The organism is Leisingera methylohalidivorans DSM 14336 (assembly GCF_000511355.1).
Lineage (GTDB): Bacteria > Pseudomonadota > Alphaproteobacteria > Rhodobacterales > Rhodobacteraceae > Leisingera > Leisingera methylohalidivorans.
In genome coordinates this window covers 2,929,200-3,043,544 of the sequence record NC_023135.1, presented here as the reverse complement: position 1 = coordinate 3,043,544, position 114,345 = coordinate 2,929,200, and the positions used below count along the sequence as shown (strand labels likewise).

General features: G+C 62.5%; 106 protein-coding genes, 1 tRNA gene, 2 pseudogenes and 2 riboswitches (2 of these 111 running past the window's edge). Of the genes and pseudogenes, 74 read left to right on the top strand and 35 right to left on the bottom strand.

Features of this window, described 5'->3' with window-relative positions; all coding sequences use genetic code 11:
- On the bottom strand, positions 1–327 hold the 5' end (the start) of the coding sequence (locus METH_RS14950) for an MFS transporter (RefSeq protein ID WP_024091317.1). Its footprint begins 852 nt before the window's first position; the window shows 327 of its 1,179 coding nt (coding positions 1–327); the start codon lies at positions 325–327; its stop codon lies off the left edge, out of view.
- A 90-nt stretch (positions 328–417) separates the two neighbouring features.
- On the opposite strand from METH_RS14950, the gene METH_RS14945 reads away from it, so the two are divergent.
- Entirely contained in the window at positions 418–1,752 is a 1,335-nt protein-coding gene (locus METH_RS14945; protein ID WP_024091316.1) for an aminotransferase-like domain-containing protein, read from the top strand.
- Positions 1,753–1,812: 60 nt separating this feature from the next.
- Here the strand turns inward: METH_RS14945 and METH_RS14940 are convergent, their stop codons facing one another.
- On the bottom strand, positions 1,813–2,682 hold the full coding sequence (locus METH_RS14940) for a glycosyltransferase family protein (RefSeq protein WP_024091315.1): 870 nt from the start codon (positions 2,680–2,682) through the stop codon (positions 1,813–1,815).
- A gap of 128 nt (positions 2,683–2,810) precedes the next feature.
- Here METH_RS14940 and miaB point away from each other — a divergent pair, with 128 nt between their 5' ends.
- The 17 genes from miaB (at position 2,811) to METH_RS14855 (ending at position 21,117) form a co-directional block, all read left to right on the top strand.
- The gene (gene miaB / locus METH_RS14935) at positions 2,811–4,133 is read left to right on the top strand and encodes a tRNA (N6-isopentenyl adenosine(37)-C2)-methylthiotransferase MiaB (RefSeq protein WP_024091314.1); all 1,323 of its coding nucleotides are present in this window, start codon (positions 2,811–2,813) and stop codon (positions 4,131–4,133) included.
- 279 nt (positions 4,134–4,412) lie between these two features.
- A complete protein-coding gene (locus METH_RS14930) occupies positions 4,413–4,991 on the top strand; it encodes an OmpA family protein (protein WP_024091313.1) in 579 nt (192 codons plus the stop codon).
- A 12-nt stretch (positions 4,992–5,003) separates the two neighbouring features.
- Positions 5,004–5,309, top strand: a complete 306-nt coding sequence (locus tag METH_RS14925) for a hypothetical protein (RefSeq protein ID WP_024091312.1) — start codon at positions 5,004–5,006, stop codon at positions 5,307–5,309.
- A gap of 140 nt (positions 5,310–5,449) precedes the next feature.
- Positions 5,450–6,460 (top strand): PhoH family protein, encoded by a 1,011-nt coding sequence (locus METH_RS14920; protein ID WP_024091311.1) that lies wholly within the window; start codon positions 5,450–5,452, stop codon positions 6,458–6,460.
- Positions 6,461–6,543: 83 nt separating this feature from the next.
- A complete protein-coding gene (gene ybeY / locus METH_RS14915; RefSeq protein ID WP_024091310.1) occupies positions 6,544–7,056 on the top strand; it encodes an rRNA maturation RNase YbeY in 513 nt (170 codons plus the stop codon).
- A 22-nt stretch (positions 7,057–7,078) separates the two neighbouring features.
- Positions 7,079–7,978, top strand: coding sequence for a hemolysin family protein (locus METH_RS14910; RefSeq protein WP_024091309.1), 900 nt, complete (start codon positions 7,079–7,081; stop codon positions 7,976–7,978).
- A complete protein-coding gene (gene lnt / locus METH_RS14905; RefSeq protein ID WP_044008445.1) occupies positions 7,975–9,474 on the top strand; it encodes an apolipoprotein N-acyltransferase in 1,500 nt (499 codons plus the stop codon). Before METH_RS14910 ends, lnt begins: the two co-directional genes overlap by 4 nt.
- Positions 9,475–9,535: 61 nt before the next feature.
- Positions 9,536–9,584: riboswitch (SAM-SAH riboswitch) on the top strand.
- An 8-nt stretch (positions 9,585–9,592) separates the two neighbouring features.
- Positions 9,593–10,774, top strand: coding sequence for a methionine adenosyltransferase (gene metK / locus METH_RS14900; RefSeq protein WP_024091307.1), 1,182 nt, complete (start codon positions 9,593–9,595; stop codon positions 10,772–10,774).
- Positions 10,775–11,044: 270 nt separating this feature from the next.
- Positions 11,045–11,701: a COG3904 family protein gene (locus tag METH_RS14895; RefSeq protein WP_024091306.1), complete on the top strand. Its 657-nt coding sequence runs from the start codon at positions 11,045–11,047 to the stop codon at positions 11,699–11,701.
- Positions 11,702–11,791: 90 nt separating this feature from the next.
- Entirely contained in the window at positions 11,792–12,568 is a 777-nt protein-coding gene (trmB, locus tag METH_RS14890) for a tRNA (guanine(46)-N(7))-methyltransferase TrmB (RefSeq protein ID WP_024091305.1), read from the top strand.
- Between the two features lie 100 nt (positions 12,569–12,668).
- The gene (gene aroA / locus METH_RS14885) at positions 12,669–14,015 is read left to right on the top strand and encodes a 3-phosphoshikimate 1-carboxyvinyltransferase (protein WP_024091304.1); all 1,347 of its coding nucleotides are present in this window, start codon (positions 12,669–12,671) and stop codon (positions 14,013–14,015) included.
- The gene (locus tag METH_RS14880) at positions 14,012–14,644 is read left to right on the top strand and encodes a (d)CMP kinase (protein ID WP_024091303.1); all 633 of its coding nucleotides are present in this window, start codon (positions 14,012–14,014) and stop codon (positions 14,642–14,644) included. The genes aroA and METH_RS14880 overlap by 4 nt, the downstream gene beginning before the upstream one ends.
- Before the next feature lie 490 nt (positions 14,645–15,134).
- Positions 15,135–16,280, top strand: coding sequence for an amidohydrolase (locus METH_RS14875; RefSeq protein ID WP_024091301.1), 1,146 nt, complete (start codon positions 15,135–15,137; stop codon positions 16,278–16,280).
- A gap of 2 nt (positions 16,281–16,282) precedes the next feature.
- Complete coding sequence (locus METH_RS14870) at positions 16,283–17,473, top strand: diaminopropionate ammonia-lyase (RefSeq protein WP_024091300.1); 1,191 nt, start codon at positions 16,283–16,285, stop codon at positions 17,471–17,473.
- Positions 17,466–18,632, top strand: a complete 1,167-nt coding sequence (locus METH_RS14865) for a M24 family metallopeptidase (protein ID WP_024091299.1) — start codon at positions 17,466–17,468, stop codon at positions 18,630–18,632. Before METH_RS14870 ends, METH_RS14865 begins: the two co-directional genes overlap by 8 nt.
- A 13-nt stretch (positions 18,633–18,645) precedes the next feature.
- Positions 18,646–19,401 carry a maleate cis-trans isomerase family protein gene (locus METH_RS14860; protein WP_024091298.1) on the top strand — a complete coding sequence of 252 codons (756 nt, stop codon included), beginning with the start codon at positions 18,646–18,648 and terminating at the stop codon, positions 19,399–19,401.
- Positions 19,402–19,545: 144 nt separating this feature from the next.
- Positions 19,546–21,117 carry an alkaline phosphatase family protein gene (locus METH_RS14855; RefSeq protein WP_024091297.1) on the top strand — a complete coding sequence of 524 codons (1,572 nt, stop codon included), beginning with the start codon at positions 19,546–19,548 and terminating at the stop codon, positions 21,115–21,117.
- Between the two features lie 89 nt (positions 21,118–21,206).
- Here METH_RS14855 and METH_RS22740 read toward each other — a convergent pair whose 3' ends face one another.
- Both METH_RS22740 and METH_RS14845 read right to left on the bottom strand, forming a co-directional pair.
- Positions 21,207–23,858, bottom strand: a complete 2,652-nt coding sequence (locus METH_RS22740; RefSeq protein ID WP_024091296.1) for a M10 family metallopeptidase — start codon at positions 23,856–23,858, stop codon at positions 21,207–21,209.
- A gap of 27 nt (positions 23,859–23,885) precedes the next feature.
- Positions 23,886–24,290 (bottom strand): hypothetical protein, encoded by a 405-nt coding sequence (locus METH_RS14845; RefSeq protein ID WP_024091295.1) that lies wholly within the window; start codon positions 24,288–24,290, stop codon positions 23,886–23,888.
- Between the two features lie 286 nt (positions 24,291–24,576).
- Here METH_RS14845 and METH_RS14840 point away from each other — a divergent pair, with 286 nt between their 5' ends.
- From METH_RS14840 to METH_RS14825, 4 genes are all read left to right on the top strand, one after another.
- Positions 24,577–25,479, top strand: coding sequence for a metal ABC transporter substrate-binding protein (locus METH_RS14840; protein ID WP_024091294.1), 903 nt, complete (start codon positions 24,577–24,579; stop codon positions 25,477–25,479).
- A gap of 96 nt (positions 25,480–25,575) precedes the next feature.
- Positions 25,576–26,481, top strand: coding sequence for a manganese/iron ABC transporter ATP-binding protein (locus METH_RS14835; protein WP_024091293.1), 906 nt, complete (start codon positions 25,576–25,578; stop codon positions 26,479–26,481).
- Positions 26,478–27,359, top strand: coding sequence for a metal ABC transporter permease (locus METH_RS14830; RefSeq protein ID WP_024091292.1), 882 nt, complete (start codon positions 26,478–26,480; stop codon positions 27,357–27,359). The genes METH_RS14835 and METH_RS14830 overlap by 4 nt, the downstream gene beginning before the upstream one ends.
- A complete protein-coding gene (locus METH_RS14825) occupies positions 27,359–28,219 on the top strand; it encodes a metal ABC transporter permease (protein WP_024091291.1) in 861 nt (286 codons plus the stop codon). The genes METH_RS14830 and METH_RS14825 overlap by 1 nt, the downstream gene beginning before the upstream one ends.
- A 1-nt stretch (position 28,220) precedes the next feature.
- Here the strand turns inward: METH_RS14825 and METH_RS14820 are convergent, their stop codons facing one another.
- Positions 28,221–29,135, bottom strand: coding sequence for a LysR substrate-binding domain-containing protein (locus METH_RS14820; protein WP_024091290.1), 915 nt, complete (start codon positions 29,133–29,135; stop codon positions 28,221–28,223).
- Between the two features lie 95 nt (positions 29,136–29,230).
- Between METH_RS14820 and METH_RS14815 the strand changes: the two genes are divergently transcribed.
- The 3 genes from METH_RS14815 to METH_RS14805 all read left to right on the top strand — a co-directional run bounded on the left by METH_RS14815 (position 29,231) and on the right by METH_RS14805 (position 34,307).
- The gene (locus METH_RS14815) at positions 29,231–30,751 is read left to right on the top strand and encodes a trimethylamine methyltransferase family protein (protein WP_024091289.1); all 1,521 of its coding nucleotides are present in this window, start codon (positions 29,231–29,233) and stop codon (positions 30,749–30,751) included.
- A gap of 75 nt (positions 30,752–30,826) precedes the next feature.
- Entirely contained in the window at positions 30,827–33,301 is a 2,475-nt protein-coding gene (locus METH_RS14810) for a GcvT family protein (RefSeq protein WP_197538802.1), read from the top strand.
- 22 nt (positions 33,302–33,323) lie between these two features.
- Positions 33,324–34,307, top strand: a complete 984-nt coding sequence (locus METH_RS14805) for a GlxA family transcriptional regulator (RefSeq protein WP_024091287.1) — start codon at positions 33,324–33,326, stop codon at positions 34,305–34,307.
- 69 nt (positions 34,308–34,376) lie between these two features.
- On the opposite strand, the gene METH_RS14800 is transcribed toward METH_RS14805, so the two are convergent.
- Positions 34,377–34,850 (bottom strand): nuclear transport factor 2 family protein, encoded by a 474-nt coding sequence (locus tag METH_RS14800; protein WP_024091286.1) that lies wholly within the window; start codon positions 34,848–34,850, stop codon positions 34,377–34,379.
- Between the two features lie 589 nt (positions 34,851–35,439).
- Between METH_RS14800 and METH_RS14795 the strand changes: the two genes are divergently transcribed.
- From METH_RS14795 to METH_RS14770, 6 genes are all read left to right on the top strand, one after another.
- Positions 35,440–37,002: an ABC transporter substrate-binding protein gene (locus METH_RS14795; RefSeq protein WP_024091285.1), complete on the top strand. Its 1,563-nt coding sequence runs from the start codon at positions 35,440–35,442 to the stop codon at positions 37,000–37,002.
- A gap of 145 nt (positions 37,003–37,147) precedes the next feature.
- On the top strand, positions 37,148–38,128 hold the full coding sequence (locus METH_RS14790; RefSeq protein WP_024091284.1) for an ABC transporter permease: 981 nt from the start codon (positions 37,148–37,150) through the stop codon (positions 38,126–38,128).
- On the top strand, positions 38,125–39,075 hold the full coding sequence (locus METH_RS14785) for an ABC transporter permease (RefSeq protein ID WP_044008444.1): 951 nt from the start codon (positions 38,125–38,127) through the stop codon (positions 39,073–39,075). Before METH_RS14790 ends, METH_RS14785 begins: the two co-directional genes overlap by 4 nt.
- 4 nt (positions 39,076–39,079) lie before the next feature.
- Positions 39,080–40,075 (top strand): ABC transporter ATP-binding protein, encoded by a 996-nt coding sequence (locus METH_RS14780; protein ID WP_024091282.1) that lies wholly within the window; start codon positions 39,080–39,082, stop codon positions 40,073–40,075.
- Positions 40,072–41,115 carry an ABC transporter ATP-binding protein gene (locus METH_RS14775; protein WP_024091281.1) on the top strand — a complete coding sequence of 348 codons (1,044 nt, stop codon included), beginning with the start codon at positions 40,072–40,074 and terminating at the stop codon, positions 41,113–41,115. The genes METH_RS14780 and METH_RS14775 overlap by 4 nt, the downstream gene beginning before the upstream one ends.
- 14 nt (positions 41,116–41,129) lie before the next feature.
- On the top strand, positions 41,130–42,050 hold the full coding sequence (locus METH_RS14770) for a LysR family transcriptional regulator (RefSeq protein ID WP_024091280.1): 921 nt from the start codon (positions 41,130–41,132) through the stop codon (positions 42,048–42,050).
- Positions 42,051–42,120: 70 nt separating this feature from the next.
- On the opposite strand, the gene METH_RS14765 is transcribed toward METH_RS14770, so the two are convergent.
- The 8 genes from METH_RS14765 to METH_RS14730 all read right to left on the bottom strand — a co-directional run bounded on the left by METH_RS14765 (position 42,121) and on the right by METH_RS14730 (position 48,961).
- A tRNA-Pro gene (locus METH_RS14765) sits at positions 42,121–42,197 on the bottom strand.
- Positions 42,198–42,381: 184 nt separating this feature from the next.
- Positions 42,382–43,485: a 3-isopropylmalate dehydrogenase gene (leuB, locus tag METH_RS14760; RefSeq protein WP_024091279.1), complete on the bottom strand. Its 1,104-nt coding sequence runs from the start codon at positions 43,483–43,485 to the stop codon at positions 42,382–42,384.
- A 119-nt stretch (positions 43,486–43,604) separates the two neighbouring features.
- A complete protein-coding gene (locus METH_RS14755) occupies positions 43,605–44,648 on the bottom strand; it encodes an endonuclease/exonuclease/phosphatase family protein (protein ID WP_024091278.1) in 1,044 nt (347 codons plus the stop codon).
- Positions 44,645–45,481, bottom strand: a complete 837-nt coding sequence (locus METH_RS14750; protein WP_024091277.1) for a hypothetical protein — start codon at positions 45,479–45,481, stop codon at positions 44,645–44,647. Before METH_RS14750 ends, METH_RS14755 begins: the two co-directional genes overlap by 4 nt.
- Positions 45,482–45,855: 374 nt before the next feature.
- Complete coding sequence (leuD, locus tag METH_RS14745; protein WP_024091276.1) at positions 45,856–46,461, bottom strand: 3-isopropylmalate dehydratase small subunit; 606 nt, start codon at positions 46,459–46,461, stop codon at positions 45,856–45,858.
- Positions 46,462–46,545: 84 nt separating this feature from the next.
- Entirely contained in the window at positions 46,546–47,334 is a 789-nt protein-coding gene (locus METH_RS14740; RefSeq protein WP_044008443.1) for a glycosyltransferase family 32 protein, read from the bottom strand.
- Between the two features lie 71 nt (positions 47,335–47,405).
- A complete protein-coding gene (gene leuC, locus METH_RS14735) occupies positions 47,406–48,809 on the bottom strand; it encodes a 3-isopropylmalate dehydratase large subunit (RefSeq protein WP_024091274.1) in 1,404 nt (467 codons plus the stop codon).
- Positions 48,810–48,862: 53 nt separating this feature from the next.
- Positions 48,863–48,961 carry an isopropylmalate isomerase gene (locus tag METH_RS14730; RefSeq protein ID WP_245602898.1) on the bottom strand — a complete coding sequence of 33 codons (99 nt, stop codon included), beginning with the start codon at positions 48,959–48,961 and terminating at the stop codon, positions 48,863–48,865.
- Between the two features lie 174 nt (positions 48,962–49,135).
- Here METH_RS14730 and METH_RS14725 point away from each other — a divergent pair, with 174 nt between their 5' ends.
- From METH_RS14725 to rlmH, 3 genes are all read left to right on the top strand, one after another.
- Positions 49,136–50,512: a mechanosensitive ion channel family protein gene (locus METH_RS14725; RefSeq protein WP_024091272.1), complete on the top strand. Its 1,377-nt coding sequence runs from the start codon at positions 49,136–49,138 to the stop codon at positions 50,510–50,512.
- Positions 50,513–50,679: 167 nt separating this feature from the next.
- Positions 50,680–51,060: a ribosome silencing factor gene (gene rsfS / locus METH_RS14720; RefSeq protein ID WP_024091271.1), complete on the top strand. Its 381-nt coding sequence runs from the start codon at positions 50,680–50,682 to the stop codon at positions 51,058–51,060.
- A 62-nt stretch (positions 51,061–51,122) separates the two neighbouring features.
- Positions 51,123–51,593, top strand: a complete 471-nt coding sequence (gene rlmH / locus METH_RS14715) for a 23S rRNA (pseudouridine(1915)-N(3))-methyltransferase RlmH (RefSeq protein WP_024091270.1) — start codon at positions 51,123–51,125, stop codon at positions 51,591–51,593.
- A gap of 53 nt (positions 51,594–51,646) precedes the next feature.
- On the opposite strand, the gene METH_RS14710 is transcribed toward rlmH, so the two are convergent.
- The gene (locus METH_RS14710; RefSeq protein WP_024091269.1) at positions 51,647–52,003 is read right to left on the bottom strand and encodes a hypothetical protein; all 357 of its coding nucleotides are present in this window, start codon (positions 52,001–52,003) and stop codon (positions 51,647–51,649) included.
- 35 nt (positions 52,004–52,038) lie between these two features.
- Positions 52,039–52,761 (bottom strand): DUF599 domain-containing protein, encoded by a 723-nt coding sequence (locus tag METH_RS14705; RefSeq protein WP_024091268.1) that lies wholly within the window; start codon positions 52,759–52,761, stop codon positions 52,039–52,041.
- A 94-nt stretch (positions 52,762–52,855) separates the two neighbouring features.
- On the opposite strand from METH_RS14705, the gene METH_RS14700 reads away from it, so the two are divergent.
- The 6 genes from METH_RS14700 to METH_RS14675 all read left to right on the top strand — a co-directional run bounded on the left by METH_RS14700 (position 52,856) and on the right by METH_RS14675 (position 59,098).
- Positions 52,856–54,304 carry an FAD-linked oxidase C-terminal domain-containing protein gene (locus METH_RS14700; protein ID WP_024091267.1) on the top strand — a complete coding sequence of 483 codons (1,449 nt, stop codon included), beginning with the start codon at positions 52,856–52,858 and terminating at the stop codon, positions 54,302–54,304.
- Positions 54,305–54,349: 45 nt separating this feature from the next.
- Positions 54,350–55,450 (top strand): FAD-binding protein, encoded by a 1,101-nt coding sequence (locus METH_RS14695; RefSeq protein WP_084013864.1) that lies wholly within the window; start codon positions 54,350–54,352, stop codon positions 55,448–55,450.
- 4 nt (positions 55,451–55,454) lie between these two features.
- Positions 55,455–56,777: a glycolate oxidase subunit GlcF gene (gene glcF, locus METH_RS14690; RefSeq protein ID WP_024091265.1), complete on the top strand. Its 1,323-nt coding sequence runs from the start codon at positions 55,455–55,457 to the stop codon at positions 56,775–56,777.
- A gap of 151 nt (positions 56,778–56,928) precedes the next feature.
- A complete protein-coding gene (locus METH_RS14685) occupies positions 56,929–57,687 on the top strand; it encodes a trypsin-like serine peptidase (RefSeq protein WP_245602992.1) in 759 nt (252 codons plus the stop codon).
- The gene (locus tag METH_RS14680; protein WP_024091263.1) at positions 57,684–58,499 is read left to right on the top strand and encodes a trypsin-like serine peptidase; all 816 of its coding nucleotides are present in this window, start codon (positions 57,684–57,686) and stop codon (positions 58,497–58,499) included. Before METH_RS14685 ends, METH_RS14680 begins: the two co-directional genes overlap by 4 nt.
- A 134-nt stretch (positions 58,500–58,633) precedes the next feature.
- The gene (locus METH_RS14675; RefSeq protein ID WP_024091262.1) at positions 58,634–59,098 is read left to right on the top strand and encodes an Hsp20 family protein; all 465 of its coding nucleotides are present in this window, start codon (positions 58,634–58,636) and stop codon (positions 59,096–59,098) included.
- A 303-nt stretch (positions 59,099–59,401) separates the two neighbouring features.
- On the opposite strand, the gene METH_RS14670 is transcribed toward METH_RS14675, so the two are convergent.
- Positions 59,402–60,874, bottom strand: a complete 1,473-nt coding sequence (locus METH_RS14670) for an NAD-dependent succinate-semialdehyde dehydrogenase (protein WP_024091261.1) — start codon at positions 60,872–60,874, stop codon at positions 59,402–59,404.
- 196 nt (positions 60,875–61,070) lie between these two features.
- On the opposite strand from METH_RS14670, the gene METH_RS14665 reads away from it, so the two are divergent.
- The 14 genes from METH_RS14665 (at position 61,071) to METH_RS14600 (ending at position 75,912) form a co-directional block, all read left to right on the top strand.
- The gene (locus METH_RS14665; protein WP_024091260.1) at positions 61,071–61,856 is read left to right on the top strand and encodes an alpha/beta hydrolase; all 786 of its coding nucleotides are present in this window, start codon (positions 61,071–61,073) and stop codon (positions 61,854–61,856) included.
- A gap of 214 nt (positions 61,857–62,070) precedes the next feature.
- Positions 62,071–63,279: an aminopeptidase P family protein gene (locus METH_RS14660; RefSeq protein WP_024091259.1), complete on the top strand. Its 1,209-nt coding sequence runs from the start codon at positions 62,071–62,073 to the stop codon at positions 63,277–63,279.
- A 298-nt stretch (positions 63,280–63,577) separates the two neighbouring features.
- Entirely contained in the window at positions 63,578–64,318 is a 741-nt protein-coding gene (locus tag METH_RS14655; RefSeq protein ID WP_024091258.1) for a CDP-alcohol phosphatidyltransferase family protein, read from the top strand.
- Positions 64,319–64,343: 25 nt separating this feature from the next.
- Complete coding sequence (locus METH_RS14650; protein WP_024091257.1) at positions 64,344–64,967, top strand: class I SAM-dependent methyltransferase; 624 nt, start codon at positions 64,344–64,346, stop codon at positions 64,965–64,967.
- Positions 64,968–65,138: 171 nt separating this feature from the next.
- Positions 65,139–66,221, top strand: coding sequence for a coiled-coil domain-containing protein (locus tag METH_RS14645; protein ID WP_024091256.1), 1,083 nt, complete (start codon positions 65,139–65,141; stop codon positions 66,219–66,221).
- Positions 66,211–66,480: a hypothetical protein gene (locus METH_RS14640; RefSeq protein ID WP_024091255.1), complete on the top strand. Its 270-nt coding sequence runs from the start codon at positions 66,211–66,213 to the stop codon at positions 66,478–66,480. The genes METH_RS14645 and METH_RS14640 overlap by 11 nt, the downstream gene beginning before the upstream one ends.
- Positions 66,481–66,699: 219 nt before the next feature.
- On the top strand, positions 66,700–67,821 hold the full coding sequence (locus tag METH_RS14635) for a hypothetical protein (protein WP_024091254.1): 1,122 nt from the start codon (positions 66,700–66,702) through the stop codon (positions 67,819–67,821).
- 104 nt (positions 67,822–67,925) lie between these two features.
- Positions 67,926–69,866 carry an AAA family ATPase gene (locus METH_RS14630; RefSeq protein WP_024091253.1) on the top strand — a complete coding sequence of 647 codons (1,941 nt, stop codon included), beginning with the start codon at positions 67,926–67,928 and terminating at the stop codon, positions 69,864–69,866.
- The gene (locus tag METH_RS14625) at positions 69,863–70,195 is read left to right on the top strand and encodes a hypothetical protein (protein ID WP_024091252.1); all 333 of its coding nucleotides are present in this window, start codon (positions 69,863–69,865) and stop codon (positions 70,193–70,195) included. The genes METH_RS14630 and METH_RS14625 overlap by 4 nt, the downstream gene beginning before the upstream one ends.
- Positions 70,196–70,755: 560 nt before the next feature.
- Positions 70,756–72,117 (top strand): DUF6638 family protein, encoded by a 1,362-nt coding sequence (locus METH_RS14620; RefSeq protein WP_024091251.1) that lies wholly within the window; start codon positions 70,756–70,758, stop codon positions 72,115–72,117.
- 2 nt (positions 72,118–72,119) lie between these two features.
- On the top strand, positions 72,120–72,386 hold the full coding sequence (locus tag METH_RS14615) for a hypothetical protein (protein ID WP_024091250.1): 267 nt from the start codon (positions 72,120–72,122) through the stop codon (positions 72,384–72,386).
- 10 nt (positions 72,387–72,396) lie between these two features.
- On the top strand, positions 72,397–73,041 hold the full coding sequence (locus METH_RS14610; protein ID WP_024091249.1) for a DUF1523 family protein: 645 nt from the start codon (positions 72,397–72,399) through the stop codon (positions 73,039–73,041).
- Between the two features lie 239 nt (positions 73,042–73,280).
- Positions 73,281–73,479, top strand: a riboswitch (cobalamin riboswitch).
- Between the two features lie 107 nt (positions 73,480–73,586).
- On the top strand, positions 73,587–74,822 hold the full coding sequence (locus METH_RS14605; RefSeq protein WP_024091248.1) for an aromatic ring-hydroxylating oxygenase subunit alpha: 1,236 nt from the start codon (positions 73,587–73,589) through the stop codon (positions 74,820–74,822).
- A 4-nt stretch (positions 74,823–74,826) separates the two neighbouring features.
- On the top strand, positions 74,827–75,912 hold the full coding sequence (locus METH_RS14600) for an FAD-binding oxidoreductase (RefSeq protein WP_024091247.1): 1,086 nt from the start codon (positions 74,827–74,829) through the stop codon (positions 75,910–75,912).
- A gap of 54 nt (positions 75,913–75,966) precedes the next feature.
- Here METH_RS14600 and METH_RS14595 read toward each other — a convergent pair.
- Positions 75,967–77,462 (bottom strand): annotated as a pseudogene (locus tag METH_RS14595) (ABC transporter substrate-binding protein).
- A gap of 309 nt (positions 77,463–77,771) precedes the next feature.
- Positions 77,772–78,452 (bottom strand): annotated as a pseudogene (locus METH_RS14590) (BCCT family transporter); the annotation flags it as partial.
- A 177-nt stretch (positions 78,453–78,629) separates the two neighbouring features.
- Between METH_RS14590 and METH_RS14585 the strand changes: the two are divergent.
- Positions 78,630–78,866 (top strand): helix-turn-helix domain-containing protein, encoded by a 237-nt coding sequence (locus METH_RS14585; protein WP_197538801.1) that lies wholly within the window; start codon positions 78,630–78,632, stop codon positions 78,864–78,866.
- Positions 78,867–79,010: 144 nt separating this feature from the next.
- Entirely contained in the window at positions 79,011–79,460 is a 450-nt protein-coding gene (gene rpiB, locus METH_RS14580; RefSeq protein ID WP_024091241.1) for a ribose 5-phosphate isomerase B, read from the top strand.
- A gap of 130 nt (positions 79,461–79,590) precedes the next feature.
- Here rpiB and METH_RS14575 read toward each other — a convergent pair whose 3' ends face one another.
- On the bottom strand, positions 79,591–81,168 hold the full coding sequence (locus METH_RS14575) for a DUF5928 domain-containing protein (RefSeq protein ID WP_024091240.1): 1,578 nt from the start codon (positions 81,166–81,168) through the stop codon (positions 79,591–79,593).
- A 142-nt stretch (positions 81,169–81,310) separates the two neighbouring features.
- Between METH_RS14575 and METH_RS14570 the strand changes: the two genes are divergently transcribed.
- Positions 81,311–82,129 (top strand): sulfotransferase family protein, encoded by an 819-nt coding sequence (locus METH_RS14570; RefSeq protein ID WP_024091239.1) that lies wholly within the window; start codon positions 81,311–81,313, stop codon positions 82,127–82,129.
- Positions 82,130–82,270: 141 nt separating this feature from the next.
- On the opposite strand, the gene METH_RS14565 is transcribed toward METH_RS14570, so the two are convergent.
- From METH_RS14565 to METH_RS14555, 3 genes are all read right to left on the bottom strand, one after another.
- The gene (locus METH_RS14565) at positions 82,271–82,744 is read right to left on the bottom strand and encodes a hypothetical protein (RefSeq protein ID WP_156927498.1); all 474 of its coding nucleotides are present in this window, start codon (positions 82,742–82,744) and stop codon (positions 82,271–82,273) included.
- Between the two features lie 290 nt (positions 82,745–83,034).
- Positions 83,035–84,879 (bottom strand): dihydroxy-acid dehydratase, encoded by a 1,845-nt coding sequence (gene ilvD / locus METH_RS14560; protein WP_024091237.1) that lies wholly within the window; start codon positions 84,877–84,879, stop codon positions 83,035–83,037.
- Between the two features lie 132 nt (positions 84,880–85,011).
- Positions 85,012–86,190, bottom strand: a complete 1,179-nt coding sequence (locus METH_RS14555; protein WP_024091236.1) for a benzoate/H(+) symporter BenE family transporter — start codon at positions 86,188–86,190, stop codon at positions 85,012–85,014.
- 106 nt (positions 86,191–86,296) lie between these two features.
- On the opposite strand from METH_RS14555, the gene METH_RS14550 reads away from it, so the two are divergent.
- The 3 genes from METH_RS14550 (at position 86,297) to smpB (ending at position 88,322) form a co-directional block, all read left to right on the top strand.
- Positions 86,297–86,857, top strand: coding sequence for a helix-turn-helix domain-containing protein (locus METH_RS14550; RefSeq protein WP_024091235.1), 561 nt, complete (start codon positions 86,297–86,299; stop codon positions 86,855–86,857).
- A gap of 82 nt (positions 86,858–86,939) precedes the next feature.
- Positions 86,940–87,794, top strand: coding sequence for a DMT family transporter (locus METH_RS14545; RefSeq protein WP_024091234.1), 855 nt, complete (start codon positions 86,940–86,942; stop codon positions 87,792–87,794).
- A gap of 45 nt (positions 87,795–87,839) precedes the next feature.
- On the top strand, positions 87,840–88,322 hold the full coding sequence (gene smpB, locus METH_RS14540) for an SsrA-binding protein SmpB (RefSeq protein WP_024091233.1): 483 nt from the start codon (positions 87,840–87,842) through the stop codon (positions 88,320–88,322).
- A gap of 261 nt (positions 88,323–88,583) precedes the next feature.
- On the opposite strand, the gene METH_RS14535 is transcribed toward smpB, so the two are convergent.
- A complete protein-coding gene (locus METH_RS14535; RefSeq protein WP_024091232.1) occupies positions 88,584–89,792 on the bottom strand; it encodes a leucine-rich repeat domain-containing protein in 1,209 nt (402 codons plus the stop codon).
- Positions 89,793–89,956: 164 nt separating this feature from the next.
- Between METH_RS14535 and sseA the strand changes: the two genes are divergently transcribed.
- Both sseA and METH_RS14525 read left to right on the top strand, forming a co-directional pair.
- Entirely contained in the window at positions 89,957–90,811 is an 855-nt protein-coding gene (sseA, locus tag METH_RS14530; RefSeq protein WP_024091231.1) for a 3-mercaptopyruvate sulfurtransferase, read from the top strand.
- The gene (locus METH_RS14525) at positions 90,811–91,995 is read left to right on the top strand and encodes an amino acid aminotransferase (protein ID WP_024091230.1); all 1,185 of its coding nucleotides are present in this window, start codon (positions 90,811–90,813) and stop codon (positions 91,993–91,995) included. Before sseA ends, METH_RS14525 begins: the two co-directional genes overlap by 1 nt.
- A 147-nt stretch (positions 91,996–92,142) precedes the next feature.
- Here METH_RS14525 and METH_RS14520 read toward each other — a convergent pair whose 3' ends face one another.
- Entirely contained in the window at positions 92,143–93,477 is a 1,335-nt protein-coding gene (locus tag METH_RS14520; RefSeq protein ID WP_024091229.1) for an ammonium transporter, read from the bottom strand.
- A 25-nt stretch (positions 93,478–93,502) separates the two neighbouring features.
- A complete protein-coding gene (locus tag METH_RS14515) occupies positions 93,503–93,856 on the bottom strand; it encodes a P-II family nitrogen regulator (RefSeq protein ID WP_024091228.1) in 354 nt (117 codons plus the stop codon).
- A gap of 272 nt (positions 93,857–94,128) precedes the next feature.
- On the opposite strand from METH_RS14515, the gene METH_RS14510 reads away from it, so the two are divergent.
- Positions 94,129–96,348 carry a transglycosylase domain-containing protein gene (locus tag METH_RS14510; RefSeq protein WP_024091227.1) on the top strand — a complete coding sequence of 740 codons (2,220 nt, stop codon included), beginning with the start codon at positions 94,129–94,131 and terminating at the stop codon, positions 96,346–96,348.
- A 257-nt stretch (positions 96,349–96,605) separates the two neighbouring features.
- On the opposite strand, the gene METH_RS14505 is transcribed toward METH_RS14510, so the two are convergent.
- Both METH_RS14505 and METH_RS14500 read right to left on the bottom strand, forming a co-directional pair.
- Entirely contained in the window at positions 96,606–97,193 is a 588-nt protein-coding gene (locus tag METH_RS14505; protein ID WP_024091226.1) for an MlaC/ttg2D family ABC transporter substrate-binding protein, read from the bottom strand.
- A gap of 2 nt (positions 97,194–97,195) precedes the next feature.
- Complete coding sequence (locus tag METH_RS14500; RefSeq protein ID WP_024091225.1) at positions 97,196–97,957, bottom strand: MlaA family lipoprotein; 762 nt, start codon at positions 97,955–97,957, stop codon at positions 97,196–97,198.
- Positions 97,958–98,119: 162 nt separating this feature from the next.
- On the opposite strand from METH_RS14500, the gene METH_RS14495 reads away from it, so the two are divergent.
- The 6 genes from METH_RS14495 (at position 98,120) to METH_RS14470 (ending at position 104,132) form a co-directional block, all read left to right on the top strand.
- A complete protein-coding gene (locus METH_RS14495; protein WP_024091224.1) occupies positions 98,120–99,853 on the top strand; it encodes a type I secretion system permease/ATPase in 1,734 nt (577 codons plus the stop codon).
- On the top strand, positions 99,850–101,154 hold the full coding sequence (locus METH_RS14490; RefSeq protein WP_024091223.1) for an HlyD family type I secretion periplasmic adaptor subunit: 1,305 nt from the start codon (positions 99,850–99,852) through the stop codon (positions 101,152–101,154). Before METH_RS14495 ends, METH_RS14490 begins: the two co-directional genes overlap by 4 nt.
- Positions 101,155–101,362: 208 nt before the next feature.
- The gene (locus METH_RS14485) at positions 101,363–101,821 is read left to right on the top strand and encodes a RidA family protein (RefSeq protein ID WP_024091222.1); all 459 of its coding nucleotides are present in this window, start codon (positions 101,363–101,365) and stop codon (positions 101,819–101,821) included.
- Positions 101,818–102,591 (top strand): glycerophosphodiester phosphodiesterase family protein, encoded by a 774-nt coding sequence (locus METH_RS14480; RefSeq protein ID WP_024091221.1) that lies wholly within the window; start codon positions 101,818–101,820, stop codon positions 102,589–102,591. Before METH_RS14485 ends, METH_RS14480 begins: the two co-directional genes overlap by 4 nt.
- 48 nt (positions 102,592–102,639) lie before the next feature.
- Positions 102,640–103,827 carry a GNAT family N-acetyltransferase gene (locus tag METH_RS14475; protein WP_024091220.1) on the top strand — a complete coding sequence of 396 codons (1,188 nt, stop codon included), beginning with the start codon at positions 102,640–102,642 and terminating at the stop codon, positions 103,825–103,827.
- The gene (locus METH_RS14470; RefSeq protein ID WP_024091219.1) at positions 103,824–104,132 is read left to right on the top strand and encodes a 4a-hydroxytetrahydrobiopterin dehydratase; all 309 of its coding nucleotides are present in this window, start codon (positions 103,824–103,826) and stop codon (positions 104,130–104,132) included. Before METH_RS14475 ends, METH_RS14470 begins: the two co-directional genes overlap by 4 nt.
- A 166-nt stretch (positions 104,133–104,298) precedes the next feature.
- On the opposite strand, the gene METH_RS14465 is transcribed toward METH_RS14470, so the two are convergent.
- Positions 104,299–104,787: a peroxiredoxin gene (locus METH_RS14465; RefSeq protein ID WP_024091218.1), complete on the bottom strand. Its 489-nt coding sequence runs from the start codon at positions 104,785–104,787 to the stop codon at positions 104,299–104,301.
- Positions 104,788–104,882: 95 nt separating this feature from the next.
- Here METH_RS14465 and METH_RS14460 point away from each other — a divergent pair, with 95 nt between their 5' ends.
- From METH_RS14460 to METH_RS14450, 3 genes are all read left to right on the top strand, one after another.
- The gene (locus tag METH_RS14460; protein ID WP_024091217.1) at positions 104,883–106,094 is read left to right on the top strand and encodes an NAD(P)/FAD-dependent oxidoreductase; all 1,212 of its coding nucleotides are present in this window, start codon (positions 104,883–104,885) and stop codon (positions 106,092–106,094) included.
- The gene (gene rsmD, locus METH_RS14455; protein ID WP_024091216.1) at positions 106,091–106,645 is read left to right on the top strand and encodes a 16S rRNA (guanine(966)-N(2))-methyltransferase RsmD; all 555 of its coding nucleotides are present in this window, start codon (positions 106,091–106,093) and stop codon (positions 106,643–106,645) included. The genes METH_RS14460 and rsmD overlap by 4 nt, the downstream gene beginning before the upstream one ends.
- A gap of 271 nt (positions 106,646–106,916) precedes the next feature.
- Positions 106,917–107,828, top strand: coding sequence for a LysR family transcriptional regulator (locus METH_RS14450; RefSeq protein WP_024091215.1), 912 nt, complete (start codon positions 106,917–106,919; stop codon positions 107,826–107,828).
- 105 nt (positions 107,829–107,933) lie between these two features.
- Here METH_RS14450 and METH_RS14445 read toward each other — a convergent pair whose 3' ends face one another.
- The 5 genes from METH_RS14445 to METH_RS14425 form a co-directional block, all read right to left on the bottom strand.
- The gene (locus METH_RS14445) at positions 107,934–108,749 is read right to left on the bottom strand and encodes a MauE/DoxX family redox-associated membrane protein (RefSeq protein WP_156927497.1); all 816 of its coding nucleotides are present in this window, start codon (positions 108,747–108,749) and stop codon (positions 107,934–107,936) included.
- A gap of 193 nt (positions 108,750–108,942) precedes the next feature.
- Complete coding sequence (locus tag METH_RS14440; protein WP_245602897.1) at positions 108,943–109,833, bottom strand: OmpA family protein; 891 nt, start codon at positions 109,831–109,833, stop codon at positions 108,943–108,945.
- A 23-nt stretch (positions 109,834–109,856) separates the two neighbouring features.
- Positions 109,857–110,429 carry a peroxidase-related enzyme gene (locus METH_RS14435; RefSeq protein ID WP_024091212.1) on the bottom strand — a complete coding sequence of 191 codons (573 nt, stop codon included), beginning with the start codon at positions 110,427–110,429 and terminating at the stop codon, positions 109,857–109,859.
- A gap of 3 nt (positions 110,430–110,432) precedes the next feature.
- Positions 110,433–111,158: a GNAT family N-acetyltransferase gene (locus METH_RS14430; protein ID WP_024091211.1), complete on the bottom strand. Its 726-nt coding sequence runs from the start codon at positions 111,156–111,158 to the stop codon at positions 110,433–110,435.
- Entirely contained in the window at positions 111,155–111,877 is a 723-nt protein-coding gene (locus METH_RS14425) for a competence/damage-inducible protein A (RefSeq protein ID WP_024091210.1), read from the bottom strand. Before METH_RS14425 ends, METH_RS14430 begins: the two co-directional genes overlap by 4 nt.
- Positions 111,878–111,925: 48 nt before the next feature.
- Here METH_RS14425 and sfsA point away from each other — a divergent pair, with 48 nt between their 5' ends.
- On the top strand, positions 111,926–112,630 hold the full coding sequence (sfsA, locus tag METH_RS14420; protein WP_024091209.1) for a DNA/RNA nuclease SfsA: 705 nt from the start codon (positions 111,926–111,928) through the stop codon (positions 112,628–112,630).
- Positions 112,631–112,647: 17 nt separating this feature from the next.
- Here sfsA and METH_RS14415 read toward each other — a convergent pair whose 3' ends face one another.
- Entirely contained in the window at positions 112,648–113,535 is an 888-nt protein-coding gene (locus METH_RS14415) for a mechanosensitive ion channel family protein (protein ID WP_024091208.1), read from the bottom strand.
- A gap of 155 nt (positions 113,536–113,690) precedes the next feature.
- Here METH_RS14415 and map point away from each other — a divergent pair, with 155 nt between their 5' ends.
- Positions 113,691–114,345, top strand: the 5' portion of a protein-coding gene (map, locus tag METH_RS14410; protein WP_024091207.1) for a type I methionyl aminopeptidase. The gene runs 155 nt beyond the window's last position; 655 of the gene's 810 nt are visible here — the first part of the coding sequence; its start codon is at positions 113,691–113,693; the stop codon falls past the right edge of the window.

Below are 114,345 nucleotides of genomic sequence, written 5' to 3'. Positions count from 1 at the left end.
CAGCCCGGTCCCGATGCCCAGGAAAACCCTTGCTGTGACAAGACTTGTCCAGCTTGGGAACTGCACCAGAACTGCCGTCGCAGCCGCGCCGAGGATCAGGGCCAGCGCTATCGGAATACGCCGCCCGATCCGGTCTGACAGCCCGCCAAGCAGCAACAGCGCCGGCATCAGGCCGCCAGCATAGGCCGCAAAGGCGATTGTGACGGCGGTGGCGCCGGCATTGTTCTGCGCGGCATAGGCTTCATACAACGGCGCCTGAAGATTCACGGCAAACGTGACAGTGAACAGAATGACGGCAAGCAAAGCAGCAGACAGGAAACGGAGCATCGGGCGGACCTCGCAGGTTGACTCGTCTCCGCAATGCCATGAAGTTTCGACGTATGACAATTTTTGGATTGTACTAATGACGGCGAGCGCATGACCAAATCCAGATACACCCGTTTTGCAGACATGCTCTCCAATGCGATCCGGGAGGGCAAATTGGCGCCGGGCTCCAGACTGCCGACGCACCGGGCCTTCGCTGAAAAAACCGGCATAGCGCTGGCGACCGCAACCCGGGTTTACAAGGAACTGGAACGCAGGGGGCTTGTCAGGGGAGAAGCCGGGCGCGGGACTTTTGTGCGCGATCCCGGCGTGCCGATGACACTGGGCGTGCATCAGACCGCGGCCGAGGGGATCACGGATCTGGTCTTCAACATGCCGGGCGGACTCTCGGACGCAGACATTTTGCGGACTGGCTTGCGGCGGCTTGCGGCGGCCGGCGATCTGGATGCGATGCTGCGCTATCAGCCCCACGGCGGCCGCCTTCATGAACGCCGGATCATCGCCGAAAGCCTCGGGCGGTCTCTGGGCCGGATTGACCCCGAGCACCTGCTGGTCGCCTCGGGCAGCCAGCACGGCCTGGCGGTCACCTGTTTGGGGCTGTTTCAGCAGGGGGATGTAATCGCTGCTGACGCTCTTACATACCCAGGGTTTAAATCCGCTGCCGCCCTGAATGGTCTGGAGCTTGCCCCGGTTGGGATGCAGCACGGTGTCATGGACCCGGATGATCTGGATCACCAATGCCGCTTGCGGACCATACGAGCGGTTTATCTGATGCCGACGGTGCAAAGCCCGCTGGGAACCGTCATGGATGAAACAATCCGGCTGCGCATGCTGGATGTTGCCCGGCGGCACAACCTGCTTATCATCGAGGACGCGGCGTATGCGTTTTTGGAACCTGACCCGCCGCCGGGGTTCCTGTCCTTGGCACCGGAGCGGACAGTGCATGTCAGCGGCTTTTCCAAAAGCTTCGCAACCGGATTGCGTCTGGGGTACGTGATCGCGCCTGCAGACCGCACCGCAGCTCTGCTGGAAGCGATCCGTGCGACAACCTGGAACACGCCCGCATTGATTTCCGCATTGGTCACAGGCTGGATCGAAGACGGGACACTGGAAAAATCCGAAGAAATCCGCAGGCGGGATGGCGCTGCGCGTCAATCGGTGTGCCGGGAAGTCTTTGGCGCGTCTAATGTCATTTCGCATCGCAACGCGGGTTTTGCCTGGCTGCCGCTTGAAAAAGGCGCCCGTGCGCAGCCCATCGTGACGCGTTTGAAGGATCAGGGCATCTCGGTGTCCGGCGCAGAGCCTTTTGCAACATCCGCCGCAGCGCCGCAGGCCTTGAGATTGGCGTTTGGCGGTTTGCCGATGGCAGAGCTGCGCGGCACGCTGGAAACGGTGCGCGCCGCGGTTCACGCTGAGCGGGCAGGGTAGGGCAGCCCTGCCGGAATGCGGCCCGCCGGTCTGGTGTTCCTCAGCCGCCGCTGGCTGTGCTCAGAACCACTGTCCCGGCTCCATCAGTCCCAGATCCAGCAGTTGGCGCGAATGCCATTCAAACGGCGCGGAGTTGTGCCACCGGAAGGTTTCAATGTCGAACGTTGAGCCAGGATTGCGTTTCAGCGCCTTGGCGGTGCGGAAAGAACAGACCGCAGCAGTCAGGTTATGATGCCAGGGGCAGGCATAGGTATTGTATTCCTGGTCGTTGAAAGTGTGATCCTGCTGCAGTTTCAGCCCAGGCTTGGCCTTGAACAGTGAAATCCGGTCGATTTTCCGGCTTTTCTCCGGGATATGCTCTTCAAACCGCCAGCGCACTCCGCCGAAAAAGTCCAGCTGCCGCTCGCGCGGATGGCCGGTTCCCGGATCCTCGCGCGACTGGGCGTAGTAACCGGATTTGTCGAGATAGGCCGCCTCCAGCGATACAGCGCCGGGGCAGGCCTCCAGATCGCCGGCATAAAGGTCGATCACATAGCTGAGCACCGCATCACGCCGCTCTTCGGAATGGAAGGTCAGCATTTCACCAACGCTGCGCGTCTCGCAGAACGGGTAGAACAGATACTCCGCATTGTAGCAGTAATAGAGCCAGCATCCGGGCTGCGCGGCGGCGATTACCGCATTGACGGCACCTGTCAGCGCCTCTTCAGGGGCGCAGTCAAACGGCACCCGGTGCACCTTGGCCCGCACATCCTTCGGCAGATCAAAGGCGTTCGGCATCAGGGCCACAACTGCCTTGAAACCGCTTTGCAGGTGATGGCGCAGGGTGGTGGCGATCTCCACCTCATCCTCGATGAAGACCAGTGCCACCGGTCCTTCGGCCAGCAGCGCCTTGCCCTTTTTCAGGAAATCCTGCAGCGAAGAATACATCATGCCCGTCTGCCCTTTGCCTTTCTGGCCTTTGCGGCCAAAATCGGGTAAATCCCGCCTCATTGCAAGCGGCGGCATTTGTCTGTATGGCAGGCCGCTGTTCACCCACCTTGGCTGGAAGGCTGACCCGCATGAGTGCCCCGAAGAAGCTGTTTATCAAGACCTATGGCTGTCAGATGAATGTCTATGACAGCGAACGCATGGCCGAGGCGCTGGGCGGTGAAGGCTATGTCGAGACAAAATCGGCCGATGACGCCGATATGATCTTGCTCAATACCTGCCATATCCGGGAAAAAGCAGCCGAGAAAGTCTATTCCGAACTGGGCCGTTTCAAAGGGCTGAAGGCGGAAAAGCCCGACCTCAAGATCGGCGTCGCCGGCTGTGTCGCCCAGGCCGAGGGCGAGGAGATCATGCGCCGCCAGCCGCTGGTGGATCTGGTGGTCGGCCCGCAAAGCTATCACCGCCTGCCCGAGATGGAAGCCAAAACGCGGGAAGGGGAGAAGGTGCTGGACACCGATTTTCCCGAGGAAGACAAGTTCGAAAAACTGAAGAACCGCCCCAAGGCCAAGCGCGGCCCGACGGCGTTTCTGACCGTGCAGGAAGGCTGCGACAAATTCTGTGCCTTCTGCGTGGTGCCCTATACCCGCGGTGCCGAGGTGTCGCGCCCGGCGGACCGCATTCTGACCGAAGCCCGCGATCTGGTGGAGCGCGGCGTGCGCGAAATCACCCTTCTGGGTCAGAATGTGAACGCCTATCACGGAGCCGGCCCCAATGGCGACCTGACCCTGGCGCAGCTGATCTGGGAACTGGACAAAGTCGACGGGCTGGAGCGTATCCGCTTCACCACCTCGCATCCCAATGACATGCAGGATGACCTGATCGAGGCGCATGGCACCTGCGCCAAGCTGATGCCCTACCTGCATCTGCCGGTGCAGGCGGGATCGGACAAGATCCTGAAGCGGATGAACCGCGCGCACACCGCCGAAAGCTACCTCCGCCTGATTGAGCGCATCCGCGCCGCGCGGCCCGACATCCTGATCTCCGGCGACTTCATTGTCGGCTTTCCGGAAGAGACCGAGGAAGATTTCCAGGCCACCATGGACCTGGTGGAGGAAGTAAAATACGGCACCGCCTATTCCTTCAAATATTCGACCCGCCCCGGCACCCCGGCTGCCGAACGTGCGCAGGTAGACCCGGCCGCGGCCGACGACCGGCTGCAGCGCCTGCAGACTCTGCTCACCAAGCAGCAGCGTGAGGTGCAGGACAGCATGGTTGGCCGCGAGGTTGGCGTTCTGTTTGAAAAGGCGGGCCGTCTTCCCGGGCAGATGGTTGGTAAATCCGACTACCTCCATGCCGTTCATGTCGCTGATTGCAACCGCGCGGCGGGCGACCTGGCCCGGGTGCGCATCATTTCCTCTGGCGCAAATTCACTGGCAGGGGAATTGATCGGCTGAAGCTCCCGCCACAGCGCGAATCTTTCCATCCCCTTCTATGAAGACTGTCGTGCATCCGTTTCTCCGGATTGCGCAGGTGAGTCCCGATTGCATCGGTTTCGGCGACAATTTCCCTTGGGTGCTTTGAGTGTCCCGGGAAATGCGATTAATCTGCGTGGAATAACAATTAATTTAGCAGGTATACTGCATCAATTTCAGATAGTTTGACTCTTATGGCCTGAGCGGTGGGCACATAAGCGGCAAGCGCGCTGGGGGAACTTAGGTGAAGGAAATCTGGTTGTGTTGACTTTCAAATTTAACAAAGCGATTGCGCTGGCCGCCGCTGCTGCGGCCGCGCTCAGCATCGCCGCCGCGCCTGCCAGCGCGCAATCCGGGCAGCGGACCATCAAGGGCGAGCGCTATATTCCCACCATCTGGGTTGATCCGGACGGCTGCGAACATTGGGTGATGGATGACGGGGCCGAGGGTTTCATGACACCGCATGTGACCCCGGATGGCAAGCCGGTCTGCCGCCGCGGCAACATCTGCGGTGTGATGCCGACGGATCAGTTTTTTGCCACGGACAAACACCACATCAATGCAGCAGGCCGCCAGCGCCTAGGGAAATTTTTCCAGCAGGCAATATCCAATGGCGCCCGCGCCTTTGTCGTCGCCGGCCACACCGACAGCCGGGCATCGGATGAATACAATATCCGCCTGTCCCAGCGCCGCGCCCATGCCGTGGCTCAGGCGGGCCGTTCGGTGGGGGCGCGTATCAACGATGTGCGCGCCTACGGTGAACGCGATCCGCGAGTGCCCAACACCAGTGCCGGAAACATGGCGCAAAACCGCCGTGTCGAAATCTATTGCCTGCGCTGAGGAGACAGAAACATGCTGATGCGTAAAACACTTGTGCTCCTTGCCGCTGCTGCCGCCGTTTCGGCTTGCACGGAAACCATTGACAAAACCCGCGACCAGCACGCCGGCGATGGCTCCTCCGGCCATCTGTCGAAGATGACAGCCGGTATCTGGGTGGATCCGCAGGGGTGCGAACATTGGATCATCGACGACGGTCTTGAAGGTTATGCCGACCTGCGCCGCACACCGGACGGCAAGCCGGTCTGCAACAGCAACCTGCCGCGCAATGTCGCCACCGGGCCGTTCAAGAGCGGCTCCACCTTTGCCGACCCGCTGTAGGAAAGACTGACAACCGTGATTGCAGCCGCCCTCCCGGGCGGCTGTTTTGTTTCGGTTGCGTGAATTTCTGCCGCTGGATCTTGCGCAGAATTCACTTCGCAGGCAGACTGAAGCTGTAACCTCTGACTAAGGAGATCAGCTTGGTCATCAGTGCCCTGAATGACTCGCAAGACCAGTCCGCAACCCACGAAGTGCTGCTGGAATTTCCCGACAACCGATTGCTGATCGACCTGTGCGGCGAATATGACCGTAACCTGGCTGACATAGAACAGAAGCTGGGTGTGCAGATCGTCCGCCGCGGCAACCAGCTGTCCGTGATGGGGGAGGATTCCGCGCGGGAACAGGCGGCAGGTGTGCTGACGGCGCTGTATGACCGCCTGGAAACCGGGCGTAGCGTCGAAACCGGCGATATCGACCGCGAACTGCGGATGAACCCCGAAGCCGAGAGCGCCGAACCCGACGGCCAGTTGCAGATGTTCCGCGGCGGCCGGGTGGAAATCAAGACCCGCAAGAAGCTGGTGGAGCCGCGCACCGAGGCCCAGAAAGCCTATGTGCATTCGTTGTTCGAAAACGAACTGGCCTTCGGCATCGGCCCGGCCGGCACCGGCAAGACCTATCTTGCGGTTGCTGTGGGCGTTTCCATGTTCATCACTGGCCATGTCGACCGCATCATCCTGTCCCGCCCGGCGGTGGAAGCGGGCGAAAAGCTCGGATACCTGCCGGGAGATATGAAGGATAAAGTCGATCCTTATATGCAGCCTTTGTACGACGCTCTGAACGACTTCCTGCCGGAAAAACAGGCAGCCAAGCTGATCGAGGAAAAACGCATCGAAATCGCGCCGCTTGCCTTCATGCGCGGACGCACCCTGTCCAATGCCTTTGTGGTGCTGGATGAGGCGCAGAACGCGACCACCATGCAGATGAAGATGTTCCTGACCCGTCTGGGCGAAGGCTCGCGTATGGTGATCACCGGCGACCGCACCCAGATCGACCTGCCGCGCGGGGTGCCGTCCGGCCTGGCCGATGCCGAACGGCTGCTGAAATCGATCCCCAAGATCAGCTTCAATTACTTCACCGCCCGCGACGTGGTCCGCCACCCGCTTGTGGCGGCGATCATCGAGGCTTATGACGCGGATGCAAAACCGGCCTGAGGCCTGAAGCCGCCGCGCTCTTTTCATCTATCCGGAAATACTCCGGGGGTGCGGGGGCCGGCCCCCGCATTGACAGGCAATACATGACGCTCGACATCAGCATCGAAGACAGCCGCTGGCATCAGGCCGGACTTGAACCGTTGGCGGCTGAGGCCGTCACTGCGGTATTGACCCATTTCACACTGGATCCGGCAGACTGCGAGATTTCCCTGCTCGGTTGCGGTGACGCCCGCATCGCGGAGCTGAACGCCGAGTTCCGGGAAAAGGCCAAGCCGACCAATGTGCTCAGCTGGCCAGCCGAGGATCTGGCCGCGGAGGAGGATGGCGGCGCCCCGGCGCTGCCCGAGGCTGATTTCACAGGAGAGATCCCGCTCGGCGACATCGCCATATCATATGAGACCTGCGCCCGCGAGGCGCAGGCGGCGGGCAAACCGCTGGGCGATCACACCCGCCATTTGATTGTTCACGGAATGTTGCATCTTTTCGGGTATGATCACATTCGTGAGCGCGATGCCGCACTGATGGAAGAGATTGAGGTGCTGCTACTTGGCAAAATGGGTGTCGCGAACCCATATATGAGTGAGGACGCCTCATAATCGAGGCATTTGGATAGGATCAATGGGCGACATAGAAGGCAGTTCTAACGCGGCGCAGGGCGCGCTGCAGAACATAAATGGCACGGCAGCGGAAGCGCCGGCCGCCGGGAAAACCGGGTTCTGGGCACGGCTTTTCGGCGCATTAAGCGCGGAACCGCTGCCCGAAGAAGACAGTGGCCGCGAACAGCCCGCTGCCGGGACAGAACCGCGCGGCATGATGAACCTGCGCCGGCTGCGGGTTGAGGATGTTGCGATCCCCTCTGCGGAAATCGCTGCGGTGCCGGTCTCGATCGCCAAGAAAGACCTTGTTGGCATTTTCCGCGAAAGCGGCTTTACACGGATCCCGGTATATGAGGGCACGCTGGACACGCCGCTGGGCTTTGTCCACCTCAAGGATTTCTCCCTGAACCATGGCTTCAACGGCGGCACGTCGGATTTCGAACTGTCCCAAATGCTGCGCCCGCTGCTGTTTGTGCCGCCGTCGATGCCGATCGGCGTGCTGCTGACCAAGATGCAGGCCGAGCGCCGCCATATGGCGCTGGTGATCGACGAATACGGCGGCGTCGACGGGCTTGTCACCATCGAGGATCTGATCGAGCAGGTTGTCGGCGAGATCGAGGATGAGCACGACGCGGATGAACTGCAGACCTGGTTCGAGGAAAAACCGGGATGCTACATCGCGCTTGCCCGTACGCCGCTGCCGGAGTTCGAAACCGAGATCGGCCAGTCTCTGACCAGCCACGATGACGTTGACGAGGAGGAGATCGAGACCCTGGGCGGGCTGGTCTTCATGCTCTCGGGCCGGGTGCCTGCCCGCGGCGAGGTGATCGAGCACCCCGAAGGCGCCGAATTTGAAGTGATGGATGCCGACCCACGGCGGATCAAGCGGTTGCGGGTCCGGCTGCCGGACGCCGCCGCATGATGACAGCCGGGCTGCGGCTGGCGGTGCGGCAGCTCCGGCCGGCCCGGGCCGGGCTGGCCTTCGGCGGCGGTGCGCTGGCCTCTTTGGCCCTTGCCCCCTGGAGCTTTTGGATCGGCCTGCCTCTTGCCTTGGGGGCCGCAGGCTGGCTGGCGCTGCAGGCTGCCACGGCGCGGACGGCGATGCTGGCCGGCTGGCTGTTTGGGCTGGGGTATTTTGCCTTTGGCCTGTCCTGGATCCTTGAACCTTTTCAGATCGACCCGGAACGCCATGCCTGGATGGCGCCCTTTGCGCTGATCTTTCTGGCGGGGGGGCTTGCGTTGTTTTGGGGGGCTGCCTTTGGACTGGCCGTTCGGTTCAGCACCGGCGTCTGGAGGATCCCTATGCTGGCGGCCGCCTGGTCCTTGGCGGAACTTGGCCGCGCCTATCTGCTGACCGGCTTTCCCTGGGCCGCTTTCGGCCAGTTCTGGATTGACACGCCTGCTGTAAATCTGTTGCCCTGGACCGGGCCGCAGGGGCTGGCGCTGCTAACGCTTGCGGCCTTCTTGCCGCTGGCATTGCTGCGGCAGGCCCCGGCTGCAGCCTTGGCGCCGTTGGGTCTGGCGGCAGCCGCCGTCTTTGCCGTTCCCGCACCGCCGCAGGCAAATTCAACAGGCAAGACCGTGCGAATCGTTCAGCCCAACGCACCGCAGGGTTTGAAGTGGCACCCGGATCACCGCTGGGAATTTGTCCGCCGCGCTGTTGCTTTTTCCGCCGGAACCCCGCGCCCGGACCTGATTGTCTGGCCGGAAACCGCGGTGCCGCAGCTGCTCAATTATGCGGATGACACCCTGCGGATCATTTCCGAAAACGCGGCCGGGGTTCCGGTGCTTCTGGGCATCCAGCGGGAAGAGGCGGGCGCCTTTTACAATTCTGCAGTGCTGCTGGACGCGGATGGCCAGCCCGCCGCCGCCTATGACAAGGCGCACCTGGTGCCGTTCGGGGAATATGTGCCGTTTGGCGACGTCATGGCCAGGTTCGGGATCTATGGCTTCGCATCGCGGGCTGGTGCGGGTTATGCCGCCGGGCCGGGGCCCCAGGTAATGGATCTTCCTATCGGCAGCGCCTTGCCGCTGATCTGCTATGAGGCTGTTTTTCCACAGGATGTGAGCGCCGCAGACACCCGCCCGGACGTGCTGGTGCAACTCACCAATGATGCTTGGTTCGGCACCCGCTCCGGCCCCTACCAGCATCTGGTGCAGGCGCGGATGCGGGCGCTGGAACAAGGGCTGCCGATGATCCGCGCCGCAAACACCGGGGTTTCGGCGATGATTGCGCCGGACGGGGCGATGCTGGACAGCCTGCCATTGGGGCAAGCAGGCTATATCGACGCCGAACTGCCCGCACCGCTGCCGCCGACGCTCTACAGCCGCACCGGCGACTGGCCGGTGTTCCTGCTGTGCCTGTTCAGCGCATTGGCCGGATTCTTTTGCTCCCGCACCCTTGCTCCGCAGTCATAGCGGGTTAACTCTAAACGAATATTGATTGACCCGCGCGGATGAGCCGCGTACTGCGGCCTGATACCTGCCACAACGGCTTCCTGGCGTGGCGGGCTGAACCCAATGGAGCACTCTTTTCATGACCCGTATGAACTACACTTTCACTTCGGAATCGGTTTCCGAAGGCCACCCGGACAAGGTCTGCGACCGCATTTCCGATGCGGTGCTGGACGCGTTCCTGGCGGAGGAGCCCGAAGCACGCGTGGCAGCTGAGACTTTCGCCACCACCAACCGTGTTGTCATCGGGGGCGAGGTTGGCCTGTCCGATCAGGACAAGCTGCACGACTACATGGGCAAGATCGACGAGATCACCCGTGCCTGCATCAAGGACATCGGCTACGAGCAGGACAAGTTCCACCACGAAACCGTGGAGGTGACCAACCTGCTGCACGAGCAGTCCGCGCATATCGCCCAGGGCGTGGATGCGTCCGGTGACAAGGACGAAGGTGCCGGCGATCAGGGCATCATGTTCGGTTTTGCCACCAATGAAACCGATGCGCTGATGCCTGCGCCGATCCAGTATTCCCACGCGATCCTGCGCCGTCTGGCGGAAGTGCGCAAAAACGGCACTGAGCCCGCGCTGGGCCCGGATGCCAAGTCGCAGCTGTCCGTGGTCTATGAGGGCGGCAAGCCGGTCGGCGTCAGCTCGCTGGTGCTGTCGACCCAGCATCTGGACGAAAGCCTGACCTCGGCCGACATCCGTGCGCTGGTGGAACCCTACATCCGTGAAACCCTGCCCGAAGGCTGGCTGACGGACGCCACCGTATGGCATGTGAACCCGACCGGCAAGTTTGTGATCGGCGGCCCGGACGGCGACGCAGGCCTGACCGGCCGCAAGATCATCGTGGATACCTACGGCGGTGCGGCCCCGCATGGCGGCGGTGCGTTTTCCGGCAAGGATCCGACCAAGGTGGACCGTTCGGCAGCCTATGCCGCGCGCTATCTGGCCAAAAACGTGGTCGCTGCGGGCATGGCGGAGAAATGCACCATTCAGCTGTCTTATGCCATCGGCGTGTCCAAGCCGCTGTCGATCTATGCCGACACGCACGGCACCGGTGAAGTGGATGCCGCAGCGATTGAGAAGGCGATCGATCAGGTGATGGATCTGACCCCGCGCGGCATCCGTTCGCATCTGGGCCTGAACAAGCCGATTTACCAGCGCACCGCTGCTTATGGGCATTTCGGCCGCGACCCGGAAGCGGACGGCGGCTTCAGCTGGGAACGCACCGACCTCGCTGAGGCGCTGAAGAAAGCGGTCTGAAACCGGACTGACCGAAACAGGAGAGCGGGCCGCGAGGTCCGCTCTTTTTTCGTTTGGGAGATGTTCCCGCCCGCTTCGGCGCATTCAGGGACTGTGCCGCATCCGTTGTGCCCGGCGCCGCGTTGCAGCGCGGCGGACCGGTCAGCAATGCTGACCGGATGTTTCGCGCGCGAAACATTGTGGCAGAATGGCTGACCTTTTTGAGGCTGGAAGACACAGGCGGGCTGCACCATATAGCAAGGCAGTGTGTTTCCAGCTGGCGGGTTCGTGATGTTGCGCGTGATAACTGTATTTTCCTGTCTGGTTCTGGCGTCAGCTGCGGCCGCCAAAGAAGCCTTGCCGCAAAAGTTCAGCCTGCAAGGCAGGACGCTGGTTTATGACACGGAACGGGAAGCGGATGACGACCTGGCGGAAATCACCGAGCAGGATATCGGGCGCCTGCAGGAGATCCTGAAGAAAAACCCGGAAATCTCAGAACTGCAGCTCAACAGCATCGGCGGCAGTGTTTTTGCCGGGGAAGAAATTGCCGGGCTGGTGCTGGAATACGGGCTGGACACCTCGGTTGACGGGGCGTGTATCAGCGCCTGTGTCGATGTTTTTCTGGCAGGCAGCCGGAGGCGGATGACAATCGGGTCCAAAATCGGCTTTCACCAGCGCAGCTGGTCGGCGGCAGAGGTTCATAAATACTACCGGAGCGAGCGGAAAGCGCAGCGCTGGGCGACGCCTTTTGAGTTCGGCTCGTGGATCTATGTGGATACGCAGCGGGAGATTTTTGACCATCTCAGCTATATGGTGGCGCGCGGCGTTGATCCTGGCTTTGCGATCGAGACACTGCGGACGGATCCCGACGGGGAATGGTATCCCAGCCGTCTGCGGTTGATTGCAGCGGGGGTTTTACGGGAGGTTCTGCCGGGCCGGCGCCCCTAGCCGGCTTGACACCGGCTTGACCTGGGGCGCTGCTTGCGGCAGAGGAGCGGCCAGCCTTTCAAAAGACGCCCTGAACAGGAGCCCAGACGCATGTCCGGCGACCAAAAGCCCCGCGACGACCAGCCCAAGGATGCCCGGCCTGCAGCCGCCAATGCGGCCGATAAACACGCCAGCGGCGCGCCTTGGCGCAACTTCTATGGCCGCTTCAAAGGCAAGACCTTGAAGGACAGCCAGAAACGCTACCTGAACGAGGATCTGGCGAGCCTCAGCCCCGGCGCCGTGGACTGGGATGTGAACCCGGATCGCACGCCGCTTGACCTTGATGCGCTGTTCGGCGGCAGGGATGTCTGGCTTGAAATCGGCTTTGGCGGCGGCGAGCATCTGGTGCATCAGGCCGCAAGCAACCCGGATGCAGGGATCATCGGTGCCGAGCCTTTTATCAACGGCGTGGCAATGCTGCTGGGCAAGATCCGCAAAGCCGGTGCCGATAACATTGCGGTGCATCCCGGTGACGCGCGTGATCTGATGGATGTGCTGCCCGAGGCCTCGATTTCGCGCGCCTTCCTGCTGTATCCCGACCCCTGGCCCAAGGCCCGCCATCACCGCCGGCGCTTTGTGACGCAAGAGCATCTGGAGCCGCTGGCCCGCTGCCTGAAGCCGGGCGCGGTCTTCCGGGTGGCCACCGATATTCCCGACTATGTGCGCCAAACCCTGGAGGAGGTGCCGAAAGCCGGCTTCGAATGGCTGGCAGAAGGGCCGGCTGACTGGCGGAAGTCCTGGGATGACTGGATTTCCACCCGCTATGAGCAAAAAGCCCTGCGCGAAGGCCGCACGCCGCATTACCTGACCTTCCGCCGCCTGGGCTGAGGGGGCGGGCGGGCGGCGGCCAAAGGCTCTGGACCGTCCAGCACCAATCCGATACCGATAGCGCCAACGTAAGTAAGCAGCGACAGACGAAGGAAGCCCTATGTCCGGACACGGCACGCCCATCCCGATGACCTCCCACCGTGCTGACCCGCTCAAGGGGGTGGCAGAGGTGCCCGGCGACAAGTCGATCTCGCACCGCTCGCTGATCCTGGGCGCATTGTCGGTGGGCGAGACGAAAATCTCTGGCCTGCTGGAGGGCGAGGACGTTCTGGACACGGCCAAGGCGATGCAGGCCTTTGGCGCCGAGGTGGTGAACCACGGCGGCGGCAACTGGTCGGTGTTTGGTGTCGGCGTCGGCGGTTTTGCCGAGCCGGGCAACGTGATCGACTGCGGCAATTCCGGCACCGGGGTGCGGCTGATCATGGGGGTGATGGCAACCTCGCCCATCACTGCCACCTTCACCGGCGATGCCTCGCTGAACAAGCGGCCGATGGCGCGGGTCACTGATCCGCTGGCGCTGTTCGGCACCCAGTCCGTGGGCCGCTCCGGCGGGCGGCTGCCGATGACCATTGTCGGCGCCGCTGATCCGGTGCCGGTGCGTTACGAGGTGCCGGTGCCCTCGGCCCAGGTGAAGTCGGCGGTGCTGTTTGCCGGCCTCAACGCGCCGGGCAAGACCGTGGTGATCGAAAAAGAAGCCACCCGCGACCATACCGAGCGGATGCTGGCGGGCTTCGGCGCCGAGATCACCACCGAGGATACCGAAGAGGGCCGCGTCATCACCCTGACCGGCCGTCCCGAGTTGAAGCCGCAGGTTATCGCGGTGCCGCGCGATCCGTCCTCGGCTGCATTTCCGGTCTGCGCCGCGCTGATCACGCCTGGCTCTGACGTGCTGGTGCCGAACATCGGGCTGAACCCGACCCGGGCGGGCCTTTACTATACCCTGCAGGACATGGGCGCGGATCTGACGTTTGAGAACATGCGCGAGGAGGGCGGCGAGCCGGTCGCAGATCTGCGTGCGAAATACTCGCCGGACATGAAGGGCATCGAAGTGCCGCCAGCGCGCGCCGCTTCGATGATCGACGAGTATCCGGTGCTGTCGGTGGTTGCTTCCTTTGCGGAAGGCAAGACCATGATGGCCGGGGTCAAGGAACTGCGGGTCAAGGAAAGCGACCGGATCGATGCGATGGCCAAGGGCCTGCGCGCCAATGGCGTGACGGTTGAAGAAGGCGAAGACTGGTGGGAGGTCACCGGTCTGGGTATCGATGGCGTGCCGGGCGGCGGCATTTGCGAAAGCGTGCTGGACCACCGCATTGCCATGTCCTTCATGGTGATGGGCATGGGCGCGCAGAACGCGGTTTCGGTCGATGACGGCGGCCCGATTGCCACCTCCTTCCCGATCTTTGAGAGCCTGATGGGCAATCTGGGTGCCAAGCTGGAGCGCACATGAGCGAAAGTTACACCATAGCCGTGGACGGGCCGGCTGCTGCCGGCAAGGGCACGCTGTCCAAGGCGCTGGCGGCCCATTACGGTTTCGGCCATCTGGACACCGGGCTGCTGTACCGCGCCGTCGGGGCAAAAATGCTGGATGGCGCGGCGCCGGTCGAGGCGGCGCAGAACCTGTCTCCCGAGGATCTGGCGCGCGATGACCTGCGCGGGCCGGAGGTGGCGCAGGCGGCCTCCAAGGTGGCTGTGATCGCCGACGTCCGCGCAGCACTGGTGGATTTTCAGCGGGCCTTTGCCCGCCGGGCCGGCGGTGCGGTTCTGGACGGGCGCGATATCGGCACTGTGATCTGCCCGTATGCGCAGGTGAAGTTTTTTGTCACTGCCAGCGCCGAAGTCCGCGCCCGGCGGCGGTTTCTGGAACTGGCCGCGGCCGGCAAGGTGATTACGCTGGACGAGGTTCTGGGCGATGTAAAGGCCCGGGATGAGCGCGACATGAACCGCGCCGAGGCGCCGCTCCGCCCGGCGCCGGATGCCATCCTGATCGACACCAGCGATCTGAGCATCGAGGAGGCCCTGGCCAAGGCCATTGAGGTCATCGAAGCCCGCCGCGAGGCTGGCGAAACGCTGGCGTAAACATATCAACGAACCAAAAACACCCGCAGCTGACGCATCAGCCGCGGCTGCAAGGGTAATGCGCGATCAGAGCGCGCTGACGGCTGTGTGCGAGATCCGGCCCGATTGGCGGTCCGCGGTTTTGCGGTCCCCGCTGCATCTTTCAGGAAGGCTGCGCGGGTTGCGGCGTTCAGGAACAGAAACCGCCGTGCAGCGGCCGTTCACGCCGGCCTGGTCATCTGCGCATGAAGCCTGACGCGGCGGCGCAGCAGACTGTGGGCATGTATCTGCGAGGACGCGCCCAATGGCCCAAAGTATCCGGAGCTGCCGGTGGCGTGGCAGGGCTGGGCCAGACCGTCAAATCGGCCTATGCGGCCCGCACGCTGACAGGTACGAATTTCAGCCCGTACCCCGGTCACGGCAATAAATTTCGTCACAGCGGAGCGGGAAATATACGCGCCAAGTCTCATTTTGCAGAATAAGGTCGCTGCAATCAGCTTGGGGAACGCATATGACCAGCTTTCAGGACCGCCTGACCGCGCTGCGCCGGGACTTCCACCGGCATCCGGAACTTGGCTTTCAGGAGGACCGGACCAAGGCCAAGGTGGCACAGCATCTGCGCGGCCTCGGGCTGGAGGTGCATGAAGGGGCTGGTGTTGTCGGCTTGCTGCGGGCCGGCAGCGGAAACCGGGCCATCGGGCTGCGGGCCGATATGGACGCGCTGCCGATAACCGAAATCTCCACCCATGATTATGGTTCTGTAACGCCCGGAAAAATGCATGCCTGCGGCCATGACGGCCATATGACGATGCTTCTGGGCGCCGCCGAACGGCTGGTGCAGGAGCAGGGGTTTGACGGCACTGTTGTGTTCATCTTCCAGCCCAATGAAGAACACGGGCTGGGTGCGCAGGCAATGATTGCTGAAGGCGTTCTGGAGCGGTTTCCGATTGAGGAGGTTTATGCCATCCACAATTTGCCGGGGGCGCCGGCCGGGCAAGTCTCGACCCGTGCAGGCCAGATCTGCAGCAGCGAGAGCCTGTTTGAAATCGCAATCAAAGGGCGGGGCGGCCATGCCTCGATGCCGCAGGCCGGGGTCGACGCGATCACTGTCGGGGCCGGGATGGTGCTGGCATTGCAGACCATCGTCTCGCGCAAGCTGGCGCCGGGCGCGGGCGCGGTGGTGTCGGTCACAGAATTCCTGACCGACGGCCAGCGTAATGTGCTGCCGGGCCATGCGGTGCTGAAGGGCGACGTGCGCGCACGCATGCCTGCGGACCGCGCGGCGATTGAACGCTTCATGCGCCAGATTGCTGCCGGTGTTGCTGCCACCCATGCGGTGGAAGTTGAGATGAGCTTCAACACCGAATTTTCCGAGACCATCAACGCGGCAGGCCCGGCCGAGGCTGCCTGCCGTGCAGGCGAGGCCGCGGGTTGCGAGGTGATCCGCGACCGCCCGCCGATGAGCTTCTCTGAGGATTTTGCCCATTTCGCCAACGCCGTGCCCGGCTGCTTTCTGCTGCTGGGCAATGGCGAGGACGGGCCGCACGGCAAGCCGCTGCATGCGGCGGACTATGATTTCAACGACGCTCTGCTGCCCGTCGGCGCGGAGTTCTGGGTGCAGCTGGTGCGTGACCGGCTGCCAGAGGGAAAGGACTGACGATGCTTGAACAATTTGCAGTTACCCTGCGCCACACGGCAGGGAACCCAAAGTCCGGCGACGCCGCTTATACCGTTTTGTCCGAACAGGATTTCTCCGGCGCCTGTGCGGAAATCACCGCTTGGGAGGGCTATGAAGGGACGCCGTTGGTGTCCCTGCCGGGCTTGGCTGAAAAAATCGGCGTGGGCCGGATTGACTACAAACACGAAGGGCCGCGGTTCGGGCTGGGCAGCTTCAAGGCGCTGGGAGGGTCATACGCCGCGCTGCGGGTGCTGCAGCGCGAGCTGAGCCGCCGGCTGGGTAAGGACGTCAGCCTGGAAGAGATCCGCAAGGGCGCTCACAAGGACGCCTGCGCCGGCATCACCCTGGTTTCGGCCACTGATGGCAATCATGGCCGCTCTCTGGCTTGGGGGTGCCAGCGGTTCGGCGCGCCGTGCCGGATCTATATCCATGCCGAGGTCAGCGAAGGACGGGCCGTCGCCATGCGCGACTTGGGCGCCGAGGTGATCCGGATCGCGGGCGATTATGACGACTCGGTGCTGCTGGCCAAGAAGGAGGCAGAGGAAAACGGCTGGTTCGTGGTCTCTGACACCTCCTGGGAGGGCTACACCGAGCCGCCGCGCGACGTGATGGCAGGCTACAGCGTGATGACGCGCGAAGTCTGCGAGACGCTGGAGCAGGCGCCGACCCATGTGTTCCTGCAGGGGGGTGTCGGCGGGCTGGCGGCCTCGGTCGCCGCGGCACTGCGCCAGTTTTATACTGTGCAGGCACCGCGGGTTGTGATTGTCGAACCCGAACTGGCCGCCTGCCTGTTTGACAGTGCCCGCAACGGCAAGGCGACCAATTTCGCAATTCAGGAAGAGACCATCATGGCGGGGCTCTCCTGCGGAGAACCCTCTGAAATGGCGTGGGAAATCCTGACCGAAGAAGCCACGGACTTTTTGACCATCCCCGACAGCATAGTCGCCCCTGCAGTGCGGCTGCTGGCCAATGCTGAAACCGGCGATCCGGCGGTTGAGGCCGGCGAAAGCGCAGTGGCGGGGCTGGCTGCCTTGATCGCGGCGTGCCAGTCTGCCGGGATCAAGGAGACGCTGGGACTGGATGAAAACTCGCGCGTGCTGCTGATTGGTTCCGAAGGTGTCACCGACCCGGCGATCTATGCCGCGATCATGGCAGGAAAAGACAATGTCTAAGGCGCCGGTGCGCGGCTTTCCGGAGGCGGAGTTTGCCGCGCGGACCCAAAAGGCGCAGACGCTCATGGCACAGCAGGGGCTGGATGGGCTCCTGCTGCTGACCGAGCCGGACGTGCGCTATTTCAGCGGTTTTCACACGCTGTTCTGGCAAAGCCCGACCCGGCCCTGGTTCCTGTTTGTGCCGCCTGCGGGCAAGCCCGTTGCGATCATTCCGGAAATCGGCGCCGACCTGATGCGCCGCACCTGGATCGGGGATATCCGCACCTGGAGCGCGCCTGCGCCGGAGGACGACGGCATCAGCCTGCTGACAGAGTTGCTGTCGCCGATTGCCGGGCGCGGCGGCACTGTCGGTATCATGAAAGGCCATGAAACCGCGCTGCGGATGCCATTGGGCGACTTTGAGCGACTCATCGGCGGCCTGCCGGGACTGAACATCGCGGATGCAACGCTGCTGGTGCGCAGCCTGCGGATGGTGAAGTCTGCGGCGGAGATCGAAAAGCTGTCGCATATCTGCGGCATCGGCTCGCGCACCTTTGCGCAGGTGCCGCAGTTCGCCCATGAGGGGCAGCCGTTTGAGGATCTGTTCCGCGCCTTCCGCCGCGAAGCACTGACGCAGGGCGCAGACGACGTGCCCTATCTGGTCGGCGGAGCCGAACAGGGCGGCTACAGCGACGTGATTTCCCCGCCGACCGGCCGGCCGCTGCAGGCGGGTGACATCGTGATGCTGGATACCGGGTCGACCTGGGACGGCTATTTCTGCGATTTCGACCGCAACTTTGCCATCGGCCGCGCCGATGATCTGTCGCGCCGGGCTTATGATGTGCTGTGGCGGGCGACCGAGGCCGGGATTGCTGCTGCCAGACCTGGCGCCACCTGCCGGGATTTGTTCCAGGCCATGCAATCCGTGATTGCGGAAATGGACGGTCAGGGCGGCGATGTCGGCCGGCTGGGCCACGGGCTGGGGATGCAGCTGACCGAATGGCCCTCGCACGCGGCTTTTGACGGGACGGTGATCGAGGAGAACATGGTGCTGACGCTGGAACCCTCGCTGGGCTATGGTGACGGCAAAATCATGGTGCATGAGGAAAACATCGTGGTGCGGGCGGATGGTGCAGACCTGCTGACAACCCGCGCCGCGCCTGAACTGCCGGTGATCTGAAGGAGGATCCGCGATGAAGCTCCCTTATGACACGGACGCCGGCATCGGCACTCGCGCCACGCTGGGTGTGATCGTGCTGGAAACCGATGAGACGCTGGAGCCGGAATTCTCCCGGATGATGGCGCAGGAAGGGGTGGCGCTTTATCACAGCCGCATTCCGATGGTGCCGGAGATCCGTCCGGAGACTTTGGCACAGATGCAGGCGGACCTGCCGGCCTCGGCGCGGCTGTTTCCGTCCTCGCTGGACTTTGATGTGATCGGATACGGCTGCACCTCGGCCTCCACCGTGATCGGCTCGGCCAAGGTTGCCGGGGCGGTGCAGACAGTCCTGCCCAAGGCCAAGGTGACCGACCCGCTGGCGGCAATCATCGCGGCGGGCCGGGCGCTGGGCGCCTCCCGGCTGGGGTTTGTCACGCCTTACCTGCCAGAAGTTTCTGTGCAGATGCGGGCCAATCTGGAAGAGGCGGGGTTTGCAATTGCAGGCTTCGGCTCGTTTGAGGAAGTGGACGACCGGGTTGTGGCGCGGATCACCGAGGCGGCAATTTCGGAGGCCGCCAGGCAGGTGGCAAAAGCGGGCGATAGCGATGCCCTTGTGATTTCCTGCACCAATCTGCGCTGCCTGCGGGTCATTCCGGAGATTGAGGCACAGACCGGGGTGCCCGTTGTCTCCAGCAACCAGGCCCTGGCCTGGCACATGCTGCGCCTTGCCGGTGTCACAGAGCGTCAGCCGCAGTTCGGCAGGTTGTTCACACGGGGGCTGGCGCCCTGAAAGATACAATTGTCCGGGATTTGTCAGCTGACAATTTTGGGTCTGAGCCGTTTTTCAGTGCAGCGCAAAATGCGCTTGTAATCCCTGTGCAGATCGCCGCAGATTGCCAGTCGAAATCTGTCTTGTGCCTGCAAGGATGCCCGGATGCCTGCCACCCGCCCCAAGACCCGCCCCGCAAACCGGAATGTCCTGTTCATCATCATTGATCAGCTGCGGGCGGATTGCGTGTTCGGCGCGCTGGCCAGGCATGTGGAGCTGCCGAACATCCGCGCCTTCATGAAGGATGCGGTGTCGTTCAAACGGCATTTCTCGGTGACCAACCCTTGCGGCCCGTCGCGCGCCTCGATCCTGACCGGGCAGTATGCGATGAACCACCGGTCGGTCCGCAATGGCACGCCTCTGCGCCACGACACGCCGAACATTGCCACCGAGATGCGCAAGGCCGGCTATATGCCGATGCTGTTCGGCTATACCGATACCTCGCAGGATCCGCGCGCCTTTGACGCCAATGATCCGGTGCTGCGGACCTATGAATTCCCGATGAACGGCTTTCATGAGATGACCGAGATGCGGATGGAGATGTCCTATCCGTGGCAGTCGCACCTGATGAACCGCGGCTACGAATTCGAAAATTACTGGGACGTCTACAAACCGGTTTCGCCCGATGGCGGCGCGCCGAAATTGAATGATCCGGCGCTTTATGCGGCGGAGGACAGCGATACCGCGTTCCTCACCAATTCCTTCCTGGGCAAGATGACTGCCTATCACAAGGAAAGCTGGTTTGCCCATCTGACCTATATCCGGCCGCACCCGCCGCTGGTGGCGCCGGCGCCCTATAACACGATGTATGATCCCGCCAGCCTGCCGCTGCCGGAGCGTCTGGACACCCCTGAGGCTGAGTGCAGCCAGCATCCCTTCTTTGATCCGCTGCTGCGCAACAGCGCTATCGCGGGCTTTGTTGAGGGGTTCCCGGATCTGGAACCGACGGATGACAATATCCGCACCCTGCGCGCGCTCTACCTGGGGCTGGCGAGCGAGGTGGACCACCATGTCGGGCGGGTGATCCGGTTCCTCAAGGACACCGGCCAGTATGACAACACCATGGTGGTGATCACGGCAGATCATGGCGAGATGCTGGGCGACCGGCATTCCTGGGGCAAGATGACGGTCTATGACGCCGCCTATCACACACCGCTGATCATCCGGATGCCGGGTAATGAGGACAATGCCGGCGCCTGCCTCAGCCGGATCACCGAATCCATCGATGTGACGCCGACAATTCTCGATTGGGCCGGGCAGGAGATCCCGAACTCGATGGACGGGCGGTCGCTGCTGCCGTTGTTGCAGGGAGAGGACCCGCAGGACTGGCGCCAGTATTCCTTCTCGGAGCTGGATTTCTCGGAGCCGCTGAAGCCGACACTGTGGCAGCAGGCGCTGGGCACCTCTCCAAGCGACAGCTGTCTGGGGATCCTGCGCGATGCGCGGTTCACGCTGGTCGAGTTTGCCGCTGAGCTGCCGCCGATGCTGTTTGACAGCGAAGGGCAGGGGGAGCTGGAGAATGTTGCCGGGCAGCCGGCATATGCCGCTGATCTGAACCGGCTGACGCGGATGATGCTGCGGCACCGGATGAAAAACATGGATCACACGCTGTCGCTGATGTCGATCACCCCGGATGGCGTGCGCAGCGTGTCCCGGGGTCCAGGGCAGAGATCCTGACCGCAGCCTGCTGCAGCTCGCAAAGCATGACGTAAGGTGCCCCGGAACCCAGACGGAAGACCGGGCGCTGCCTGACTTAAGTTTTGTGCTTAGACGAACCAGTCGTCGGTCAAGCTATCACTCGGCTTGACCTCTATCAGATAGGCGATTTGAAACGCATCTTCACCGCCTTCGCCATCGGCGTCATACTCCAGCCAGCCCGCTCGGCTGTCGCTGAGGCTCAGCTTGCCGCTGGACAGGGCGTCGGCAAGGTTGGTGCCCAAGTCCAGAAGCAGCCCGTCGATGTCGAGGGCATCTCCATCGCTCAGTTTGAAATCGCCGATGGTATCCCCTGCGTCCTCGGCCGCGGCAAAGACAAACACATCGGCATCCCTGCCGCCCTTGAGGTAGTCCGCCCCTGCACCGCCTTCCAGCCGGTCCAGACCGGAGCCACCAACGAGCGTGTCAATTCCGGCGCCGCCCGATATTTCATCGTCTTTCGAACCGCCTTTGATCTTGTCGCTGCCGTCGCCGCCGCTGAGGCTGTCGTCCCCTTTGCCGCCATCCAGTTTGTCGTCCCCGGCACCGGCCAACAGCGTATCGTTCCCTCTGCCGCCATTGATCTGGTCCATGCCGCTGCCGCTGCTGAGCATATCATTGCCCTCGCCGCCATTAGCCCTGTTGTTGCCGTCACCAGCCGAGAGCGTGTCATCCCCCATGCCGCCTTTCAGATTGTCCGCCCCGGAATCGCTGGTGATCAGGTCGTTCCCGTTACCGCCATACAGCTTATTGGTGCCATCACCGGCGTATATCGTGTCATTGCCATCGCCGCCTGACATTTTGTCATTGCCGCTGCCGCCGGTAATGGCGTCATCACCTTCGCCGCCGGCGATCCGGTTCTTGCCATCGCCGCCGTTCAGATTGTCATTGCCGAGGCCGCCATAAATCCGGTCTGCGCCGGCATTGGCCGTGACAGTGTCATCGCCGTCTTCACCGGACAGGAAGTTTCTCCCGCGGCCGCCATGGAGCGTGTCATTCCCGCCACCGCCGTCCAGCGTGTCATTGCCGCCGCGCCCCGTCAGAAAATCGTTGCCGTTACGGCCTTCGATCAGATTTGCAAGGCTGTTGCCGTAGCCCTTATCTGACCCGCTGCCGAGAATGGCGTTCTCAATCTCGGAGCCGTCACTGATTGTCAGGCTCCTTGAGTCGATTTTGCCGGCTGCCCCGCTTGCCAGGCTGACTGTCGAGGTCCGGGTGACTGCACTAAGGTCCAGCGTGTCAATGCCGCCATTCGTGTCAGTGACGGTTCCAAGCTGCTGGGTCCATTGCGTCACGAAGGTGTCGTCGAAGACATAGGTGTTTTCAATGGTTTCCGGGGTTGGGTCCGGGTCGGGTGTCGGGTCCGGATCAGGTGTGGGGTCCGGTGCCGGCCCCGGGGTTGCGGAGGTGTTGATGATCTCTGCCGGGCTGGCATCCTCGGTCACGCCGGCAAGAAAAACCAAAAGGGTATTGCTGCCACCGTGAGAAATCTTCAGCCATGATCCGCCGCTGCCAGCCTGCAGCGTAACGACGCCGTCGCCTGCTGGATCATCTCCTCCATAGCCAATTGCTTGCAGCAGTTGCGCGATGCTGATCCTGTCGCCTGCTGCCAGATCAAAATCAGCAATGGAATCGCCGGCTTCGCTGAGGCTGGTGTATACGAACCGGTCCGCGCCGCTGCCGCCGGTTAGGAAGTCTGCGCCGGCGCCGCCGATCAAGGTATCGTTGCCGTTACCGCCCTCAATCTGGTCATTTCCGGCGCCGCTTTCCAGCTGGTTGTCCGCCGCGTTGCCTGTGATATGGTCGAGACCCGATCCGGTGACCGCGTTTTCGATCACGGTGCCGCGGGCAATGGCGAAATTGCCGGTCTTTCCGTTCAGGCTGGAAAAGATTTCCTCATTCAGATTCAGTGTCTGATTGTAGTTGCGCGAGCCCAGGTCGATCATGTCGATACCGCCGGTATCGACAATCGCCACGCCGAAGCCGCCGTCCAGATCCATGCCGTAGCGGCCGGTGGTTTGACCGTCGCCATAAGTGGTGTTGCCCGTCTCGATGTTCACCGGCGTGCCGTAGAGATGGTGAACCGCTGCGATGTCAGCAAGCTGAGCGGTTGCGAGATAGGCAAATGAGGCGTCCACTGCTGTATTTTCGGCTTGACTGAAATAGGACATGATCGACATTTGCCAGCTGTCATTGGCAAAATGCGCGTCCGAGCCGTAGCTGGCGCTGCCGTTGTAATTGCCGGTATGGCCCAGGCCGAGGGCGTGGCCGATCTCATGGATGTAAGTTTGCAGGTAGTAATTGCCGTACTGGGCCCATGCATCGTCGATATTGATGCTGGAGCTCAGAATTGTGCCATTGCTGACCGAGGAGCTGGCATAGGCCCCGGACCTGTTATCGTCAAAGGTGATCTTGGCGCTGCCGCTGGTTTCGGCGAATTCTATCCCGGTGAGCGCCGTCCAGCTTTCCAGCGCCTTGCGTGCGGTATCTTTGCCGGTTCCATTCAGCCCGCTGAGGTTCACAGTGAGCTGACCGCCGGTTTCCACATCAAAGGACCGTTCTGTACGGCCAGTCGACTGCCAGTATCCTTTGTAAAGATATTCCGCCACCTGATCTACGGTATAGGCGGGTTTGCTGCCGGCCGACTGGCCTGCTGAGCCTGAGCCGCTGCTGTCGGTGCTTTCGGGAATTCTGTGATTGGCTTGACCGCAATATTCACACATGTCCGTGTTCCATCCTGGATCTTTGAATTACAAAGGGAGTTCAGTGTGCTGGAGCAATTGGCCGGCAAAGTCCGAGAGATCGTCTGCAGTCAGCGGCCCATCCATGACCGACTGTTCGATGACAGGGCCTTGGCCGCTGCGGCCGTCGCTGTGCTGCCAGGCCAGGCTGCCGGAGACCCAATCAGCCGCCTGGCTCTGTTCGACGAAACGCAGGGTCAGGTCTGCGCCGGCCTGCTGGCGGTCTGCAGCGGTAATCGCGGCATCAGGGAATGTCTTCTGCAAGCCGTTGGCCAGCGCTTCGCAGAGCGGCAGCTGCAGAGACCCGCTGCATTGCAGCTGAACAATCCGCAACGGGCTGCCGGACACCGCAGTGCCAGTGATCAGCAGCTGGATTGCGCTGGAACAGCTGGAAAGATCTCCAGGTGACGTCATGGGGAATGTGCTCGCTCAGAAGGTCGAAGGATTAGGTTCAGGTTCAGTCCCGCGCCGTTCTGGCTGCAACTTCAGGTTTAGTTGGTGATTGGGGCGAAATGGCGGTTGCGATCCGGGCAACATTAAGACGTCATTAACCTCTGTTAACCATTTGAAAAGGAAATGATGACAGCGCAGCTCTGTCTTCTGCCGGCACTGTTATTGCAAATCATTCTCAATTTCATTGACAGTTGAGAATGATTTGCAATAACGATGCATCACAGACATCTTCAAAACGGAGAATCGGATGTTCCCGAACTTGCTCAAGACAGTTTCCGCCGCCGCTTTTGCGGCCGTTGCTGCCAGCGCTGCCATGGCTGAAGACAAGATGAAGGTGGTCACAACCTTTACCGTTCTGGCAGATATGGCGGCCAATGTGGCGGGGGATGCCGCCGAGGTGGTCTCGGTCACCAAGCCCGGCGCCGAGATCCACGGCTATGAACCGACCCCGCGTGACATCGTGCGGGCGTCCGGCGCGGACTTGATTCTGTGGAACGGCATGAACCTTGAGCTTTGGTTCGAGCAGTTTTTGTCCAACATGAAGGATGTGCCGTCGGTGACGCTGACCGATGGTATTGATCCGATCCCGATCGGGGCCGGCTCTTATGAAGGCAAGCCCAACCCGCATGCCTGGATGGGGCTGGATAACGCGCTCATCTATATCGACAACATTGTCGAAGCCTTCGCCGAGCACGACCCGGAGAACGCCGCGGTCTATGTCAAGAACGCAGGCGAATACAAAGACAGGCTGCGCGCCACGATCGAACCGCTGCGCCGCGCCATTGCCGAAATCCCGGAGGACAAGCGCTGGCTGGTGACCTGCGAAGGCGCCTTCAGCTATCTGGCGCGCGATTTCGGCATGAAGGAGCTGTATCTGTGGCCGATGAATGCCGATCAGGTCGGCACCCCGCAGCAGGTGCGCGCCGTGATCGACGGGGTGCGCGCCAATGATATCCCGGTGGTATTCTGCGAGAGCACCGTCAACACCGCTCCGGCAGAGCAGGTGGCCCGTGAAACCGGCGTGGCCTATGGCGGCGAGCTTTATGTCGACTCGCTTAGCGAAGCGGACGGTCCGGTGCCCACCTATCTGGACCTGCTCAGGGTCACGTCCCAAACCGTGGCACGCGGTCTGGCCGAGGTCACTAACTGAGCCTTTCAATGAATTTGCTTTCGCCCCGCAGCACGTGCTGCGGGGCGTTTCATTTCACAAAGCACATATTCTGTGTGTAACTCTGCAGGACAGCCCATGCTTGATGCCAGTGAGACCCACATTATGAACGCCAGCGCCACGCCCGCAGTTGACGGGATCGCCGCCAAGAACGTCACGGTGACCTACCGCAACGGCCATACGGCCCTGTGGGATGCCAGCTTTTCCATTCCCCGCGGCACCGTTGCGGCGCTGGTCGGGGTGAACGGGGCCGGCAAGTCGACTCTGTTCAAGGCGATCATGGGGTTTGTGCCGGCCGCACAGGGCGAAATCCGCATCCTCGGCATGACGGTCAAAGAGGCGCTGCGCAAGAATCTGGTCGCCTATGTGCCGCAGTCCGAGGAGGTCGATTGGGCCTTCCCGGTGCTGGTCGAGGATGTGGTGATGATGGGGCGTTACGGCCACATGGGGTTCCTGCGCCGCCCCAAGGCGGCAGATCACGAGGCCGTCGAGCAGGCGCTGCACCGGGTCAACATGCAGGACTTCCGCAACCGCCAGATCGGCGAGCTGTCCGGTGGCCAGCGCAAACGGGTGTTCCTGGCACGTGCTTTGGCCCAAGACGGGCAGGTGATCCTGCTGGACGAGCCCTTTACCGGGGTGGATGTGAAGACCGAAGAGCAGATCATCGCGCTATTGCGGGAGCTGCGGGCCGAGGGCCGCGTAATGCTGGTTTCCACCCACAATCTGGGCAGCGTGCCTGAGTTCTGCGACCGCACCGTGCTGGTCAAGGGTACCGTGCTGGGGTTCGGCCCGACCGAGACCACCTTTACCCGCGCCAACCTGGAACACGCCTTTGGCGGGGTGCTGCGCCATTTCACCCTGGGCGGCCAAGCGCTGCATGACGACGGCGACACCCGCGAGGTCACCATCCTGACCGACGATGAGCGTCCCTTTGTTCAATACGGTGAAAAGACCCAGACCAGCGAGAGCCGGGAACAGGAATGATGGAATACCTGCTGGAGCCGTTCTCCTATGGCTACATGACCAATGCGATGTGGGTCTCGGCGCTGGTCGGCGGGGTCTGCGCCTTCCTGTCGGCCTATCTGATGCTCAAGGGCTGGTCGCTGATCGGCGATGCACTGTCCCACTCTGTGGTGCCCGGTGTGGCGGGGGCCTACATTCTGGGCCTGCCGTTTGCGCTGGGCGCGTTTATTGCCGGCGGGCTGGCGGCGGGGGCGATGCTGTTCCTGTCGGAACGCTCCGGCCTGAAGGTGGATGTGATCATCGGGCTGATCTTCACCTCCTTCTTCGGCCTTGGGCTGTTCATTGTCTCGATCAGCCCGATGTCGGTCTCAGTCCAGACCATCACGATGGGCAATATCCTGGCGATCACGCCCGAGGACACGCTGCAGCTGGCAATCATCGGCTTTGTCTCGCTGGCGGTTCTGCTGGCCAAGTGGAAAGACCTGATGGTCACCTTCTTTGACGAAAACCACGCCCGCACCATCGGGCTCAGGCCCGGACTGCTGAAGGCGGTGTTTTTCGTGCTGCTGTCGGCCGCCGTCGTGGCGGCGATGCAGACAGTGGGGGCGTTTCTGGTGATTGCCATGGTGGTGACGCCGGGTGCGACCGCCTATCTGCTTTGCGACCGGTTTCCGCGGCTGATCGTGGTGTCGGTGCTGATCGGTGCCCTCACCAGCTTCTTTGGCGCCTACGCCAGTTACTTTCTGGACGGTGCCACCGGCGGCATCATCGTGACCCTGCAGACGCTGATCTTTCTGATGGTCTTTGTCTTTGCTCCGAAACACGGGTTGCTGGCCGCCAAACGCAAGGCGCGCGAGGCGTTGAAGCGCGGTCCCGCCGCACAAGAGGGAGCTGTGTGATGGATCTCGATACTTTACTGATGCCGTTCCAGTTCGCGTTCATGCAGAACGCCTTTCTGATCTCGCTGATCGTGTCCATCCCCACTGCGCTGCTTTCGTGCTTTCTGGTGATGAAAGGCTGGGCGCTGATGGGCGATGCGGTCAGCCATGCGGTGCTGCCCGGTATCGTGCTGGCCTATATCGCAGGGCTGCCGCTGATCCTGGGCGCCTTTGCTGCAGGCATGCTGTGTGCGGTTGCCACCGGCTATCTGTCCGGCAACAGCCGGGTGAAACAGGACACGGTGATGGGTGTGGTCTTCTCCGGCATGTTCGGCCTCGGTATCGTGCTCTATGTCTCGGTTGAGACCAACGCCCATCTGGACCACATCCTGTTCGGCAACATGCTGGGCGTGGAGCCGAATGAGCTGTGGACCGCGGGCATCATCTCCCTGGGGGTCGCTGTCGCGCTGGTCTTGAAATGGAAAGATCTTGTGCTGCACAGTTTTGACCCCGCTCAGGCGCAAGCCTCCGGCCTGCCGGTGACAGTGCTGCACTACGGGCTGCTGGCGGCCTTGTCGCTGACGATTGTGGCCACCCTGTCCGCAGCGGGGCTGATCCTGGCGATTGGATTGCTGATTGCGCCTGGCGCCATCGCCTTTCTGGTGGTGCGCAAGTTCAGCACCATGCTGTGGGTGTCTGTCCTGATCTGCATGTTTTCGATGCTGGCGGGCACCTATGCCAGCTTCTTCCTCGACAGTGCGCCGGCGCCGACCATCGTGCTGATCCTGACGCTGCTGTTCATCCTAGCGTTTGTGCGGCGGCTGCATGTGACCCGCCGCACCTCGATGCAGCGGGTCAAGGATACCTCAGGGATCGTGTGAGTCAGGCGGTTCCGGGCTTGGCAACCTCCAACAGCCACTGGCGAACCAGTTCGGCGTCGGGGACCAGGTCCTGGTTCTTGGACCAAACCAGGTAGAAACCGGCGCCGGTTGACCAGGTCCACTCTTTGCGCGCTGCCAGCAGCCCCTGTTTGATCAAGGGGGCGGTCACGTGCTGCCAGCCGAAGGCAAAGCCCTCGCCGGCAATGGCCGCCTGCAGCACCAAGGCATAATCATTGAGCCGCAGACCCGCCGCCGGCAGGCGCCCGGTGACACCGAAGTGGGCAAACCATTGCTTCCAGCTGGGGCGTTCGCGGATCGGTTCCTCCAGGTGAATGAGGCGCTCGTGCAGCAGGTTGGGAACGGTTGCCAGGTTGACCGCCGAGGCCATCACCCGCGGGCTGGCCACTGGATAGATCACCTCGGGTGCGATCAGGGCGGAATGGCAGTCCGGCCAGTTTCCATGCCCGCGCCGCACCGCCAGCGAGATGCCTTCGGTATTGATATCCGGCTCCCGGTCCGAGCTTTGCAGGCGCAGGTCGATATCGGGATGCGCGTCATGCAGCTGGGTCAGTCTTGGCATCACCCAGTAATATGCAAATGCAGAGGAGCAGTTGAGCGTGACATGGTCGTTTCGCCCGAACTGCCGGACCGCTTTGGTGGAGGACAGGATATCCTCCAGCGCCTTGGAGACATCTGTATAAAGCCGCATTCCCGCCCCGGTCAGCTCCACTTTGCGGTGGCTGCGGCGGAACAGAACCACCCCCAGTGACGCTTCCATCTGCTTGATCGCGGCACTGACGGCCGGCTGCTGCACGTTCAGCTCTTCCGACGCACGGGTAAAGGAGCCGTGCCTTGCGGCGGCCTCAAAAACGATCAGGTGGCGGGGGCTGGTAAGGAGCTTCCACAGTTCTTGCATAACCCTCAATTATCCAAACGATCAGATTTTTCAACCGTCACAAATGCCGGCCTCAGGCTTAGTGTGGTTCATCACTTGAGATTTTGGAGAGCCCCATGGCCCGACGCGCCCGCGCATCCCGCGATAGAAACACCGCTCCGGCGGGTGCCCCCGCATCGCCGTTCATCCAGCGCAGGCTGCCGTTCTTTGATGTGCTGGACGAGGAGAAACTGGTCAAGCTGGAGGCCCAGGTCGATTGGATTTTTGAGGACATCGGCATCGCTTTCCGCGATGACCCCGAGGCGTTGAGAATCTGGAGAGAGGCCGGTGCGCGCATTGACGGCGACATTGTGCGGGCGGATGCGCAGTGGATCCGCGCCCTGTGCGCGAAGGCACCGTGCGAATTTACCCAGCTGGCCCGCAACCGCGAACGGTCGGTGACCATCGGCGGCAACAATCAGGTGTTCGCCCCGATCTATGGCGCGCCGTTTGTGCGCGATCTGAAGGGCGGGCGCCGCTATGGCGACATGGAGAGCTTTGAGAAGCTGGTGAAGCTCACCTATATGCATCCGAACCTGCATCACGGCGGCTTTGTTATCTGCGAGCCTTGCGACGTGCCGGTGAGCAAGCGCCATTTCGACATGCTGTTCGCCCATATGACCCTCAGCGACAAACCGCATCTGGGCGCCATCACCGAGATGTCCCGCGCGCAGGACAGTGTCGATATGGCCGAGATCGTCTTTGGCAAGGAGGTCATGGACAACAACTGCGTGATCATGGGCAATGTGAACACCAACTCGCCGCTGCTGGTGGATAAGGTGGTGACCGAAGCGGTGCGCACCTATTCCGCCCGCGGGCAGGGCATGATCGTGGTGCCGTTCATCCTGACCGGCGCGATGGGGCCGGTCTCGACTGCGGCGTCGGTTGCCCAGGCCATGGCCGAGGCGATGATGGTCTGCGCCTTCACCCAGCTGGTGCGTCCGGGTGCGCCGTTTGTGCTGGGGAATTTCCTGTCGTCGATGTCGCTGAAATCCGGCGCGCCGACCTTTGGCATGCCGGAGCCGGTGGTGTCGAACTATGCCATCGGCCAGCTGGCCCGGCGTGCAGGCCTGCCGCTGCGTTGCGGCGGCTCGCTGACCGCGTCGAAGATCGAGGATGCGCAAGCGGCCTATGAGAGTGCCGACTCGATGCATTCCACCATGCTGGCCGGGGCCAATTTTGTGCTGCATTCGGCAGGGTGGATGGAAGGCGGGCTGTGCACCGGGTTCGAGAAGCTGATTATGGATGCGGACCGGCTGGGGTCGTACCAGAAGGTGCTGAGCCATGGGCTGGATACCAGCGACGAGGCCTTTGCCCGCGATGCTTACGCCGAGGTGGAGCCAGGCGGCCATTTCCTTGGCTCAGCCCACACCATGCGCAACTATCAGACCGCGTTCTATGAACCCAAACTCAGCGACAGCGAAAACGTTGAAAGCTGGGAGGAGGGCGGTTCCAAGAACATGCGCCAGCGGGCCTATGAGCGCTGGAACCAGATGCTGAACGAGTATCAGGCGCCGCCGTTGGATGACGCGGTGAAGGAAGAGCTCTCCGGCTATGTCGCCCGCCGCAAAGAAGAAATCCCGGACGCCTGGTACTAACTTGCTGCGCCGGCCCGCCAACCAAAATCTCTCGCGGCCCAGCTGCCGCTTGCCCCAGACCTGAGGACAATACCCATGTCAGACAATTTTGCCCAATCGACGCTCAACATCCACAAGGAAGAAAGCACCGGCGACAAGAAGCTGCCGAGCCACGCCAAGGCGGTGATTATCGGCGGCGGTGTCGTCGGCTGCTCGATCCTGTTCCATTTGGCCAAATTCGGCTGGAAGGATGTGGTGCTCTTGGAGCGGGACGAGCTGACCTCCGGCTCTTCCTGGCACGCGGCGGGGCAGATCCACACGATTTCTTCGGATCCGAACATCTCGCGGCTGCAGTCCTATACCATTGACCTGTATAAGGAGATCGAGGAGCTGTCGGGCCACTCTGTTGGCCTGCATATCACCGGCGGGTTTTATCTGGCGTCGAACAAGACCTGGTACGACTACCTGAAACGGGAGCGGTCCAAGGCGCGGTACATGGGTCTGAACCAGGAGTTTATCAGCCCCAAGGAAGTGGCTGAGCGCCACCCGCTGATCGACCCGAAACATTATCACGCGGCACTGTGGGATGATCAGGACGGTGATCTGGACCCGTCGGGTGCCACCTATGCCTTTGCCAAAGCGGCCAAGGTGCACGGCGCGCAGTATTTCACCCACACGCCTGTGACGGGCACCACCCAGCGCCCCGATGGCAGCTGGGATGTGGTGACCCCGCGCGGTGTGATCAACGCCGAGCATATCGTGAACTGCGGCGGCCTCTGGGCGCGCGAAGTCGGCCACATGCAGGGCGTGAACCTGCCGGTGCAGCCGATGGAGCACCACTATCTGATCACCGACAAGATCGACGCGGTGGCGAACCATCCGACCCGCCTGCCGGCCGGGATCGATTACGAGGCGAACATCTATTTCCGTCAGGAACGGCAGGGGATGCTGCTGGGCACCTATGAACCCAAAGGGACGCCCTGGAAGGTGGATGGCACGCCGTGGGATTTCGGGCATGAGCTGCTGCAACCGGATCTGGACCGGATCGCCGACCGTCTGGAGATGTCGTTCGAGCGGATCCCGGCGATTGGCGAGGCCGGCATCAAGGATATGATCAACGGCCCCTTCACATTCGGCCCCGACGGCAATCCGATGATCGGACCGGTGCCGGGGATGAAGAATTACTGGTGCGCCGTGGGTGTCATGGCCGGCTTCTGCCAGGGCGGCGGTGTCGGCCTGACCATGGCGGAATGGATGATCGACGGCGAGCCCTCGATCGATGTCTGGGCGATGGATGTGGCGCGGTTCGGCGACTTTGCGACCCCCGACTGGGGCACTGTAAAGTCGACCGAGAACTACGAGCGCCGCTTTGTGATGACCTTCCCGAACGAGACGCTGCCGAAGGGCCGGATGCAGAAGACCACGGCGCTTTACGACCGGCTGGTCGCCAAGGGCGCCCGCATGGGCCAGGGCTTTGGCCTGGAAAACGCGCTGTGGTTCGCCGATGGTCCGGAGGACGCGCATGAAGAGCCGACCTTTGAGCGCAACCGGTCGCACGATTATGTGGCGCGCGAGGTCAAGGCCGTTCGCGAAGCCGTTGGCGGCATCGAGGTTGCCAACTTTGCCAAGCATGAGTTCAAGGGCACAGGCGCGCGGGCCTATCTGGACCGGGTGCTGGCGGGTTATGTGCCGAAACCTGGCCGCCTGACGCTGACGCCGATGCTGACGCCCAAGGGTAAGCTCTATGGCGATCTGACCGTGGCCTGCCTGGGAGAAGATCACTTCATGCTGTTCGGCTCGGGTTCGATGCAGGAGGCGCACCGCCGCTGGTTCGAAAAGGACCTGCCTGCGGATGTCACCTATCAGAACGTCTCGGACGACTGGCACGGCATTGCGCTGTCGGGTCCGAAATCGCGGGAGCTGCTGCAGCGGATCACCCGCGAGGATGTCTCGGGCGAGGCGTTCAAATTCCGCGATCTGCGCCAGGCCTTTGCCGGTGGCGTGCCGGTGATCCTGAACCGGATCAGCTTTTCGGGCGAGCTGGGCTATGAGATCTACTGCAAGCCGCAGTACCTGCTGCGCCTCGCAGAAGCGATCGAAGAGGCGGGCGCGGATCTGGGGTACCGCTGGTACGGCGCGCGCGCGCTGATGTCGATGCGGCTGGAGAAAGGCTGGGGTGTCTGGACGCTCGACTTCCGCCCCGATTTCGATGCGGTGGAAAGCGGCATGGATGTCTTCATCAACTGGAAGAAGGATTTTGCGGGCAAGGAGGCCGCGCTGGCCGCCAAGGAGGCCGGACCGGGCCGCAAGCTGGTCACCATGACCATCAATGTGGACGGCATCGACGTCTCGGGCGACGAGGCGATCCTGAAGGATGGCAAAGCGGTCGGCTATATCTCCTCCGGCGGCTATGCGCATCACGCGCAGGCGTCGATGGCGATGGGCTATGTCGCGGCGGAACACGCCGCGGCCGGCACCGGGCTGCAGGTCGAGATCCTGGGCGAGATGTATGACGCCGAAGTTCTGGGTGCGCCGGTCTATGACGCCAGTGGCGCCAACATGCGCGCCTGATCAGCACAGGGGAGCGGATATCATGACCAAACCCATGCGGGCGCTCCCCGAGGCGGTGCAGGCCGTTCCGGCCCGCCGCTGCATCTTCCTGCTGCTGCCAACCTTCTCGCCGTTGGATCTGTCCAGCGCGGTGGCAGCGCTGGAGGCGGCCAACAAACATGACGGGACCACGCGCTATAACTGGCGCGTGGTCAGCGAAGACGGCCTGCCCGTCACCGCCCCGAACGGGCTCGGCGTGGCAGTGGACGGCAGCCTGCCGGACCTGACGCGCGGGGATATGATCTTTGTTTGCGGCGGCCAGGGGCAGGAACCGGGGGGCTCGCTCAAGGTTCTGGGCTGGCTGCGCAAAGCGCAACGCATGGGGGCTGCTCTAGGGGCGCTGGGCGGCGGTGTTCTGGCGCTGGCGCGCTCGGGACTGCTGACGGGGCGCCGGGTTTCGGCCCACTGGGTGCTGCGGGCCGTTCTTGCCGAGGCGCATCCGGACGTGGAAGTGGAAAACTCGCTGTTCACTATGGACGGCAAGCTGATCACCTGCGCCGGCGGCACCGCCACCACCGACATGATGCTGAACCTGATCTCGGATCATCACGGGGCGGCCGTGGCGACGGGAGCGGCGGATCTGATGGTCTGTTCCTCGGCGCGCAAGGGCAATCAGGATCAGACGGTTTCCGAATATGGCCGGACTGGCGTCCGGCATGAAAAACTCGCTGCCGCGCTCAGCCTGATGCGCAGCAACCTGGAGGAGCCGCTGACGCCGGGCGGCATCTCAGATCTGGTTGGCCTGTCGGTGCGCCAGCTGGAGCGGCTTTTCTCCAAGTATCTGCAAACCACACCCAAGGTCTATTACACCAAACTGCGGCTGGGTTATGCGCGCAGCCTGCTATTGCAGACCAATTTGCGGATCATCGATGTGGCGCTGGCGTCCGGCTTCAACAGCCAGACCCACTTCGCCAAAGTCTACCGCCGGTATTTCGGCAAATCACCGCATCAGGAACGGCCGTTTTAACCATCGTTCTTTGCCTTGCCGGGCACGGAGACGTATCCGGCAGGGCATATTCCGGTGTCCCTCTTTCGATCAGAGGCCGAGATCGCTGAGACCTGGGTGATCGGCCGGGCGCGGGCCTTGCGGCCAGTGGAACAGGCGGTCTTCCTGGTTGATTTTCAAGTCGTTGATCGAGGCAAAGCGGTGCGCCATGCGGCCGTCTTCGGCGAACTCCCAATTCTCGTTGCCGTAGGAGCGGTGCCACTGGCCGGATGCATCGTGCCATTCGTAGGCGTAGCGCACGGCAATACGGTTGCCGTCATAGGCCCAGAGCTCCTTGATCAGCCGGTATTCCAGCTCCCGGTCCCATTTGCCGGCCAGGAACGCCTGAACTGCATCGCGGCCCTGGGGGAAATCGGTGCGGTTACGCCATTCGGTGTCCAGAGTGTAGGCTTGCGCGACGGCCTCGGGGTTGCGGCTGTTCCAGCCATCCTCGGCGGCACGGACCTTGGCAATTGCGGTTTCGCGGGTGAAGGGCGGCAGCGGGGGGCGGGGGGCTTCTGTCATGTTTATTTACCGATCTGTCAATGATGCACATTAAGTGTACCGATCGGTCCTGAAATTCAAGGGCTGGGTTTGAAAATTTTTTCAGGGACCAAACAGTGCGGTATCAGTGCCGTGCTCCGAAATAGACCGAAAGACTGGCCATTCATAAACTTGGCAGTCTTCTGGTCTGCTCTAAAAAAGCATGGTCCGCACCCCGTGTTCCGGATGTCTCGCTCCGCGCTCATGCTCCGGTGCCCGAAGCGTGGATCAGAGCAGTTGCGCGCCGATGAGACCCGCCGGTGAGCTCCTGACCGGTTAATCAGTACGCAGCGCTGTCAGCAAATCCGGATCTCTCAAGCCGGGGTGCGCTAGTTCGGGCTGTATATTTCCGGGGTGATATTACCCATGATTCACTGCAAACCGGCCCCGGCAGTATTCGGGCCACCTCCGCCTTCGCCAGAGTGCCGCCCATAAGCGTTTGTAAACGAACACAGATTGCGGTTGCGCATAGCTCCAATGTGCGTGCTGCATACCCTATGCGATTTCGGCATTTCACAGCTGCCGCGCCAGCAGATAGCGTTCACGCCATAATCACAGGGGAGTATGCCTAATGACGAAATTTGTCAGAAGCCTGGCGGCGGCTGCGGTGGTGGCGATGGCACCGGTTGCCTATGCCGAGACCACAGTGCGCGTTGCCTATGACGCCGACCCGGTTTCATTGGATCCGCATGAACAGCTGTCCGGCGGCACGCTGCAGCTGTCGCACATGGTCTTTGACCCGCTGGTGCGCTGGACCCAGGACCTGCAGTTCGAACCGCGGTTGGCTGAAAGCTGGGAGCAGATCGATGGCACCACCATGCGCTTCAAGCTGCGCAGCGGCGTCACCTTCCACAGCGGCAACCCGCTGACGGCGAATGACGTCGACTGGACCTTTGACCGGCTCAAGCAAAGTGACGATTTCAAGGGCATCTTCGCCCCCTTCACCGATGTAGAAGTCGTGGATGACATGACTTTCGACCTCAAGACCTCGGAGCCTTATCCGCTGGTCTTGCACACCGCGACCTACATCTTCCCGATGGACAGCGCCTTTTATTCTGGCACCACCGCCGACGGCAAGGAGAAGGCTGAAGTGGTCAAGCACGGCGACAGCTTTGCCTCGCGCAATGTCTCCGGCACCGGCCCCTTCATTGTCTCCGAGCGTGAGCAGGGCGTGCGCGTGGTGTTCGACCGCTATGCCGATTACTGGGATAGCGAAAGCGGCGGCAATGTCGACAAGATCGTGCTGTCCCCGATCAAGGAAGACCCGACCCGCGTGGCCGCCCTGCTGTCCGGTGACGTGGACTTCATCGCGCCGGTGCCGCCGACCGACCTGAAGCGTGTCGAGGAAGCAGAAGGCGTGGACCTGATCACCATGCCCGGCACCCGGATCATCACTTTCCAGATGAACCAGGAGCGCGTCGAGGCCTTCAAGGACGCCCGCGTCCGCAAGGCGATCGACTATGCCGTGAACAATGCAGGCATCGTTGACCGCATCATGCGCGGCTTCGGCACCGTGGGCGGCCAGGCCAGCCCGTCCGGCTATCTGGGCTACAGCGAGGAGTTCGCACCGCGCTTTGACCTGGAAAAAGCCAAGGCGCTGATGGCCGAGGCAGGCTATGCTGACGGCTTCTCGATCACCATGATGGCGCCGAACAACCGCTATGTGAACGACGACAAGATCGCCCAGGCCGTGGCTTCGATGCTGGCGCAGATCAACATCAAGGTGGACCTGCAGACCATGCCCAAGGCGCAGTACTGGCCGGCGTTCGACGAGCGCGCGGCGGACATGATGATGATCGGCTGGCACGCGGACACTGAAGACTCCGCCAACTTCCACCAGTTCCTGACCGCTTGCCCGGATGATGCAACCGGCAACGGCCAGTATAACTCCGGCAACTATTGCAATGAGGAAGCTGACAAGCTGATGAACGAAGCCAACGCGGAAACCGATCCGGCCAAGCGTGCGGAGCTTCTGCAGAAGCTGGAAGGCATCCTGTACGAAGAGGCGGCCTTCATCCCGCTGCACTGGCAGAACCTGGCTTGGGGGGCCAAGTCCGGCATGAACGCGGCGGAGATCGTGAACGCGCTGAACTTCCCCTACTTCGGTGACCTGGTTGTCGAAACCGGCAGCTGAGCCACTGAAAAGACCCGGGCCGGTCTCCTCCGGCCGGCCCGGGCCGCAGATATAACAAGCGGCCGCCAAGGCTGAATTTGCAGGATCCGCAGTTCCTTGGATATTGCGGCCTGCGCTTTAACCAAACTCTACAAAGGTCAGGAAGATGTTTGCCTATCTCGCCAAGCGAGTGATTCAGGCGATTGCCGTGATGTTCGTCATCTCGCTGATTGCCTTCGCCATCCAGGGCAACCTGGGCGACCCGCTGCGCGAGCTGGTCGGGCAGTCGGTCTCGGAAGAAGTGCGCCAGCAGCTGCGCGATGAGCTGGGGCTGAACGACAGCTTCGTGACGCAATACCTGCGGTTCGCGGGCAATGCGCTGCAGGGCGATCTGGGCACCTCCTATTTCTTCAAGGAGCCGGCGCTGGACGTGATCCTGAAAAAGCTGCCGGCGACGCTGGAGCTGGTGTTCGGCGCGACGCTGATCATCGTCGGCCTGTCGGTGCCGCTGGGCGTCTATACCGCGATCAAGCCCAATTCGATCCTGAGCCGTATCATCATGGGCCTGTCGATCATCGGCATTTCGATTCCGGTGTTCCTGACCGCCATTCTGATGATCTTTGTGTTCTCGGTGGAATTCGGCTGGCTGCCTTCTTACGGGCGCGGCGATACTGTGCAGGTCTGGGGCTATTGGCAGACCAACTTTGCCACGGCTGACGGCTGGCTGCACATCATTCTGCCATCGATCGCCCTGGCCTCGATCATGCTGCCGCTGTTTGTCCGCCTGATCCGGGCCGAGATGATGGAAGTGCTGCAGTCGGAATACGTGAAATACGCCAAGGCCAAGGGTATCAACCCGTGGCGGATCTACTTTGTCCACGCTTTGAAAAACACGCTGCTGCCGGTAATCACCGTGGGCGGCGTGCAGATCGGCACCATGGTGGCCTACACCATCCTGACCGAGACGGTATTCCAGTGGCCGGGCATGGGGTTCATGTTCCTTGAGGCGGTGAACCGGGTCGATACCCCGCTGATCGTGGCCTATCTGATTGTTGTCGGTTTCATCTTTGTGGTCACCAACACCATTGTCGATCTGATCTATGGACTGGTGAACCCGACCGTGAATATTGCGAGGATGGGCGCATGAGCATCGAAACGCTTTCCCCGAAACCCGATCCGTCGCGCTGGGCCAAGGCCTGGAATTCCAACATGGGTTACAGCTTCCGCCGCAATCCGGTGGCGGTGGTCAGCATGATCATCTTCCTGCTGATTGCCGGGGCCGCCTTTCTGGCGCCAGTGATCGCGCCCTATGACCCCTATGATCCGGCGCAGATGGACATCATGAACTCCGAATACCCGCCGGCCTGGGTGAGCGGATCGCTGCCGGAGTTTGTGCTGGGCACCGACGACCAGGGCCGCGATCTGTGGTCCACCATCCTGTATGGCACCCGCCTGTCACTGCTGATCGGCATCTGCGCGGTTGCGCTGCAAGCGTTACTTGGTATCTCCATCGGCCTGATCGCGGGCTATGTCGGCGGCCGCCTGGACAGCCTGCTGATGCGGCTTGCGGACATCCAGCTGTCGTTCTCCACCCTTATGGTGGCGATCATCTTTCTGGCGGTGACCCAGGCGATGTTCGGGACGGACACTTTCAACCGCTATGCGGTGGTGTTCCTGATCGCGGTGATCGGCGTAGCGGAATGGCCGCAATACGCCCGTACAGTGCGTGCCACCGTGCTGGCCGAAAAGAAAAAGGAATATGTCGACAGCGCCCGCGTGCTGGGGTTCGGCCCGATGCGGATCATGGTGCGGCACATCCTGCCGAATTCGCTGTCGCCGATTTTTGTGATCTCCACCGTGCAGGTTGCCAATGCGATCATCTCCGAAGCTTCACTCAGCTTCCTTGGCCTCGGCATGCCGCCGAGCCAGCCGTCGCTGGGCTCGCTGATTTCCTCGGGCTTCGACTACATCTTCTCGGGCAGCTGGTGGATCACTGCCATTCCCGGCGTGGTGCTGGTGGTGCTGGTGCTGGTCATCAATCTTCTGGGCGACTGGATGCGCGACGTCCTGAACCCGAAACTTTACAAGGGGTAACGCGATGAGCCTTCTTTCCGTTCGCGACCTGACCGTGAAATTCGCCATGCGCGACGAGACGGTCACTGCCCTCAACGGCATTTCCTTTGATCTGGCCAAGGGCGAACGCCTGGGCATTGTCGGCGAAAGCGGCGCCGGCAAATCGATCACCGGGTTTTCGCTGATGAACCTGCTCAGCCGCCCGGGGTTCATCGACAACGGCCAGATCCTGTTCGATGGCGAAGACGTCGTGCAGATGAGCGACAAGCGCCTGCGCGCCCTGCGCGGCAACCGCATGGCGATGATCTTTCAGGATCCGATGGTGACCCTGAACCCGGTGCTGACTATCGGCCAGCAGATGGTTGAGACCCTGATGGCGCACCGCAAGCTGAGCCGCGAGGAAGCGCGCCAGATTGCCATCGTCAAGCTGCGCGAGGTATACATCCCCTCTCCGGAGGAACGTCTGGAACAATACCCGCACGAGCTGTCGGGCGGCATGCGGCAGCGGATCATCATCGCGATTGCGCTGCTCCTGGACCCGCAGCTGATCATCGCGGATGAGCCGACGACCGCGCTGGATGTGACCATTCAGGCCGATATCATGGAGCTGATGCTGGAGCTGTGCCAGTCGAACCAGGTGGGGCTGATCCTGATCACCCACGACCTCGGCGTGGTCAGCCAGATGACCGAGCGCACGCTGGTGATGTATGCAGGCCGCATTATCGAAGCGGGACGCACGCGGGAAATCATCAACGACCCGCAGCACCCCTATACCCAAGGGCTGATCAACGCGTTGCCGCAGCAGACCGAGCCCGGCCAGCGGTTGAAGCAGATCCCCGGCAATATGCCGGGGCTGACCAGTATCCCAACCGGCTGCGCCTTCAACCCGCGCTGCAAATACGCCACTGACCTGTGCCGCAGCCGGGTGCCGGACATCGTGCAATACGGCGAGGTCGCAGTGGCCTGCCACGAGGTGCAGCGCCTGCATAGCGATGAAGGCCATAAGGAGGCACGGGCATGAAGAATGCAAAGGCAGACCGCCCGCTGTTGGAAATCAGAAATCTGGCAAAACAGTTCGACCTGGATCAGGGCTTTCTGGAAACCCTTAAGTTCAAACAGGGCAAGATCGTGCGGGAAACCCGATCGGTCCATGCGGTGAACAATGTCTCGCTTGAAGTGGGCCGCGGCGAGGCGCTTTGTGTGGTCGGCGAGTCGGGCTGCGGCAAGTCGACAGTGGCGCGGCTGGTGGCCGGTCTGCTGACCCCCACCGCAGGCGAAATCCATTATGACGGCCAGCGGATCGACAATTTGTCGCGCAGCGGCATGCAGCCCCTGCGCAAGAAGATCCAGATGATCTTTCAGAATCCCTACGCCTCGCTCAATCCGCGCATGACCATCCGTCAGGCGCTGGAGGAACCCGTGCGCCACCACTTTCCCGCCGCCTCGGCGGCGGAGGTGCGCGACAAGGTCACCGAGGTGATGCTGTCAGTCGGTGTCGATCCCAGCTGGGCCAAACGCTACCCGCATGAATTCTCCGGCGGCCAGCGCCAGCGGATTGCCATTGCCCGCGCCCTGACAGTGGACCCTGAATTCATTATCGCCGATGAGCCGATCAGCGCGCTGGACGTGTCGATCCAGGCGCAGGTGCTGAATCTGATGCTGGAAGCCAAGGAAAGCCGCGGCCTGACCTATCTGTTCATCACCCACGATCTGAGCGTGGTAGAGCACTTCGGCACCCGTGTCGCGGTGCTTTACCTTGGGTCGGTTTGTGAGGTCGCGGACACGGCAACGTTGTTCTCCAACCCCAAACACCCTTATACTCGGGCCTTGCTGTCCGCGGTGCCGCAGCTGAAGGATGACCGGCCGAACCATATCCGCCTCAAGGGTGAGATCCCGACGCCGATCAATCTGCCGCAAGGCTGTCCCTTCCAAAGCCGCTGCGCCTTTGCGGACGCACGATGCAAGAGTGAACAGCCAAAAGCCATTCACCAGCCCGATGGCAGCCTTGTTGCCTGCCATGCTGTCCAGGAAGACAGGCTGGATGCGGTGGCCGCCGGTTAAGACGGGACACCCAGTTGGACATCATCTGGCTCAAGGATTTCGAGGCTTTGGTCGCGTGCAAGAATTTCTCGCGCGCGGCCGAGGAGCGCAATGTCAGCCAGCCGGCCTTCTCCCGCCGCATCCGGGCGCTGGAGAATGAAATCGGCGTGCGGCTGATCAACCGCGAAACCCTGCCGCTGACGCTGACCCCGGCAGGGGAGGTGTTCCTGTCGCAGTCCCGCATCATGCTGCGCACCTACGAGGAAACCATTGAGCGCTGCCAGACGATTGATGCGGCGGGTGAAAATGTGATCCGCTTTGCCGCTTCGCAGTCGCTTTATATGACGCACTACAAAACGCTGATCGGGCCTCTGGCCAGCGAAGGCGGGGTGGATACCGACCTCAATTCCACCTCCTGGGCGGCGGATCAGTTCGTCAGCGCGCTGCAGCAGGGCTATTGCGATGTGATCCTGACCTACTGGCATCCATCGATGGATTTCCTTGGTCCGCTTGAGGTTGCCAATTTCGAGCATCTGACCCTGTCCACCGACCGTTATGTGCCGGTGTCCCGGTCAACTCCGGACGGGGCACCTGAATTTTCCTTTCCCAAGGCCGGAAAGGACGCGGTGCCGCTATTGTCCTATGGTGCGGTTTCGGCGCTCCGCTCGGTTCAGGAATTTGCGCTGGCGCAGCTGTTGCCCGGACAGAAGGTTTTTGTGGTCAACCAGAACGCGCTGGCCAACAGCGTCAAGGCGATGATTCAGGAGGGGTTCGGCATGGGCTGGCTGCCGCTGAGCCTGTGCCGCGAGGAAATCAAGCGGGGGCGCTTTGCAGTGGTGGACGACCGGCTGGCCACCGATCTGGAAATCCGCCTTTACCGAGATCCGCGCAGCACCAAGCCGACGCTGGATGTGCTGTGGAACAAGCTCAGGATGTCTGCGCTGGAGACGGCTTGATCCTCATTTCCCGGAGGCATTGAACACCGGCTCAAAACAAAAAAAGACGCCCTAAGGCGCCTTGTTTTGTTGGTCGGAGCGAGAGGATTCGAACCTCCGGCCCCTGCCTCCCGAAGACAGTGCTCTACCAGGCTGAGCTACGCTCCGACCGTGGAGGGCGGAATAGCTCAGGGGGCGGGGTTTGACAAGGGCGATTCCGTAGAAAGCTGCGGTTTTCAGGAATTCTTTTTACCGCTGCGGCCAGGGCGGGCACGGTCACGAAGAGGGATAAAAAAAGCCCCGCGCTGACAGTCAGGCGGGGCTTTGAATGTTGTCTGGACCGGCCTCAAAATCAGAGGCTTGCGTCCAAAGCGGCAAGCACGGCATCGCCCATCTGGCTGGTGGAAACCGGCTCAACGCCGTCCTCGCCCAGCAGGTCTGCAGTGCGCACGCCGTCGGCCAGAACCTTTTCAACCGCCGCTTCCAGGCGGTCGGCCTCAGAGCCCTGGTCGAAGCTGTAGCGCAGCGCCATGGCAAAGCTGAGGATGCAGGCGATCGGGTTGGCCTTGCCTTGGCCCGCGATGTCGGGGGCGGAGCCATGCACCGGCTCGTACAGCGCCTTGGGGCGGCCGTTTTCCATCGGCGCGCCCAGGCTTGCGGAGGGCAGCATGCCCAAGCTGCCGGTCAGCATCGCGGCACAGTCGGACAGGATGTCGCCGAACAGGTTGTCGGTCAGGATCACGTCGAACTGCTTGGGCGCGCGGACCAGCTGCATCGCACCGTTGTCGGCATACATATGGGACAGCTCGACCTCGGGGTAGTCAGCCGAGACACGGGTCACCACTTCGCGCCACAGGATGCCGGATTCCATCACATTGGCCTTCTCCATCGAGCAGACCTTCTTGCCCCGGCGCATTGCCAGCTCAAACGCTGACCGCGCGGCGCGTTCGATCTCGCTTTCGGTATAGCGCTGGGTGTTGATGCCGACGCGCTCGTTGCCTTCTTCGAAAATGCCGCGCGGCTCGCCGAAATAGACGCCGGAGGTCAGCTCGCGCACGATCATGATATCGAGGCCCGCGACGATGTCTTTCTTCAGCGAGGAGAAATCCGCCAGCGCGTCAAAGCACTGCGCCGGGCGCAGGTTGGAATAGAGATCCATTTCCTTGCGCAGACGCAGCAGGCCGCGTTCGGGTTTCACCGAGAAATCCAGGTCGTCATAGGCCGGGCCGCCGACGGCGCCGAGCAGAACAGCATCGGCTTCCTGCGCCTTGGCCATGGTTTCATCCGCCAGCGGCTTGCCGTGCTTGTCATAGGCCGCGCCGCCGACCAGATCCTCGCTCACATCGAACTGCAGGCCGCGCTTGTCGCCGAACCAGGAGATGATCTTGCGCACCTCGGTCATGACTTCGGGGCCGATCCCGTCGCCGGGCAGAATCAGAATCGATGGGTTGGGCATGGGGATCCTCCTAAAACAGCTGGCAAGGGCGTAGCGGGACAGCGGGGCAGGGTCAATAATAGGCCCTGAAATTAAAGGGGGGTGATGGGGATTTGCGCAGCCTGGGCCGGGTCCTGGCCCTAGTCCAGCGCGATATCCGCCCAGACCAGCCGATGGCGGCTGGCAAGGGCCGCCGCTGCGTCCGGCGCATCCGGCCAGACAACGCCGCTGCCGGTCACGGCCAGCCTGGCAGAGGGCAGCACATAATCCACCCGCATCCGCCCGGCACCCTGCCACTCCACGGTTGCGCTTCCGGCTTGCGGGCTGAGTGGCTGCGGATCCTGCAGCCGGGGATCACCCAGCAGGCTGCGGATTGCGTCCTTGCGGCCTTCACCGCGGTCCGGGTCGAGGTTGGCGTCGCCGGCAACCACAAAGGGCGCTTGGGGGGCGGGGCCCAGGCGGCCATCCAGCAGCAGCTGCCACAGGCGGATTTCATCGCGGTTGCGCCGCCCGTTGCGGTCTTCCGGCCCGTCAAACACCGGTGGGGCTGCGTGAAATGTCATCACGTTCAGCTGCTTGCCGCCGGGCAATTGCAGCGGCACCAGCCAATGCGCGGTGGAAGACAGACGCTGCACGGCGTGCACAGCGCCGGACGGAAACGGGCGGCCATCCGGGTGCTTGGGAAGCAGCGCGCCGGGCAGGTCCCGCCACAGCAGGGCCGAGAAATCGCGGATCCCGTTGCGGTCAACCGGCAGCCGCGACAACAGCGCCATGCCGCCTTGGCCGCGGAACCGGCCATAGCCCTGGTTGTCACGCGGCCCGCCGGTTCTGCCATCGCCATCCATGTCCAGCAGGGCCGGGGGCGGCAGCCCGGCATTGGGCTGCAGGAAAACGCTGTAAGGATAGGCGGCGCCGGCCTCTGCCAGCAGCCCGGCCAGGGCGGCAAGGCTGCGGCCTTCGTAATCCCAATCCACCCCTTGCAGTACCAGCACATCCGCCTGTGCGGCGGAGATCACCTCCACCACCGCGGCAATTTGCGGATCGCCGCCGCGTTCAATATCGCGCAGCAGCAGGCCGGGTCCGTCCCGCGAAAGTTCGGTGTTGAAAGTGGCGATGCGCAGAGTGCCGGCCTGGCCTGCCCCGGCGGCAAGGATCAGAAGAAGACCCGACGCCAGCAGTCTCATGCGGTTTGCAGCGCCTCATCCGAGGCGCTGCCGGCGGCGCGCCGTTTATGCATGATCAGCCCGGCAATGCGCTGCATTGCCATGCCGCGCATGATCATCGACGCGGGCACCAGCGCCCAGGCGCTGATCACCCAGATCAGCATATGGGGGGCCACCAGGATTCCGGGATCGACAAGGCCCGAGGCCATCTTGACTGCGGCGGGCAGGGCAAAGGGCAGCAGCACGCCGGCAATGATATTGATCCGCGCGTCCCGCTGAAGCCGCTGCACCACATCGCCGCCGGTGGTGGGATCGAACAGCGGCAGGTTCACCCAGACATTGAAGGCGCCGCTGCCGACAGGCCAATGGCCGACGCGGATCACCAGCGCAAAGACGGCAATCGCGGCGCCTGCAGCTGTACTGGCAAGGCCAGCTGCATTGCGGACCATCACCACAGTGGCTTCGGACAGCTGGGGCGGCAGCATCAGCACGGTCAGCTGCACCGGCGAATAGGCAAAATCCAGCTGTCCGCCCAGTGAACTGCCCAGACGGTGGACCAGCGCTGTCAGCCCGGTCGGCTCCAGCGGATGCGCCGCCAGCAGGCTCAATGCGCCGACAGACGCAGCGCAGGCGGCAAAGCGCATCCGGTTGATCGGCGGCGCATTGCGGAATTCGACGAAACTGGGGAAATGGGCCGCGTATTCGGTGACCACCAGCGCAGCGGCCAAGAGCGCGATGAACAGGACGATTTCCGGCGACTCGGTAGCGGATGCCGGCAGGATCAGCGTCGGCATGGCAAACAGCATAGCCACCAATATGCCGCGGAACGCCGCGCCTGTGATGCGTGCAAACACGTCTTTCATTCCCTTCAAACCGGCGCGGGCGTTTTTGCCTCTGGGTCCGGATTTGAAGCCCCCCGGGGACGGCCCGGGGCGCTCTGCCTCATTTTTGCCCTATTGTTGCCGGGCAGCGGCTTTCCGCTCAAGGGCTGGCAGGCGGGACAGGGCCACTTTCGCCGCGGGACTGGTGCCCGATTGCATCAGAGTTTTGATTAGAAATGAGAGGGTTGGTGGATGCCTACCAGATGCTGTGGATAGGAGCACTGGGCACACAATGCGGGCGCGCTCACCGAATTGCGGCGGAAATGCGGCGCGAATCCGGCGGGTGAAAAGCAAGGGCCGCCCGGGGGAGGGCGGCCCTATATCGTTCTGCAGCTGAAACGCCGGGATCAGACCCAGGGGCGCGCCTGCGCGGCCTTGTCCTCAAACGTCTTGATGGAGTCCGCTTTTTCCATGGTCAGGCCGATATCGTCCAGACCGTTCAGCAGGCAGTGCTTCTTGAAGGCATCCACATCGAAGGGGATCACTTCGCCGTCCGAGGTGGTGATCTCCTGCGCTTCCAGATCCACGGTCATGCGGGCGTTTTCGCCCTTTTCCGCGTCAGCCATCAGAATGTCGACCTGTTCTTGCGGCAGCACGATCGGCAAGATGCCGTTCTTGAAGCTGTTGTTGAAGAAAATGTCGGCGAAGGATGTCGAGATGATGCATTTGATGCCGAAATCAGCAATCGCCCACGGCGCGTGCTCGCGCGAGGAGCCGCAGCCGAAGTTGTCGCCTGCCACCAGGATCTCAGCCTTGCGGTATTGCGGTTTGTTCAGCACGAAATCCTCGATCTCGGTGCCGTCGCGGTTATAGCGCATCTCGTCGAACAGGTTCTTGCCGAAGCCGGTGCGCTGAATGGATTTCAGGAACACCTTCGGGATGATCATGTCGGTGTCGATGTTCACCAGCGGCATCGGGGCGGCGATGCCCTGCAGTTTCTGGAATTTTTCCATTGCCATTCTCCTTGTGCGAACCCGTGTGCGGCAAGTCTGCCGGGTTCAGGTTTTTAAGTGCCAGGGCCGAGCGGCCCTTGAATTTCATTCCAAAGGGGGTTCGTTGCTGTTGGCGGTCAAGCCGCAGGCATCAAGGTCAAAGCCAATCTGCTCTGCAAATTCTGCAACAAAGCTCCCCCGAAGCGGCCGGACCCTTTTGTGGAAGGCGCGAATACGCGAGGAATAGAGATGGATCGCCCTGGTGTCTTCGCTCAGCCATCCCTCAACTCCGCCTTTCGGGTTGAAGTAGGCATCCGCAAAGGACCACGGCAGCGGGTTCAGTGCCTCCTGCGGCAAGGCGTGTATGTCTTCGCCATGCTTGGGCAGCATATGTGTCAGCGCACGCGGACCGGAAGCGGTCGGCATCAGTTTGCAGGCCTCGTACAGCCTGCGCCCTTTGCCGAATTCCTGTGCTGTGCGCTTCGCCGCAGGACGCAGCCATTCCGGGACATAGGAAGGATCGGAAAACAGGTCGATCAATTCGTTCAACGAGGCGGAATTCTCAGGCAAATGCAGCACTGCGTTGTTGATCATGCCGCTATGTTCATAGCCGGCCAGGTATCCATCCTTGGGTATGAAAGGGCGGTAACAGAATACATCCGTATCGGCCCAAATCATGCCTGCATCCCGGATCATGCGCAGCCGGAAGAAGTCGGAAAACACAGTCGGGCTGACCCGGTCCAAGAGTTTTTCCGGGTAGTCCCAGATCTCGCGGGCTGACACCAGGTCAAGTCCGTCGATTTGCGGGTCTTCCATGTCTTCCGTGCAGAACAGAGTGACCGGATGGCCCCGGTGCAGAAACGACTGCAGGGACATCCGGCCGATCCAGTTCATCTGCGATCCAACCCAGACCGTTCCCACCGGAAGCAAATCCGGTTGAGCCGTATTTGCTCCGGTGGCAACCATCAGATCAGCTCACGCACATCCGTCAGTCTGCCGGTCAGCGCGGCGGCGGCAGCCATGGCCGGGGACACCAGATGGGTGCGGCCCTTATAGCCCTGACGGCCCTCGAAATTCCGGTTCGAGGTCGCGGCGCAACGCTCGCCCGGGGCCAGCTGGTCGGGGTTCATGGCCAGGCACATCGAGCAGCCTGCAAGGCGCCACTCGAAACCGGCGGCCTCAAAGATTTCGGCCAGGCCTTCTTCCTCGGCCTGGGCACGGACAAGGCCGGACCCGGGCACGATCATCGCCCGCATGCCGTCCTTGATCTTCTTGCCCTTCACAACCTCGGCCACGGCGCGCAGGTCTTCGATGCGGCCATTGGTGCAGGAGCCGATGAACACGGTGTCGATCTCGATATCGGTCAGTTTCTGACCGGGGGTGAGGCCCATGTACTCGATCGAGCGGCGTGCGGCGTCAACTTTGCCGCCGGTGAAATCCTCAGGGGAAGGCACGACACCGGTGATCGGCAGCACGTCCTCGGGGCTGGTGCCCCAGGTCACAACCGGCTGGATATCTTCCCCCTTCAGGGTGACAACCTTGTCGAAATGGGCGCCTTCGTCGGTAAACAGCGTCTTCCACCAGGTCAGCGCGGCTTCCCACTGGGCGCCCTTGGGGGCGTGCGGGCGGCCTTTGACATATTCGAATGTGGTCTCATCCGGCGCGATCAGGCCGGCGCGGGCGCCGCCTTCGATCGCCATGTTGCAGACGGTCATGCGGCCTTCCATCGACAGATCGCGGATCGCTTCGCCGCAATATTCGATGACATAGCCGGTGCCGCCAGCAGTGCCGGTCTCGCCGATCACGGCCAGGGTGATGTCCTTGGCGGTGACGCCCGGCTTCAGCTTGCCGGTGATTTCCACCTTCATGTTCTTGGACTTCTTCTGGATCAGCGTCTGGGTGGCCAGCACGTGTTCCACCTCGGAGGTGCCGATGCCGTGTGCCAGCGCCCCGAACGCGCCATGTGTAGCAGTGTGGCTGTCGCCGCAGACCACGGTCATGCCGGGCAGGGTCCAGCCCTGTTCCGGGCCGACGATGTGCACGATGCCCTGGCGGACGTCATCCACCGGATAGTAGTGCACCCCGAATTCGCGGGCGTTCTTGTCGAGCGCCTCGACCTGAATCCGGCTTTCCTCGTTTTCGATGCCCTTGGCACGGTCCAGCGTGGTCGGCACGTTGTGGTCCGGCACCGCGATAGTTTTATCCGGCGCATGCACGCCGCGGCCGGCCATGCGCAGGCCTTCGAAGGCCTGCGGGCTGGTCACTTCGTGGACCAGATGGCGGTCGATATAGAGCAGGCTGGTGCCGTCCTCGGCTTCATGCGCAACATGCGCATCCCAGATTTTGTCATAGAGTGTTTTGGGGGACATGGGTCCACTCCCGTATGTATTTGGGTATGCTGGCTTTGGGCTGGGCAACGGCCTTATAGGCGCGCCAGGACCGTGCGGGCGGCGCCATAGAACCGTTCGCGCAGCCGTGCGCGGTCTTGCAGTTCGATCTTTTGCGCCAATACGAGGGTCATGGCTGTCAGATACATCCGCACGGGCCGGCAATCAAGATTCGTTCTAAGCCCGGAGAAAGGCAGGCGGCAGAGGCATCAGGCTGCCGTACCGCCCGGCGGCACGCCGACCCGCGCCCTTGTCTCTGCTTGATCGAAACCCGGCAGGACGGCACACTGCCAGAAAAAGGGGGCGTGATGGAGCCGGAAGAGCAGACCCAACCCAAGGACGCGCTGGCGGAAAGCACTGCCGAGGCGCTGGAATTCGGCCAGCGGATATGGGAGCTGGCGGCAGAGGGCGCCGGACTGCTGCTAAGGCCCTGGAATGCCTACCAGGCCGGGATCGCGCTGGCGCTGTTTGTGCTGGCTGCGCTCATCGCGCGGCCCGTGGCCGGGGCGTTCCATGACTGGCTGCGCCAGCGCGAGGGCTGGCCGCGCTGGCGGATGCGGGCGGGGCTGGTGCTGCACAAGCGGATCCGCGGTATCTTGTTTGTGCTGCTGATCTGGGTCGTTGTGCTGGTCATGCAGGAGGCCACATGGCCCAGCCGCTCGCGGCTGCTGGCGGTGATCGCAAACCTGTCGCTGGCCTGGCTGATCGTGGCCTTCGCCACCAGGCTGGTCGGCAATCCGCTGCTGCGGAATTCGGTCAGATACGGTGCCTGGATCTGGATCACCCTGCGAATCCTTGGCGTCACGGCCGAGGCAACCGCGCTGCTGGACGCCATTGCCATCGAATTCGGCGACCTGAGGATCTCGCTGTATCTCGTGGTGCAGGCGGCGGTCATCCTCGGGGTGATGCTGACGCTGGCGCGGGTGATCTCCTCGGTGGCGGCCAACCGCATCCGCAGCAACTCGGATATTTCTCCGTCGATGCAGGTTCTGGGCGCCAAGATGGCGCAGATCCTGCTGTTCGGCGGCGCCTTCTTCATTGGTCTCAAGGCCATCGGCATCGACCTGACCGGGCTGGCAGTGCTGTCCGGTGCCATCGGTGTGGGTCTTGGCTTCGGTCTGCAAAAGGTGGTGTCGAATTTGGTGTCGGGCCTGATTATCCTGCTGGATAAATCCATCAAACCGGGCGACGTGATCTCGCTTGGCGATACCTTCGGCTGGATCAACGCGCTGGGCGCCCGTTATGTCTCAGTGGTGACGCGCGACGGGCGGGAGTATCTGATTCCGAACGAGGATCTGATCACCTCGCAGGTGGTGAACTGGTCTCATTCGAACAAATTTGTGCGGCTGGATCTGACCTTCGGCACCGGTTACGGCGACGATCCGCACAAAGTGCGCCAAATCGCGATCGAAGCGGCCGTAAGCGTTGCCCGCGTTCTGCAGGCGGGCGACCGCAAGCCGGTCTGCCACATCACCGGATTTGGCGACAGCAGCGTTGATTATGTTCTCAGATTCTGGATCGACGATCCCACCGGCGGCCTCACCAATATCCGCGGCAATGTCTATCTGGCGCTGTGGGATGCGTTCCAGACCGAGGGCATCTCGATTCCGTTCCCGCAGCGCGAAGTGCGAATGCTGAACGACCCGCTGCCGGTCAGGGTTGCACCCGCCGGAAATGAAGGATAAAGCACATGGCTTGCATCGCCGGAGCGGGGTCTCATTGAAAATTCACTATCTGGTTGCTACATTATTAACAGGCCCGGCGCCGGGGCTTGGCGGCGCGTTGTAAGGAGGACACTGTCCTGTCACCCGTACCACAAGCGGCGGATGCCGCTGTTAATGGGGCAGCCGTGATGGCTTCCCAGTCCCAGCCCACCAGCGAACAGCTGCTGGAGCGTATTCTTTCTTCACTCAGCGATGACAAAGCCGAAGACGTTGTGCAGATCGATCTGCGCGGCAAGACGGCGATTGGCGATTACATGGTGGTGGCTTCGGGCCGCTCTACCCGCCAGGTTGCCGCCATGGCTGAAAAGCTGACTGACCGGCTCAAACAGGAGTTCCAGGTCGGCTGCAAGGTCGAGGGCAAGGACACCGGCGACTGGGTGCTGATCGACACCGGTGATGTGATTGTCCATATCTTCCGTCCGGAAGTGCGCGAGTTCTACCAGCTCGAGAAGATGTGGATGCCCGCAAGCACCGCGGCAGCTCCGGCAGCTCAGGCGGCCGAGGACTGACCCAAGGCTGAATGGATGCAGGCCCGCGCAACCGGTGCGGGCCGGATTGCTTCAGGAATTTCATGCGTCTGCATATCTGTGCGGCCGGCCGTCTGAGGTCTGGCCCTGAAAAATCCCTTATCGACGACTATCTTGCCCGGTTCGACCGGACCGGCCGTGCGCTGGGCCTGGGGCCTGCGCGGGTGTTGGAGATCGAGGATAAGAAAAACGGCGGCATGGCGGCTGAGGCGGCACTGCTGCGCAAAGCGTTGCCCAAGGGCGCGGTGATCTGCACCCTGGACGAGCGCGGCAAGGTGATCTCTTCGCCGGATTTCGCGGACAAGCTGGCTGGCTGGCGCGACAGCGGCCGTCAGGATCTGGCGCTGATCATTGGCGGGGCGGACGGAATAGATCCCGCGCTTAGGGCCGAGGCGGACTTCTCGATCTCCTTCGGCAAGATGGTCTGGCCGCATATGCTGGTGCGGGTGATGCTGGCCGAGCAGATCTACCGGGCCGCGACCATCCTGGCAGGCAGCCCGTATCACCGGGTGTGAATGCGCCTTGCAGGCGCTTGCCTGCGGCGCAAGTATTTTTCAGAAAGATGAATTCACGGCAGGTTGAGGACGTAAGTGCTCTCGCTCCATCCGTCGATCTGGCAGCGGGCCTGGATCTGCACTTGCGTTGCGCCGTCCGGGATCTGCACGCCGCTGAGTGACCGGGTGAAGGGCTGTTCCAGCTCGTGCGGATGCGCCAGCACGCGCAGGCCCAGCTCGTTTCCCTCCATGTCCAGCACCCGCCAGCCATCGGCATAATGCTCCCAGCCGGTGTCAGGGTGGGAGAGCGTGACGCTGACGGTCCAGCCGCCGCCGGACCGGCGGGCAGCGGCCGCTTCTATCATTGGCTCCGCCGCCAAGGCGGGCAGGGCAGCAGCGCTCAGCGCGAGGGGCAGAAAAAGATGTCTCATGGCGCCACCTTAGCCTTGCAGATGCGAAGCGGCAGTCACGAAACTGAGTCTCCATTGCTTACCGGCGGAATCCGCAGCAGGATCGTGCGGGAGTGCGAGGCAAATTCCCGCCGGTACAGCACCGCGACAGTGATCAGCGCGGCACCCGCCAGCGGCAGCGCGCCGGCAAGCCAGGCCACGGCGGCCAGGGAAAAATATGTCGCCCGCATGCCGCGGTTAAAGCTGCGCGCGGCGGTGATGCTGATTTCTGCCGCCTGCGCGGCGCGGGGGTAGGCCAGAGGGGCGGTGCGGTCGTTCGGCACCGCTGCCATCAGCACCGAGCAATAGCCGAACAGCCGGTGCGACCAGACGAATTTCAAAAACGCATTTGACAGAAACAGCAGCACCACCAGGATCTTAACCTCCCAGACAAAGGCCGGTGCGCTGTCCTGGATCAGGTCTTCCGCCACGCCGGCCAGCTGCTCGGTATTGCCTATGAGCGCCAGCCCGCCGCCGATTGCAATCATCGTGGCAGACGCGAAGAAAGCAGTCGCCTGGCGCAGATTTCCTGCCAGCTGGGCATCAAAGATCCGCGGATCGCGCTCCACCATCTGTTTCATCCAGTCGCGCCGGAAGTCCGCCATCAGCCAGGACACCGAGGGCCGCCCCGCGGGCGGGTTCTCGATCCGCCAGCCGATCCACAGCCAGCCGGCAATCAGCAGGGCGAGCGCGGCGGGGTCGAGCAGGGAAAATTGCGCAAGGCGGGTGGTCCAGATCATGGCCCGACACTAGGGGGCTGATCCGGGCGCGGCAATCCGTCTCTTGCCAGGGGGGTGGGATTGGTAATATTATTTTACCAAATAGGAGAGCGCCATGGAGATGCCATCCCCGAATCCCGCCATTCTGGCTCGCAAGGCGCGGCTTGCCGAGCGGCTTCTGGCGGTGCTGCCTGATGATGCGGTGATCCAGGACGAGGCCGAGACCCGGGCCTATGAATGCGACGCGCTGACGGCCTATAGATGCCCGCCGCTGCTGGCGGTGCTGCCGCGGAGCACGCAGGAGGTCTCGGACATCCTGCGCATCTGCCACGAGGAAGGCGTGCCGGTGGTGCCGCGGGGGGCTGGCACCTCGCTGGCCGGCGGGGCGCTGCCGACGGCGGATTGTGTGATCCTTGGCGTGGCCCGGATGAACGGGGTTCTGGAAACGGATTACGGCAACCGCATCATCCGGGTGCAGACTGGGCGCACCAACCTGAGTGTTTCCGGCGCGGTGGAGGAAGCGGACTTCTTCTATGCGCCGGATCCGTCCTCGCAGCTGGCCTGCGCCATCGGCGGCAATATCGCGATGAACTCGGGCGGGGCGCATTGCCTCAAGTATGGCGTGACGACGAACAACCTGCTGGGCGTCACCCTGGTGATGATGGACGGCACCGTGGTGGAGATCGGCGGTGCGCATCTGGACGCCGGGGGGCTGGATCTGCTTGGCGTGATCTGCGGCAGCGAAGGCCAGCTGGGCGTGGTGACCGAGGCAACCCTGCGGATCCTGCGCAAGCCCGAAGGCGCCCGGCCGGTGCTGATCGGCTATGACAGCAACGAGGTGGCCGGGGCCTGTGTCTCGGATATCATTAAGGCAGGTGTCCTGCCGGTGGCGATCGAATTCATGGACCGCCCTTGCATCGAGGCCTGCGAGGCTTTTGCCAAGGCCGGCTATCCGATGTGCGAGGCGCTGCTGATCGTCGAGGTGGAGGGCAGTCCCGAGGAAATCGATCACCAATTGGGGCTGATCATTGAAATCGCCCGGTCCCACAACCCTGTAGAGCTGCGCGAGGCCGGCGATGCGGAAGAGGCCGGCCGCATCTGGCTGGGCCGCAAGTCGGCCTTTGGCGCGATGGGGCAGATCAACGACTACATGTGTCTTGATGGCACGATCCCGGTGTCCTCGCTGCCTTATGTGCTGCGCCGCATTGGGGAGATGAGCCAGGAATTCGGGCTGGACGTGGCCAATGTGTTCCATGCCGGCGACGGCAACATGCACCCGCTGATCCTGTTTGATGCCAATAAGCCCGGCGATCTGGAAATCTGCGAGGCCTTCGGGGCGGAAATTCTGAAGCTCTGTGTCGAGGCCGGCGGCTGTCTGACCGGCGAACATGGCGTCGGGATCGAGAAGCGCGACCTGATGCTGCACCAATACAGCGCCACGGACCTTGAAGCGCAGCTGAAGGTCAAGGATGTGTTTGACCCCAGGTGGCTGTTGAACCCGGCCAAGGTGTTTCCACTAGCGGTAACCGAAGGCCGCCGGACAGCGGCAATGGCGGCTGAATGATTGTGGCTTCGCCCCAAACCCCAAAGTATTTTTAGAAAGATGAAAATGCTGACACCTCAGAGCGAGGCCGAACTGGCCGAAATCATTGCAGGAGCAAGCGGTCCGCTGTGCATTCAGGGCGGCGGCACCCGCGGGCTGGCCATTGACGGCGAAGGGCTGAGTACCAGAGGCCTCACCGGGGTCGAACTCTATGAACCGGGCGCGCTGACGCTGGTGGTCAGGGCGGGCACGCCGGTGGCTGAGGTTGAGGCGCTGCTGGCCGCGGAAAATCAGCGGCTGGCCTTTGAACCGATGGACCACCGCGGGCTGCTGGGCACCGGGGGCGAACCGACCATTGGCGGGGTCATTGCCGCAGGCGTCTCCGGTCCCCGGCGCATCCAGGCGGGGTCCGCGCGGGATCACCTGCTGGGGGTGCGGTTTGCGGATGGCGCCGGGCAGATCGTCAAGAACGGCGGCCGGGTGATGAAGAATGTCACCGGCTATGACCTGGTGAAACTGATGTGCGGCGCCCATGGCACCCTGGGAGTGCTGAGCGAGGTGTCGCTGAAGGTGCTGCCGGTGGCAGAGGCCTCGGCAACAGTTGCCATTGAAGGCGCTGATCTAGGTGCCGCGGTGGCTGCGATGTCCGCGGCTTTGGGGTCGCCCTATGACGTGACCGGTGCAGCCTATGACCCGGAGAAGCAAACCGCCTTTATCCGGGTCGAGGGGTTTGCAGACTCGGCGGCCTACCGGTGCCGCAGGCTGGTGTCGGAACTGGCCGGCTTTGGCAGTCCCCGGATCGAAGACGAGAGCGCCGCACTGTGGCGGGGCATCCGCGATGCCGCCGCCTTTCAGGGGCGGGCGGGCGACATTTGGCGGATTTCGGTGAAACCCTCCGATGCCGTTGCGCTGGCGCCGCGGCTGCAGGCCGAGGCGCTGCAGTTCGATTGGGGCGGCGGGCTGATCTGGGCGCTGCTGCCAGCGGGCACCGATCTGCGGCCGCGGATCAATGTGCCGGGCCATGCGGCACTGGTGCGGGCCGGCGCCGGTACCCGCGCGCGGCTTGGCGTTTTCCAGCCGCAGCCGGGCCCTCTGGCGGCGCTCTCCGCGGGGCTGCGGCGCCAGTTCGACCCGAAGGGAATCCTCAACCCCGGACTGATGGGATAAGCACATGCAGACCACTTTCACCGATGCGCAGCTGCAGGACCCGGGCACCCGGCGCGCCAACGAGATCCTGCGCTCTTGTGTGCATTGCGGCTTTTGCACGGCGACCTGCCCGACATATCAGGTGCTGGGCGACGAACTCGACAGCCCGCGCGGCCGCATCTACCTGATCAAGGATATGCTGGAGAACGAGCGCGTGCCGGATGCAAAAACCGTCAAGCATATCGACCGCTGCCTGTCGTGCCTGGCCTGCATGACGACCTGCCCCTCGGGCGTGCATTACATGCATCTGGTCGACCACGCCCGCGCCTATATCGAAAAACACTATGACCGTCCCTGGAGCGACCGCGCCCTGCGCTGGCTGCTGGCCCGGATCCTGCCCTATCCGGGCCGGTTCCGCCTGGCGCTGCTGGCGGCGAAACTGGCCAGGCCATTGAGAGGGCTGATACCGGACGCGCGGCTGCGCGCGATGCTGGATATGGCGCCGGAGACAATCCCGCCGGTCAGCCGCAACGACGATCCGCAAAGCTTTGCTCCTTTAGCACCCCGCAAGAAACGCGTGGCGCTGATGACCGGCTGCGCGCAAAAAGCGCTGAACACCGATATCAACGATGCCACCATCCGCCTGCTGACCCGGCTGGGCTGCGAGGTGGTGGTGGCCAAGGGGGCGGGCTGCTGCGGCGCGCTGACCCATCACATGGGGCGCGAGGAAGAAAGCCATGCCACGGCTGCGAAAAACATCCGCGCCTGGACGGCCGAGATGGACGGGCAGGGGCTGGACGCCATTGTCATCAATACCTCCGGCTGCGGCACCACGGTCAAGGATTACGGCCATATGTTCCGCAATGACGCACTGGCGGCGGACGCGGCGCGGGTGTCGGAACGCACCATGGATATTTCTGAACTGCTGATGCAGCTGGAGCTGCCCGAGGGCGCGGACAACGGGCTGACGGTGGCTTATCACGCGGCCTGTTCGCTGCAGCATGGCCAGCAGATCAAGAGTCACCCCAAGACGCTGCTGAAACGCGCCGGTTTCACGGTGGTGGAACCCGCCGACAGCCATCTCTGCTGCGGATCCGCCGGCACCTACAACCTGATGCAGCCCGAGATTTCGGCCGAACTGAAGGCGCGCAAGGTGAAAACGCTGGAGGCCAGGCAGCCCGATCTGATCGCCGCGGGCAACATCGGCTGCATGATGCAGATCGGGTCCGGCACAGAACTGCCTATCGTGCACACGGTGGAGCTTTTGGACTGGGCCACCGGCGGCCCGCAGCCGCCCGCGCTGACCGCCCCGGGCAAACAGACGCCCGAGGTGCCGGTCCTGCGATGATGCCGCGGCCAAAGAAACTGGCTGCACAAAGCTTGCATTTGCCCTAATTTTGCCTGAACGAACCCGTAATCTCCCAACCTGTGGACAAGAGGAGAGACATGTGAGGCAGTGGATACTTGCGGTTCTGGCAGCTGTGCTGCCGGCAGCGGCCATGGCGCAGGACAGCCGTTTGCAGCGGATGGACACAATCGACGCGGGCCGCAAATGGGAAGCTGTCGGGCGGCTTGACGTGAATGGTGAAGGCTTCTGCACCGGTGCGCTGATTGCGCCGGACCTGGTGCTGACCGCCGCCCATTGCCTGTATGACAGCCAGACCAAGGCGCGGATCGACCCAGGCACCATCGAATTCCTGGCCGGCTGGCGCAACGGGCGCGCCTCGGCTTACCGCAGCGTGCGGCAGGCGGTTGAACATCCCTCCTATATCTATGACGGCGCGCTTTCGACCGACCGGGTCCGCAACGACATTGCCCTGCTGCAACTGCAGCGCCCGATCCGCAACACCACTGTGACCCCGTTTGAAACCGACGAGCGCCCGCGCAAGGGGGCCAGCATCGGGGTGGTTTCCTATGCCCATGACCGCTCCGAGGCCCCCTCGCTGCAAGAGGTCTGCGCGGTGATGGCGCGCCAGCAGGGCGTTCTGGTGATGTCCTGCGATGTCGATTTCGGCTCTTCCGGGGCGCCGGTGTTTTCTTTCGAGGGCGGCATCCCGCGGATCGTCTCGGTAATCTCCGCCAAGGCCGAGGTCAGCGGCGAGCGGGTCTCGCTGGGTTCTGCCCTGGCCGAGGAGCTGACCCTGCTGCAGGCGCAGCTGACTGGAGTGAACACAGGCGGCCGCCTGCCGCCAGGTGTTGGCCGGGTGAAGGTGGGCGAGGGGCGCAGCTCCTCCGGAGCGAAGTTCATCAGCCAATGATCTGGCGGGCGCTGATACTGGGTGTTGCCACTCTGGCGTGCGCTGCACAGGCAACGGCCCAGGACACTGGTTTGCGGCGCCTGACCGACCGTGACGACCTGCTGGGCTGGGAGGCCGTTGGCCGGCTGGAGCTGAACGGCCAGGGCTTTTGCACCGGCACGCTGATCGCGCCTGAGCTGGTGCTGACCGCCGCCCATTGCGTCTATGACCGCAACAGGACTTTGCGCGCAGCAGAGCAGATCACCTTTCGTGCGGGCCTGCGCGACGGGGCGGCGATCGCCGAACGCCAGGGTCTGCAGATCGCCGCGCATCCGGGGTTCAACCCGCGGGGACGGCTGGATCTGGAAAACATCCGCCACGACGTGGCGCTGATCCGGTTGGCTGCGCCGGTGCCCAGCGGCCAGGCGGATGCCTTTGCGCTGCATTCGGGGCGCGAATACGGCAGCAATATTTCCGTTACCTCTTATGGCCAGGGCCGCGCCGAGGCGTTGTCGCGCCAGCGCCAGTGCAATCTGATGGCCGAAAGCGGTGATGTGCTGATGATCGACTGCAATGTCACTTTCGGCTCTTCCGGAGCGCCGGTGTTTTCCCAGGTCGGCGGCCGCGGGCGGATCCTGGCGCTGGTCTCGGGCGGCGGCACATACCGGGGCAGGCAGGTGGCCTTTGGCATGAAATTGCCGCAGCGGGTGGCGGAACTGAAGGCGCAGCTGCGCCGCAATCCGGTGGCCGCTCCTGACCGGCGGATCAAACGGATCCGGGTCGGCGGCGGCAATTCTGCCGGCGGGGCTAAATTTGTGAGTGCTGGCGACTGACAGCCCTCTTGAAGCCGTATTTTCTGTTCTTATCTCAGGTCTATCCGGGCAGCCGCTGATTGGGGCCCGGAATAAAACCAGCCTGTCCCCGCGGGGAAGGCGCCCTGAAATCGCTCATGTATGAGGATGACAACATGCGTAGTTTTGATTTTGCACCGCTGCACCGTGCCACCATCGGTTTCGACCAGATCGCCGGCCTGATGGACCGCGCCCTGAGCGCGGATGCCGCCCAGTCCAGCTACCCGCCCTACAACATCGAAAAGACCGACGCCGACAGCTATCGGATCTCGATTGCAGTCGCCGGTTTTTCCGAAGACGACCTGAACGTCGAAGTGAAGGAAAACGCGCTGGTGGTAGCTGCCAAAAAGGCCGATGACGGCGACGACCGCACCTTCCTGCACCGCGGCATTGCCACCCGCGCCTTTGAACGCCGTTTCACCCTGGCCGACCACGTCCGCGTGACCGGTGCCAGCCATGAAAATGGCATGCTGCATATCGATCTGCACCGCGAAGTGCCGGAGGCGCTGAAACCGCGCCGGATCGAAATCTCCTCCTCCCGCTCGAACCGGGCCGAGATCGAGGCCACCGCGGTCAACTGATCCCGCGTTCCTGTTCGAGCCTGTAAGCCCCCTGGTCCTGCCAGGGGGCTTTTTTTGTTTTGCCGGCTTGTCCCCGCGGGGACAGGCACCGGTAATGGCTGTGCGTTGCAATTGGTCGTCAGGGTTTTCAGAGCACACTCGGGCTGTGAATGGTGACACGCGCCAGCGCATTTGATCGCCCGCGATGGCTTGAGCAGGGCCGGCGCTGGATCCGGAGACGGAAACCGCCTGGGCCGGCGCCATCAGCCAGGCGGCCGGGCCGCTGACCCGGCACCGGCCATTGCACGTTGATCCGTCAGCGGGTCAGACTGCCATGCAGATGTACTTCATCTCCAGGTAATCCTCGATGCCGTGGTGGCTGCCTTCGCGGCCCAGGCCCGATTGCTTGACGCCGCCGAACGGAGCCACCTCGGTGGAGATGATGCCGGTGTTCACACCGACAATCCCGTATTCCAGCGCCTCGGCAACCTTGTACACGCGGCTCAGGTCCTTGGCGTAGAAATAGGACGCCAGGCCGAAAATGGTGTCATTGGCCATGGCGATGACCTCGTCCTCGTCCTCGAATTTGAACAGCGGCGCAAGCGGGCCGAAGGTCTCATCCGTGGCGAATGCCATGTCCTGGGTTGCGCCCTTGACGATGGTCGGCTGGAAGAAGCTGCCGCCCAGTTCCGACGGGTTGCCGCCCAGGATCACTTCGCCGCCCTTGGAGGTGGCGTCGGCAATATGCTCCTTCACCTTGTCGACCGCTTCCATGTTGATCAAGGGGCCGAAGTGAATGCCGTCGTTGAGGCCGTCGCCGACGTTCATCTTCTCGACCGCAGCTTTCAGCTTGTCCGCAAAAGCATCGTAAACGCCGGCCTGCACGTAGATCCGGTTGGCGCAGACGCAGGTCTGGCCGTTGTTGCGGAATTTGCACATGATTGCGCCTTCGACGGCGGCATCGAGGTCGGCGTCGTCAAACACGATGAACGGCGCGTTGCCGCCCAGCTCCATCGAGCATTTCATCACCGTGTCGGCGGCCTGGCGCATCAGGATGCGGCCGACTTCGGTGGAGCCGGTGAAGGTCAGCTTGCGCACTGCGTCGTTTTCGCAGAACTCCTTGCCGATGTCGGAGGCGCGCGACGAGGGCACCACGTTGAAGACGCCGGCCGGGATGCCTGCGCGATCCGCCAGCACTGCCAGCACCGTGGCCGACAGCGGCGTCTCGGCGGCAGGGCGGGCGACAAAGGCGCAGCCTGCGGCCAGGGCCGGACCGGCCTTGCGGGTGATCATCGCGTTGGGGAAGTTCCACGGCGTGATCGAGGCGGCGACGCCGATCGGCTGCTTCAGCACGGTGATGCGCTTGTCGCGCTGATGGCCGGGGATGGTCTCGCCGTAGATCCGCTTGGCCTCCTCGGCGAAGAACTCGATGAAAGACGCGCCATAGGCGATCTCGCCGCGGGATTCGGCCAGCGGCTTGCCCATCTCGGCGGTCAGGATCACCGCCAGGTCCTCCTGGTTGGCCATCATCAGGTCGAACCATTTGCGCAGCGCATTGGCGCGCTCCTTGCCGGTCCACTTGGCCCATTCCTTCTGCGCCGCTTCGGCCTGGGCGATGGCGCCCGCCACCTGCGCACGGCTGATATCGGCCATCTGCGCAATCACGTCGCCGCGGGCGGGGTTGGTGACGTCAAAGGTGTCCTCGCCATCAACAAACTGGCCGCCGATATAGGCGCGGGTTTCCAGCAGGCTGGGATCTTTGAGCAGGGATTTCAGGTCTGTGGTTGTGTCGAGCATAGCGGGCCTCCCGGATGTTTTGTCGCTGGAATGCAAATCAGCTGTGCTTAACTAAGTCCAGAAACATTGATGAGTCCAGAATTTGATCAAATTGACCGCCGCGCCCAGAGCCCGGAATTTTTCAGACGGGCAATTTGACATGTCCTGTGGCAGACTGTCAGGTAGCAGCAAAGAATAAGAACAGGGGAGACTGGGCATGGAATTGGATGATGCCTATGCCAATGGGGCATATATCGAAAATGCGGACAGCTACCCGCCGCGCTGGGCGGCGTCGGCGGAGGATTTCCGCAACAGCCTGCATGAGCGCGCCCGGCTGGATATCCCCTATGGCGAGGGGGCGCGGCAGTGCGTTGACCTGTTCCTGCCGGAGGGCACGCCCAAGGGCGTGTTTGTGTTTGTTCATGGCGGCTATTGGCTGGCCTTCGACAAAAGCTTCTGGTCGCATCTGGCCCGCGGCGCGATTGCGCATGGCTGGGCGGTGGCGATGCCGTCGTATGATCTGTGCCCTGAGGTGCGGATAGCGGATATCACCCGGCAGATCGCGGCTGCGGTGGCCCGGATTGCGGATGAGGTTGCAGGGCCGATTGCGCTGGCGGGCCATTCGGCGGGCGGCCATCTGGTGGCGCGGATGCTGGACAAGGCGCTGCTGCCGGAAGCGGTGGGCGCGCGGATCAAGACGGTGATCCCGATCTCGCCGCTGGCGGATTTGCGCCCCTTGCTGCGGACCTCGATGAACCAGAAGTTCAAGATGGATTCCGCAGCGGCCATTGCCGAAAGCCCGGTGGACATGCAGGACCGTTATCCGGCAGAGGTGACGGTCTGGGTCGGCGGCGAGGAGCGTCCGGCGTTTCTGGATCAGGCGATCTGGCTGGTGGAGGCCTGGGAGACGGATCACGTGATCGCCTTTGGCAAGCACCATTTCAACGTGATCGATCCGCTGGCGGATCCCGAAAGCGATCTGGTGGCGCTGATCGTGAATTGAAAGCTTCTGTCCGGCCGGCAGGCCGGACGGCGGGCGCCCGCCTTTCCGGGGTGCAGGTAACGGCCGGAAAATTGTTCTTGCCAGAATCCTGATTTCAGCCCATTAATCCGGCCAAGGGCCAGGCGATGGCGTCGCCGCATGGGATACATGGTGCCCTAAAATCCAAAACTGTCCTGAACGCCGGGACCTTTCTTGTAAGAAGGAAGGGTCTGATATGACTGCACGTCCTGAAATGTACCGTTTTCACAATGGCGAAAAAGCGCCGTTGCAATTTGCCGTCTCCGAATACGAGGCGCGCCTCAATGGCCTGCGTAAGATCATGGCTGAAACCGGCGTGACTGCCGCCGTCTTCACCTCGATGCACAACATCTCCTATTACTCGGGCTTCACCTACTGCGCCTTTGGCCGGCCTTACGGCATGGTGGTGACCGCGTCCGAAGCCGTGACCATCTCGGCCGGTATCGATGCGGGCCAGCCCTGGCGGCGGTCGTTCTGCGACAACATCACCTATACCGACTGGCAGCGCGACAACTTCTGGCGCGCGATCAAGTCGGTCAGCGGCGCCGGCGCGGTTGTCGGTTACGAAAGCGATCACCTGACCCTGATGCAGAAGGCCAAACTGGAGAGCTTCCTGGAGCCGTCCAGCCTGGTTGACCTTTATGAGCCGACGATGCGTCAGCGGATGGGCAAATCCGCGGCCGAGCTGGACATGATCCGTGCCGGTGCTGCTGTTGCCGATGTGGGCGGCTTTGCGATCCGCGATGCGGTGAAGGAAGGCGTGCGCGAGATTGATGTGGCCATGGCCGGCCGCGATGCGATGGAACTGGAGATCGCCAAGCGTTTCCCGGATGCGGAATACCGTGACAGCTGGGTCTGGTTCCAGTCCGGCATCAACACCGATGGCGCCCATAACCCGGTCACCAGCCGCACCCTGCAGCGCGGCGATATCCTGTCGCTGAACACCTTCCCGATGATCTCGGGCTATTACACCGCGCTGGAACGGACCATGTTCGTGGGTGAGGTGGATGCCGAGAGCCTGAAGATCTGGGAAGCCAATGTGGCGGCCCATGAATACGGCATCTCGCTGCTGCAGCCGGGCGCAAGCTGCGCGGAGATCACCAGCAAGATCAACGCCTTCTTTGAAGAGCGCGACCTGCTGCAATACCGTACCTTCGGCTATGGCCACTCGTTCGGGGTCCTGTCGCACTATTATGGCCGCGAGGCCGGGCTGGAACTGCGCGAGGATATCGATACGGTTCTGGAACCGGGCATGGTGATCTCGATGGAGCCGATGCTGACGATTGCGGATGGCCAGCCCGGTGCCGGCGGCTACCGCGAGCATGACATCCTGATCATCCATGAAGACGGCAATGAGAACATCACCAAGTACCCCTATGGGCCGGAGTTCAACGTCGTCGGGTAACTGAGGGCGGCAGGCGGGGCACTCCCGCCTGTTCAGTGCCTCCCGGTGGGAGGCCTTCACAGTTGGGCGTGGCACCGTGCGATGCACGGTGCCATTTCCTTTGCCGGGCTATCGCCTGTACACTGGACATACGGCGGGCGGGTGCAGGGTTTGCACACATTGCACCGGGACGCTGCTTGGGGCATATGTGCGCCACGGCTGAAACAGCCGCTAATTTTATACTCCGCGGTTTGCCCCAAAGGCCGCCAAAGGGCCGCGGCGTGCCCCAGCGCTCCGCGAGGAAGAAAGAGCCACCGCAATGTATGACACCCCGGAAAAGAAGAAATCCGAATTTGCGCTGATCCAGCTGATGCCGAACATGATGACCATTGGCGCCATCTGTGCCGGCCTGACTGCGATCCGCTTTGCGGTTTTCGGGAATTACTCCCTGGCGGTGATGATGATCATCCTGGCCGCGGTTCTGGACGGACTCGACGGGCGGCTGGCCCGTGCCTTGCACAGTGAAAGCAAGATGGGCGCCGAGCTGGACTCGCTGGCGGATTTTCTGAACTTTGGTGTTGCCACACCGCTGGTGATCTATTTCTGGGCCTTGCAGGACGTGCGCGGCGCCGGGTGGATTTCGGTTCTGGTGTTTTCGGTCTGCTGCGTGGTGCGGCTGGCGCGGTTTAATGTCAGCACCAAGTCGGAGGAATCGCCAAAGGGGCGCAGCGGCTATTTTGACGGCATCCCGTCGCCTGCCGGCGCGCTGCTGGCATTGCTGCCGATGTTTGTCGCCTTTGCCTTTGACGGCAAGGTCGTGCTGCCGGAGCTGCTGATCTGCCTGCATATGGTGGTGATCGGATTGGCAATGATCAGCCACATTCAGACCTGGTCGCCAAAGGCGGTTAAAATCTCCCGCGAGAATGTTAAGTATTTGCTCGTCGGCTTTGCCTTTATTGCTGCGGCATTACTGACCTATGCGTGGACGGTGCTTGTTGTGCTATGCGTTGGCTACGTTGTGATGGTGATTTGGGGGCTGGTTTCAAATCCAAAGGACTAGCCCATGACGTCCGGGGAGGGACGAATTGGATATCAAGGCAGTTGAAGAATCTTACGCGCGCTGGGCGCCGGTCTATGACAAGACCTTTGGCGCGGTGACGCGCTCGGGCCGCCGCCGTGCGGCCCGCTATATCAACACCCGTCAGGGCAGGGTTCTGGAAGTTGGCGTCGGCACCGGGCTGTCGCTGCGGCATTACGCACCGCATTTGCAGGTGACCGGCATCGATTTCAGTCATGACATGCTGAAGAAGGCGCAAAAAAAGGTGCAGGAGCTGGGCCTGAGCCAGGTCAAGGAACTGCGCCAGATGGATGCGCGGTGCCTGGACTTTCCGGACAATTCCTTTGACACCGTGGCGGCGATGCATGTGCTGTCGGTGGTGCCGGATCCGGAACAGGTGATGCGTGAGATAACGCGCGTCCTGAAACCTGGCGGCGAGGTGGTGATCACCAACCACTTCAAAAGCGGCAAGGGGGTGCGGGCGTCGCTGGAAAAGCTCTCTGCTCCCTTGGCCAATGTGATCGGCTGGCATTCGGATTTCGCGTTGGAATCGGTGCTGCAGGAGGACCGGCTGAAGATCGAGCGGCAGGAGAGCATTCCGCCCTTCGGGATGATGACCTTCCTGGTTCTGGGCAAGCAGCAAACCATGTGAAACGGCGCAGTTCAGCGAAGCGGCCCCGGAGTGTTCTCCGGGGCTTTTCTTTGTGCGGCCTCTCTGCAACAGTGCATGTGAGCCGGGCGGAATTGAACCGCCTCAGGGGATGTAAATTTCTTTTACATCCCCATATCCGGATTAGTTATTTCAAGGGAAGGAAGGGATACTATGAGTGTTTCCCAATTTGAGAAGATGGTGGCCGAAAGCCAGGACAAGGTGCGGGAATCCCAGGCTAAGATCGGGGCGCTGACTTCGCGTATCGAGGCTGCGCGCAACAAGATCGAGGCGGGCGAGGATGCCAGCATCGATATCGAAAACGCCACACTTGAGGATGTGCACGCCCATACCGAAGTGATGAACGCCAATATCGCCGAGCTGATCATGGGGCTGGATGATGTGACCGCGGCCTTCTCCAAGGATTTTGACGAGATGCGGGGCAAGACCGGCTGGGAGAGCTTTGTCGGCTTCTTCAGCAAGGGAAAATCGGATTCGATGCGCCAGGAGCGGATGCGCACCGCCAATATCGACGACAAGCTGCAGGATCTGATTGCCAAGTCGGACGTGATCGTGAAGCTGCTGGAAGGCCAGCTGGCGACCCTGGAAGAGCAGCGCGAGAAGGTGCAGGAGAACCTGAACGCTACGCTGGACGACCGCGAGTTCACGGTGCAGGAGCTGGAAGCCGTGCGGGCCGGGATCGTGGCGCTGGATCCCGCGATCATCGAGCTGGAGAACAAGATCTCGGTCGAGCAGGACGCCGCCGCGCGCACCAAGCTGGAGACCGAACTGGCGGATCTGAACGCCAAATACAACGCGATGGTTCAGGAGGAGCAGGTCAAGCTCGCCAAGTCCCAGACGCTGGAGCGCTATATCGAGAAGGGCAAGACCTGGGTCGACAGCCTGCAGAACCAGGCGGCGACGCAGATGGTGCTGATCAACAAGCTGCAGACAGACACGGCGCAGCGGGTGGTGCTGTATGACGCGCTGACCAAGTCGCTGAAAACCGCGCAGCAGCAGGATGTGGCGCACCGGATCAACGAGATCGGCGTGCAGACCGACAAGGAAGCCCAGACCGCGATGGCCGCGATCGGCACCGCGACCAACCAGAAGATGGCCGACATGCTGGAAGCGCATGAGGGCAACATGGTGTTCGCCCGCGACGTGCTGGAGAAGAAGGCCAAGGCGGATGAACGCTTTGCCCGCCGGTTTGCGGCGATTGTCGAGAAGCACGACAAGAACCTGTATGGGGGGTGAGTTTCCATATCGTCCGCCATTCGTTCTGCTGAAGTGGGCGTTGGGAATTGCAGGCCTTGCTATGGCATTCCCGTTGATCTCCACCGCACTTTTTCAGTTTGAGATGGAATGGGTAAGAAAGGTTGGAGCTGGGTTCGGCTTGGCGGCTTATTTTGGAAGTTTCTTGTTGCTGGGACTTTCAGCTGTGCTTGCCGTTTGGGCCGTTGCTTGGCTGGGGCTTACCTTCGTTCTCAATCGTACCGGAAGTCAGAAGGACTGACATCGCTTATGAAAGCAGCCTGATTGCCTTGTCCGTTAGTGCAGCAAAGAAAAGTTAAATGGAAACAGCTAGAGTTGAGTTCGCACGAAACACAGGACAGCTCCCGGCCGCGGGTGGGGGCGTAGCGCCCGCCGTTTCGCCGGAGGCAAACGTTCGGTTTGACGGGGGCGGCCGGGCGCTGTCCGTGCCGCAAGCGGCACGTCCGGAAAGGGGGCCGGCATGACCGATCCCTCCCACGAGCACGCTGGCCTCAGTGATACCTTTGCCTCGCGCCGGTATTTCAAGAAGTTCGAGACCATCATCCGGCATCTGACGCGGGTGGCGGCGGTGATGCAGGCGGAAGGGCGGCTAACGAAATCCGACGTGAAGGTGCTGACTGCCTATCTGATGCGGCTCAATTTCACCTTTCGCGCGCTCAGCATGAAATACCTGATGGCGGGGCGCGATACCGGCCGGTTCTTTGGCAGTCTGGCGATGGACAAGCGGGACAGCGGTTTTCCGGTCGCGGCCGAACTGATGACCATGGCCAATGACGCCCAGCAGGCAGAGCGGCATCTGGGCAATATGGCCAGCGAAGAGCAGCTCAAAGACGACATGGTCCGCACCATCATCGCTGACCGCACGGTGCCGTCAAAACTGCAATTCGCCCTGTCGCAGCGGCTCTATTATCAGGAGCTTTTGAAGGGGCAGCTGTTCTGGACGCAGAACGATCCCGTTTGCGAATGGCTGGAAAACATCGGCGAACGGCGCCGCCGCTTCCTTTTGCATTGGGCGGCCTATGACAGCCAGGTGAACCTGCCGGTGATCTACCTGATGGAGCTGGAGGACAGCGGCAAGGTAGCGCTGCCCAAGGACGAACGCCGCTGGCCCGAGGTGCAGGCGCATCTGATGGCGCAGGCCTTGGCGGGGTTGAAGCTGGTGACCATCGCCAAGGGGTTTGACGAGGATTTCGACGGCCTTCACCCCAAGCATCTGCGCCGCTTTCACGTGGGGCCGATGTATTCCTCGGCCTATACCGAGCAGTCCGGCCCTTTGCGCCGGGTGCTGGAGGAGGCCGAGGCGCCGGCAGGCCAGGATTGGGCGCTGGCCTGGACGCTGGAGGAGCTGGAAAGCGAAGAGGTGCGCGAGGAGCGTTCGGGCTGGTTCGGCACCGTGGAGCGGGAGATTTTTGCGCTCGACCCCTTTGGCGGGCGCGGCGCCGATACCGGCGCGACCCGGACCCAGCGCGCCATTATCCTGCCGCAGCGCCCGTTTCAGGTGCTGGCAGAGCTGGATCCGCCGGGGTTCGGCGACGTGCAGAAGTTTGTGGTGAGCGAGGCGGGGCAGGTGCTGCGGTATTGAAGCCTGCGTTTGCGGCTGCGGCGGGAGCCTCCGGCGGGAGTATTTTTTGAAAGATGAAGAGCGGGCCGGATTTTAGGGCGCACGGCACGGATTGAGAGGGTGAAATGAGCATTTCAGGCAATCAGATGGAGCTGCGGGAAGAGGATATCCGCAAGCATTACGCCGCCGCGGCGGCGCTGCTGGACGGGTTTGACCACACGCCGCGGATGGCCAGGCCGCAGGCCGAGGCGAAGGCGCCGGAGCGGTCCTCAGGCATTGGCACGCGGCGGCGGTTCCGGTCCACCACGCCGGGGCTGGTGACGCGCTCCACCGCGCGGCCCGAAGGGGTGCATCTGATTGCCAGGATCGAGGCGGCGGATCAGGAGGATCCGCTGACCTCGCCCCTGCAGGCGACGCTGCAGCATGGCTTGCGCCGGGCGCTGGCGATCGCGCTGGCGATGGGGGAGGCCTATGCAGATGTGTCCGGTCTGGGCGACCTGAAGCGGGCCAATCTGGCCGGATCCCTGGACGCGGCGCGCAAGGGGGAATTCACCGAACTGCTGGCGGCGGAGGCGTTGGTCACGGCGCATGTCTTTGCCAATGCCACGGCCTTTCTGCTGGCGCCGCACGGGTCCGAGGCGCAGGCTGAAGTGGGCGAGGCGGAGGAGCTTTTGACCGACAACGCGCCGCTGGCGCTGCACGGGGCGCTGTGGGAGCTGGATCAGAAACTGGCGCTGCATGCGCCCGACGATGCGCATCTGATTGCAGCTACCGCCGCCTTTGCCGAGCAGCTGATGGAGAAGGCATCCTTGCGCGCCCGGAACGCGCCGCGGTTGGAAGCCTTTACCGCTGCGGCCTGGCGGGTGGAGGCGGATGATCTGACCCTGCGCGGTTTTGAGCCCGCGGCCAAGGCGAAGTCCTCGACCCTGACGATGGCGTTCAAGAAACCGCATGAGGTGGTCGGCAACCATATCGCCAAGTATCAGGCCATGCGGCTGGCCAAGATGCTGATGGCCTATGATTTCGACCGCCGCCTGAACCCTTTTGCCGAGATGGGCGGCTTCATCTTCACCTTCATGGGCGACGGCAAGCCGGGGACGGGCAAGACCACCCTGATCCAGATGATGGCCGGCCTCATCCACGATTATTGCCAGAACGCGGGCTATGCCTTCCGCTACCAGAACTTTGGCATCGACAATATCGACAGCTACCAGGGCAAATCCGGACAGAACGCCAAATCGTTCATTCAGAATGTGATTGATCCGGGCGTGATCGGTTTCGGCACCATCGATGACATCGACCAGATCGCGGGCAAGCGCGGCGACCGCCAGTCCAGTGCGGGCCAGCAGGAGGTGACGGCGGTGTTCATGGAGGCCTTTGCTGGGGCCAACACCGTGGTGCGGGGCAACTGCACCTTTGGCATGTTCTCCAACTACCCGGAGAATGTCGACGGCGCGCTGCGCCAGCGGGCCGGGGCGCGGTTCCTGGTGGACGGGCCGCAGACGCGCGAGGATTACATCGACATCCTGACGCTGCTGATGGGCAAGAACCATGCGATCCCGCAGGGTGAGCATGACCTTTACGGCGCGCAGGAGATCAAGCGGGCGGTGGCGCGGTCCTTTGAGGCGCATAACCAGCCGCAGGAGGCCGGGCTGGCCGAGGTCTTCGGCCGGGTGCAGGAGCAGATCGGCGAGCTGGATGACCTGGCCAAGCTGGGCACCTATCTGAAGGCGATCCAAGCCGCGGATGAGCGGTTTACGGGCCGTGCCATCAAGAACATCACCGATGCGGTCAAGGTCCGGGCGATGGATTTTGAGCTGCCGGATGAGTGGATGGAGAACCCGGAGCTGTTCCTGTTCAAGGACTTTGATACCAAATCCGCGATGATTGCAGAGCTGCGGGTGCCGATCACGGTCGAGATGGTGGTGCAGGAGATCAACCGCTACGCCGACAGCGAGTTCCGCTATGCCGACAAGTCGGATGAGGTGGCGATTGAAAATATGGTGCGGGATTTCGGCCGCCAGGAAGAGGCGAAGCGGCGGTATCTGGAGGGGCAGGCTAAATGATCCTGTTGGCGATGGTCTTTTATGTCGTCGTAGGCTGCGCCTTGGTAGCCGTGCCCACGGCGCTGGTACAGGGCGCGCGCTATGGCAAAGATGAAACGGGTAGGCCGAGAGCCGTGCGGAATACAGGTCTTGCCGTCGTTGGGCTTCCTTTCGTTCTGACTGCATTGGGCGTGTACTTAATAACCGCGGAGACCGCTCAAAATTCACCCGACCTCTGGGTTGGGCTGTTCCTCTGGCTGATGGCTTTTGCATTTTCAATGGTGGTGCTGGTGCCGCTTGGTTTGATCAGTTTCTGGTTCGGGAAGCTGATTGGGAGTTCGAAAGTATGAATGTTTCGCGCAACATGAGGGCTGAGCCTGTCCGCGGGCGGAAGCGGAGCGCCCGCCCAGGAGGGCGGACGGGCGTTGCCCGAGCCGCAAGCGTCTCGGGCGGGGAGTTAGCGGGGAGCCTCACCCAATCCCAGCACGGTTTTTGGTGCCTCTCTTCTTCGCAGAAGGGGTGTTTCACGTTGGCAATTAGTGAGGTGCTTTGAAGTGCTGACTTTAGGGCTGCTAGCAATCACAATGGGTGTACTTTCTTGGAGAGCGCCAAGGAACCCCTGTCAACATTTCAATGCCATACCGGGCAGTGTTTGGAAGCAACTGGGCTGCCTTGTAGTGATCTCCGTTCTCCTGAGTTTTATTGCATATGTGGCGACTTCTCTTGTGCATTCAATTCGAGTCTATCCAGGCCTTCTCGAAGGAGTCTTATCTCAATTGAGTGCTTGGCAGGCGTTGCCTGCGAATTTGCTTCATATCCCTCTGAACCTACATGTGGTCACTTCGTTGATATGGATGCCGGTATTCTTCCTGTCCAAGTGGCAGTTCAATAAGCAATCGGAGGCCGCCCAATGAAACGCCTCATCCGGCATGGCCTGATGTTCGGCAACCTCTTCCATGTCGCCTCGCCCGCGCTGGTGGAGCGCTACAATCGCGCGCTGACGCATCTGACCGGCAAGGCCACTCAGCTCACCGATTTCCATGTCGATATCTCGGGCTACTCTCCCGAAGTGGGCGACGAGCTGGGGGATGACCACTATTTGAACCATGCGGGGGTGAACCGGCAGTTCATACTGCTGTCGACCGAGCAGAAGCGCTGCCCGCTGCTTCACGTGAAATTCTCCACCAGCCGGGACATTCTGCGCCGGTTTATCGAGGTGAATGAACGCCAGCTATTCGCGCTGACGGCGACCGATGCCGTTGCCGGCGAGCTGGTGAATTCGGTGTTCGAGGTCTCGACCCCTGCAAAACTGTTCGACATCCGCCAAGTGCGGATCGAGGCGGACACCACCCGCGGCACCCTGCGCCATGCGGACCATCTGGCGGAGCTGGTGGAGCGGTTCAAGACCGGGGAAGATGCCTGGTTTGATGATGATCTGATCGGGGAGATGATCGCGACCGCGGAAAAGACCGGCGATGTGACCCGAAATCCGGTGCATTTAGAGCATGAGGTGTTCGAGCAGGCGAACTTCTGGACCGCGCATTTCGGCGGGATGTATGTGTTTCAGGGCGTCGAGCATCCGGCGGTGATCGCCAGCGGGGCAAAGCCTGAAGGCGTGCCGTTGAAACATGTGTTTGATCTTACCCAGCGCAATGCGATTGCCAAGTTTCTTGAGCTGAACGGGCTGGCAGAGCCGGTGATCCGGGCGCGCGGCGTCGATGGCGCGGCGATCCTGCGGCAGAAGATGGGGTTTCTGGCGGTGAGCGTGCTGACGGAGAAGGGCCGGGATCTGTCCGGCCTGTCGCGGTCCGACCTGCGGCGGATGGCGGCGCGGCATGCCGAGGAACTGCCGGTGGAGTTTGAAGGGCTTGCGGCGCTGGTGCGCTGGGCCGAGGGCGGCGGCAAATGGCCGAAAATCCGCTCGGACCATCCGGCCTATTTCTATTCCCTGCGGGCGTCGGACACTGTCCAGCGGGACTTGGTGAATATGCTGCTGGCGGAGCTGTGCCCGCATGACTTCCGCCAGATGTTCATCTGCCACAAGGAGGCGTTCTACCGCCAGTACCGGGGCTGGCCGGAGACGAAAAAGGCCTATGCGGCGGAGTTCCTGGCGCGGGAGTACGCGGTGGACAAGGCCGGCGCGCGCGCCGCACTGTTCGGGCATGAGCCGGATATGGAGGGCCGCACACCAGCGCTGCCGCGTGTGCGGCGCAAGGGGGGTGTCGAGCGGGTCGGCCCCTGGGGCGCGGTGAACCGGGTGAGGGGGCGATAAAGATGTTCGGTTTTATCCGCCTGATCCTGATCCTGCTGGTGGGGCTGACCGTGGCTTACGGCGCGGTCTCGCTTTACTCGCGCGAGGTGCGGCGGGCGAAGCTCAAGCGCCGCTGGAAAGAGAAGGGGTTGACCGGCGACCGCAGCACCTTCATCCAGCGGGGGCTGAAACAATATGACCGCTCGTTCCGGCGCAAGCTGATCCTGCTGGTTTATATCATTCCGCTGGGGGCAATCGCGCTTCTGGTCTATGTCATTAACTTCATGTGAGGTGCAGCAGATGCGTTTCATCAAATGGGCTTTTCTGATCACCATCTGGGTGCTGTTCGGCGCCTTTCTGCATTACACGCTGCCGCAGTACGATGTGGTGCGTATCGTCAACACCTATGAGGAGCGGCAGGAGCTGAACGACTGGACCAAAATCTTCTGGTCCAAGCCGGACGACCAGTCTGCCGAGCTGATCAACCGCGATGTGCAGTTCATCCAGGCCGTGCGCCCCAGCGGCCGCAACATGGTCTACCGAAATGAGGATACCGGCTGGAACTGGCCGCCCTATTTCAAGTTCGACACCGCGAACCTGTATACCGATGCCAATGACAGCATCTCGACCAAGGCAAACCCGGAATGGGTGGCGGTGATGCACTACGGCTGGCGCAACGAGTTCTTGTCAATTTTTCCCAACGCCGTGACGATCAACCCGGTGGCAGGTCCGGAGGACAAGCCGACCAACTGGTTCTCGATCATTGTACTGGTGCTGCTGGCGGCGCTGTTCTGGGCGGTCTATGTGCGCTGGCGCCGCTTCCGCCGGGCGCGGATCGACCCGATGGTCGAAAATGTCGAGGACAGCCTCTATGCGGCGGGCGATGCGCTCGCCGAGCGCAAGGGGCGGTTCCGGCGCTGGCTGGACAGCTGGAAGTCGAAGTAAGACAGGGCCGCGGAAACGCGGCCTTTTTCAGTTGCGGCGGGGCCTGGCGGAGAGCGCTGTGCAGATTCGCCGGAAACGGCTTTAACCAGCGCTGACAGATGGGGTCTTTGCCGCTTTTTGCATGCAGCGCGCATTTTGCGGCATTGGACAGGTTCGTCTGGTGGCCGGTAATGAACCTGCATGTCTTATTCTGGTTTCGCCGGGTCGGTTTTGTTTCCGATGGCGGGAGATTTTTAGGGCAATACCGCGGATAGCAAGGTGCCGTCCTTCGGGGCGGAGAATTGGGAAGCTGGTGAAACTCCGGCACTGCCCCCGCAACGGTGACCCCGGGCAAGGCATGGCAATGACCACTGAGGCAGGTGCCTCGGGAAGGTGCCAGGTCCCGCCGCCTAAAGGCCCCGGGACAGTCCGGAAACCAGCCTTGCCCTGAAAAACGTCAACCGCGGGCGGCGGCGGGGCGGTTGCAGGCGTGTGGCTTGCAATCTCTCTTCACCTGCCCGCACCCAGCCAACCCGCCGCGGGGTTGCGGCAAAGGAGAGAAGCAGATGCTTCACGATAGCGAGATTCTGGCCAAGTTGATGGCCCGGCAGAAAAACTACTCTCTGGAACAGGCGTTCTATACCGATCCGGGCGTTCTGGATCTGGACTTGCGGCAGATCTTCTACCGCGAGTGGCTGTTTGCCATTCCCGCCTGCGAAGTGCCGAAGCCGGGCAACTATGTGACCCATCAGGTGGGGGCTTATAACGTCATCATCGTGCGCGGCACGGATGGCGAAGTGCGTGCCTTCCACAATGCTTGCCGCCATCGCGGATCGGTTGTGTGCAAGGCCAAGAAGGGCAATTCGCCCAAGCTGGTCTGCCCCTACCACCAGTGGACCTACGAGCTGGACGGCTCGCTGTTGTGGGCACGCGACATGGGGCCGGATTTCGATGCCTCCAAACACGGGCTGAAGCCAGTGCATTGCCGCGATCTGGCCGGTCTGATCTATATCTGCCTGGCCGATGAGGCGCCGGATTTCGATGCGTTCGCCGAGGCCGCCCGCCCCTACCTGGAGCCGCATGATCTGGGCAATGCCAAGATCGCCTATGAAAGCTCGATCATCGAGAACGGCAACTGGAAGCTGGTCTGGGAGAACAACCGCGAGTGCTATCACTGCGGCGGCAACCACCCGTCGCTGTGCCGCACCTTCCCGGAAGATCCTTCGGTCACCGGGGTTGAAGGCGGCGAAACCCCGCCGCATCTGCAGAAGCATTTCGACCGGATCGAAGCCGCAGGCTGCCCGGCGCAGTTCCGCATGGGCGAACGCGGCCAGCACCGGCTGGCGCGGATGCCGCTGAACGAAGGCGCCGAGAGCTATACAATGGACGGCAAGGCCGCAGTCGCCAAACCGCTGGGACGGGTGCCCTTTGCCGATGCCGGCACGCTGCTGAAGTTCCACTACCCAACCACCTGGAACCATTTCCTGCCGGATCATTCCCTTGTCTTCCGGGTGAACCCGATCAGCGCGACCGAGACCGAAGTGACCACCAAGTGGCTGGTGCACAAGGACGCGGTTGAGGGCCAGGACTATGACATCAAGCGCCTGACTGAAGTCTGGATGGCCACCAACGACGAGGACCGCATTGTGGTCGAGGACAACCAGCGCGGCATCAACTCGCCCGCCTACCAGCCCGGACCCTATTCCGAAGTGCAGGAAAGCGGCGTCATTCAGTTCTCCAACTGGTATGCTGAACACCTGACCCGCGCCCTGACCGGCCGCAACCTGATCGCGGCGGAGTAAGCCAATGGGACTGCAGGCTAATTTCGAATCTCTGGACGAAACCCTGGCGTGGAAGGACGACGAGATGCTGGAATGCGTCTCGGTTGTGCCGGAAGCGCCGAACACCGCCACCTTCAGCTTCCGCGCGCCTTCCGGCGCGTGGTTCAAATACCAGCCGGGCCAGTTCCTGACGCTGGAACTGCCGGTGCCGGGCGGGACCGTCTGGCGCACCTACACCATCAGTTCCTCGCCGTCGCGGCCGCTGTCGATCTCGGTGACTGTGAAGGCGCAAGCGGACAGCATCGGCACCCGTTGGATGCTGGACAACCTGCGCCCCGGCAGGATGCTGAAAGCCTCGGGGCCTGCGGGGCTGTTCACCCTGCCCAAGCGCCCCAACGGCAAGTTCCTGTTCATCTCCGCAGGCTCCGGCATCACGCCGAGCCTGTCGATGACCCAGTATCTGTTCGACCGCGGCCAGTCGCCCGACATCAGCTTTATCAACTGCGCCAAGCGCCCGAGCGAGATCATCGCGCGGCGCCAGCTGGAAGGCATGGCGGCACGGGTGCCCGGCCTCAAGCTGAACTTTGTGGTGGAAGAGGACGATCCCTATCAGGTCTGGACCGGCTACCGCGGCCAGCTGAACCAGATCATGCTGGGCCTGATTGCCGGCGACTATCTGGAGCGCGAGGTCTACTGCTGCGGGCCGGACCCGTTCATGCAGGCGGTGCGCGACATGCTCAACGGCCTGGGCTTCGACATGGCGAACTACAACCAGGAAAGCTTTGGCGCCCCGGTTGAGACTGCAGCCGATGCGCCCGAGATCGACGACGTGGTGCCGGAAGAGACTGCAGCGGCGGAGATCAGCTTTGCGGCCTCCGGTGTTATGGCGGCCTGCACCGAAACAGATACGGTGCTGGCGGTGGCCAAGGCTTCGGGCCTCAACATCCCGTCGGGCTGTACCTTTGGCATCTGCGGCACCTGCAAGGTCAAGAAGACCGCGGGCGAGGTGCATATGGTCCACAACGGCGGCATCTCGGAGGAAGACGTGGAGGCAGGCTACATCCTGGCCTGCTGCTCCAACCCGATTGGCCGGGTCGAGGTCGACATCTAAAAAACAAGGGCGCGCGCCGGGACTGGCGCGCGCCCTTTTGCCGGTTAGGCCCGATCAGGCTTCCAAGGCTAGCTTGTGCACATGGATTTCGGCGATCGGATGGCCCTCAGCGCCGAGGATACCGGGGCGGGGGTGGCGGTAGAGCGAGTGCTGGCTGGATAACGGTGCCGTCGTCGGCGATGACCGACGCGGCTTCGAGCATTGTATCAAACTCGGCACTGGCGAGGCCGGTTTCAATTCAGGCACCCCCTGTCTTGTAGGCCAATGTCAGCACCTGCCCCCCCAAGTGGACGGTGCCCCAGCCGGTGGAGCTGAACGGGTATTTGTCCCTGTCGTTCCAGAAGGTGTTGCCGGGCAGCACCGTGCGTTTGACCTTTGAGGCCCGCATCGCGCATCTGCGCCGCCAGCGCGTCGGTGGTGTCGCGCCGCCAGTCATCGTCGATTGAGAACATCTCGTGCTCGAAACCTAGCATCCCTGCCTCCTCCATCAGCGCGCGTGCGGCTTCTGTGTCCCGCTCGGGCGCGCCGATATCGGCGTATTCCGGGTGGATCGGGCAGACATAGTGGTTTTCCGCCAGGGTTCCGCGGCCGTCATAGTCTGGCTCCAGCAAAACTGCGTTGTCGCAGGCCAGCGCCACGGCGCGGCGGACGCGGGCATCGGCATAGGGGTGCATCCCGCCCACCTCGGCGTCTCGGTTGGTGCGCAGCGCCAGGGTTTTGGCTGAGACCTACTCGCTTACGTTCCAGCCGATGGAGGTGAAGATGTCGACATATTCGCCCACAGTCTCGTAGGTCATGTCGATTTCTTCGGCTTCGGCTGCCGACAGATGAGTTGAGGCGTCCGTTCCGAAGTCGATGAATTCGATCCGGTCCAGTTTCGCGCCTCCGCCCGGCCCATTCATGATCGGTGTTCTTTTCCAGCGCCACTTTGACGCCGGCCTTGTATCCCGCCAGGTTGTACGGGCCGGTGCCCACAGGATCGGCGCCGGGATCACCCGGCCAGCCGTCCGGCACAATGGCGGCGGGGGTTTCGGTCACCGCGGGGATGATCGAGATATCGGGACGGGGCAGCTTTACCTTCAGCGTCAAGTCGCCGGCCACTTCCAGCGCGCCTTCGGCGGGGCGGTCGCCAGCCTCGTTCTGCAAAGAGCCCATGCGGGCCGCCATTGAGTTGCCCTCCTATTTGCCATCGCACCAGCGGGCAAAGTTATAGGCGATGTCCTTGGCCGTCAGGATGCCGCGGCCATCGTTCCAGCTCACGCTTGGGCGGATGTGCAGCAGGTATTCGGTAGCGTCTTTGCTGACCTCCCAGCTTTCCAGCAGGCGCGGTTCAAAGGAGCCGCCGGCATTGTATTGGATGAGGTATTCCAGATAGCCCCGCACCTGGTTACCCAGCTGCGGCCAGTTGAACAGCGGGGGGCTGCCGCCTGCAGCGGCTGGTTGAGGCCGATCCTGCCACTGACAGCGGATGCGGTCACTCCCAGCGCAGTTGCGCAGGACAGGAATTCGCGCCGGTCCAACCTGCTGTTTGCGACTTCCGCCGCATGCATCCGGATCGCCGGGCGGAGGATTTTCCTGTTGTGGAATTTGGTCTTCTTGGCTTCCTTGCTTGGTCTGTACGAAGCGTTTGCAGGCCGCTTCGGCAGTGTGTGCGGGCGGCTGCCAAGCCTGCCGGCAGCCACCCGAGGGCGGGGGGTATTCCGCGGGCTCCTGCGTGATGGTGGTGGCAACCCCTGCCTGTGCGCGGCGGACGTCGTTGCAGATCGCCTTGATCAGAGCGGCGCATTGCAGCACCTCACCACCGCGCCAGATGCCACACCCCAGAAGACGATATGCGGACGGGCCTTGGGGCCTTCGTCGCCGGCGGCGAATTGCTCCACCTCGAAACCCAGGGTCTGGGCGACGCCAAGGATGGTGGCGACCACGGCGACGATATCCACCACATGGCCGATGGAGCCGGACAGCCGGGTGCCGAACAGCGGTGTCAGCGCGGAGCGCATGGTCAGCGGCAGCCCGCGGCGGCAGCTGAAGGACCCCAGCGCCAGCCCGGCTATTGCATAGCAGGCCCAGGCGCCCAGCCCCCAATGCAGGAACGACCATTTATAGGCCATGCGGATATTGTCCGCCGCGCCGCCATTGGTCAGCCCCTGGATCACTTCAGGGCTGTTGTTCCAGTGATAGATCGGCTCTGCCACAGCCCAGGTCAGCATGCCGACCCCGAGGCCGGCGCCGACCATCATCGAAAACCAGGATAAATTGGAGAATTCAGGGCTGTCCCCCGGCTGCCCCAGCTGCAACCGCCCGGCGGTCGGCCGCAACGCCAGAGCAATGCAGCACAAGACAAACAGCGCCACGGTCCAGATGTACAAGGCGCCGAAAGAGGCCAGGATTAAACCGTTGATCGAATTCAGCACCGCGCCGGACTGTCCGGGAAAGGCAATTGCCCAGACCACCAGCCCGCCGATCATCAGCTTTGACGAAATGGTGGTGATCTGGCTGAAGCCCCGGCAGAATCCACTGTCGGACGTGCCGATCGCCAGATCCGTTCAAGGAGGTTTGATTGACAAGAAGCATCCCTGTTTTTTTGCTCTGCCGGTTGGTACCGCCCGGGGACACGGCCTTAGCAGAACTTACACAGGGCATTCTCTGATATAAAAAGGCCTTTTCAGTAGGCAATAATTTTTGAGTGACATTAGCAGCATTACTTGGAAGCTGAGTTGCAACCTGTTGCGCTTTCTGCGTTCGACCTAGTGGTCCGGCATGGCAATTTCACTGGCACGGCTGAGGCGCTGGGGCTGGCACAGTCGGCGGTTTCCCAGAAAATCAAGGGGCTGGAGACCGAGTTGGGCATCGCGGGGGAGCGGTACAAGAACTACATCAGTTTCAACAACTACGGCATGGTGATACAATCCGGGTATCCGGCGATGGCATTGCCCTGGGCTGGCTGGGGCTGATCGACAGGCTGCTGCAGAGCGGTTTAGCCGGCTGAGCGGGGCTTCCCGTGCCAAAGCCGGGGATAAAGTGATTGACGGCGCGCCTGTGACTTGATCCAAGGCCGCCATGCCGCAAACTTCCTTTTGACACAGGACGACCAAACCATGACATCCAGCAACCGGATTGCCCTTTCCAGCGACCACGCCGCTATTGAGCTGCGTAAAGCTGTCGCTGCACATATCGAGGCGCAGGGCTGGGAGGTGGTCGACATCGGGCCGCAGACACCGGAAAGTACGCATTACCCTGAACACGGTGCAGCTGCGGCGCGGCTTGTCGCCTCTGGCGAGTGCCTGCTGGGCATCGTCCTGTGCGGCACCGGCCAGGGAATTATGATGGCCGCGAACAAGGTCAAAGGCATCCGTTGCGGTGTCTGCGCCGATACGTTCTCGGCCAGGATGATCCGCGCCCATAACGACGCCAACATGCTGTCCATCGGTGCGCGTGTCGTGGGCGAAGGCCTGGCGCTGGACATTGTGGATGCATTCCTGAACGCGGGCTTTGAGGGCGGCCGCCATGCAACACGGGTGGACATGATCAAAGCGCTGGAAGACTGACGCTAAACCCCAATGTCAGGGCGGCGGCGAAGTCCTGCCGCCGCCTGCGGCTGCGCGGGCCCGGTGCATCTCCGGCCTGTCCCGCACTTTGGGCGTTTCTGCGTGCCTGCCCGATTGGGTGCTGCTCGGCTCAATCTGCAAACAGGTAGTGGTTCCCGGCAATCTGCATGGCTTTCTCCTCGGTCAGACCCAGGAAGCCGCGCAGCTGGTCTGCATTCTCCTCCGGGCTGTTGCTTTCCCGTATCTGGAACAGCTGGCTGAACCCGGCATCGCGGATGCGGTCGTTTTCATACAGGATGTCGTTGCGGATTGTCGGCAGCAGGCGCTCGAGCGTCAATTGCGGTGTGCGTTCGCCCGCCAGTCCGACCCGGTGCGCGTGGCCGGCCAGATAGTCATCGCTGAACTCGCATTCGATCTGCAGGAAACGGGTCGAGGAACGGTCGGAATGGAAATCATTCATCAGATCGACTGCGCCGGGATCCAGGCAGATGAGCAGCTGATCGGACTCGTAGTATTCGAACAGCATCCGCATCAGCGCACGGCGGTGGCGGGTGCGCTTCATCAGCGCAGCCTGGATGCCGCCGAGATCGGGCAGCGGTGTGTCTTCTTCGTTGAACAGATATTCGATGGCCGGGATATTGGTCACCTGGCGGATCTGCTCCAGCAGCCGCTTGGCCACGTGCCATTTCTTGCAGATCACGATCAGCAGCTCGCGCTCACGCCCCAGCGAGCTTTCAGTCTCCCAGAACCGCGGTGCGAAACGGCGCCCGATCCGGCCCCGCTGGGACAGGAATTTGTACAGGCTGCGCCCCTCGTTAGAGATTTGGAAGTCGACGCCCTGCGCCGCATAAAGCCGCCCAAGCCGCGACTTCAGCTCTGTCGCTTCCGGGCTGATCTTGCGGGCGAACAAAAAGTCCTGGCTCAGCAGCAGGTCGTAATGGTCATTGTGGAAATTCACCGGCATCCCGTAATCGGTGAACATCAGGAAGGTAAGGGTGCGGGGCTCGATCTCGCCTTCCGGGATCAGGTGGCGCACCAGAGTTTGAAAGAAGGTTTCATCCGGGATCCAGGTGGTGCGGAAGAACCGCATCACATCGCGGCGTTTGCGGGTGAAATCCAGGATCCACTCCACCGTGCGGCGGCGCAGGCACCACCATTGGCTGCCGATCTGTACCTGGATATCTGCCGGAACCTCGCGCTGCAGCCCCAGGCGTTTCTGCAGCCGATGGCTCCAGTAGAACAGCTGCTTGTGCTTGCGCTCGTTGAAGAAGTGCCGGTAGATCAGCCGGTCCTCTTTCATGCCGGTCTTGATCCAGTCGCTGTCAAAGAAATCGAAGCTTTCGATGAAATCCTTGTCATGCTGGTCGAGGAAGCGGTGGGCGTATTCTGCCGTTTTCACCGCCATGCAATCGCCCGACAGCATGTAGAAATGAGTGGCGCGGGGAAACTCCTCAACTGCGCTGCGCAGCGCGTGCAGCGTCGCCTCGACCAGCGACCATTCCCCCCAGCCGCATCTGACCCGCTTTCTGGCAAAGGTCACATTGGGATTGTCCGCCAGCTCAGCCCGGATCGACTGGTAGTCTTCCGGCGCCGCCCGCCCGTCGAAGTGGATCGCCATGTAATCGCCGGCCGCAGTCAGCCGTTCAGCCTGCTGGATGACCGCCCCGGGGTCCTTATGGCAGAGCAGAATATATGCGATTTTTGCCATGATGCGGACGGATTGCCTTGTTCTGCCTGATTGTGTCCCTTGATAAGCGGGCTTAAGGCACGAATAAACCAGATAGTTCCCGTTTCGGTAAACATATGCGATTACTGCTGGGAACAGGCAAAGACGGACAAGAGGGCAGCAGATGGGGTTTCCCGGCACCTGGATGACGGAAAGTGAGAGTGTGGTCTACCGGGTGGTGCCGAAATGCGCCTGCTCGACGATCGGGCAGATCCTGTATTACTCGGATCACGGGCGGTTCTTTGACGGGGACATTCACGACGCCAAGGAGGGCTTGCACAAATGGGCGCTGGAGCACAGCCAGGGGCCGATCACCCGAAATGTGCAGGGGCAGCGGTCTTATGCTTTCACCTGCGTGCGGAACCCCTATACTCGCGTTCTCAGCTCCTTCTTTGACAAGATCTGCGGCATCCAGCGCAACGGCCGCCGCTACCGCGGCAATCTGGTGCCCAAGCTGGCCTATGAATACGGGATCGAGGTCGGCGGCGAGGACGGCAAGCAGGAGTTCGACCAGATCGCCAGCTTCCGGCGGTTTCTGCTGTTTGTGCGCGACACCATCCGCTGGCGCCGCCCGATGGATCCGGACATTCACTGGTCGGCGATGTCGGGGCATGTGTCCACGTTCATCCTGAACGGCGGGCGCTACAACCAGATCTTCTGGACCGAGGCGTTTAATGACGGGATGCAAGGGGTGCTGGATGCGATCGAGACGCCGCATCCCGTGGACCTGACCGCGATCCCGCGGTTCAACGAAAGCGAAGGCCACGGCCCCAAGCGCGCCCATCCGGTCGAGGATTATTTCGACGATCTGTCGATGCATCTGGTCTACGAGATCTACAAGCGCGATTTCGAGCTGTTCAAATATGATTTCGAGAACCCGGCCAACAAGATGCCGGTGGGTGAGATCGACCTGGAAGAGGTGCACGCCAAGCTGGGGGAATAGGCGGGCCGCAGCGTAAGGGGTGGGCTCCCGCGCCTTTTCCGCTGCATCAGCGATGCAGCCCAAAGCCTTAGGCCCAGCACCGCTGGCGCGGCGAGGGCAGGCGAGTTTAAGTGGCGAGCTCTCTGAGCGCCGGTTTGGTGCTTAGCGGAATGCCATGTTCTTGTTTGCTTTTTTGCAGTCCAGAATGGCTGCTGATGCGAAGCGTTCGCCCCCTCCGCTGACTGAGAGTGTTCCCTGCAGGGTTTCAGGATTAAACAGCAGCGAGTACCGAAGATTGAACTTGGTTTTGATGACGTCGGGTATGCCGTAATCTACAGTCTTTGTGATAGTTACAGGCACCCCTGAGAGCTTCCACCGCAAGCGGTATGTTCCATTGTTCTTTTTTGAAAATTTTGCGGCTATGGGGGCTTGGTAGATCTCGTGAACCAACCTGTCATAGGCCGTAGCGGCACTGTTTTCAACGTCGATAGTCAGCATGTATTTGCTGGGCACAAACCCACCGTCGTCAATTTTTCTGGGAGAATTGTGTTCTGTAAAGTTACACAAGTATTTCTGGGGATCTGCGTTTGCAGCGACCGGAACTGCAAGAGCTAGAGCCGTGGCGAGTAGTCTCAACATGATAGTCCTCAAAATGTCTTGAGTTTTAATCGGATCTCAAATGCACTCAAAACAATTGGTGCATTCCCGTGTAACGGGCTTCAGGGCTCCTATCGTTTTACGTGTGCGGCGTCAATGGCGGCTCGCCTTCTGAGCTGGCTGTTGCGGCCTTAGCGCAGCCGGTTCCTTCAGGCTTGAGACCAGAAGCAGCAACCCCTGCCGGGCCTAATTTCAGCACTAACCCTGGAAAGAAGAAAACCCGCCGCGTTCTGAGCGGCGGGGATTGCATGTCGCGCTGGGGCTCTGCCTCAGTCTTCGTCCGGCAGCGCGCGAACCGCACCTTTTGCAGCCGAAGTTGCCAGCAGGCCATAGGCCCTCAGCGCCTTGGAGACCTTGCGCTTGCGCGGCGCGGCCGGCTTCCAGCCAGCCGCATCCTGCGCCTCACGCCGCGCCGCCAGTTCCTCGTCCGGCACCGCCAGATGGATGGTTCGGTTGGGGATGTCGATCTCGATGGTGTCGCCCTGGCACACCAAGCCGATGGTGCCGCCTTCGGCTGCCTCGGGCGAGACATGGCCGATCGACAGGCCCGAGGTGCCGCCGGAGAAGCGTCCGTCGGTCAGCAGCGCGCAGGCTTTGCCGAGGCCCTTCGACTTCAGATAGGAGGTCGGGTACAGCATTTCCTGCATCCCCGGGCCGCCGCGCGGGCCCTCATAGCGGATCACCACCACGTCGCCTTCCTTGACCTTGCCGGTCAGGATGTCGTTGACCGCAGCGTCCTGGCTTTCGCAGACATAGGCCGAGCCGGTGAAGGTCAGGTTGCTGGCGTCGACACCGGCGGTCTTCACGATGCAGCCGTCCAGCGCAATGTTGCCGAACAGCACCGCAAGGCCGCCGTCCTGGCTGAAGGCGTGCTCTTTGGAGCGGATTACACCGTTTTCACGGTCGTCGTCCAGCTCTTTGTAACGGTTTGACTGGGAGAACGCCTGCGTTGTGCGCACGCCGCCGGGGGCGGCCTTGAACAGCTCCTCGGCCTCGGGGTTGTTGGCAACCTTAATGTCCCACTTGGCAATCGCCTCGCCCATGGTCGAGGCATGCACGGTGCTGCAATTGTTGTGCAGCAGGCCCGCGCGGCTCAGCTCGCCCAGGATCGAGAAGATGCCGCCGGCCCGGTGCACGTCTTCCATATGCACGTTGGCAGTGTTCGGGGCGACCTTGCAAAGGCAGGGCACCTTGCGGCTGAGCTGGTCCATGTGGGACATGTTGAAGTCGACTTCGCCTTCGTTGGCGATCGCCAGCAGATGCAGCACGGTGTTGGTGGAGCCGCCCATGGCGATATCCAGGCTCATCGCGTTTTCAAACGCCTCGAAGGTGGCGATCTCACGCGGCAGCAGGCCCTTTTCTTCGCCCACATAGTGGCGCTTGGTGATATCGACGATCTTGCGTCCGGCTTCCAGGAACAAATGCTTGCGGTCGGCATGCGTAGCCAGGGTCGAGCCGTTGCCCGGCAGCGCCAGGCCCAGGGCCTCGGCCAGGCAGTTCATCGAGTTGGCGGTGAACATGCCCGAGCACGACCCGCAGGTCGGGCAGGCGTTCTCTTCGATGTGCTGGACCTGCTCGTCGGTGAATTTGTCATTGGCAGCGGCAACCATCGCGTCCACCAGGTCGATCTTCTTCATGTCCAGATCGGCAATGTCGATCTTGCCCGCTTCCATCGGGCCGCCGGAGACAAAGATCGCCGGGATGTTCAGGCGCATGGCGGCCATCAGCATCCCCGGAGTGATCTTGTCGCAGTTGGAAATGCAAACCATGGCATCGGCGCAATGGGCGTTGACCATGTATTCGACGCTGTCAGCGATCACCTCGCGCGAGGGCAGCGAGTAGAGCATGCCGTCATGGCCCATGGCGATGCCGTCATCCACCGCGATGGTGTTGAATTCCTTGGCCACACCGCCGGCCGCCTCAACCTCGCGGGCGACCATCTGGCCCAGGTCTTTGAGGTGCACGTGGCCGGGCACGAACTGGGTGAAGGAGTTGACGATGGCGATGATCGGCTTGCCGAAATCATCATCCTTCATGCCGGTTGCGCGCCACAATCCGCGTGCGCCCGCCATGTTGCGGCCATGGGTGGAGGTTCTGGATCGGTACATTGGCATCAGGCTGGTTCCCTTAGTCTTTGCCCTCAGGGACACGATTTGCGCAATAAAGGCAACCTGCCGGGGGGCTGTTCGATAATTTTGGCACAGTTGGCGCCGGAATTCAGGGGTGAAATGTCTCTCCGGGGGCTGTCAGACGCGCACCGGGGCGGGTTCGGGGGCTTTCAGCCAGTGATTCACCGCCAGCCCCAGCACCAGCGCCCAGAACGGCGCGCCGATTCCAAAGAAGCTGATGCCGGACACTGTGATCATGAAGGTGATCAGTGCCGCCTCGCGGCCCTTGGCGTCCGACAGTGCGGCAGACAGGCTGTTGCCGATGGTTGAGAGCAGCGCAAGTCCCGCGACGGCGGCCACCAGCGCCTTGGGTGCGATCAGGAACAGGCTGATGACGGTTGCGCCGCCCAGGCCGACCAGAATATAGACCGCGCCGGTCATGACCCCGGCGAGATAGCGGGTGTCCGGGTTCTCATCCGCCTCCGGTCCTGCGCAGATCGCGGCGGTAATGGCGGCGAGATTGAAGGCAAAGCCGCCGAACGGGGCAAGGATCAGCGAGGCCAGACCGGTTACAGTCAGGCTGGCGGAAACCGGTGCATCATAGCCGCAAGCCTTCAGGGCCACCACACCGGGCATGTTCTGCGAGGACATGGTGACGATATACAGCGGCAGGCCGATCCCGATCAGTACGGGCAGCGAGAAGGCGGGCATCACAAACACGGGGCGCGCCAGCGTCAGGTCCAGCGCATCAAGGCTGCCAAAGGCGCCGGTGCCTGCGCACCAGGCCACGCCTGCCGCCAGCACCGCGGGGATACAGTAGCGCGGGAACAGTTTGCGCCCCAACAGGAAGCTGAGGCCCATCACCGCCACCAGCGCGGTGTCCGTTTGCAAAGCGGTGAAGGCAGAGAGCCCGAACTGGAACAGAATACCCGCGAGCATGGCGCTGGCCAGTGTGTCGGGGATCAGTCGCGACAGGGCGGCAAACCACCCGGTAATGCCGGTAAGGGTCAGGAGCGCGGCACAGAGCAGGAAGGCGCCGATTGCTTCGGCAATGGGGACACTGTTCAAACTGACCGCCAGCAGTGCTGCGCCGGGGGTGGACCAGGCGGTCAGGATCGGCATCCGGTATATCATCGACAGGATCAGGCAGGTTACGCCCATGCCCAGGCCCAGTACTAGCATCCAGCTGTTGGCCTGAGCCTGGGTGGCGCCGACCGCTTCGATCGCTTGAAAGATGATGGCGACTGATCCGGTATAGCCCACCAGCACGGCCACCGCGCCGGAGACAAGATGCGAAAGTTTCAGCTCCTTGAGCATGCGGGTTTTCCTTTGATGCCGGATCGGCTAGGGATGCTGTGCGTTATAGCGCACAATACACATCGTGCGTTATAGCGCACAAGTGGTTTTTTGAGCGGCGGATCTTATGAGCGATGAAACCATCACCCTGAACCTGCGGGACATCCGTACGGCGGCTGGGCTTAGCCTCAGCAAGGCGGCGGAGGCGACCGGCGTCAGCAAGGCAATGCTGGGACAGATCGAGCGCGGCGAATCAAGCCCGACGATTGCCACCCTGTGGAAGATCGCCAAGGGCTTTCACCTGCCGCTGACCGCGCTGATCGGCGAGGCAACGCGGCCGGTGGGGCAGGTTGCCGGGGTCTATGAGACGGTGCAGTTCCCTGGCAGCATCGGTGTGAAAATTGTCTTTCCCTTCGATCCGCTGCTCGGGGCAGAGACCTTTAAGGTGACGCTGAAGCCGGGACAATGCCACCAGTCCCAGCCGCATGATACCGGTGTCACCGAGGAAGTGTTTGTGCTGCACGGATTGATGGAGGTGCTGCGGGGCGGCGAATGGGTGCCGCTGGAGGCGGGGCAGGGCCTGCGTTTTGCTGCCGACCAGCCGCATGGCTACCGCAGCGCCGAGACCGGCGCGGCCTTTCTCAACATGCACCATTACCGGCAGGCAGGTCTGACGCAGCGGGACTGAAGCCGTTCTCTTGTGCATTGTCTGCGGCGGGCCTACCAAATGCCCAACTCATTGAGTTTTCTGAATTTGAAAGGGCACCGGAATGGATACGCTGCGCGGAAGCCTTCTGATGGTGCTGGCGATGGCCGCCTTTGCGCTAGAAGACATGTTCATCAAGTCCGCGGCCCGCGACATTCCAGTGGGACAGATCCTGATCCTCTTCGGCCTGGGCGGCATGGCGGTCTTTGCCACGATGGCGCGTGCGCAAGGTCATGCCCCGTGGCATCCGGGATTCGGCACGCGCCCGATGCTGCTGCGCTCTGTTGCAGAGGTCGTGGGGCGGCTGTGCTATACGCTGGCGATTGCGCTGACGCCGTTGTCCTCGGCCTCGGCCATCCTTCAGGCGACGCCGCTGGTGGTGGCGGCGGGAGCTGTGGTGTTCTTTGGTGAGACGGTGGGCTGGCGGCGCTGGCTGGCGATCGGGCTGGGGTTTGTGGGCGTGCTGCTGATCTTGCGTCCGGGGCTGAGCGGGTTTGAACCTGCCTCGCTGTTTGCCGTCGCCGGCACGCTGGGGTTTGCGGGCCGGGATCTGGCCACCCGTGCGGCACCCAAGGACATGAGCAACAACCAGCTGGGCTTCCTTGGCTTTGCCATGCTGGTGATTGCCGGTGTGATCGCGCTGGGCTGGACCGGCGGGGCGGTTTGGCCAAGCCTGAGCAATTGGCTGGAGATCATGGCGGCCACGGGGATAGGTGTCATCGCTTATAACGCCTTGTCCGGGGCGATGCGGGCGGGCGAAATCGCGGTGATTGCGCCGTTCCGGTACACTAGGCTTATCTTTGCCATGGTGCTGGGGGGGCTGGTGTTTGGCGAGCGGCCCGATGCGCTGACCCTGATCGGCAGTGCTGTGATTGTCGGCAGTGGTGTTTTCACGCTGCTGCGCAGCCGGAAGCGGTGAAGCGCGCCTTGCGCCCGCCGCCGCGCCGCCTTACATCTGCCTCCCATGGCCAAGAAGAAGCAGACATCCGACCCGAATTACAAAGTGATCGCCGAGAGCCGGCGGGCACGGTTCGATTACGCGATCGAAGACGATATCGAATGCGGCATCATGCTGGAGGGGTCCGAAGTCAAGGCGCTGCGCGGGGGCGGTACGAACATCGCAGACAGCTATGCTGCGGTGGAGAACGGCGAGCTGTGGCTGGTGAATGCCTATATCCCGCCTTACGAACAGGCCAAGGTCTTCAAGCATGAAGAGCGCCGCCGCCGCAAGCTGCTGGTGTCGCGCAAGGAGCTGTCGGACCTGTGGAACGCCACCCAGCGCAAGGGGATGACCCTGGTGCCGCTGGTTCTGTATTTCAACCACAAGGGCCGGGCCAAGATAAAGCTGGGCATCGCCAAGGGTAAGAAGAACCACGACAAACGGGCGAGCGAGGCCAAGCGCGACTGGTCCCGCCAGAAGCAGCGGCTGCTGAAAGACGCACGCTGACCAGGGGCAGGGCGCTGCCCTCTTGGCCGGGCGGCCAATTCACCCGGAGTATTTCCAGCCAGAAAATAGCCGGGGTCATGCGCCTGCCGGCTGGCATCGGCGCCTGTTGCGGCGCTGGTGGCATTCTGCCTGTCAGGCCCGCCGCGCCCCTTGATACGGGAGCAGGACCTGTCACGTCCTCGCCGGGACTGATCTTGGCGGGCGCTGTGATTGTGCTGCCGGTATCAGGGCAGGGAGCCCACTGCGCAGCAGTTGCACCAGCTAGGGGGTGCCTGTGAGGTACTGAGCGATTTTGTCTTTCCCGAGCAGACGCCTTTGCGAAGCGGAATCAGGGCCGGCATAGACAATCCGCAGGTTTTCGACCTCCAGCAGCGGTTGCAGCGTTGCAGCGGGCAGGCCGATGGCCCGGAGAATGGATAGCTTTTTAAGTTTCCTAAGCGGTGCGAGGTCGGTGACGCCTGTTCCGGATATGCTGAAGTCCCAAAGGTTCTCCATTTTCTCCACCGCAGCAAGGCTGGACACTGCGGTATTGGTCAGCGACAGTTCGCGCAGGTTTTTGCCCGCCAGCGGAGCAAGGCTGGAGACCGCCGTGTCTGCCAGGATCAGTTTGCGCAGCGCGTCCAGTCCGCCCAGCGGTGTGATGTCGCTGATCCGGGTTCCATCCAGGGCCAGATCCATCAGACCGGTTGCATCCGTCAGCGGGGTCAGGTCCGCCACCTGGGTGTCTGACAGGATGAGGGTGTGCAGTGCGGGTTTCCCCTCCAGCCCGTCCAGGGTTTTCAGCAAGGTTCCATCAGCGCGCAGCATCTCCAGCCGGTCAGAAGCGGCCAGAGCGGCCACGCTTTTGACCGGGCAATTGGAGATCCAGGCCACCTGCAGGTTGGCACCCGCCAACGGGCTGAGGTCGGAGACCTGCGTGTTGAAGGCAAGAAAGACAGCCAGGTCGGTAAGGCCCGACAGCGGGCTCAGGTCGGATACACCGGAATCAGCAATGTTCAGGCTCTGCAGCCGGGTCAGGCCGCTGGCAAAGGACAGGTCGGTGACGTCGCCGGCACCCCAGACCGAGAGGTGCTCAAGCTGTGTCATCCGGGCCAGCGGGGTAAAGTCGGGCACGCGGACAGAATCAAGGCTGAGCCGCTTCAGCCGCGGCAGCCGGTTGAGCGGTGCAAGGTCAGGCGCTGTGATGTTCACCAAGGCCAGCTTTTCCAGCTTTGACAGCGCAGTGAGAGCGGACAGGTCGACAGGGTCCTTGAACTGCAGCTCGGCCATCAGGGTAAGATCGGTCAGCTCAGTGAACTGGTTCAGTCTCTGCAGGTCCGGCGTGTGGTTTCCAATCCGGACCTTTGCCGTCAAGTCGTTGATGCCAATGCATGTTTTTCCGATCTCCACGCATTCTGCGTGCAAGGTGCCGGGGCTGAATATGCCCGCTGCAATCAGAAAGGCGGTAAGGAAACTGCGGAAAGCGGGCATACAATGGGCCTTTGCAATGAAATGCTGAAACTTGGGCCTATGCCGTTAACGTTCCATTAACGGCTCGCAAGAATTTTGTAACCGCAGGCAGAGGGCGCCGCGGCCTTGCACCGCTGTGCCGCCAGATGTACCCATAGCGCATGCGCAGAAAGGGAGACGCTTTGATGCAGGATGATCCAAAGACGCTGGTTTCCACCGACTGGCTGGCCGCCCATCTGAAGGATCCGGATCTGCGGGTGCTGGACGCTTCCTGGTATTTGCCGCAGGAAGACCGCGATCCCAAGGCGGAATATGACGCGGCCCATATCCCCGGCGCGCGCTTTTTCGATATTGACGATATCTCCGACCACCGCTCGGACCTGCCGCATATGGTGCCGCCGGTTGAGAAATTCATGTCCCGCCTGCGGGCGATGGGTGTCGGCGACGGCCACCAGGTGGTGGTCTATGACGGAACGGGCCTGTTTTCCGCCGCCCGTGTCTGGTGGCTGTTCCGCCTGATGGGGCAGGCCAATGTTGCGGTGCTGGATGGCGGTTTCCCGAAATGGCAGGCCGAAGGCCGCCCGGTTGAGGACCTTCCGCCGGTGATCCGCGACCGCCATATGACCGTGCGGGTGCAAAATCACATGGTGCGCGATGTGACACAGGTGTCTTCCGCGGCCAAGCTGGGCGACCATGAAATCATCGACGCCCGCGCCGCCGCGCGGTTCCGCGGCAAGGTGCCGGAGCCGCGCGAAGGCCTGCGGGCGGGTCACATCCCTGGTTCGAAAAACGTGCCCTTCGGCCGCCTGCTGAATGCGGATGGCACCATGAAGGATGCAGAGGGCCTGCGCGCCGAATTTGCCGCCGCCGGTGCCGATCTGAACAAACCTGTGATTACCACCTGCGGTTCGGGCGTCACCGCCGCCGTCCTCAGCCTTGCATTGGAGCGCATCGGCAAGACCGATCATGCGGTCTATGATGGCTCGTGGGCGGAGTGGGGTGCCTTCCCGACCCTTCCCGTTGCTACCGGAGAGAACTGATGTTCGAGACCCTGAAACCCCAGCCCGCCGACAAGATCCTGGCGCTGATGCAGATGTACCGCGACGACCCGCGCGCCGACAAGATCGACCTTGGCGTCGGCGTCTACAAGAACGCCGAGGGCGTCACCCCGGTGATGCGCGCGATCAAGGCGGCCGAGCACAAGCTGTGGGAAGAGCAGACCAGCAAGGCCTACGTCGGCCTGGCCGGCGACCCGGCTTATGGCGACGCTATGATCAAGCTGATCCTGGGCGATGCCGTGGCGCGTGAAAATATCGCGGCGGCCGCGACCCCCGGGGGCACCGGGGCTGTGCGCCAGGCGTTTGAACTGATCACAATGGCCAATCCCAAGGCCCGGGTGTTCGTTTCGGACCCGACCTGGCCGAACCATGTGTCGATCCTGAATTACGTCGGCATTGAGGCCGTCACCTACCGTTATTTCGACCGCGACACCCGCGGTGTCGACTTTGACGGCATGATGGAAGACCTGAAGGGCGCGCAGAAGGGCGACGTGGTGCTGCTGCACGGCTGCTGCCATAACCCGACCGGCGCCAATCTGAACGAGACCCAGTGGAAAGAGGTCATCGCGCTGTTGAACGAACGCGGCCTGATCCCGATGATCGACATCGCGTATCAGGGCTTTGGCGACGGTTTGGAGGAAGATGCGAGGGGCGTGCGCCTGGTGGCGGCGGGTTGCCCCGAGGTACTGATCGCGGCCAGCTGCTCCAAGAATTTCGGCATCTACCGCGAGCGCACCGGCCTGCTGATGGCGGTGTCGAATGACGCGGGGGCGCAGGCCCTGAACCAGGGCACCCTGGCGTTCCTGAACCGGCAGAACTACTCCTTCCCGCCGGACCACGGTGCGCGGCTGGTGACGATGATCCTGAACGATGACGCCCTGCGCGCCGACTGGGCGGCAGAGCTGGAAGAGGTGCGCCTCGGCATGCTGGACCTGCGCCAAAGCCTTGCGGATGAGCTGCAGCGGCTGACCGGCTCGGACCGGTTCGGCTTCATTGCCCAGCACCGCGGCATGTTCTCGCTCCTGGGCACCACGCCGGATCTGGTCGAGAAGATGCGGGTCGACAACGGCATCTACATGGTCGGCGACAGCCGCCTCAATATCGCCGGCCTGAATGCGCAGACCGTTCCGGTGCTGGCCAAGGCAATCGTCGACGCCGGCGTCTGAGGCCGCCGTCAGGACATCCCAAAACGCGCTCCTTTCAGGGGCGCGTTTTTCGTTGGCGGCTGCAGATTCAAAACATTCGCGCGCTGCAAATGCAAAGACGGCGCCCCATGAAAGCGCCGTCCTTTTGTTTCAATGCCGTGCAGGGGGTCAGCTGGGCGAGAACTCCGGATAGGCCTCCATGCCCAGCTCTGCCATGTCCAGCCCGTTGACCTCATCTTCTTCCTCCACCCGGATGCCGGTGGTGGCGCGCAGGATCATCCACACTGCGGCCGAGGCGGCAATGGTGAAGATCCCTACTACGGCAATCCCGGTCAGCTGTTTCAGCAGTGTCGCGTCGGGGTTCGACAGCACGACCGCAACAGTGCCCCAGATACCGCAGAACAGATGCACCGGAATGGCGCCCACCACGTCGTCGATCTGCAGCTTGTCCAGGAACGGCACCGCAAAGACCACGATCACCCCGCCGATGGCGCCGATCAGAGTGGATAGGCCCAGGCCCGGAGTCAGCGGCTCGGCGGTGATAGCCACCAGACCCGCCAGCGCGCCGTTCAGGATCATCGTCAGGTCCGGCTTGCGGAACAAAAGCTGGGTCAGAACCAAAGCGGCCACCGCGCCGCCCGCTGCAGCGGCATTGGTATTGGCGAAGATCCGGCTGATGTCAGCTACATCGCCAATCGAGCCCATCGCCAGCTGCGAGCCGCCGTTGAAGCCGAACCAGCCCATCCACAGGATGAAGGTGCCAAGCGTTGCCAGCGCCAGGTTGGAGCCGGGCATCGGAATGGTTTTGCCGTCCTTGTACTTGCCAATGCGCGGCCCCAGGATCAGCGCCCCGGTCAGCGCCGCCCAGCCGCCCACCGAATGCACCACGGTTGAGCCCGCGAAATCCAGGAAACCCATCTGCTCCAGGAAGCCGCCGCCCCATTTCCAGCTTGCCTGGAACGGGTAGATCACCGACGTCAGCACGATGGTGAAGATCAGGAAGGGCCACAGCTTGATGCGCTCTGCCAAAGTGCCCGATACGATCGAGGCAGTGGCGGCACAGAACATCAGCTGAAAGAAGAAATCCGAGCCGGTCGTGGCATAGGAATAGTCGTCGGCACCTTCGGCGGTGATTCCGACCGCCTCCAGCACGCCGGGGCCAAAGACACCGGACAGCACGCCGTCAACCGCCCAGTTGCCCAGCGGATACATCAGGTTATAGCCGATCAGCCAGTAGAACACGGCGGCCAGGGAAAACAGCGCCATGTTCTTGGTCAGCTGCATGGTCACGTTCTTGGAGCGCACCAGGCCGGCCTCCAGCATGGCAAAGCCGGCAGCCATCCAGAACACCAGGCAGCCGCCGATCAGAAACAGCAGCGAGTTCAGGATGAACACGGTATCGGTCGCGGGGTTCACACCGGGGGCGGGGCCGTCCTGAGCCAGCGCCAGTCCCGGCAGCGCGGCCAGTGCCAGCGCCGCGAGGGGGAGTTTCAGGTTCTTCATAGGTCTTTCCTCCATGCCGGGCGCCTTACAGCGCCTCGAGGTTGGTTTCGCCGGTGCGGACCCGCACGGCCTGTTCCACGTCCAGAACAAAAATCTTGCCGTCGCCGATCCTGCCCTCCCCAAGTTTTCCGGTGCGGGCGGTCTCGGAAATCGCGCTGATGGCCTGGTCGGCCTGATCGGCGGGCACCACCAGTTCCAGCTTCAGCTTGGGGACGAAATTCACTTCGTATTCGGCGCCGCGGTAGATTTCCGTGTGGCCCGCCTGGGCGCCAAAGCCCTTGATTTCTGTGACCATCAGCCCGCTCACGCCAAGACCGGTCAGCGCCTCGCGGACCTCGTCCAGCTTGAAGGGCTTGATGGCGGCTATGATCATCTTCATCTCTGCATCCCTTGGTTTCCGCGCTGCTCCGGCCCTGTGCCGATGCATTGTGCACCTGCAGCAAAACCGCCGTCGCGAGCTGTGCAAAGCCCAAAGCCAGCAAGTTTCCGCGTGTCTTTCTGCGTGCGCACAATAATTTTGCGCCTTTGCCCGGCTTCGCTTAAAAAACGGCCATCTGGCAAAGGGGGAAAGCTCCGGATTCTGCCCCCTCTACAAACCGGGGCGGGCAGGGTATTGTCCCGGCAAACGGGCAATCCGGGCAGGACATGACGATGGCACAAGGATCCGGGCGCAAGCCTCTGGTGGCAGAAAAACGCTATTCCGCAGGCGGCAAGGGCAAGCCCTCCGCCGCGAAGAAGCCTGCGCGCAAGAAGCCTGCACGCAAGGCCAAGCCCAGGAAGACCGGCCTGTTCGGCCTGTTTGCGCGTAAGAAGGCACGGGCGAAACCGGCGCCGAAGAAACGCGGTTTCATCGGTCTCTTGCTGGCGCCCTTTGTCTGGGCGTTCCGGCTGGTTTGGGGCTTCACCTGGCGCATCGGCATGGTGGTCTGCCTGCTGGTCGGCCTGGCGGTGGCGCTGCAATATGCCAAGCTGCCTGAGGTTTCGGCCTATCTGGACGGACGTGCGCGCGGGTCGGTCACCCTGCTGGACCGCAAGGGCGAGGTTTTTGCCTGGCGCGGCGATCAGTTCGGCGGGGTCATCCGCGCTGATACGGTTTCGCCGCACCTGAAAAACGCGGTTGTCGCGACCGAGGACAAGCGGTTCTACCGCCACTTCGGCATTTCCCCGCGCGGCGTGGCCAGCGCCATCCGCATCAACCTGCGCGAAGGCCGCGGGCCTCTGTCGGGCCATGGCGGCTCTACCATCACCCAGCAGACCGCCAAGCTGCTGTGCCTGGGCCGGGTCTACGATCCTGCCGAGTGGAAGAGCGAAAGCGCTTATGAGGCCGACTGCCGCAAGGGGTCGCTGTGGCGCAAGGGCACCGAGGCGATCTTTGCCCTGGCGATGGAAGCCAAATACACCAAGGACGAAATCCTTTCGATCTATATGAACCGCGCCTATATGGGCGGCGGTGCCTATGGCGCCGAAGCTGCGGCGCAGCGGTATTTCGGCAAATCGGCGAACCAGCTGAACCCGGCTGAGGGCGCAATGCTGGCGGGTCTGCTGACGGCGCCGTCGTCGCTGGCGCCGACCAATAACCTCAAGCGCTCGCAGGACCGCGCCGCCACCGTGCTGCGGCTGATGCAGGAACAGGGCTACCTGACCACCGCCGAGATGCAGCAGAACCAGAACGCCCCGGCAGTGCTGAGCGAAGCCGCGGCGGCACGGGCAGGGGGGTATTTTGCCGATTGGGTAATGGATACCATCCCCGATTTCCTGGGCGATCAGACGACGGAGGATGTTGTGATCCGCTCGACCCTCGATCAGCGCCTGCAGGGCGCGGCTGAGGAAGCGCTGAACTACATCTTTGAGAACAAGGTCCGCCCGGGCTCCAAGGCGCAGGCCGCCATTGTGGTGATGAGCGCCGATGGCGCGGTGCGCGCGTTGGTGGGCGGACGCAAGACACGGGTCAACGGCGTTTTCAACCGTGCAACCCAGGCCAAACGGCAGACCGGATCGGCCTTCAAGCCTTTTGTCTATGCCACGGCGCTGGAACTGGGGTATTCGCCCTACGACCGGGTGCTGGACGCAAAATACTGCATGAAAATTCCCGGATCCGGTCAATGGTGCCCGGAAAATTACACCCGCAAGTTCTATGGCGAGGTGACCCTGGCGCGGGCGCTGCGGGATTCGCTCAACGTGCCGGCGGTCAAGATTTCCGAAGCAGTGGGCCGCGACAAGGTGAGCCGTGTGGCGCGCGATTTCGGAATCGACAGCGACCTCGCGGCCGGACCTGCGCTGGCGCTGGGCGCTTCGGAAAGCAGTCTGCTGGAAATGACCGGTGCCTATGCCGGGATCCTCAATGGCGGCTCTTCGGTGACACCTTACGGTGTGTCTGAGTTGAAACTGGTGAATGACAGCGACGCGCTGATGGGCGCCAGCGGCGGCATCGGCGAGCGGGTGATCCGCCCAGAAGCGGCGCAGCAGCTGGTCTGGATGATGGAGAAAGTGATTGCCGGCGGCACCGGCAGGCGGGCGCAGATCCCGGGCTGGCAGGCGGCAGGCAAGTCGGGAACGACATCTGCGGCCAAGGACGCCTGGTTCATCGGGTTTACCGCAGAGTATGTGGCGGGGGTGTGGATGGGCTATGATGACAACACACCGCTTTCAGGAGTGACCGGCGGCGGCCTGCCGGCCGAGATCTGGCGCGAGACCATGGTGCGGGTGCATGACGGCCTCACCCCCAAACCGCTGCCGATGCTGGAACCTGCGCCGATCGCCCCGCCACCGCAGCAAACCCGCCGCGAGCGCCGCCGCCGCCAGGGGCCGCAATTGGGCAAGGAACTGGGCCGCGCGGTGGACAACATCCTGCGCGACATTCTCGGCAACTGACCAGTCAGGAAAACGGGGGCTCCCGCCTGTCTTAAGGTCCCAAGGGGACCATCGCCAGTTGGGTCCGGCGCGCACCTGGCGGTGCCGCGCGCGCCCTGCCCGCCGGGCAGGGCGCCAGGCCCAACGGGAGCGCAGCATCCAGGATGCTGCGGCGACGGGCGGGAGCTTTTGCGGTTCAAGGCAAATGCCGGAACGTCAGCCGCAAAGAAAAAGGCCCCCCGCAGGGAGCCTGTTCCGAAATCCGCTGAGGCGTGAGCTCAGCTCAGCCGCTTCAGCTCGGCTATCAGCGCGTCGATGTCGCCTTTATTGCTGTCCAGGATGGCGCCGATCTCGGTGCGTTCGGTCAGCAGCAGATTCACGCCTTCGATGAACATGTTGAAGAACAGATCCCGGCCTGAGCGGTCCGACACCAGGAAGGTCACTTCAAACGGCGACTGGCCTTTGAGGTAGGCAATGGTGCTCACCTCATACCATTTCTTAACCTTTTTGACGTCTTTGACTTCCAGCTTGCCGCCGATGAATTCGCGGAAGCGCTTGCCGTATTTGCGCGAGATATAGCCCTGGAATGCCTTGGAAAAGGCCTTTTTCTGGGACGAAGACGCCCGGCGCCCGTCCACCCCCAGCGCGTAGGCCGCGATATAGGAGGTGTCGCTGTAGCGCTGGAAGATCCGCTCGAACTCGCGGAACATTGCGTTCTCGCCCTTGCCGGAATCGATCACCCGGTTGATATCGCCAACCAGGCTGTTGATCAGCGTGCTGGCGCGGTTCTCGGTCAGCGCCCACAGGGCTTGCGGTGCGGCAGCCAGCATGGCGCCAGCGCCCATCAGAAATTTGCGGCGGTCCATTATCAGAATCCTTCAGTGTTCAGTTCGAACGGATCAATCTCCTGGATCTCCTCTCCATCCCCCAGCTGGAACCTGCGGTTCTGCAGGTAGATCAGGCGCGATTGCGCATAGCTGTCGGCGCTCTCGTAGAGAATCGAGTCGATCGTATCGGAATAATTGCCACGATCGCCCATGCGGCGCACGATCTCAGCGTAAATAGTGATATTGTCGGCAGTATTCTGCTCGGCGTAACCCAGCGGGTTGGTGAAGAAATCGACGGCGACCCCAACGGCATCGCGGCTGGTGGAGGGGCCCAGCAGGGGCAGTTCGACATAGGCGCCTTCGCCGACGCCCCAGGTGTGCAATGTCTCGCCGAAATCGGTGTCGACTGCAGGCACATTGAATTCGCTGGCCGGATCGGCAAGCCCGGCAAAGCCGACGGTGGAGTTGATCACAAACCGCGAAAATGCGTTGCCGGCCAGTTTCAGATCGCCCTGCAACAGCGCATTGATCATCTGGCCCGGCATCGACAGGTTCTCGGCGAAATGCGAGAAACTGGTCACCATCGGCGCCGGCACGATTGCCACATAGCCTTTGGAGGCAGGTCGGAAGGCCAGCCGGTCAACGCCGCGGTTAAAGGCATGAATCCCGCGGTTGGTCCGCTCATAGGGGTCAAAGACCTCGCCCGAAGCCCGAGCAACCGGATCCTGCGTTGCACAGCCGGCCGCGACACCGGCCAAAATCAGCGCAGATAAAAATTTCAGCGGTCGCAAAAGAAAAGGCATTCGGTTAAGTGTCCAATTGATGCTGGAACAGACGGCTGGCAGGGCAAATAACGGTTCCTCAGCCTATTTCCAGTGCAATTACATTTATTCACCGGCTTGTGTCTGTTCTGATACTATCTCAGGCACGGCCGATGGCCCGGGAACTTCTATTGCAGACTGACCATGAATAAAAGCATTTATAAGAGCGGTTACGATGAGCTGCGATCTGTGCGGCGGCAGAGCCGGGGGCTTTACTGGTTCACCGGGATCTTCAGCTTTTTTGTGAACCTGCTGATGCTGACCGGGCCTTTGTATATGATGCAGGTCTATGACCGGGTGCTGGGCAGCCGCTCGGAGGCGACGCTTTTGGCGCTGTCTTTGCTGGTGGTGTTCCTCTACGGCATGATGGGGCTGCTGGACTACGCCCGCGGCCGGATCATGGCGCGGGTCGGGGCGCGGCTGCAGGCGGCGCTGGACCACCGGGTGTTTGATGCGATGATCCGCCGTTCGGCAGTGGCGCAGGATCCGGCGGCGCAGACCGGGCTGCAGGATCTGGAAGCGGTGCAGCGGCTGATCTCCTCGCCGGTGCTGACCGCCGCCTTCGACCTGCCCTGGACCCCGGTGTTTCTGGCCGGCATCGCCCTGTTCCACCCCTGGCTGGGTCTGCTGGCGCTGGCGGGCGGTGCGGTGCTGGTGATGATTGCCATCCTCAACCAGATGTTCACCCGGCTGCCGCAGCAGAAGGCCGGCATGACCGGCCACAAGGCCAATCTGATGTCCGAGGAGATCCGCAACGAGGCCGAGATGATCCAGTCGATGGGCATGCGCGGTGCCTCGTTCCAGCGCTGGAAGCTGGCCCGCGATGCCGCCCTCACAGACAGTGTGACGGCCAATGACACCGGCGGCGGCTTCACCACGCTGACCAAGACGCTGCGGCTGTTTCTGCAGTCGGCGATGCTGGGCTTGGGCGCCTATCTGGTGCTGCAGGGCGAGGTGACGCCGGGGGCGATGATCGCCGGCTCGATCCTGATGGGCCGGGCGCTGGCGCCGATCGAGCTGGGCCTGGGCCAATGGGCGATGGTGCAGCGGGCGCTGAAGGGCTGGCACAGCCTGGCCGAGCTGCTGAGCAAGGTGCCGGAGGAAGACGCGCGCACAGCGCTGCCGAAACCCAAGGCGCTCCTGGAGGTGCAGGGGTTGGCGGTGGTGCCGCCGGGCAGCAAGACGCCGCTGCTCCGCAACGTCAGCTTCCGGGTGCAGCCGGGCCAGGCGATCGGGGTGATCGGGCCGTCGGGCTCGGGCAAATCGACCCTGGCGCGGGCGCTGACCGGGGTCTGGGCGCCGGCGGCCGGCTCGGTGCGGCTGGACGGGGCGGCGCTGGATCAATACGCGCCGGATGTGCTGGGCGGCCACATCGGCTATTTGCCGCAGCGGGTGCAGGTGTTTGACGGCACCATTGCCCAGAACATCGCCCGCCTGCAGCAGCAGCCGGATGCCGAAAAAGTGGTGGAAGCCGCGCGCAAGGCCGCCGCCCATGAGATGATCCTGAAGCTGCCCGACGGCTATGACACCAAGGTCACCGCCACCGGCGGCCGGCTGTCGGGCGGCCAGATGCAGCGGGTCGGCCTGGCCCGCGCGCTCTATGCCGATCCGGTGATTGTGATCCTCGACGAGCCGAACTCCAACCTCGACAACGAGGGCTCGATTGCCTTGAACCAGGCGATCAAGCAGATCAAGGCCGAGGGCCGCTCGGTGCTGATCATGGCGCACCGCCCGGCGGCGATCCAGGAATGCGACATGCTGCTGGTGATCGACAAGGGCACGCAGACCGCCTTCGGCCCCAAGGACAAGGTGCTGCAGGAAATGGTCGCCAACCACCAGAACATCCGCCAGGCCACTGGCACAGGAGGCGTGCGATGAACGGGCAAAGCAACTGGCCGGCGCGGCGGCCGCTGATCATCGGCCTCCTGGCGCTGCTGGTGCTGGTCGGCGGCTTCGGCTCCTGGTCGGTGCTGTCGTCGATTTCCGGCGCGGTGGTGGCGACGGGCCGCATCGAGGTCGACCGAAACCGCCAGATCGTGCAGCATCTGGATGGCGGCATCGTTGCCGAGATCCTTGTCGAGGAGGGCGACACGGTGGCCGAAGGCGACACGCTGATCCGGCTGGATGCCAATGAGCTGACCTCGCAGCTGGTGATCACCGAGGGCCAGCTGTTCGAGCTGATGGCGCGCCGCGGCCGGCTGGAAGCCGAGCGCGACACCGCCGCCGCGATCCGCTTTGAGCCGGAACTTCTGGAGGCGGCGGAGCGTCTGCCGGATGTCAGCGATCTGGTGCAGGGCCAGCGCCGCCTGTTCGAGGCCCGCAACGACACCACCGCTCGCGAGATCGAGCAGCTGGAGAAGCGCCGCACCCAGATCCAGGAGCAGATCCGCGGCGTCAAGGCGCAGCAGACCTCGATGAATGTGCAGCTGGAGCTGATCGGCGAGGAGCTGGAGAACCAGCAGTCGCTCTTGGACCGCGGGTTGGCGCAGGCGGCGACGGTGCTGAACCTGCGCCGGACGCAAGCCGATCTGCAGGGGCGGCTGGGCGAGCTGGTGGCCTCGGAAGCGCAGTCCGAGGGGCGTATCACCGAGATCGACATCGAGATCCTGAAGCTGGCCACCAGCCGCCGCGAGGAGGCGATCAGCCGGTTGCGCGACCTGCGCTACCAGGAACTGGAGCTGGCCGAAAACCGCCGCTCGCTGCAAGGGCGGCTGGCGCGGCTGGAGATCACCGCGCCGGTCTCCGGCATTGTCTACGGGCTGCAGGTGCAGACGCCGCGCTCGGTGATCCGGCCGGCCGATCCGGTTTTGTACCTGGTGCCGCAGGACCGGCCGCTGGTGATTGCGGCGCAGGTGGCGCCGACCGATATCGACCAGCTCTACACCGGCCAGGAGGTGACGCTGCGGTTCTCGGCGCTGGACCAGCGCTCGACGCCGGAGCTGTTCGGCCATGTCACCCAGGTCTCGGCGGATGCCTTCGAAGACCAGAGCAGCGGGGTTTCCTATTACCGGGCCGAGATCGAGCTCAATCCCGGCGAGCGCGGTCGCCTGCCAGCGGGCACGGTGCTGATCCCGGGGATGCCGGTGGAAAGCTACATCCGCACCGCCGAGCGCTCGCCGCTGGCCTATCTGGTCAAGCCGCTGGCCGATTATTTCAACAAGGCCTTCCGCGAAAGCTGAGCGAAGCCGGAAACCAGCCCGATTTTCGGATCTGAAAATGCGATTTTCCCTGACCGCCTCCCTTACTGGGAGACGGGATATCCCGGCGTTTCCGCTGGGGTTGTGCCGGGCTGGCGCAAAGCCGTGCCAGCGCTGCGCATTTCCTCTTTCCGATCTCCGCCGCTCCGGGTAGCGTCCCGGCCAGCAAAGACTTGGAAGGAAACCGGCCATGAGCATTGAAGCAAAACTGAAAGAACTGGGCGTGACCCTGCCCGACGCACCGGCCCCGGTGGCCAACTATGTGCCTTATGTTGTCGCAGGCGACATGGTCTATATCTCGGGCCAGGTTTCCGCCGATGAAAACGGTGTGATCGCTGGTAAACTGGGCATTGATATGGATGTTGAGGCGGGTCAGGCCGCAGCAAGGCGCTCGGCGATTGCGCTGCTGGCCCAGCTCAAAGCGGCCTGCGGCGGCGATCTGGACCGGCTGGTCCGCGTGGTCAAACTGGGCGCCTTTGTGAATTCGGCACCTGATTTCACCGGTCAGCCGTTTGTGGTGAACGGAGCTTCTGACTTTATGGTCGAAGTTCTTGGGGATGCGGGCCGTCATGCCCGGGCGGCTGTTGGGTCGGTGTCACTGCCGCTTGGCGCTGCAGTTGAAATCGACGGGGTCTTCCAGATTAAATGAAACCCGCCCTGCCTGCCGCCATCCTGACTGTTCCGCTGGCCCATCGTGCGCTGCATGATGCGGCCGGCGGGCGCCCGGAAAACAGCCGCGCGGCCATCCGTGCAGCGATGGCGGCCGGCTATGGGATTGAGATTGACCTGCAGCTGTCCAGCGACGGCTGTGCCATGGTCTTTCATGACAGTGATCTGGACCGGCTGGCGGATGCCTCCGGTCCGGTCCGCGCGCGGACCCGCAGCGACCTGCAGGCAATCCCGCTGAAAGACGGTGATGGCGAAGGTATTCCGGATCTGCCCGAAGTGCTGGATCTGGTTGCAGGAAAGGTGCCGCTGCTGATCGAATTGAAGGACCAGCACGGGCAGATGGGCCTCACCGATGGCGGGCTGGAGCGGGCCACGGCCGCGGCGCTGAAGGGTTACGGCGGTCCGGTGGCGGTGATGTCTTTCAATCCCAATTCAGTCGCGGAGCTGGCCCAGCTGGCGCCGGATATTGCCCGCGGCATCACCACCAGCGCCTATGATCCGTCGGAATGGCCGGAGCTGCCGAAAGCGGTTTGCGACGATCTGCGCGGCATCCCGGATTTCGCGCGTACAGGTGCAAGCTTTATCAGCCACGAAGCCGCCGATCTGCCCCGGCCGCGGGTGCAGGCGCTGCGCAACGACGGGGTGCCTGTGCTGTGCTGGACTGTGACCTCTGCGGCAGAGGAAACCGCGGCGCGCGTCTTTGCCGACAATGTGACGTTTGAACAGTACCTCTCGCCGCTAACACCTTGATCAGGCAAGCGCAGACCCCACATCTTTGATGCGGTGCGGAGGAATTGCATGACGCAGGCTAAAATCGAAATCCGGGTGCTGGCCTCACTGTCGCAGATCGCGGCTGAGGACTGGGATGCCTGTGCCTGCCCCGAGGCGGCAGACGGCACCCGTCCGCTGGATCCTTTCACCACCCACCGGTTCCTGAGCGCGCTTGAGGCGAGCGGTTCGGTCGGGCCGGGCACAGGCTGGCAGCCGCAGTATCTGACGGCGTTTCAGGATGGGCGGCTGATCGCCTGCGCGCCGCTATATGCCAAGGGGCACAGCCAGGGCGAGTATATCTTCGACCACAACTGGGCGCAGGCCTATGAACAGGCAGGCGGGCATTATTATCCCAAGCTGCAGATCGCGGTGCCCTTTACACCGGCCACCGGGCGGCGGTTTCTGGTGCGTCCCGGCTTTGACGGTATCGGCCATTCGGCACTGGTGCAGGGAGCGGTGCAGATGGCGGCCGACAATAACCTGTCCTCGCTGCATGTGACCTTCTGCACGCAGGACGAGGCGCGGATGGGCGAAGAGATGGGGCTGATGCGCCGCTGTACCCAGCAGTTTCACTGGCGCAACGACGGCTACAGCGATTTCGAAGCCTTCATGCGGGCGCTGTCCTCGCGCAAGCGCAAGAATATCCGCAAGGAGCGGATGCAGGCGCAATGTTTCGGCGGCGATATCCGGGTTTACCAGGGCGACAGCCTGCGGCCCGAGCATTGGGATGCCTTCTGGGAGTTTTATCAGGACACTGGCGCGCGCAAATGGGGTGCGCCTTATCTGACGCGGCAGTTCTTCGATATCGCCCATGGCACGATGGCGCGGGACATGGCGCTGATTCTCGCGGAGCGCAACGGGCGCTATGTTGCCGGTGCCTTGAATTTCATAGGCCGTGAAACGCTTTACGGGCGCTATTGGGGATGTGTCGAGCATCACCCCTGCCTGCATTTCGAGCTGTGCTATTATCAGGCCATAGAGCTGGCCATCGCCCTGGGGCTTGACCGGGCCGAAGCCGGCGCGCAGGGTGAACACAAGCTGGCGCGCGGCTATCTGCCGTGCGAGACGCACAGTTTGCACTGGATCGGCGATCCCGGGTTTGCCGGGGCCGTTGAACGCTACCTCGAGGCTGAACGGGCCGCCACCGAGGAAGAAATCGAAATCCTGACCGATTACGGCCCGTTCCGCAAAGCACATGTGGAGGAGCAAGAATGACGGAAAAACTGTCCGATGCCACTCGCGGCCCGCTGCTGGAGCCGCTGTTTGCCACCGGCTGGGAAATGGTCGAGGGCCGGGATGCCATCACCAAGACCTTTAAGTTCAGCAATTTCGCCGATGCTTTCGGCTGGATGACCCGCGCCGCGATCTGGGCCGAAAAATGGAACCATCACCCCGAGTGGAGCAATGTCTACAACCGGGTGACAGTGGTGCTGACCACTCATGATGTGGACGGGATCAGTGCGTTGGATGCCAAGCTGGCGCGCAAGATGGACGGGCTGTTTGGCGAACCGCAGACTTGATCTGGCTCCCTGACAGAAAGGTCAGCAATTCTGTCCAAATGTTTCGCGCGCGAAACATTCCGGCAGGTATGCTGACCTTATTTTTTACCGATTATTAAGGGATTGTCCTGTTATTAAGGGATTGTCCTGCGGCTGCCGGGCCAGGCAGCCGCAGCCGGATCTGGGTTCAGCCCATTGACTCCAGCAAGCCTTCGCCGGCGGAAAGCTCGCATTGGCCGGGGTTTTCTTCCTTGTTGAGAACTTTCACTTCACCGTCTTCAACCAGCATCGCATAGCGCAGCGAACGGCCGATCAGACCGGCTGAGGGCACGTCCAAGCGCATGCCGATAGCCTCGGTCAGGGTGCATTCGGCATCGGACAGCATGGTGATCCCGGCCTCGGTCGCACCGGTGTTTTCGCCCCAGATATTCATCACAAACGGATCATTGCCTGCCAGGCAGATGATTTCCTCGACGCCCTTGGCTGCGAACTGATCCTTGGTGCGGATGAAACTGGGCACATGGGCCGAATGGCAGGTGCTGGTAAAGGCGCCGGGAACCGCGAACAGCACGATTTTCCGCCCCTTCAATTTGTCTGACAGCTGCACCTGCTCGGGGCCGTTTTCTCCGATGACCGTCAGTGTCGCGTCCGGCAGTTGGTCTCCAACAGAAATCATCGCGCGTTCCTCTTTCTCATGATTGCGTTTTGGGGCCCCGGGTATATAGGGTCCGGTGAAAGCGTGACGGGAACTATTGCGGGAGGCAAGCAGAGATGTCCCACATCGTCGTGATTGGAGCAGGGCAGGCGGGATCTTCGCTGGTGGCAAAGCTGCGCAAGGACGGGTTTGACGGCGAAATTACCCTGATCGGAGCCGAGGAGACGCTGCCGTATCAGCGCCCGCCATTGTCCAAGGCCTATCTGCTGGGCGAGATGGAGCTGGAACGGCTGTTCCTGCGGCCTGAAAGTTTTTACGCGGAAAACAACATCACCCTGAAGCTGGGGCGGCGGGTCACTGCGATTGATCCGGCGGCCAGGACGGTGTCACTGGGCGAAGAGGTGATCCCGTACGACCAGCTGGCGCTGACCACCGGTTCCGACCCGCGCCGCCTGTCGGCGGCGATCGGCGGCGATCTGGACGGCGTCTATGTGGTGCGCGGATTGACCGACGTGGACGCGATGGCGCCGCATGTGACCGCGGGCAAGCGCGCGCTGATCGTGGGCGGCGGCTACATCGGGCTGGAGGCGGCCGCGGTCTGCGCCAAGCGCGGCGTGCAAGTGACGCTGGTCGAGATGGCCGACCGTATCCTGCAGCGTGTTGCGGCGCCTGAGACCTCGGATTTCTTTCGCAGCTTGCATGCCTCCCACGGCGTGGACATCCGCGAAGGCGTTGGCCTGGAGCGGCTGGAAGGCGAGGGCGGCAAGGTGACCCGCGCGGTGCTGAGCGGCGGCGAAACCGTTGAGGTGGACTTTGTGGTGGTCGGCGTCGGCATCACCCCGTCGTCGCAGCTGGCGGAAATGGCCGGGCTGGAGCTGGAGAACGGCATCAAGGCTGACGCCAAGGGCCGCACTTCGGACGCCGCGATCTGGTCGGCGGGAGATTGCGCCTCTTTCCCGTTTCAGGGCAAGCGCATCCGCCTGGAAAGCGTGCCGAACGCCATCGACCAGGCCGAAGTGGTGGCGCAGAACATGCTGGGTGCGGACAAAGAGTATATTGCCACACCCTGGTTCTGGTCCGATCAGTATGACGTCAAACTGCAGATCGCCGGCCTGAATACCGGCTATGACAATGTGGTCACCCGCCAGGGCGAGGGGAGCCAGGTTTCGTTCTGGTATTACAGGGGTGATCAGCTAGTGGCGGTCGACGCGATGAACGACCCGCGCGCCTATATGGTGGGCAAACGCCTGATCGATATGGGCAAAACAGCGGATAAAGCGGTGGCCGCTGACCCCGCTGCCGATCTGAAGCCGCTGCTGAAAGCGTGAGGATCATCGCAGGAGACTTCCGCGGTCGCGCCTTGGCCGCGGTGGGCAAGGGCGATGCAGGCGCCCATCTGCGCCCCACCACCGACCGGGTGCGCGAAAGCCTGTTCAACGTGCTGATGCACACCGGCGCCGTCTCCGGCGCCCGGGTCCTGGACCTGTTTGCGGGCACCGGCGCATTGGGGCTGGAGGCGCTGTCACGCGGTGCGGCCGAGGCCGTATTCGTGGATGACGGGCGCGTGTCCAGCGGTTTGATCCGCAAGAACATCACCATCTGCCGCGCCGAAGACCGCTGCACCCTGATCCGCCGCGACGCGCTGAAGCTGGGAGCGAACCCGGCCGCGCCGTTTGATCTGATCTTCCTTGATCCGCCCTATGGCAAGGGGCTGGGGGAAAAGGCCCTGGCCGCCGCTGTCGCCGGCGGATGGGTGGCAGAAGACGCGCTGGTTATCTGGGAAGAAAGCGCGCCGATCGCCGCGCCGGAAGGGTTCGAGCTGCAAGACAGCCGCAAATACGGCGATACCCATATTTCGCTGATGTGGAAATCCGACTGAGGCATCTTTCTGCAAGTCCTTGAAATGTAGTGAAAAACAGCGGTCTTTCCACGCGGTTCACGGCCGCTGGTCCGGCGCTGTTTCCCTGTACGGGCCACAGTCCTTCGGCGCTTCACAGCTGCGGGCCATTGGCAGGATTGCCAGACCTCCAGCCGTTTCCACAGCGAATACGATCCCCGCAAAACCTCGCAATTATCCCACCCTTGCCCCGATCTTGCCCGATTTCACCGGCAACACTGGGGGCGACACGGATACACGAGGATGGGTGAAAATGGACCGACTGACCGAGATGGAGGCCTTTGCCAACGTGGTGGACCAGGGCGGTTTCACCGATGCGGCACGCAAGATGGGGATCTCGAAGTCCGCAGTCTCCAAACATGTTTCAAGCCTGGAAACCCGGCTTGGCGCGCGGCTTTTGAACCGCACCACCCGCCGGGTGTCCCCGACCGAGATCGGCCTCGCCTATTACGACCGCGCCCGCCGGGTGCTGAATGATGCAGGCGAAGCGGATGCGCTGGTCACCTCGATGCAATCCGCCCCCTCGGGTCTGCTCAGGATTTCGGTCGCCACCGATTTTGGCGTCAATCACCTGTCACCGGTGCTGTCGGAGTTTCTGCAGGATTTCCCGGACATCACAGTCAACATGGTGCTGAACAACCGCTATGTGGAGCTGATCTCCGAAGGGTTCGACATGGCGTTGCGGATCGGCGAGCTGGAAGACAGCTCCCTGCGTGCCCGCAAGCTGACCGAGACGTCCAAACGGATGATCGCCTCTCCCGCCTATCTGGAGAAATACGGCCGCCCGCAGAAAATTGATGAATTGAACACCCACAAGCTGCTGCACTACTCCAGCCAGTCCAGCGGCAATGTCTGGAAGATTACCGCGCCGTCGGGGGAGAAACGCCAGGTGCGTACCTCGGGCTGGCTGTCGGTGAATGACGGGCAATCGCTGCTGAACGCGGCGATCTCCGGTCTCGGCATCGCCTACCTGCCCAGCTACCTCTACTCCGAGGCACTGGAAGAAGGGCTGGTCGAAGACGTCATGCCCAGCCTGCCAGTGGAAACCCAGGGCATCTATGCCGTCTACCCGCCCGGGAAATTCACCCAGCCCAAAGTCCGGGCCTTTATCGATTTTCTGGTGCAGGCCTTTGCCGACCGCGACCCGTCGGAATGGAAAGCCTGAGCCGGCTCTGCGGAAAACCGGACTAAGACATCCCTTGAAGACTTGCCCCCGCACCGGATGCGGGGGCTTTTTTTGCGTGAAAGCCGGCCGGGCGCGCGGATCGCGTCAGCCCGCGATCTGCGCGGCAAGCATCCAGACACCCATGCCAAGCATCACGAGGTTCTCGGTCAGAGAGATAAAGCCGAGCGGAACGTTTGAGCCGCCCCCGACGCAAGCACAGGTCAATTCACGCCGGTCAATGTAGACCGCCTTGATGACACTGATTGCGCCGATGGTGCCGATGATGATCCCGACCGGCGCCACCAGCCAGATGAGCCAGCTTCCGGTGCCGATCAGAGCCATCATTCCAACGCCCGTGTACAGCTCGGCAAACGGGTAGGCATAGCCATAGGGCACGAAACGGCGGGCCAGCAGGTCATAGCCCAGAAATCCGTTCACGAAGCTTTCGACATCCTGCAGCTTCTGGATCGCCAGCGCGGCCATCGACAGCGCAAAGAACCATTTCGGCCAGGTCAGGACCGGAAAGCCGTCATGGAGGTTCAGCACGATGGCCAGCGCCATAAGCGCGGTCGAGGCGAAGATCGCGATCACGGGCGTATAGGTCGTCTCGTCCTTGCCAAGCACCCGGTAGCCGAAATGCCGTTTCAGGTCGGTATAGCCCCCGATCCGGTCCCCGCCGATATAGGTGACCGGCGTCATCTCGACACCATGCGCTTTCTTGAAAGCGTTCACCTGATCGCGGGTTTCCAGCAGGTTGTCATCGACCGTGTAGCCTTTGCGCTCCAGCATCGACTTCGACTTCAGGCCGAAGGGGCACAGGTGGCCTGGCATCGCCATGCGGTAGAGCGAGGCGGACTTTTCCGCGCCTTGGCTTTTTTCACGGGCCACGTCCGGGCCGTCGATCACATCTGTCGATGACATGCCAGTCTCCCAAGTCTTGTGCGTCTGTGTTCCGGGGCCGGCCGGCACCTGATCCCGGCGGATGCACCGCCATTGATCCGGACGAACGCGTAGCATCCCGTCTGGATGGTAACGTGAATGCCGGCCCCAAGGTTCCCAGCCGCAGGGAATGCAGGCGGATTGGGGCGATCAGGCACCATACGCCGGTCCGGCGTCAATCGCCCAGCAGCACCGCCTCAACCCGCCGGTTTGCCTCGCGCCCTTCGGGTATCAGATTGCTGGCAAGCGGGGCCAGAAAGCCGGCGCCGGCGACCGCGATCCGTCCCGCATCCGCGCCCAGTTCCCCAACCAAACGGTCCTTCACCGACTGCGCCCGGCGTTCGGAGATGCCGGTGTTCTGCTCCAGCGAGCCCACAGTGTCGGTATGGCCCACTAGCAGCAGCCGGTATTGCGGATTGGCGGCCAGATAATCTGCAAGTTCGCGCAGGCTGGCATAGGTGCCGTCCTGCAGCCGGGTGGAGCCGCTTTGAAACTCCAGATCCGTCAGAACGGCGTGGCCGCGCAGCTCCAGCAGCTTGGCCAGTTCCACCGGCCGCACCGTGCCGGGCGCCCCGGCGGCAGGTTTCACCACTGCTGTTGCCGTTGCTGCAGGTCCCGACGGGTGCACTGTGATCATCTGCACAAAGGCCGCGCCGCCTGCGCGCGACACCAGCAGCGAGACCGCTTCATCCCCTTTGGCGGCGGACAGGAAGTGATAGCTGGAGATATCCACCATCATGTCCGGCGACGGCACTACTTCGATCCCGAAGCGGAAGCCGAAGCCGCCGCAATCGCGTGCGGCACAGTCCAGCAGCACCTCAAAACCGGCGGCCTGCAACTGGTCCCGCAACGGCGCCAGGATCTGCAGCACGGTGCTGTTTCCCTCGACCCGCCAGGTGCGGCGCTGAATCTGCCCCTCGAACCGGCGCGAGGGGACTTTGTCCGCCTCTTCGGGCCCGATCGGCAGCTGGTAGACACCGAGCGCCGTGATCCGTTCAGAAACAGCAGACGCGCCGGCTGGCAGGGTGATTTCAGCCGCAACAGGTAGAGCCGGAAGCAGTATCACCGCGGCTGCGGAAATCAAACGTCTTAGCGGCACTGGCTGTGGTATTCCGGGTTGGGAACCATGGCAGTGGCGCTGGCCACCCGGTTGGACATGTTGAAAAAGCCCGCAACATTGGCAATGTCCCAGATGTCCCGGTCGCTGAAGCCTGCATCCCGTAAGCCCTGACGGTCCGCCTCCGCGATCTCCGCGCTGGCAGTGGTCATTTTGGCTGCAAAATCCAGCATCGCGCGCTGGCGCGCCTCCAAAGGTGCGACCCGGTAGTTCATTATCAGCATTTCACCCAGAGCCGGATCGCCGGACAGCTGGCGCACTGCTGCGCCATGCGCCACCAGGCAGTAGAAACACCGGTTGATCGCCGAGACCACAACCGCGATCATCTCCCGCTCCAGCTTGCTGAGGCCGCTGTCCGCCAGCATCAGGTCATTGTACATGGCGGTAAAGGCGTTCAGCTTTTCGATATCAAAAGCATTGGCCTTGAGCACGTTGGGCACAAATCCCAGCTTCTCGACACAGATGTCAAAATATTTCTGCGTTTCGGGCGGCAGCGGGTCGGCCATCGGCAGATCCAGGGCTGTGGGCGGGGTCTGATCCGTCATTGTTCAATGACCTTCCTGTAAAATCCGGTAGTGGTACTGTCCGGTGCATTCCATGCCGAGGGAAGCATAAAGCCCGTTGGCGCCCTCGTTACGTTTGGTGCAAAGAACTGCCAGCTCAGTTGCGCTGTTTTCAAGAGCCCAAAACGCTGCCTGGCGCATCATCCAGGCGCCCATGCCGCAGCGGCGCTGATGCGGCAGGATTTCCAGTGCGTGGATCATCGCCGCACTGTCGTGAATGGCAACAAACCCGGCACCGGCAGGTTTATCCTTGTGACGCGCCAAAAGTCCTGTCTTCGGCCCCTGCACCCGCTGCATCACCGCCAAACGCTCTGGCCCTATGCCGCCCTGCTGCCAGATCTCGCGCTGGATCGCCAGCGGCTCCCAGACGCAAAAGGCGGTAACCCGCGGCACCGGGATGTCCGTCAAACGCTCTGCCGGGCAGGTCCACAGGTTGACCGGATCCTTGACCGCATAGCTGCGCGCCTCCAGCTGTGCGTCCAGATCCGTCTCGCCATCGCGGATCATGAACAGGCAGTCCTGGCCCATCGCGCGCATTGCATCTTCGGCTGCGGCAATCACCGCGTCCGAGGCCGTGCCGTGCACCGTCGCCGCCGATACCCGGCTGCCGCCGCCCTGGCCGTCGCGCAGGGTCACGGGGCCCAGGCTGCGGGTGGAGGCAGGCGGCCAAGTTGCCTCGGTCAGGGCATAGTAACGGGGATCGGTGGTCACTGCTCCAGCTCCTTTGCCAGTTCTGTCATGGCCGCATCAATCCGCGCACCATCGGTGCCGCGGATCACGATATTGGCGCCAAAGGCACCGTCCTTTTGAAACGGGTAACAGCCCACCGACAGATCCGCATAAGCCTCTGCCAGCACACGCAGCGGCCCGGCAATTTCGCCCTCGCCGCGGAACACCCGCAGGGTTTGCGACAGCACCGGCTGGCCGCCGGTCAGCGTCGGCATCACGCTGGCCACCATCGACTGAAAGATCAGCGGCACCCCGGCCATCACATGCACGTTGCCAAGGGTGAACCCCGGCGCGGCCGAGACCGGGTTTTCTATCAGCGCGGCGCCCTCCGGAATACGTGCCATCCGCAGGCGGTCCTCGTTCATTTCCAGCCCTTGGGTGTCGTAATGCGCCTGCAGGATCGCGCGGGCGTCATCGCGGACACCCAGATGCGCGTCAAACGCCTTGGCGATGCAGTCTGCAGTGATGTCGTCATGCGTCGGCCCGATGCCGCCGCTGGTGAACACATGGTCATATGCGGCCGATAGCACCTGCACCGCGCCGATGATCGCGGCTTCGTCATCGCTGACCATGCGGACTTCGCGCAGGTCGATGCCGTGTTTGGCAAGCTCACCCGCCAGATAATGCATATTGGCATCGCGGGTCCGGCCCGACAGGATTTCATCCCCGATGACCAGCATGGCAGCCGTTGGATTCACCATGGTCTTCCTCCCTTGATACCTCACTCACGCAGATATAGGCCTAAGCCCATGCGCTTTGAAACCCCTCTGATCCCCGCCGTGCTGATCCGCCGCTACAAAAGGTTCCTTGCCGATTGCAGGCTGGAGGACGGGCGGGAGGTCACCGCCCATTGCGCCAATCCCGGCAGTATGATGGGCCTGGCGGAGCCGGGTATGAGGATATGGCTGGAGCCGAACGACGACCTGAAGAAAAAGCTGAAGTATGGCTGGCGGCTGGTTGAGCACGCAGACGGGCATTTCACCGGTGTTGATACCTCGGTTCCCAACCGCGCCCTGCGCGCCGCGCTGGAGGCGGGTGAGGTTGCCGGACTCGCGGCCTACAAAACCGTGCGGCCGGAGGTGAAATACGGCGAAAAAAGCCGCGTCGACTTCCTGTTACAGCAAGACGGCCTGCCGGATTGCTATGTCGAAGTGAAAAGCGTGACGCTGTCGCGGGAACCGGGCCTGGCGGAATTCCCCGACAGCGTCACCGCCCGCGGCACCAAGCACCTTGGGGAACTGGCAAATATGGTAGCCCAGGGCCACCGGGCGGTGATGCTCTACCTGGTGCAGCGCACCGACTGCGACCGGTTCCGGCTGGCCGCAGATATCGACCCGGCCTATGCAGCAGCCTTTGCCAGAGCACAGGCCGCGGGGGTGGAGCGGCTGGTGCTGGGCACCAGGATCACGCCGCAGGGGGTCGAGGCCGGCGCAGCCATTGCCGCAGTGGGGTAGCGGCGCCGGCAAGGATGTCAGGCGGCCTTGCCGACCTCGTCTTCCTGACTGGCAGGATCGGTGTGAACCAGCGTGCGGGTCGGGAAGGGAATATCAACCCCTGCCGCATCCAGCGCCTCTTTGACCTTGCGCTTCATGTCGGCCTGATACTGAAAATATTCCGCCGCATCGACCCAGACGCGCACCAGAAAATCCACCGAACTGCTGTTGAGCGCATTGACCTGCACAAAGGGTTCCGGGTCGCTGTGCGAACGGCTGTCGGCCATGATGGTGTCGCGGATCACCCTTTCGGCAGTGGCCAGATCGGCGCCATAGCCGACCCCGAAGGTCCATTCCGCCCGGCGGGTGTCGAAGGCTGAGTAATTGGTGATGGTGTTGCCCCAAACCTCGGAATTGGGAACGATCACCTTCAAATTGCTGAGGCTGGCAATCACCGTGTTGTTCAGATTGATGTCTTTGACTGTGCCCATCTCGCCATTCACCTCGATAAAATCGCCCAGCTTGAACGGTCGGAACAGGATGAGCATCACCCCCGCCGCCACATTCGAAAGCGCACCCTGCATGGCCAGGCCGATCGCCAGGCCGGCGGCGCCGATGGCCGCCACGATCGACGTGGTCTTGATCCCGAATGTATTCAGCACAAACAGCACGGCAAAGGCGAGGATGACATAGCGCGCAAGGTTGCCGAGGAAATGAAACAGGGTCGGGTCAAGCTTGGCATGGCTATCGCCCAGTGACACGATCCGGCCCTTGACCCAGCGCGCAACAATGAAACCTGCCAGCAGAATGACCGTCGCGGCCAGAACGCTTCCCAATGCTTGCGCCAGAAATTCCAGCGTCACCAAATCGGCCAATGACTTTCCACCGTAGATCTCGGTTTTCATCAAATTGCTGATACTATCCATTCTGCTGCGTCCCTCCTGGCTTGTGCTGTTGCCGCACACCCGGCCCAACGCAGTACGGTTGAAAAAGTTCCAAGAGGCCTCCGCTGCTGGCTCTGGCCCTTTTGGCCAAGACGCCTTAGATAGCTACGGGACAACACCCGATGGAGCTCCGCCTGATGAGATCGAAAGACGGCCGCACAACCAAGGACGGCATCCGCATTCATGAAGCCGGCGATTTTGCCGGCATGCACAAGGCGGGTGCCTTGGCGGCGCGTATTCTGGATGAGATCGCCGCGCATGTGTTCCCGGGCCAGACAACCGGCGAGATCGACCGCCTGATCACCCAAAAGGTCGAGGATGCCGGCGCTAAGTCCGCAACCATCGGCTACAAGGGCTATCAGCACGCCAGCTGCATCTCGGTCAACCATGTGGTTTGCCACGGCATCCCCGGCGACAAAAAGCTGAAGGATGGCGACATTCTGAATATCGACGTGACTGTGATTGTCGACGGCTGGTTCGGCGACACCTCGCGGATGTTTGTGGCAGGAAAGCTGCCGCGGAAAGCCGAGCGGCTGATTCAGGTCACCCATGATTCGCTGATGGTGGGGATCGAGGCGGCGAAGCCCGGCAATACCTTTGGCGACATCGGCCATGCGATTCAGGTTTATGCCGAAAGCCAGCGGATGAGCGTGGTGCGCGATTTCTGCGGCCATGGCCTTGGCCAGGTGTTCCACGCGCCGCCGAACGTGCTGCACTATGGCCGGCCCGGGACCGGCCCGGTGCTGGAGGAAGGCATGTTCTTCACCATTGAGCCGATGATCAACCTGGGCC

Coding starts and splice junctions, on each gene's coding strand:
- METH_RS14945 (WP_024091316.1), top strand. CDS start 418: ATGACCAAATCCAGATACACCCGTTTTGCAGACATGCTCTCCAATGCG.
- METH_RS14940 (WP_024091315.1), bottom strand. CDS start 2,682: ATGATGTATTCTTCGCTGCAGGATTTCCTGAAAAAGGGCAAGGCGCTG.
- miaB (WP_024091314.1), top strand. CDS start 2,811: ATGAGTGCCCCGAAGAAGCTGTTTATCAAGACCTATGGCTGTCAGATG.
- METH_RS14925 (WP_024091312.1), top strand. CDS start 5,004: ATGCTGATGCGTAAAACACTTGTGCTCCTTGCCGCTGCTGCCGCCGTT.
- ybeY (WP_024091310.1), top strand. CDS start 6,544: ATGACGCTCGACATCAGCATCGAAGACAGCCGCTGGCATCAGGCCGGA.
- METH_RS14910 (WP_024091309.1), top strand. CDS start 7,079: ATGGGCGACATAGAAGGCAGTTCTAACGCGGCGCAGGGCGCGCTGCAG.
- lnt (WP_044008445.1), top strand. CDS start 7,975: ATGATGACAGCCGGGCTGCGGCTGGCGGTGCGGCAGCTCCGGCCGGCC.
- metK (WP_024091307.1), top strand. CDS start 9,593: ATGACCCGTATGAACTACACTTTCACTTCGGAATCGGTTTCCGAAGGC.
- METH_RS14895 (WP_024091306.1), top strand. CDS start 11,045: ATGTTGCGCGTGATAACTGTATTTTCCTGTCTGGTTCTGGCGTCAGCT.
- trmB (WP_024091305.1), top strand. CDS start 11,792: ATGTCCGGCGACCAAAAGCCCCGCGACGACCAGCCCAAGGATGCCCGG.
- aroA (WP_024091304.1), top strand. CDS start 12,669: ATGTCCGGACACGGCACGCCCATCCCGATGACCTCCCACCGTGCTGAC.
- METH_RS14880 (WP_024091303.1), top strand. CDS start 14,012: ATGAGCGAAAGTTACACCATAGCCGTGGACGGGCCGGCTGCTGCCGGC.
- METH_RS14875 (WP_024091301.1), top strand. CDS start 15,135: ATGACCAGCTTTCAGGACCGCCTGACCGCGCTGCGCCGGGACTTCCAC.
- METH_RS14870 (WP_024091300.1), top strand. CDS start 16,283: ATGCTTGAACAATTTGCAGTTACCCTGCGCCACACGGCAGGGAACCCA.
- METH_RS14865 (WP_024091299.1), top strand. CDS start 17,466: ATGTCTAAGGCGCCGGTGCGCGGCTTTCCGGAGGCGGAGTTTGCCGCG.
- METH_RS14860 (WP_024091298.1), top strand. CDS start 18,646: ATGAAGCTCCCTTATGACACGGACGCCGGCATCGGCACTCGCGCCACG.
- METH_RS14855 (WP_024091297.1), top strand. CDS start 19,546: ATGCCTGCCACCCGCCCCAAGACCCGCCCCGCAAACCGGAATGTCCTG.
- METH_RS22740 (WP_024091296.1), bottom strand. CDS start 23,858: ATGTGTGAATATTGCGGTCAAGCCAATCACAGAATTCCCGAAAGCACC.
- METH_RS14845 (WP_024091295.1), bottom strand. CDS start 24,290: ATGACGTCACCTGGAGATCTTTCCAGCTGTTCCAGCGCAATCCAGCTG.
- METH_RS14840 (WP_024091294.1), top strand. CDS start 24,577: ATGTTCCCGAACTTGCTCAAGACAGTTTCCGCCGCCGCTTTTGCGGCC.
- METH_RS14835 (WP_024091293.1), top strand. CDS start 25,576: ATGCTTGATGCCAGTGAGACCCACATTATGAACGCCAGCGCCACGCCC.
- METH_RS14830 (WP_024091292.1), top strand. CDS start 26,478: ATGATGGAATACCTGCTGGAGCCGTTCTCCTATGGCTACATGACCAAT.
- METH_RS14825 (WP_024091291.1), top strand. CDS start 27,359: ATGGATCTCGATACTTTACTGATGCCGTTCCAGTTCGCGTTCATGCAG.
- METH_RS14820 (WP_024091290.1), bottom strand. CDS start 29,135: ATGCAAGAACTGTGGAAGCTCCTTACCAGCCCCCGCCACCTGATCGTT.
- METH_RS14815 (WP_024091289.1), top strand. CDS start 29,231: ATGGCCCGACGCGCCCGCGCATCCCGCGATAGAAACACCGCTCCGGCG.
- METH_RS14810 (WP_197538802.1), top strand. CDS start 30,827: ATGTCAGACAATTTTGCCCAATCGACGCTCAACATCCACAAGGAAGAA.
- METH_RS14805 (WP_024091287.1), top strand. CDS start 33,324: ATGACCAAACCCATGCGGGCGCTCCCCGAGGCGGTGCAGGCCGTTCCG.
- METH_RS14800 (WP_024091286.1), bottom strand. CDS start 34,850: ATGACAGAAGCCCCCCGCCCCCCGCTGCCGCCCTTCACCCGCGAAACC.
- METH_RS14795 (WP_024091285.1), top strand. CDS start 35,440: ATGACGAAATTTGTCAGAAGCCTGGCGGCGGCTGCGGTGGTGGCGATG.
- METH_RS14790 (WP_024091284.1), top strand. CDS start 37,148: ATGTTTGCCTATCTCGCCAAGCGAGTGATTCAGGCGATTGCCGTGATG.
- METH_RS14785 (WP_044008444.1), top strand. CDS start 38,125: ATGAGCATCGAAACGCTTTCCCCGAAACCCGATCCGTCGCGCTGGGCC.
- METH_RS14780 (WP_024091282.1), top strand. CDS start 39,080: ATGAGCCTTCTTTCCGTTCGCGACCTGACCGTGAAATTCGCCATGCGC.
- METH_RS14775 (WP_024091281.1), top strand. CDS start 40,072: ATGAAGAATGCAAAGGCAGACCGCCCGCTGTTGGAAATCAGAAATCTG.
- leuB (WP_024091279.1), bottom strand. CDS start 43,485: ATGCCCAACCCATCGATTCTGATTCTGCCCGGCGACGGGATCGGCCCC.
- METH_RS14755 (WP_024091278.1), bottom strand. CDS start 44,648: ATGAGACTGCTGGCGTCGGGTCTTCTTCTGATCCTTGCCGCCGGGGCA.
- leuD (WP_024091276.1), bottom strand. CDS start 46,461: ATGGAAAAATTCCAGAAACTGCAGGGCATCGCCGCCCCGATGCCGCTG.
- METH_RS14740 (WP_044008443.1), bottom strand. CDS start 47,334: ATGAACTGGATCGGCCGGATGTCCCTGCAGTCGTTTCTGCACCGGGGC.
- leuC (WP_024091274.1), bottom strand. CDS start 48,809: ATGTCCCCCAAAACACTCTATGACAAAATCTGGGATGCGCATGTTGCG.
- METH_RS14730 (WP_245602898.1), bottom strand. CDS start 48,961: ATGACCCTCGTATTGGCGCAAAAGATCGAACTGCAAGACCGCGCACGG.
- METH_RS14725 (WP_024091272.1), top strand. CDS start 49,136: ATGGAGCCGGAAGAGCAGACCCAACCCAAGGACGCGCTGGCGGAAAGC.
- rsfS (WP_024091271.1), top strand. CDS start 50,680: ATGGCTTCCCAGTCCCAGCCCACCAGCGAACAGCTGCTGGAGCGTATT.
- rlmH (WP_024091270.1), top strand. CDS start 51,123: ATGCGTCTGCATATCTGTGCGGCCGGCCGTCTGAGGTCTGGCCCTGAA.
- METH_RS14710 (WP_024091269.1), bottom strand. CDS start 52,003: ATGAGACATCTTTTTCTGCCCCTCGCGCTGAGCGCTGCTGCCCTGCCC.
- METH_RS14705 (WP_024091268.1), bottom strand. CDS start 52,761: ATGATCTGGACCACCCGCCTTGCGCAATTTTCCCTGCTCGACCCCGCC.
- METH_RS14700 (WP_024091267.1), top strand. CDS start 52,856: ATGGAGATGCCATCCCCGAATCCCGCCATTCTGGCTCGCAAGGCGCGG.
- METH_RS14695 (WP_084013864.1), top strand. CDS start 54,350: ATGCTGACACCTCAGAGCGAGGCCGAACTGGCCGAAATCATTGCAGGA.
- glcF (WP_024091265.1), top strand. CDS start 55,455: ATGCAGACCACTTTCACCGATGCGCAGCTGCAGGACCCGGGCACCCGG.
- METH_RS14685 (WP_245602992.1), top strand. CDS start 56,929: ATGGCGCAGGACAGCCGTTTGCAGCGGATGGACACAATCGACGCGGGC.
- METH_RS14680 (WP_024091263.1), top strand. CDS start 57,684: ATGATCTGGCGGGCGCTGATACTGGGTGTTGCCACTCTGGCGTGCGCT.
- METH_RS14675 (WP_024091262.1), top strand. CDS start 58,634: ATGCGTAGTTTTGATTTTGCACCGCTGCACCGTGCCACCATCGGTTTC.
- METH_RS14670 (WP_024091261.1), bottom strand. CDS start 60,874: ATGCTCGACACAACCACAGACCTGAAATCCCTGCTCAAAGATCCCAGC.
- METH_RS14665 (WP_024091260.1), top strand. CDS start 61,071: ATGGAATTGGATGATGCCTATGCCAATGGGGCATATATCGAAAATGCG.
- METH_RS14660 (WP_024091259.1), top strand. CDS start 62,071: ATGACTGCACGTCCTGAAATGTACCGTTTTCACAATGGCGAAAAAGCG.
- METH_RS14655 (WP_024091258.1), top strand. CDS start 63,578: ATGTATGACACCCCGGAAAAGAAGAAATCCGAATTTGCGCTGATCCAG.
- METH_RS14645 (WP_024091256.1), top strand. CDS start 65,139: ATGAGTGTTTCCCAATTTGAGAAGATGGTGGCCGAAAGCCAGGACAAG.
- METH_RS14640 (WP_024091255.1), top strand. CDS start 66,211: ATGGGGGGTGAGTTTCCATATCGTCCGCCATTCGTTCTGCTGAAGTGG.
- METH_RS14635 (WP_024091254.1), top strand. CDS start 66,700: ATGACCGATCCCTCCCACGAGCACGCTGGCCTCAGTGATACCTTTGCC.
- METH_RS14630 (WP_024091253.1), top strand. CDS start 67,926: ATGAGCATTTCAGGCAATCAGATGGAGCTGCGGGAAGAGGATATCCGC.
- METH_RS14625 (WP_024091252.1), top strand. CDS start 69,863: ATGATCCTGTTGGCGATGGTCTTTTATGTCGTCGTAGGCTGCGCCTTG.
- METH_RS14620 (WP_024091251.1), top strand. CDS start 70,756: ATGAAACGCCTCATCCGGCATGGCCTGATGTTCGGCAACCTCTTCCAT.
- METH_RS14615 (WP_024091250.1), top strand. CDS start 72,120: ATGTTCGGTTTTATCCGCCTGATCCTGATCCTGCTGGTGGGGCTGACC.
- METH_RS14610 (WP_024091249.1), top strand. CDS start 72,397: ATGCGTTTCATCAAATGGGCTTTTCTGATCACCATCTGGGTGCTGTTC.
- METH_RS14605 (WP_024091248.1), top strand. CDS start 73,587: ATGCTTCACGATAGCGAGATTCTGGCCAAGTTGATGGCCCGGCAGAAA.
- METH_RS14600 (WP_024091247.1), top strand. CDS start 74,827: ATGGGACTGCAGGCTAATTTCGAATCTCTGGACGAAACCCTGGCGTGG.
- rpiB (WP_024091241.1), top strand. CDS start 79,011: ATGACATCCAGCAACCGGATTGCCCTTTCCAGCGACCACGCCGCTATT.
- METH_RS14575 (WP_024091240.1), bottom strand. CDS start 81,168: ATGGCAAAAATCGCATATATTCTGCTCTGCCATAAGGACCCCGGGGCG.
- METH_RS14570 (WP_024091239.1), top strand. CDS start 81,311: ATGGGGTTTCCCGGCACCTGGATGACGGAAAGTGAGAGTGTGGTCTAC.
- ilvD (WP_024091237.1), bottom strand. CDS start 84,879: ATGCCAATGTACCGATCCAGAACCTCCACCCATGGCCGCAACATGGCG.
- METH_RS14555 (WP_024091236.1), bottom strand. CDS start 86,190: ATGCTCAAGGAGCTGAAACTTTCGCATCTTGTCTCCGGCGCGGTGGCC.
- METH_RS14550 (WP_024091235.1), top strand. CDS start 86,297: ATGAGCGATGAAACCATCACCCTGAACCTGCGGGACATCCGTACGGCG.
- METH_RS14545 (WP_024091234.1), top strand. CDS start 86,940: ATGGATACGCTGCGCGGAAGCCTTCTGATGGTGCTGGCGATGGCCGCC.
- smpB (WP_024091233.1), top strand. CDS start 87,840: ATGGCCAAGAAGAAGCAGACATCCGACCCGAATTACAAAGTGATCGCC.
- METH_RS14535 (WP_024091232.1), bottom strand. CDS start 89,792: ATGCCCGCTTTCCGCAGTTTCCTTACCGCCTTTCTGATTGCAGCGGGC.
- sseA (WP_024091231.1), top strand. CDS start 89,957: ATGCAGGATGATCCAAAGACGCTGGTTTCCACCGACTGGCTGGCCGCC.
- METH_RS14525 (WP_024091230.1), top strand. CDS start 90,811: ATGTTCGAGACCCTGAAACCCCAGCCCGCCGACAAGATCCTGGCGCTG.
- METH_RS14520 (WP_024091229.1), bottom strand. CDS start 93,477: ATGAAGAACCTGAAACTCCCCCTCGCGGCGCTGGCACTGGCCGCGCTG.
- METH_RS14515 (WP_024091228.1), bottom strand. CDS start 93,856: ATGAAGATGATCATAGCCGCCATCAAGCCCTTCAAGCTGGACGAGGTC.
- METH_RS14510 (WP_024091227.1), top strand. CDS start 94,129: ATGGCACAAGGATCCGGGCGCAAGCCTCTGGTGGCAGAAAAACGCTAT.
- METH_RS14505 (WP_024091226.1), bottom strand. CDS start 97,193: ATGGACCGCCGCAAATTTCTGATGGGCGCTGGCGCCATGCTGGCTGCC.
- METH_RS14500 (WP_024091225.1), bottom strand. CDS start 97,957: ATGCCTTTTCTTTTGCGACCGCTGAAATTTTTATCTGCGCTGATTTTG.
- METH_RS14495 (WP_024091224.1), top strand. CDS start 98,120: ATGAATAAAAGCATTTATAAGAGCGGTTACGATGAGCTGCGATCTGTG.
- METH_RS14490 (WP_024091223.1), top strand. CDS start 99,850: ATGAACGGGCAAAGCAACTGGCCGGCGCGGCGGCCGCTGATCATCGGC.
- METH_RS14485 (WP_024091222.1), top strand. CDS start 101,363: ATGAGCATTGAAGCAAAACTGAAAGAACTGGGCGTGACCCTGCCCGAC.
- METH_RS14480 (WP_024091221.1), top strand. CDS start 101,818: ATGAAACCCGCCCTGCCTGCCGCCATCCTGACTGTTCCGCTGGCCCAT.
- METH_RS14475 (WP_024091220.1), top strand. CDS start 102,640: ATGACGCAGGCTAAAATCGAAATCCGGGTGCTGGCCTCACTGTCGCAG.
- METH_RS14470 (WP_024091219.1), top strand. CDS start 103,824: ATGACGGAAAAACTGTCCGATGCCACTCGCGGCCCGCTGCTGGAGCCG.
- METH_RS14465 (WP_024091218.1), bottom strand. CDS start 104,787: ATGATTTCTGTTGGAGACCAACTGCCGGACGCGACACTGACGGTCATC.
- METH_RS14460 (WP_024091217.1), top strand. CDS start 104,883: ATGTCCCACATCGTCGTGATTGGAGCAGGGCAGGCGGGATCTTCGCTG.
- METH_RS14450 (WP_024091215.1), top strand. CDS start 106,917: ATGGACCGACTGACCGAGATGGAGGCCTTTGCCAACGTGGTGGACCAG.
- METH_RS14445 (WP_156927497.1), bottom strand. CDS start 108,749: ATGTCATCGACAGATGTGATCGACGGCCCGGACGTGGCCCGTGAAAAA.
- METH_RS14435 (WP_024091212.1), bottom strand. CDS start 110,429: ATGACGGATCAGACCCCGCCCACAGCCCTGGATCTGCCGATGGCCGAC.
- METH_RS14425 (WP_024091210.1), bottom strand. CDS start 111,877: ATGGTGAATCCAACGGCTGCCATGCTGGTCATCGGGGATGAAATCCTG.
- sfsA (WP_024091209.1), top strand. CDS start 111,926: ATGCGCTTTGAAACCCCTCTGATCCCCGCCGTGCTGATCCGCCGCTAC.
- METH_RS14415 (WP_024091208.1), bottom strand. CDS start 113,535: ATGGATAGTATCAGCAATTTGATGAAAACCGAGATCTACGGTGGAAAG.